Genomic DNA, 115,343 nt, shown 5'->3' with positions numbered 1-115,343 from the left:
CTGCCTCCCGATCCGGTGACTGTGAGCTTGACGGTATAAGTACCCGGACTCGAATAAGTCTTCGCTGGATTTTGCGTGGTGCTGGTGGTGCCGTCGCCAAAATCCCAGGAGCGGCTGGTGATAGTGCCGGTCGAGCTGTCGGTGAAATTGATCGCCAGAGGCGCGGCGCCCGTCGTTTTGTTGGCGCTGAAATTGGCGGTGGGAGCCGCCACGCTCGCCGTGATGGTTTTGCTGACCTCGTTAGAATAGTCGCTGCTGTTGCCGGCGCTATCGAAGGCTTTGACCGCGAAATAATAGGTTCCGGCCGGCAAATCGGGGGTTGTGTAGCTGGTGGTGCCAATCAAGTTCGGGGTGGCGGGTGCGGTGGATTGGTAATTATGACTTTGAGAGCCGTAAGACACCCGATAGCCCGCCACCGGGCCGGAGCTGGCGCTCCAAGTCAGGGTCAGCGTGGCCGCTTGAACGGGTAAGCTGGCAAGAAACAGGAAAAACATCAAGCCAGCAAAGAAGAGCGCGCTGCCTGGAGAAGCAATGGCCAGCGCCGGTTTCCTTGATAGGAGTCTTTCGCATTTCGCTTCGCGATTATCGAAAGGGGACGCTGCGGCCATGCTCGTCGTTATACTTTTTATCGGTTGGGGCGAGCGACTCAAGGGGTGCGACGTATGAGGCCCGAATGAATTGATGGTGAGTAAGGGATAAGCGTTAGCGAAAGCGAGCATTGGAGCGGTCTCCCGTATGCTTTTTGATGGATGGGAAGGCGAGGGATAAAGCTTTAATCGTTCAGAACGCTAGTCCTCAAAGTAGCGCCATGATTTCGAGCGTGATGCGGCACTGGCGGATTGACTGATTCTGCCCAAGCGAGTGTCGCTAACGACTTGGGCTATCGAAGGGAAGTGCGGCGCTGGGGCTGGGCAGTCAAGGTTTTGGGGGGGGCGTATGGGTTGCGACGTTTTTTTATTCATTGTTTTTTTGTTGAGCAACGCAACGTACAAGACGGTCGTTTTATCAGAAAGTCAGGTAGTTGCCGTTAAGAAAAGTAGTGGTGGGCCTCAATATATTTTCGATAGTTGGGTTTTTATTGGCTACCTCAATGCGGCAAGGGTAACCGTTAATTCTGACCGATATGGCGGGTTATTTAGAATAGCCGTGCGGCGCTATCCTTCCGTCAGTCATTTGATGTTTTATAAATCAGCTTAACAATATTAAGCAAGGTAATTTTAATGGAAATATTTTAGAAATACTTCTTTCACAAAGCGCATAAAGCGTTATAAATTGAACATCTGATTAATTAAAGACTATTGCTAACTTGTTGGAAATTCGCTGTTTTTATAGTTCACCTCATTTGAATTATTGAGGAGAATTATTTGACTGGAAAGCATCCTACAATATTAAAAACGATATTGAAACCCCTTTGAGTATATTAAAGCGCAACTACCGGTAAGTGGCTATTTCTTTTTACATCAAACTTACTCGTATTTTAATTGAGGGGAGAAAACGGATTTTAAGCGAGCGGTGTTTTAAATTGAATGGCTTTTTATTTGGCAGAAAACCAGATTTAAATGAAATTAATGTATTATATTGTATATTATTATTATAATCATTTATTCTAATTATGTATATTAATTTTTCTTATGTATATTTAATGATGCATATTCGGGGCGATATGCTCGCTTGAAAAGCAATGGATTTAAGCCGCAATAAATTAACACTAGAATTATGTTTATTGAAATATTCAAAGGTAGTATTAATAAATATTTCCTAGTTTATTTAGAGTTATTTTCTTGAAAGTCCAAATAGCCATTTTTTAATAAAAGACTGATTTTTAATAAAATTATTAAATAAAGAAAAACTGATTAAATCAATCGGCTATTTGCTGGATCGGGTAATGCAATGGAGTGTTTTGCTGGTCTAGGCAAAGCCTGAGCCTGCGAGGGAATCGATGGGCTGCAAGGTGCGTTAGCGCATTCGAGGTCTTGCCGCGACGCTTCCGGTGGTCGTTGAGACTTTCTTGTAAAATTTTAGATTTACTCCTTTTTGTCATTATTTTAAATTTTTTTTCATTAATGTGATATTTAAAAGTGATGATTTTATTTTAAATGATCAAAAAATGATTATTATTTGTTACAGTGACGGCTAAAGTTTGCAGCCTGAGGCAAGGGCCATCCGTGGCCAGAAAGGAGCTGAGCGCTGTTGCTAAAGGTGGGCTAGTCGCTCTATCGCAGGGCTTTTACCACTCATTGCACTTGCACGATCCCCGCCGCCCCGCGTCCGAACTGCCAAGGTTTGTACATGTCTTCCACATAAATCGCCGGTTGTTGATAGGTGCCAGGTGTCACCGCGCGAATCAAGTAGGCCAGAGTGAATTTCCGCTTGCCGCCTTGCGCCATGTCTAGCGCGGCCGCGAAACGGTCGTCGCGAAATTCAGCGTGGAGGGTATCGGTCAACTCGGGCAGCCAGGTGATTTCCACGGTTGAAGCATTGTGGTCCAGACGGGCATTTTCGATTTCCAGTCCCGCCGGTAACAAATCCACCACCAGCGCTTGTTGTTTTTCACGGCCCCGCGCTTCACCCGTGATGACCGCCACCAAGAGATCGTTTTGGCGGATCTGACCTAAATCCACTTCTTTCCCGCCGCGGGTGTAATAGCGGCGACTGAGCGTGAAGCCTTCCGAGGCGGGTGGTTGTGGAGCGGTCGGTACGCCGCTCAGGCTGGTGACGGTCCAGATCGGATCGTCCCCCTGATTGGCCACGGTCGTACCCTTGGCCAACTGTTCGGCGGTGGGCGAGAGGTAGGAGGGATCGGCGGTCGCTGGCCGTTCGTCCACCGCCAGCCGCAATTGCCCGCGCTGTTTCAGCAAGGCTTGCGCCGCCAGCAACAACCAGGCTTGTTCCTGGGTGCTGGTGTAGGTGCGTTGGTTGACGTCGGCGGCCAGCTCCTCGGCCAGTGGCGGCACTCGTTCCGGCAATAGCCCGGCTTCGGCGAGCAGCGCCAGCAGCGCTGCCCGGTCGCGTAAGGGGCTGCCGTAATCGCGTACCGAGGTTGACCGATTGGCGTTTCGATTCAAGGCGGCGGTAAAGGCTTCCTTGGCTCGCCCCAGTTCGCCATAGCGGGCCAGCGCCGCGCCGAGTTGCGCTTGCGCGAGCGCATTCGGCAGTTTTTGTAGATAATTATCATGCAGGTAGCGCAGATCGCCGATGGCGGCTTTTTGGGCTCGGGCCAGCACATACAGGTTATAGGCTCGCCAGCCGAGCTGCTCATCGTCGAACTCGTCGGCATTCAGGCGCTCTTGCAAGCGCGTCAGCCCATGCTGGTAGGCGGACTCCGGCACCAGATACCGTTCCTGACGGGCGCGGACCAGGAGGTCCATGGCGTAAGCCGACAGCCAGTCCTCGATTGCGCTGTTGGGATGCCACAAGCCGAAACCGCCGTTGGCGTCTTGCAGGGTCAAGATGCGCTCGATCGCTTCCTGCACGCGCGCCCGTAGCCCCGCCTCGGTGGTGTTTTGACCGATCCAGACCTCGGCGACTTGATTGAAGTACAAAAGCGGCAGGGCGCGGCTGACGGTTTGTTCCAGACAACCGTAGGGATAGCGATCCAGTTGCGCCAGCAAATCAGGTACATTGAAATTGGGTCGGCTGCTGAAACTGAGTTTGAGTTGACCGGTGCCGGGAAAATAGTCGCGCAGCAAGCTGGAATCGAGCCGCAACGATTCACCGGGATTCAGCCGGCGGGCGGTGCGGGCCATGGTGATGGTCTGCGCCGGACGCACGCCGATTTCGGAGTCTCGGACCAATTCAAAGCCATTGGGTCCGTTCAGATGCAGCCGCACTTGTCCTACGCCGGGTTGTACGCCCCGCAACACAAAAGTCTGGGTCTCGGCGTTCTGGTTACGGGGTTCCGCGACTGTGAACGTGAACGTGGCGGGTTCATCGACGGCCACCGCGCCGCCGGCGCTGAGCCGGACCGTGTAATCGCCCGGAGGCGCATTGAGATTTTGGACGGTGACGGCGATGCGGCTTTCATCTTTAGGCGCTAGAAAGCGCGGCAGGTAAACGCGGGCGACCAGCGGATCGCGCACCAGCGGCGTTGCTTCAGCCCGTCCGACCCGGTTGCGATCCCAGGCCACCACCATCAGCCGCAGCTGGCCGTTGAAGTCGGACAGGGCCAGCGGAATCCTGGCTTGTCCGTTGGCGTCCAGCGCCACCGGGCCGGAAAACAGCGCCAGGGTCTTCACCGTCCGCACCCCGGAGGCATCCAGTTGCCGGCTGTCGGCATCGCCGCCGGCTTTGAGCTGGCCCGGCCGGCCGCCGGTTTCAATCAATTTGCCGTATAGGTCCAGCAGTTGCAGGCCCAACCGTCGCTTGCCCAGAAAATACTTGATGGGGTCTGGGGTCAGGAAGTCGGTCAGTTGCAAGATGCCCTCATCCACGGCGGCGACGGTTATATAGGCCGGCTGGCCGGGGTCCAGACCGGCCACCGCGACCGGCAGTTCGACGGTCTGGCGCGGTTTCCACTCGGTTGGCGCGTCGATGGCGATGTTCAGCGTGCGCGGCGCCGGATCCAAACCCGCCCAGACGACGCCGATAGCCCGTCCTGGCCCACGCGGGGCACCATGATCCGCCGCGCGAAACGCGGTGGCGGCGATGTAGACCCCCGGACCCCACTCGGCGGGAATCGGCAATTCGACGGTCGTACCTTCGGCCGGAGCACTGACGGTTTTACTCGACCACAGCCGGTCGCCGACCACGTTCAGCAGTACCTGGCCGGCGAACGGCGCTCGGAGAAAGATTTTGGCGGTTTCACCCGCTTGATAGCGCGGTTTGTCCAAGGTCACTTTCATCTGGTCGGGGGTATCGCTCTGACTCGGACCCTCGAACCAACCGGCGGTGAAGCGCACGCTGGCGGCGACGCCGGTGCTGGGGTCGGTTACGTCCAGCCGGTAATGGCCCCAATCCAGCCCGCGCTGCGTCACCAGCGCCGGCTGACCGGCGACCAGATTCAAGGTCTGGCTGGCCACCGGCGCGCTGTCGCGCACGACCATTTTGTAATTCCAGCGGCCTTCGTGGTGATACCAGTAGTATTGGTAGTCCTCGCGCACCAGCTCGGCGCGCAGGCCGTTCCTGATTTGCGGCTGGCCCAGCGGATCGAGAGCGATGATTTCGAAGCCGGCTTCCTGGCCGGTCTGGACCCCGTCATCGCCGAAGCGCGGTTTGATGCCGATGGCGAAGGGTTGGGTGCGATAGGGCAGGTTCAGGCTGCGAGTCACCGGCCGGCCGCCGGGCTCGAACAACGATACCCGCACCCGCGCCTGTAGCGGACGGCTGGTGTCGGGGCGCTCTTTCAGGTTGATTTGCGCCTGTGCCTTGCCTTGAGCGTCGGTGCCGGCCAGCGCCACCGGAAACCGCTGGACGGTCCAGCTCTCTTGCGCCAGTCCGAAGCGATAGCCCGGAAAAGCGGGATAGGGGTTAGGGTCTTCAGCCAGCACGATTTCGGCTTCGGTCTTCAGATTGGCCGCCGGCGCGCCATAGAGAAAGCGGCCGTTGATGTCCACCGCCGTCGGTTCGCCGGGTTTGAGCACGGTAGCCGCCGCGCTCAATTCCAGCTTCAGCCGCTGCGGTACGAAATCTTCGACCTGAAAGCTGATCTGGCCGACCGCTTCGCCTTTGGGATCGGCGTAGGCTTTCACCGTCCAGCTTCCGGTACGTGCGTTCAGAGCCAGAGGGATGCGAGCGTGATAGCCACCCAGCGCCGGATTGCCTGGCCGTAGTTGCGCGGTTTCCACTTCGTCCGGTCGGAACACTTTCAGCAGCAGCGGCGCGTCCGGCTGGGCGTAGCCTCGGCCATCGCGAACCAGCGCCATCAGCTCCACGGTTTCGCCGGGCCGGTAGACGCCGCGCTCGGTATACAGGAAAGCATCGACCGCGCCCGGCGCGGCGCGGCCCTCGACGCCCCGGTCGCTGAGGTCGAAAGCCGGCTTGGTCAAATCGAGAAAATTGTAGTCGCCGTCGCCGAACGCCATCAGCGCCGCCGGTTCGCGGCCACCGTCGGCGCGCAACAAGCCGGGATCGAAGCGGACATAGCCCTTCTCGTCGGTAAATGCCTTGCCCAATTCACTGTTGTTGCGGGCATACAAGCGCAATTCCAGTTTGGCCAGCGGTTGGGTGGTGGCCAGCGAGCGCGCGAAAACGTGCAGGCCGTCGCCGCCGCGCAGGGTAGACAGACCGATGTCGGAGACGACCAGCCATTGGGTAGCCCGCTCCTGGTCGCCGTTCGGGTCTTCCTTGGTCGGTGCGGCGGCGGCGATGTAGATGCCCGGCTGCGGGTCGCGCAGAATGTCGCTGACCGGAATGGCGGTGGTGGTTTCCTGGTTGCGCTCGCCGTTGGCCAGCGTCAGGGTTCCCTCCCAGACCAGCTCCCCGGACTGCTGGCTGATATCCTGGAGATCGCTACCGTCCAAAAGCTGGCTGATGCGCCGGCTTTGAATTTGCTGTAGCAGATTGCGGTCGTTGATGCGCAGCACGCGCAGCCGCGCCGAGTCGAGGTTGACGCTGACCAAGGGTAATTGCTGGCCACCGCTTTTCGGCAGCACGTAGCTGGCGCCGCGAAAGCCCAGCGTCGGCTTGCGGTCTTCGACCCGGACGCTGAAATCCTGAGCGACGCGCGTTTTCTCGCCCGTCGCCGAGGGGATGCCGGCCCGTGCGTTGAGGGTGTAACTCTGACCGTGACTGACGCCCTCCACGCAAAGTTGTTGTCCCTGGGCGCTGACCACCGGCTGGATAGCCGGTTGGATGAGCAGATAATCCTCGTAATGCAACTGCCGGCCCTTGGCGAGCTCGTCGGAGAACTTGAGACAGACTTTCGGCGTCGCGCTGTCGGATTCGACCTCGACGCCCTTGATCTGAAAAGCGTTGGCGTCGACCAGTTCTTGGTAGCGCTTGGCGATGCGGGGGCTGTCTTCCAGCTCCAGCGCTTCGCGAAATGCGGCGATGGCCTTCTTGGGTTCTTTGTCGCGATCGTACAACTCGCCCAACCGGAACAGCGCGCGGGCGCGTTCGTAGGGGATACGCGCGGCCTGCAAGGCGTTCCAAGCGGATTGCAAGGTTCGTTCTTGCTGGCGTTTGCGGGCTTCTTCATCATTCTTGTTCGATTCTGCCCTCGCTTGCCACAGCTGGCTCAGGCTCAACCAAGTCGCGGTTGGGTCGGCGCCGGCGGCGATGGCGGTTTCATAATCGGCAACGGCGGCGGTCCAGTTTTTCTGACGCGCTTGTTGCTCCGCCCGTTGCAGTAGCGCAGCGCTCGACTGGCCGCCAGCGTCGCGGTTTTCGCCGATCGCTTGCAGGTATTGAGCCGCCGGCACGGCAAGGGCGATATCTTCAAGCGCGCCGGCGCTCGGGGACAGCAGCGCCAACAGAACGAACAGGCAAGGCAAGCGACGCATCGTGAACTCCTTGAGGACGGGTTGTCAGCGCGGTGGCGGCGGCCGGTCGAATGCCGCTGTTAGCCGACCAGGCTAAGCCCTTAATGATAATCGGCTCCGGTTGGATTGGGCGCCGCGGGTGAAGCCGATGCGTGTATCATGGCGAAAAGTGGTTTGTTATGAAAAAATACCATGAGAACGTTAATTTCAACCCATTGGTTTCATCGTGATCGACTCGGAGGGTTATCGGCTTAACGTCGGCATCATCCTGTGCAACGAACAAGGGCGCTTGTTCTGGGCGAGACGGATCGGGCAACGGTCCTGGCAGTTTCCCCAGGGTGGCATCCAGCGGGATGAGTCGCCCGAGCAGGCCATGTTTCGCGAACTGGCCGAAGAGGTCGGCCTGCGCCCGGAGCACGTGCAGGTGATCGGCTGCACCAAGGGTTGGCTGCGCTACCGGTTGCCCAAGCATTTGATCCGTCAGAGCGGCAGGCCGCCCTGCATCGGCCAGAAACAGGTCTGGTTTTTGTTGCGGATGCTGGGAAAGGAGGACGCGGTACGGCTGGATTTGTCCGAACGACCCGAGTTCGATCATTGGGAATGGGTGGATTATTGGTATCCGCTGCGGGCGGTGGTGTCGTTCAAACGTCATGTTTACTGGCGGGCGTTGCGCGAGCTGGCGCCGCTGTTGGTGGCCCTTTACCAGCCGGGAATGGCGGCCGCCGCAAAGTCGGCAACCGCGCTCCGTGGCGCGGCGGGAGCAGGGAGGCTTGGGCCACTTGAAAAAGCTGCGTCGCCCCTGCCGGCCGCTCCCATGGCGGCGAGCGCGGCCGGTGCCGCCGCGGGCCGAAAGACAGGATCGACCCCGGCTGCGGCAACGCCGAAGCAGCCGGTCATCCTGCCGCTGCGGCGGATGGAGACCTCCCAGCACCCGGTCATTACCCGCATGGTCATCTCGGTCCGGCGGTTGGAAGTTTCGGGGTCGATCCCCGTGGTGCCGCCCTTGGAGCATTCAGCGTCTGTTGCCACCCTGGACGATAGCCGATCATCGCGCTCGACGGTGTTCGGCCCGCGCCGCTGATCCCGGCAGTCGTTTCCGCTTCACTGCCTGTCGCCTAATGAGGATGGTTCCATGCTGGATACCCTGCGGCGCATCGTTCAGGACATCAACGCCACCCGCGATCTGAGTGAAGCGCTCAATTTGACCGTCACCCAGGTCAAAGCCGCCATCCATACCGACGTGTGCTCGGTTTACATCAGCGATCACGCCCGCCGCGAGCATGTATTGATGGCCACCGACGGCCTGCGCCCCAGCGCGATCGGCAAGGTCCGCCTGAAATTCGAGCAGGGCCTCACTGGCTTGGCGGCCAGCCGAGCCGAACCTGTCAACATCGAAAACGCCCCGGCCCACCCCGCGTTTCGTTATATCGCCGCCACCGGCGAGGCGCCGTTTCACGGCTTTATCGGCGTGCCGATCATCCGCCGGCGCCGGGTGTTGGGGGTGTTGGTGGCGCAACAGCGCGAACAGCGCAAGTACACCTCCGACGAAGAATCGTTTCTGATGGCCTTGGCCGCGCAGTTGGCCGGATGCATCAACCAAGCGGAAATCCGCCAGGCGTTGGAGCGGTGCGACGGCGATGCTTTGTCGAGCACGCTGTTTTTGGAAGGAACGGCCAGCGCGCGCGGTTTGGCGCTCGGTGAGGCGGTGGTGGTGTTTCCGGCCACCGCGCTGGACCGGGTGCCCGATAAGGACATCGAGAATACCGAAGCCGAGGCGGCGAATTTCCGCCAAGCGGTGGCGGCGGAGCTGGCCGAATTGCAGCGGGTCAGCGAACGGATGCGGTTGTTGCTGTCGGCCGGCGACCGGGCGCTGTTCGACGCTTATGCCCTGCTGTTGAGCAGCGACAGCTTGGTCAACGGCACCCTGGATCGGATTCAAGCCGGCAATTGGGCGCCGGGTGCCTTGCGGGCCACCGTCTTTGAGTACGCCGACATCTTCGCGGAGATGGACGATCCCTATTTGAAAGAGCGCTCCGCCGATATTTTGGATCTCGGACAGCGGCTGCTGGATCGCTTGAAAACCGATCAAGCGACGGAGCGCAGCTATCCTGACAACACGATCTTGATGGGAGAGGAGATCGGCGTTTCCCAATTGCTGGACGTGCCGACCGAGAAATTGAAGGGCTTGGTCTCGGTGCGCGGCACCGGCACTTCGCATGTCGCCCTGCTGTCGCGCGGCCTGGGCGTGCCGGCGGTGTTCGGCGTCAGCAATCTGCCGCCCGGCCGCCTCGATGGACGCGAGGTCGTGGTGGACGGCTATACGATGCGGGTTTGCATCCAGCCCAGTCCGGCGCTGCGCCAGGAATACGTGAAGCTGATCACCGAGGAAGCCAAGCTTTCTCGGGATTTGCAATATTTGCGCGATCTGTCGGCGGAAACCGTGGACGGGCACCGGCTGGAGCTCCATGCCAATTCCGGGCTGTTCGCCGACATCGCCGCCGCGCGCAACAGCGGGGTGGAGGGCGTTGGCTTATACCGCTCGGAGCTGCACTTTTTCCTGCGCGACCGCTTTCCGGACGAGGAGGAGCAGACGACCATCTATACCCGGGTTTTGGGTATGATGCACCCGTACCCCGTGGTCATGCGCACCTTGGATGTGGGGGGTGACAAACCGCTACCGTATTTCCCCATCGTCGAACAAAACCCGTTTCTGGGTTGGCGAGGCATTCGCATCAGCTTGGATCAGCCCGATCTGTTCAAGTCGCAGCTGCGGGCGATGCTGCGGGCGGGGACGGTTTATTCCAATTTGTCGATCCTGTTTCCGATGATCAACAGCGTCGGCGAATTGCGCGACGCTCTGGAAGTGTTGCACTGCGCGCAGGCCGAGTTGCGCGAGGGAGGCGTGGCGATCAAAAATCCGCGCGTCGGGATCATGGTGGAGGTGCCATCGGCGGTTTACCAGATCGATACCTTGATCCAAATGGTGGATTTCGCCTCGGTCGGCAGCAACGATCTGACTCAGTATCTGTTGGCGGTGGATCGCAACAACGACCGGGTCGCCAAGCTGTACGACCCGTTGCACCCCGCCGTGCTGGCGGCGATCCGCCATGTCGTGGAGCGCGGGCAGGCCGCCGGCCGACCGATCGGTATTTGCGGCGAAATGGCGGGCGATCCGGCGTCGGCCTTGTTGCTGCTGGCGATGGGCGTCAACAGCTTGAGCATGAATCTGGGTAGCGTCCTCAAGATCAAGTGGATGATCCGCAGCATCGGCTACGACGCGGCCCGCGAGTTGGTGGCGGAAGTCATGACCTTCGACAACGCCGCCGCCATCCGCAAGCGCGCCAACGCTTTTCTTGACGAGCACGGTTTGAGCGGATTGCTGCGCGTGCGCAAGTAGCTGAGATGGCGGCGGGGGCGGCGCTCGGGTGGGCCGGTCGCCCACTTTCAGGGCGGCTCCCTGGTTGGATCGGGTGTTTCGAGCTCGGCCATCACTTCGGCATGGGCGTCGGCCAGTTCCGTCCATGACTGCTCGCTGAGGTCGGCCGAGTTCAAAAGCCTTTGTTCGATCGCGCGCGCCGCCGCTTGGAGTCGGTTCGCGCCCACCGTGCCAGCGGTGGATTTCAAGGTATGGGCCAGCCGGTGCGCGAGTGCCCTATCGCCCGCGGCCAACGCTTGTCGGATTCGTTGCAGGGTATCGGCTTCGGACTGATGAAACAAAGCGAGCAGTTTTTTCAGCAACGCCTCGTTGTTACCGAGCCGACCGAGCGCGGTGGCAAGATCCAGCACGGCGGATGCGGGGAGCGGCGCCGGCGGCGTGGAGCGGGCGGGCGCCGGCTTGTCGGGCGGGCGCGGCGCGCGGTCGGCGGGCTGAAAGCCCGAGTTGCAAAGCGCTCGCGCTAGTTTGGCGAACAGCTCATCGACCTTGATGGGTTTGCCGATATGGTCGTTCATGCCGGCGGCGCTACAGTGTTCGATATCCGTCTGAAACACGTTGGCGGTCAGGGCGATGATCGGCGTATCCTTGAAACGCGGGATTTTTCGGAGTTTCCGCGTCGCCTGGAGTCCATCCATCACCGGCATTTGAATGTCCATCAGAATCGCGTCGAAGTCTCGTTCGCACGCCGTAGCGACGGCTTTCAGCCCGTTCTCGCTCAAGGTCACTTCAAGGTGCGCTTTCTCCAACAGCTCCCGGATGATTTGCTGGTTGATGGCGTTGTCCTCGGCGACCAGGACGCGCGCCCCGCGCAGGCGGTCGAGATCGGCCTGGGCGACGGTGGACCGCGCGCTGGTTCGGGCGAGCTGCTCGCCGGTCTGATCTTCCAGCCGCGTGAAAGGCACCGAAAAATGGAAGGTGCTGCCCCGGCCGTATTCGCTGTCCACGCAAATCTCACCGCCCATCAACTCGACCAACCGCTTGGAAATGGCCAGACCCAAGCCGGTGCCGCCATACTTTCGGGTGGTTGAGGAATCCGCTTGTGAAAAGGCCTGAAACAAGCGCTGTTGCTGCTCTGAAGTCAGCCCGATGCCGGTATCCTCAACGGCATAACGCAACACGACGTGTTCGACGGTCTCTCCCGCAAAGGCGACCCGCACCGTCACGCCGCCGCGTTCCGTGAATTTGACGGCGTTGCTGGCCAAATTCATCAGTACCTGCTCCAGTCGGAGCGGATCGCCCTGGAGATAGCGGGGCGCTTTCGGATCGATTCGGATCGTGAAGTCGAGCTGTTTTTCCCGAGCCTGCGCGCCGATGATGCTATTCAAATGTTCCATGATGTGATGCAGGTCGAAATCCACGCGTTCCAGAGAGATTTGGCCGGCCTCGATCTTGGAAAAATCGAGGATGTCGTTGAGGATGTTTAATAGCAATCCGGCGGAATCCGTAATCTTGTTCAGATATTCGTGCTGCTTTTCCGGGGACGCCTCCAGGCCCAGATGCGTCAATCCGAGAATGGCGTTCATGGGCGTGCGAATTTCATGGCTCATGTTGGCCAAAAATTCACTTTTGGCGCGGCTGGCCAAGTCGGCTTCGTGTTTGGCCGCCAAGGCGGCTTCCTTCGAGGCCGTCAGGTTCTTGACCAGCGCTTCGTTCTCAAAGCGAAAGCGCTGGCTGTCGGCGAGGTTGAGCCGATAGCGGTTGGCGCTGGAAATCCAGGTGTAAAGTTCTAGCAGGGCGGCGATGGCGATGATCGAGTAGATGGATTGGCCCTTGAGCACGAAAATCAGGCTGAGGAGTAAGACGATGGGGCTGGCATAGAGGGCAAACGCTCCCGCCAGTGGGGCCTGCATGGGGAGCGCGGCCGTACTTACGCCGACCAGCATCAGGCACAGAAACAGCTCGTAGCTGGGATTGTTCGTCGGATAGAACCAAATGGCGGCGTTGCCCCAGATAAGCCCGGACAGGAAAACGCTCAGTCGGGTCCAGCGCTCCCAGCGGACGATGGAGAAATCTGCTCCCGCCCGATCCAGTTTGAAAAAATGTCGGCTTAAGGCGAGCCTCAGCAAGACCGAAATCGCGACGACGCCGAGCCAGATCAGAAGCTGGGCGGTGTTGGTGATCGGCCATAAGACCAGCGTCGTCAGCAAGGCTATGAAAAAGGACATCCACTGACTGAGCGGAGTGTTGCGATGTACGAGCCGCAATTGTTCCAGCGCGACGAGCTTTTGAGTGGCGGCGTCAGACGGTTCGACCAGTTCGGCTTGCGTCAATAGAAAGTACTCCTGTCAGTGGCGGATTTGCGAGCAAAGTGTATCAAAATTTAGAGGATATGCGCTTGTCATGCTTGAAGAACTCGCTGTCGGGCGGGCTGGATGAATCAGTTGGGTCAACCTCTGACTAATACTGGAACGTCGAGCTTGCCGGTGACTGCGCTATCATCGGCTTTTCCCTGGCCGTTAAGAGTCTCTGGTAATGTTGCGTTTTCGTGGAAGCCCCGCCCTATCGCCTTTTCGTTTGAAGAAGCTGTTAGCCGCGCTGCGCCGGCGGGTGCCGACTGTTACCGACGTCCGTGCCGAATTCGTCCACTTCATCGACGGCGTTTTGACCGTTCACGAGCGTGAGGTGCTGGAGCGGTTGCTCCAATACGGCCCGGCCACGACGCAACAGGGTGGAGACCGCGCGCCGCTCTTTCTCGTTATTCCCCGTCCCGGTACGATTTCACCTTGGTCGTCCAAGGCGACCGACATCGCCCACAATTGCGGGTTGCGGCGGATTCGGCGGATCGAGCGCGGCGTAGCCTACCATCTGGGTTTCGAGCGGCCGCTGACCGATGGCGAGCTGTCCGCGCTCAAACCGCTGTTGCACGACCGGATGACCGAGGCGGTGTTGGGGCCGACGGAAGATCCCACCGTCTCGTTCGCCCAAGCCGCGCCCGCGCCGCTGGCGACCGTGGATGTGCTCGGCGGCGGCCGCGAGGCGTTAGCTGCCGCGAACCGCGAACTAGGTCTGGCGCTGTCAGATGACGAAATCGACTATCTGAAGGACAGTTTCATCCGGCTGGCGCGCAATCCCACCGATGTCGAACTGATGATGTTCGCCCAGGCCAACTCCGAACATTGCCGTCATAAGATTTTTAACGCCGATTGGCTCATCGACGGCGCGGCGCAGGCGAAATCGCTCTTCGCGATGATCCGCAACACCCACCGCCGCCATCCCGATAACATCCTCTCGGCCTATAGCGACAACGCAGCAGTGATGGCGGGTTTTCCCGCTGGCCGGTTTTTCCCCGATCCGACCGACGGCCAGTACCGCTATCACCCGGAAGCCACGCATATCCTGATGAAGGTGGAAACCCACAATCACCCGACCGCCATTTCCCCCTTTCCCGGCGCGGCGACCGGTTCCGGCGGCGAAATTCGCGACGAGGGCGCAACCGGGCGTGGGGCGAAGCCCAAAGCGGGGCTGTGCGGTTTTTCGGTTTCCAACCTGCGCATTCCCGGATTCGTCCAACCGTGGGAGCAAGAGTACGGCAAACCGGGCCGGATCGTGTCGGCGCTGGACATCATGCTGGAAGGCCCCATCGGCGCGGCGGCGTTCAACAACGAATTCGGCCGACCCAATCTCGCCGGTTATTTCCGCACCTTCGAGGGAAACGGCCCCGACGGCCAGCGGCGCGGCTATCACAAGCCGATCATGATGGCCGGCGGACTGGGCAATATCCGCGAGCCGCACGTTCACAAGGCTGAATTACCGCAGGGAACCGCGATTGTCGTACTGGGCGGGCCGGCGATGCTGATCGGTCTGGGCGGTGGCGCGGCCTCCAGCATGGCGGCGGGCAGTTCGCATGAAGAGCTGGATTTCGCCTCGGTGCAGCGCGGCAACCCGGAAATTCAGCGCCGCGCGCAAGAAGTCATCGACCGTTGCACGGCGTTGGGCGAGGCCAATCCGATTCTTTCGGTGCACGATGTCGGCGCGGGCGGTTTGTCCAACGCCGTGCCGGAAATCGTCCACGGCGCGGAACGGGGCGGTTCTTTCGAGTTGCGCGAAGTGCCGAACGATGATCCCGGTATGTCGCCGATGCAGATTTGGTGTAACGAGGCGCAGGAACGCTACGTGGTGGCGATTGCCGCCGAAGGCGTGGAGCGCTTCAAAGCCTTGTGCGAGCGCGAGCGTTGTCCTTATGCGGTGATCGGCGTCGCCACCGAGCAGCCAGGCTTGGTGGTCACGGATCGCCAATTCACCAACAAGCCGGTGGATTTGCCGATGGACGTTTTGTTTGGCAAGCCGCCGAAGATGCTGCGCGATGTGCGCCATATACCAGTTACCGCGCCGTCCTTTGATTTTGGCGGCATCAACCTTGCGGATGCTGTGGCGCGGGTGCTGCGCTTGCCGGCGGTGGCGGACAAGAGTTTTCTCATCACCATCGGCGACCGCACCGTGACAGGTTTGGTCTGCCGCGATCAGATGGTCGGGCCGTGGCAGGTTCCGGTCAGCGATGTCGCCGTGACCGCCACCAGCTTCGACGTTTACACCGGCGAGGCGATGGCGATGGGCGAACGGACGCCGCTCGCGGTGTTGGATGCGCCCGCTTCCGGTCGGATGGCGGTGGCCGAGGCGCTGACCAACATTGTCGCCGCTCGCATCGGTCAGATGGGGGACGTGAAGCTGTCGGCCAACTGGATGGCGGCGGCCGGCCATCCCGGCGAGGATGCGCGACTGTTCGACACCGTGCGGGCGGTGGGCATGGAGCTGTGTCCGGCATTGGGCATCGCCATTCCGGTCGGCAAGGATTCGCTGTCGATGAAAACGGTGTGGGAGGAGCGCGACGAACGCAAAAGCGTGGTCGCGCCCTTGTCGCTGATCGTTTCGGCCTTCGCGCCGGTGCTGGATGTGCGCCGGACGCTGACCCCGCGATTGCGTACCGATCTCGGTGATACCGACTTGATTCTGATCGATCTCGGTCGCGGAAAAAATCGCCTGGGCGGTTCGGCTTTGGCGCAAGTTTACAACCAGTGGGGCGGCGCGGTTCCCGATGTGGATTCACCCCAAGATGTAGCCGTGTTTTTCGCGGTGGTTCAGGAATTGAACGCAATGGATCGGCTGTTGGCCTATCACGACCGATCCGATGGTGGTTTGTTGGCGACGCTGGCGGAAATGCTATTCGCGGGCGGTTGTGGGCTCACCGTGCTGCTGGACGATCTGGCCGAAAATCCGTTGGTCGCCCTGTTCGCGGAAGAACTGGGTGCGGTGCTTCAGGTTCGGTCAGCGGATCGGGATGCGGTGATGAGGCGGCTGGCCGACGCGGGGTTGGGCGAGTGCAGCCACGTCATCGGCGCACCCAATGGGGAAGATCGGCTGATTCTGCGGTTTGGCGGTGCAACCGTCTTTGCCGCCAGCCGCGCGGAATTGCGGCGGCTGTGGTCGGAAACCAGCTACCGGATGCAGGCGTTACGCGATCATCCCGACTGCGCCCAAGAGGCGTTCGAGACGGCCTGCGATCCGACCGATCCCGGTTTGAATGTCCTCCTGACTTTCGAACCGGCCGAGGGCTTGGCGACGCCGCCGGTCGCCGCTGGGGCGCGGCCACGGGTCGCCATCCTGCGCGAGCAAGGCGTCAACGGCCAGATTGAGATGGCGGCGGCCTTCGACCGAGCCGGCTTCGCGGCGGTGGATGTCCACATGAGCGACCTCATCGCCGGACGGGTGTCATTGGCGGATTTTCACGGCATCGCCGCGTGCGGGGGCTTTTCTTACGGCGATGTGCTGGGCGCGGGCGAAGGTTGGGCCAAATCCATCCTGTTCAACCCGCGCGCGCGCGACCAGTTCGCCGCCTTCTTCGCCCGTTCCGACAGTTTCGGCCTGGGCGTCTGCAACGGCTGTCAGATGTTGTCGAACCTGCACGAATTGATTGCCGGGACGGAGTTGTGGCCGCATTTTGTCCGCAATCGAGTGGAGCAATTCGAGGCGCGCTTGAGCCTGGTTGAGGTCTTGCCGTCGCCTTCACTGTTCCTGCAAGGGATGGAAGGTGCGCGCTTGCCGATTGCGGTGGCGCATGGCGAGGGACGGGCCGAGTTTCGCGCGGCGGATGGCGCGGACGCGGCGCTGGCGGCGGGCGCGGTGACCTTGCGTTTCGTCGATAACCTCGGCCAGCCGACGGAACGCTATCCGGCCAATCCGAACGGTTCACCGGGCGGCATCACCGGCCTGACCAGCCGCGATGGCCGTTTCACCATTCTGATGCCACACCCGGAACGGGTGTTCCGCACGGTGCAATACTCCTGGCATCCTGAAGGCTGGGGTGAGGACGGGCCGTGGTTGCGGTTGTTTCGTAACGCGCGGCGGTGGCTGGGATAATCGAGCCACGTCCGAGCGCTGCGACCAAACCTTTTTGAATTTTTTGGAGGAGAAAAACTCATGCCCAAAGCAATCCGTATTCACCAGCACGGTGGTCCCGAAATCCTGCGTTGGGAAGAAGTTGAAGTCGGTGACCCCGGCCCCGGTCAAGTGCGTATCCGTCACGGCGCGGTCGGGCTGAACTATATCGACGTGTACCATCGCACCGGCTTGTACCCGCTGCCGTCACTGCCCTGGACACTCGGCATGGAGGGCGCGGGCCGCATCGAAGCAGTCGGCGATGGGGTGACCGAATTCAAGGTGGGGGATCGGGTGGCCTACGCCAGCCCGCCGGTCGGCGCTTACGCCGAAGTCCGGCTGATGCCCGCCGACCGGGTGGTGGCATTGCCCCACGCCATCGACGACCAAACCGCCGCCGCCATGATGCTGCAAGGCATGACGGCGCAATATCTATTACGCCGCACCTACCGGGTGCAAGCGGGCGATGCGATCCTGTTCCATGCCGCCGCCGGCGGCGTCGGGTTGATGGCGAGCCAATGGGCGCGACATCTGGGCGCGACCGTCATCGGCACGGTCGGCAGCGACGAAAAAGCGGAACTGGCCCGCGCTCACGGCTGTCATCATGTCATCGTCTACAGCCGCGAGAAGTTTACCGAACGGGTGCGGGAAATCACCAACGGCCAAGGCGTGGCGGTGGTGTACGATTCGGTCGGCAAGGACACCTTCATGGGTTCGCTGGATTGCTTGCGGCCGATGGGCATGATGGTCAGCTTCGGCAACGCTTCGGGACCCGTCGCACCCTTTGAGACCGGGATTCTAGCCGCCAAGGGTTCGCTGTTCCTGACCCGGCCGACCCTGATGACCTACACCGCCAAGCGCGCCGATTTGGTGGCCAGCGCCGAGGAACTGTTCGATGTGGTGGCGAAGGGTATGGTGAAAATCGAGATCCATCAAACCTATCCGCTGGCGGAAACCGCTCAAGCGCACCGCGATCTGGAAGCGCGCAAAACCACCGGCTCGACCGTGCTGCTGCCCTGATACCCTGTGCTATTGAGGCGAGTTCCGACCATCCAAAGAGGCTTAACGTGCATCAACACCATATCGCCGTGATCGGTGCGGGGATCGTCGGTCTGACTCAGGCCTTATGGTTGCAGCGCCAGGGCCATCGCATCACCCTGTTCGAACGCGGCGGCGAAGCCCTCGACCATCATTGCAGCCACGTCGGGGCCGGTATGTTGTCGCCTTATTGCGAGCTGAGCGAGGCCGAAGTCGAGGTGGCGCGCTGGGGTGCCGCCGGGCTGCCGCTGTGGCAGCGGCTCGTGCCGACGCTGGCAACACCTGTCCATCTAAGCTGCGAAGGGACGCTGGTGGTCGCGCATTCCCACGACCGGACCGGAATGCATCATCTGGCCGAACGGATCGAGCGCGCTGGTTTCGGAGCCTACCTGCGCTGGCTGCGGCGAGAGGATGTCCGCGAGCTGGAGCCAGAATTGGAAGGACGCTTCGGGGAAGGGCTTTATCTGGCATCCGAAGGGGAAATCGACCCGCGCTCGCTGCTGCCGGCCTTGGTCGAGACGCTGCGTCAGGGTGGCGCGACGCTGTGTTTTAAAACCGAAGTCGAGCGTCTTGCGTCGGGCGAAATCACGGTGCGGGGCACGCGCCAGACCTATGACTGGGTGCTTGATTGCCGGGGCTTGGCGGCCAATGATCGGATAACGGATTTGCGCGGGGTGCGGGGTGAAATTTTGACGGTACGCACCCGCGAGGTTCGGTTGTGTCGGCCGATCCGCATGATGCACCCTCGTTATCCGTTGTATATCGTGCCGCGCCCGAACGATCGTTTCGTGATCGGCGCGACCAGTATCGAAAGCGATTCGCTGCGACCTGTGACCGTCCGCTCGGCGTTGGAATTGCTGTCGGCGGCTTACGCCTTGCACCCGGCCTTTGCGGAAGCGGAAATTGTGGAATTGAACGTTCAGTGCCGGCCGACCTTTCCCGACCATCTGCCCCGCATCATCCGGCAAGATAAGCTGTTGCGGATCAACGGCTTGTACCGGCACGGCTACCTGCTTTCGCCGCTGGTCGCGGAAACGGTCGCCGCCTTCATCCGCGACCGTCGCCGGCTGGAACAGACGGCGGCGCTGTGGAGCGAGGCCGCCGCCGCATGAAGTTGGAAAGCACCTCGACTGGCGAACCTGACAGTATTTGGAGGCCCGGCATGATCATTGAAGTCAACGGTGAGAAGAAAGAACTGGCGAACCTGCGTTCGCTGGCCGAAGCCATTGAAGCCTTGGGTTACCAAGAGGCTCGAATCGCGGTGGCGTGCAATGAGGAGTTCGTACCGCGCTCCCGGTACGCCGCTCTTCAGCTACAGAACGGCGATCGGCTGGAAATTGTCGCGCCGATGCAGGGAGGTTAGCCATGACGGTACCCGCCGCATCGCCGTGGGAAATCGGAGGCCGTTCGCTGCGTTCGCGGTTGTTGCTGGGGACCGCGCGCTATCCGTCGCTGGCGGTGTTGCAGCAAGCCATCGCCGCCGCCGGCTGCGAGACCGTCACCGTCTCATTGCGGCGAGAATCCGCCAGCGAGCGCGCTGGAAGCCGTTTCTGGACGACGATCAAGGAGCTAGGCGTGCAGGTCTTGCCGAATACCGCCGGCTGCAAGACCGTCAAGGAAGCGCTGACCACCGCCGAAATGGGCCGGGAAATCTTCGAAACGTCCTGGGTGAAACTGGAAGTCATCGGCGACGATTACACCCTGCAACCGCATCCCTTTCTGCTGGTCGAGGCGGCCGAAGTCCTGTGCCGGCGGGGGTTTCAGGTGTTTCCGTACACCACGGAAGATCTGGTGGTGGCCGAACGGCTGGTTCAGGCCGGTTGCTCGATCCTGATGCCGTGGGGTGCGCCCATCGGTTCCGGTCAGGGCCTGAACAATCCCTACGCGCTGCGCACCCTGCGCGCCCGTTACCCGGATCTCACGTTGATCGTGGATGCCGGAATCGGCAAACCTTCTCACGCCATCGCGGCGATGGAACTGGGCTACGACGGGGTGCTGGTCAATACCGCCGTCGCTCGCGCCACCGATCCGGTCCAGATGGGGCGGGCTTTTGGTCTGGCGGTCGAATCCGGCCGGCTGGCCTACCTCGCCGGCACGATGCCGGTGCAGGAAATGGCCGAGCCGAGCACACCGGTCACCGGTACGCCGTTTTGGCATCAGGCCTAGGCGCGCTTCAATGAAAACGGCCGGCAGTTACGGTTTTTATCCCGTGGTCGATGACGTATCTTGGGTGCGCCGCTTTTTGCCCTTGGGCGTGCGAACCCTCCAGCTTCGGCTCAAGAATCAGGCGGAGTCTGAAGTGCGGCGGCAGATCCGCGAGGCGCTGGCGGTCGCCGCCGATTACGACTGCCAGATGATCGTCAACGACTACTGGCGGGAGGCGATTGCGCTAGGAGCGGCGTGGCTGCATCTGGGACAGCAGGATCTGGCGGGGGCCGACCGCGCGGCGATTCGCGCGGCGGGGATTAAATTGGGCATCAGCACTCACAGCCCCCAGGAACTGCTCAACGCGCTCGATGCCACGCCCGATTACGTCGCGCTAGGGCCGATCTACGAGACCACGCTGAAGAAAATGCCGTGGTCGCCGCAAGGGCTAGAGCGGATCGGTGAATGGAAAGCGCGCTTCGCCTGCCCGCTGGTCGCCATCGGCGGCATCACGCTGGAACGAGCGCCGGCGGTGCTGGCGGCGGGGGCGGATGCGATTGCGGTCGTTTCCGACGTGCTGCGCGCACCGGACCCCAACGAGCGGGTTAGGGCTTGGCTGGCGCTGTTCCGCGAGCCGTCAGCGCGTCCGATGCCACCGCCTGCTTGAGACGCTGCCTGACGATGATCGATCCGATTCAGCCGCTTTCGACTGTGACGGTGAATGACTTCAGCCCCGAGGAACAACTGCGCTATGCGCGGCAGATGGTGTTGCCGGAAGTGGGGGCGGAGGGGCAGCGGAGATTGCGGCAAGCAAGCGTGTTGGTCATCGGGGCGGGCGGGCTGGGCGCGCCGGCCTTGCTCTACCTGGCCGCCGCCGGCGTCGGCCGGTTGGGCATCATCGACCCCGACCGAGTGGAGTTGAGCAACCTCCAGCGCCAGGTTTTGTATGACGCGACAGATTGCGGCGGCGTCAAGGTCGAACAAGCCCGCCAGCACTTGCTCGCCTTGAATCCCAATCTGTGCATCGACGTTTATCCCGAAGCCTTTACCGTGGCCAATGCCGCTGGTTTGATCGCGGCCTACGAGCTGGTGATTGAAGGTTCGGATCGCTTCGCTACCAAATATCTGGTCAACGATGCTTGCGTGCTGGCCGGCAACAAGCCCTACATCGGCGCCAGCATCCGCTCGTTTGCCGGGATGCTGGCGGTTTATGCCGCGCCCGGCGGACCCTGCTATCGCTGCCTCTTTCCCGAAATGCCGGACCCTGCCACCGTGCCGTCTTGCGCCCAGGCGGGCGTGTTGGGAACCGTTCCCGGTCTGTTCGGCGTATTGCAGGCGCACGAAGCGCTCAAGCTGATTTTGGGCATCGGCGAGCCGCTGGTCGGCGCGTTGCTGACCGTGGACTTATTGACCATGCGCTTGCAAAAATTGCGGCTGCCGCGCGATCCGCATTGTGTGGTATGCGGCGACACACCCTCGATCGTCACCCTCGCCGAAACCGACTGGGCTTGCGCCGCGCAAGCGGCCAGCGCGGCGGATGCGGCAGCCGCGGAAGACGCGACTGTCTCCGCCGACGGCTTGCCTTGGCTCAGCGTCGCGGCCAGCCGGCGACGGCCCGCATTACGTTGGCTCGATATTCGCACTCGGGCCGAGTTCGAGGCCGGCCATGTTCCCGGCGCGGAACACGCCCCGCTGGATCAGCTCGAACGTTTCGCCGAACGGGCCGCCGGCGCTACCGGCGAATTCTTACTCTATTGTCAGGGCGGGGCGCGAACGGTCCGCGCCTATGCGTTGCTGGGCCAACGGCTGCCGGGACGCCTGTGGTTATTGCAGGGTGGATACGACGCGTGGCTGCGCGACCGGCTCGCGGCAACGCCCGCCAGCGACGGTCGCTAGCCGCTGGCGTCATCCGCCATCAGCGCGCTGACGTGCGCCGCCGCGCTGGCGGTCAGCGCCGACAGGTTGTAACCCCCCTCCAACACCGACACGACCCGGCCTTGGCAGAATTTCCGGGCGACCGCCACAATCCGCTCGGTCAGCCACCCATAATCATCCTCGTTGAAATTCAATTCGGCGAGCGGGTCTAGGTAATGCGCGTCGAAACCGGCCGAAATCAGGATGAGTTGTGGTTTGAATTGTTGCAACGCGGGCTCGATATCCTCCCGCCACGCCTCTCGCAGTTCGGCCGAACCGCTGCCGGCCGTCAGCGGAACGTTGATGATGTTGCCGACCCCGCGCTCGCTGCGACGTCCGGTACCGGGATAAATGTAGGCTTGATGGGTGGAAATATAGAGATAGGCCGGGTCGCGTTCGAAGGCGGCTTGAGTGCCGTTGCCGTGATGCACGTCGAAGTCGATCACCGCCACGCGTTCCAAGCCGTGGGCCATGCGGGCGTGGGCGGCGCCGATGGCCGCGTTGCCGAACAGGCAAAAACCCATCGATTGGCTCGGTTCGGCGTGATGGCCAGGCGGGCGAATCGCGCAGAACGCGGTGCTGGCTTGGTCTTGCAAGACGGCATCGACCGCCGCGCACACCGCCCCGGCCGCCCGCAGGGCGGCCTCGCCGGATTGCGGCGAGACGATGGTGTCGCCGTCGATGGCGTAATAACCCTGTTTGGGAATTCCAGATAGGATGCGCTCGACGTGCGCGGGCACGTGAATCCGGGTCAACTGATCGATGCTGGCCAGCGGAGCCTCGCGCCATTCCAGGGCGGCAAAGGGAGCCGCTTTCAAAGCATCGAGAATGGCGACCAGGCGGGCGGCGCACTCGGGATGGCCGTAGCCGGCATCGTGTTCCAGGCAGACCGGATGCGTGTAGAGCAGGGTGGTCATGGCCGCGAGCCCTCATGATCCGGAAGTTCGTGCTTGATCGTGGCGCGGCGCAGCGCTTTTAAAACATCCTCACGCGAGATGATACCCACCAGTCGGTTGTTCTCCACCACCGGCAGGCTTTTGGTGCGCATTTCCACCAGCTTTTGCAGCAAGCGGCTCAGTGGCAGTTTCGGACTGACGCTGGTCGGATCGCGGGTCATCACTGTTTCAATCGCTTGCTCCATGATGTCGTCATAGCGCGGAGCGATGGCTTGCGGGTCCAGGCTGAACGCCTTGAGTACGTCAAATTTGGTCAGAATGCCGAGCAAGCGCCACTGCTCGTCCACCACGGGCACGCCATTGAAATCGTGGGTCTCGAACAGTTCTTCGACTTCGCGAAGTTTGGCTTTGGGACTGATGACGATGGGATCGGCGGTCATCGCATCGCGGACTTGGTATTGCAGGAATTCGTACATCGTGGAGCGATCCTCCGGCAGAGGCGGGTCGGCGGCGTCACGCGCGCCCGCATGTGAAAGGGCCTCCTTGTATTTTAGGCGGACCGGAGCACGGCGTCTGCTTGATTGGCGCCAGCGCTCAAGGGTGCCTGCAAGGCAGGGCCGCCGCGTCGCACCGCGTGACGTCCCGCCTGTTTCCCGGCATACATCGCGGCGTCGGCGCACTTGAGCAGACCGGCGGCATCGTGGCCGTCTTGCGGCGCGAGCGCGAAGCCGACGGTCAATCCCACCCGACAGTCCTGGCCGAACACCGTGAACGACTGCTGGAAGGCTTCGAGCAGCTCGCGGCCCAGCATCATCGCTTCCGCCTCGCCCGGCAGCGAGCCGGCCACGATGACGAATTCGTCGCCGCCGAGGCGCGCGACGATGTCGCCGCGGCGCAGTTGCTGGCGCAGGCGCTGGCCCACCTGCACCAGCAGTTCGTCGCCCGCATCGTGGCCGAGGTTGTCGTTGATGGCCTTGAAGCCGTCAAGGTCGAGCAGATAAACGGCTAAAACGGTATCAGGGCGGCCGGTGAGCAGCGCGTTCGCCAGCGCTGCATTCAGACCGCGCCGGTTCGGCAGGCCGGTCAGGGCATCGGTGCGAGCCAGCGATTCGAGGGATTTTTTCTCCAGTTCGGATTGTTCGGCGGCGCGTCGGACGGATTCGATATTCAATCCCAGCACCCGTACCCAGACCAGCATTTCCGCCAGCCAGCCCCATTGGAATGAATGCTGGCTCCAGACGCTCGCCGGCAGCAGCCCGCGCAGCAGGCCGGCCATGGCGATGGAACCCAGCAAGTAGGACGTCCAGCCCAGCAGCATGTAGACGCCGATCGGATCGCGCCGGCGCGCCCGGCTCCAGGCGGCCGGTACGGCCTGAAGCATCAGCAGCAGACCCAATATCGTGGCCGAGATTTGGGTGGCGCGATAGTCGAACAGGCCGAGCAATGAGGCGAGGAACGCCGCGACCGATCCGGCGGACACCAGCGCCAGTCCGCGATGCAGCCGCGGATTATTACAGCGGGTGTTGAGTGCGTGCGCCACGAACTGACCGCCGGCGGCCAGTGCGAGCAACAACGCCGTCGGCGCGAGCCGGAGCGTCAGGCTGGTCTGTTCGTTCCAGAAATACTGTTGCGCGATGCCGAAGTACGCCAGGAAAAATACTGAAGAGCCGCAAATCATGACCGCGTAAAGTCCGAATAGTCGGTTGCGCAGGCTCCACCAGTGAATCAGGCTATAGACCAGCAAGGTCGCCGCGATGCCCGTGATCAGTCCTTGGACGAGCTGAACGCGGTACTCGCGCAATTGATGCTGTTCGGGTTTGAGCAGCGCCAGCGGCAGCACCATCGCGCTGGGCGTGCGCACGCGCAGATAGAGCTCGTAACGCTTTCCGGCGGACAGCGGCAGCAGGGCGGCGTGCGACCGGCTGGGTAAGGGCCGCTGGGCGAACGGCTGCGCCGCGCCGAGCCGCCGTTGCAGGATCAATTCGCCATCTCCGAAGAGGTAAAGTTCGGCTTCGTGGATCGAGGGGTAATCAAGATCGAACACCCAACGCCCGTCGCTGTTGGCCACCCGCAGCAGCAAGCGCAGCCAGACCGTATCTTGGCGCGGACCCAGATTGCCCTCAGGCCCGACGGGCGCGGCAAACCCCTGCGGGTCGCGGCGGACCTCATCCGGCGTCAGGCTGTGAGCGGCGTCGCCGCGCACCATGACCGCAGGCCAAGCCAAGGTCTGGGGGCGAGCGTCATCCAGCACCAGTTCCGGCGGTGTCGCGAACGCCGTCGACAGACTCAGCAGCAAAGCCAGCGCGACGACCCAGGCCGACAAACGGCGCGACACGGTGGTAAACATGGAAAAATAACGACAGTTAATGATTTGATCGGCCAATCACGTGGTGTATCGCTCCCGCAAGACGATGCTTTAATTGTATTCAAAATCCGTTCCAAAATCCGTTCCAAAATCAGCGAGGGGCAATGGCGCGGTGTCCGCTAGCGTTCGAGCCGCAAGCGTTTCGGGCACTTGTTGCAAGGCGTTTTCCAGCACCTCGATTCCCGCGCCCGGACGGTGGACGCGTTCGCTGAGATGGCGTCGCCAGGCCCGCGCGCCCGGCACGCCTTGGAACAAACCGAGCAGATGCCGGGTGATGCAATGCAGCGGCGTGCCCTGCCGCAACTGACGTTCCACGTAAGGCAACAAGTTCCGGATGATTTGGTGGCGGCTGGGTATCAGCCGGGTGGAGCCCCAAAAACGTCGGTCCACTTTGGCCAGCAGATAAGGATTTTCGTAAGCGGCGCGACCGATCATCACGCCGTCGACTTGCCGAAGGTGTGCCGCAACCTGTTCCAGACGGCTCAGTCCGCCGTTGAGAATGATGGTCAGATCGGGAAAATCCCGCTTGAGCCGGTGAACGGTGTCGTGACGCAGCGGGGGGATTTCGCGGTTTTCCTTGGGGCTCAGGCCGGTCAACCACGCCTTGCGGGCGTGAACGATGAGGATTTGACAGCCGCTCTCAGCGATCTGGCCGACGAAATCGACCAGTTTTTCGTAACTATCGCGCTCGTCAATGCCGGTGCGGGTTTTGACCGTGACCGGCAGATCGACCGCCGCCCGCATCGCCGCCACACAAGCGGCCACGAGCGCGGGTTCCGCCATCAGACAAGCGCCGAACCGACCCGATTGCACCCGGACACTGGGACAGCCGACGTTCAGATTCACCTCATCGAAACCGAGGTCGGCGGCGATGCGGGCGGCTTGCGCCAGTTCGGCGGGATCGCTGCCGCCCAATTGCAGGGCCAAGGGATGCTCGGCGGGATCGTAGGCCAACAAGCGGTCCCGAGCGCCGCGCAACACCGCGCCGGTGGTGACCATTTCCGTGTATAGCAGCGTGCGCCGCGTCAGCAGCCGCAGGAAAAACCGGCAATGCCGGTCGGTCCAGTCCAGCATGGGCGCCACGCTGATCCGGCGGTCGAGCATTCGGTTCTCCATCGGCGCTAAGGACGCGAGAGTGGCACTTTAGGTCTGGTCGCCGCCCGCGCGTCCCACCAGTCCCTCATTATTTTTTGGCGAACAACTCATCGAAGAATTGTTGCATGGCGAGCCACGAGCGGGTATCGGCAGCCGCGTTGTAGGCGGCTCCCTTGCTGTTGTCGGCCCCGTTGGCGGGATTGGTGAAGCCGTGCACCGCACCGCCATAGGCGATCAACTGCCAGTCCACGTTGCCCGCCCGCATTTCCTGTTCGAAGGCCGCGACTTGGTCGGGCGGTACGTACGGGTCATCGGCTCCGTGGAGCGCCAGCATCTTGGCGCGGATGTTTTTCGCGTCCTGGGGCGTGGGCGTGTCGAGACCGCCGTGGAAGCTGACGACGCCTATCACGTCGGCGCCGCTTCGGGCCAGTTCCAGTACCGTGGTGCCGCCGAAGCAATAACCGATAGCGGCGACCTTATCCGCCGCCACGCCCGACTGCGCCTTGAGGGCGGCGAGGCCAGCCGCCGCCCGCGCCCGCAGCAGCGGCCGGTCCTTCTTATAGGAACCGGCGAGTTTGCCGGCTTCATCGCGGTCGGCGGCGATCTTGCCATCGCCGTAGATGTCGGCGGCGAGGGCGATGTAGCCGAGTTCGGCCAGTTGTTCGGCGCGGCGCTTGGCGTAATCGTTCAACCCCATCCATTCGTGGACGACCAGAACGCCCGGTAGTTTGCCCTTCGCCTCCTTGGGATAGGCGAGATAGCCCACCAGTCGGGCATCGCCTTGGCGGTACTCCACCACCTTGGTTTCGATGGCGGCCTGGGTCAGGGCAGGGGATAACAGAGCCAGCAGCAACAACAAGTATCTAGGCATGAGGGTATCTCCAAAGATTTGAGCGGTCGTCCGCTCGCCGGTGGTGTCGGTATAGACCCTCAAAGTGTAGCGGTCGGTTCCGGTTTGAAGGCGGCGGTTCAGCGCAAGGCCGCCACGGTCTCGCGCACCAGTTCCGGCCCGCGATAGATGAAGCCGGTATACAACTGCACCAAACTGGCGCCGGCGGCGATCTTGGCGGCCGCGTCAGCGCCGCTCAGAATGCCGCCCGCCGCAATGATCGGGATTTTGCCGGCGAGATTGTCCGCCAACTGCCGCACGATGGTGGTGGAACGGTCGCGTAAGGGCGCGCCGCTCAGACCGCCCGCCTCGCCGGAATGAGTCAGACGCTCAACGCCTGTGCGCGAGAAGGTGGTATTAGTGGCGATCACCGCATCGATCTCATGCTGCAACAACGCGCGAGCAACGGTTGTCAAGTCGGTATCGGCAAGATCTGGCGCGATCTTAAGCGCCAGCGGCGTGTAGCGGCCATGCTCGCCAGCCAAGCGGCGCTGTTCGTTTTTCAGAGACTCCAACAGGCGATCCAGCGCCGCGCCGTATTGCAGGTCGCGCAAGCCCGGTGTGTTGGGCGAGGAGATATTCACGGTGATATAGCTGGCCCACGGATAAACCTTGCGCAGGCCGATCAGGTAATCGTCGGCCGCCCGCTCGACCGGCGTGTCGGCGTTTTTGCCGATGTTGATGCCTAAAACGCCTTGATAGTCGCTGCGTTTGACCCGCTCGATCAGATAGTCCACGCCTTTGTTGTTGAAACCCATTCGATTGATTAAGGCTTTCGCCTCCGGCAAGCGAAAGAGTCGAGGCTTGGGGTTGCCCGGCTGGGGGCGGGGGGTGACGGTGCCGATTTCGACGAAGCCGAAGCCGAACGTTTGCCAGGCCCGAATGCATTCACCGTTTTTATCGAGGCCGGCGGCCAAACCGACCGGATTGGGGAAATCAAGCCCCATGACCCGCCGGGGAGCGCCCGCCCGCTCGATTGGAAGCAGGGCTCCCAACTTGCCTAACGGGCTGCTAAAGGTCTGGCGCAGCAAGAATAGCGCTCGGTCGTGAGCGGTTTCTGGATCGAGCTGGAACAGTAGGAAGCGCAGTGCCGGGTAGAACATCACGATCGATCGAGTATCAAAGGTTAGGTTGATGAACGTGGCCAGCCTCAGTGTGACGCATTGTCTGGGTCTTAGCTCTCTGGCGATACTGGCTACCCTGGTCGGACATTCCAAGCGTTTTTTGGCAATGGCGTCACGCCACAGGGCGGGTTGCAAAGCTTGCTTGAGCTGAGCTGGCGTCCGAGATCGGCTAGCGACCCGCCAGGATGGCATCGAACTCCGGCGTCGGGCCTGCTGCTGGGAATCCTGTTGTAATGCATATTTGATGGATAATCGCTAAATGCATTTTAGAGCGGTCATCCCCATAACTGGTAGCGACAAATTTGGTATTGCCAAGTAAATATATTTGATGAATGGAAGTGAAATGAACGCAAATTAAGCCGTTTTAGGTTGCGACTGAAACGTTTGTAAGGCATTATTGGCGCGGTTTCGACGGGATTCGAAGCGGAAACGTAGCGAGAGCCCTATTGACAAGGAAGGATTCTCAGGCTGCCCCGCTAAGAAGATGGTCAGCCGGCCTCACGCCGGTACCCGAGGCGTGACACCTGCCAACATGCCGTTTCCCCGTTGCTGGCTTTCTTTGCGGTTCGACGCCCCTTCTTGTGGCTTTTCGGGGTGAAGAACAGCGCGCAACACGTTCTAAGGCGGACTATCTTACCGCCCTAACAAGTAGACAGTGAGTAAATCTGATGCGTAAGGTTCTAGTTCTGAGCACAGCGGTAATCGAGGAAAATCTCCTCGAAAAGATTTCGGCGGCTGACTGGGAGGTCTATTCGGCGCAAGAAGCGACTCCGGCACGAACGCTGTTGACGGAGCATACCTTTGAGGTGGGGCTGGCTATTTTGTTCAGCTGCGAGTCGGAACGGGCGATCCAGTGGTTGGTCGATCTGATTCTGGCGCGGCGCAAGATGCAGTGGGTCATGGTGCTGTCCCGCCAGTGCGTCGAGCGCAAGCTGCTCTCCACCGTCATCGCCGAACACTGCTACGATTACCATACCCTGCCCATCGAGCCGCAGCGCTTGGTGGTGACGCTGGGTCATGCCTATGGCATGGCCACGCTGACGGAAAACACCCTCCGCCAGCAGCGCGAACTGGAGTCGCAATACGGCTTGATCGGCAACAGCTTGGTCATGCAAACCCTGTTTCGCGGCATTCAGAAGGCGGCGGAAGTGGATGTGCCGGTCCTGATCACCGGTGAAAGCGGGACCGGCAAGGAGCTGTCGGCGCGGGCCATTCACGAATACTCCGCCCGCGCGGCCTCGGCCTTCATCACCATGAACTGCGCCGCTTTGCCCGTCAACCTGATTCAGTCGGAGCTGTTCGGGCATGAAAAAGGCGCGTTCGCCGGCGCCAACGAGCGCCGGATCGGCCTGATCGAATCGACCAGCGGCGGCACCTTGTTTCTCGACGAAATCGGCGATCTTCCCACCGAAGTGCAAGCCAACCTGCTGCGGTTTCTGGAAGAAAAGAAAATCCATCGGCTGGGCGGCACCAAACCGATTCCCGTCAATGTCCGGGTGATCGCCTCGACCAATACCAATCTCGACCAGGCCGTGCGCGATGGCCGCTTCCGCGAAGATCTTTATTATCGGCTGAACGTATTGCATCTGCGCACGCCCAGTTTGCGGGAGCGCAAGGGCGACGTCGAACTGCTGGCCCGGTACTTCTTCACCAAGTTCGCCGCCGAGAACAAGACCTCGGCCAAGGGTTTCAGCCGCGACGCGCTGGAAGTCATCAACCGTTACGACTGGCCCGGCAACGTCCGCGAATTGATGAACCGCACCCGCCGCGCGGTGCTGCTGAGCGAAGGACCGCACATCACGCCCAACGATCTGGAGCTGGAGCGGCGCTCGCTGGGTCGGGGTTTCGTCACGCTGGACGAGGCGCGCATGGCGGCCGACCGGGAAGCCATCCAAGCCACCTTGCTGCGGACCCGCTTCAATATCGCCCGCGCCGCTCAGGAACTCGGGGTTTCGCGCATGACGCTGTACCGGTTGATGGAGAAATACGATATCCGGCGGGATAATACCTAAATCGGTACGTCCGGCGAGCGAGAAACACGGCTCTTCGGCGAGCCGTGCCACTGGCGGGCTGCTCGCCGCCGGGGTGTGCTGAGCTACCAGAAATTGCCCTGGAGCGCCTGAGTCACATCGAGGTTCAGTAGCGCCAGGGCATCCGGCTATCCCAACGACCCGGAACGTCGCGACGCTGAACATGGCCGGCACTCCTTCATCCTTCGATTCCAAAGCGTTTCTCAAAACGCTAACTGCCTTGCCCGGCGTCTACCGGATGCTGGACGAGCGCGGCGAGATCCTTTATGTCGGTAAGGCCCGCAATCTCCGGCAGCGGGTCACCAGCTATTTCCGGGAAAACCACGGCTCGGCGAAGACCGCGAGCTTGGTCGCCCATATCCGCGCGATCGAGGTGACGGTTACCCATACCGAAACCGAAGCGTTGCTGCTGGAAAGCATTCTGATCAAGGAGCATCAGCCTCGCTATAACATCTTGTTGCGCGACGATAAAGGTTATCCTTATATCCATGTTTCCGCAGGCGATTTTCCCAGGCTATCGCTGCATCGCGGCGCCAAGCGCGCGCCGGGCCGCTATTTTGGCCCCTATCCGAACGCGACCGCCGTCCGCGACACGTTGCACCTTTTACAAAAAATCTTTCGCTTGCGCTCGTGCGAGGACAGTTTTTTTCAGGGCCGCCGTCGCCCCTGCCTGCAATACCAAATCAAACGCTGCACCGCTCCTTGTGTCGGATTGATCGATCGTGACGGTTATCACCAGCAGTTGCAGGATGCCGTTTTGTTTCTGGAAGGCAAAAGCGGGCAACTGGTCAACGGCCTGGTGCGGCGGATGGAGGCGGCGGCGGGGGCGCTGAATTTTGAGGAAGCGGCGGCTTATCGCGACCAAATCGTCGAATTGCGGGAAATTCAGCACCACCAGCACATCGAAGGCGAAAGCGGCGATCTGGATGTGATCGCCTGTGTGACCCGAGGTGGCGTGGCCTGCGTTCAAGTCTTCGTCTTTCGTGATGGCCGCTTGTTGGGCAACCGGGCTTTTTTTCCGCAATTGCCCCAAGAGGAGGGGACAGCCGCCGTACAGGCCGCTTTTCTGGCACAGTATTATCTTGAAAAGGACGTTCCAGCCGAAATTCTCATAACGCCCGAGCCGCTGGATGGCCCCTTGTTAGCTCAGGCCTTTTCGGAGCGGCTCGGGCGGCGTGTCACTCTTTCCTCGCGGGTTCGGGGCGGGCGGGCGCACTGGTTGGAAATGGCGCGGCGTAACGCGGAACTCGCCCTGGCCGCGCATCTTGCCAGCCGGGCCGGCGTGCGGCATCGACTGGAAGCGTTGCGGGACGCATTGGGCCTTGAAACCGAACTGGCGCGTTTGGAATGTTTCGACATCAGTCATACCCAAGGCGAGGCGACGGTCGCGGCGTGTGTGGTGTTCGATGGGGAAGGGCCGCTCAAGTCCGCTTATCGGCGCTATAACATCGAGGGCATCACGCCGGGCGATGATTACGCCGCGTTGCATCAGGCGCTGGCCCGGCGCTATGAGCGCGCGCGAGAAGAGGGCGCTCGCTTGCCGGATATCGTGTTCATCGATGGTGGTAAAGGCCAATTGGCGCAGGCGGGCGATGTTCTGCAACAATTACGCCGAGCCGGCGTCATCGTGATCGGTGTCGCCAAAGGCGCCGGACGCAAGCCGGGCCTGGAGACCCTCTACTTGTTCGATAAGGACCGCCCCATCATACTGCCAGTCGATTCAGCCGCCCTGCATTTAGTGCAACAGATTCGCGATGAAGCGCATCGCTTCGCCATCACCGGCCATCGGCGGCGGCGGGCCAAGGCGCGCACGACCTCCGCGCTCGACGGCATCCTCGGTATTGGACCCAAACGCCGTCAGGCGCTGCTCAAGCAATTTGGCGGGCTGAAACAATTGTCGCGGGCAGGCATTGAGGATATCGCCCAAATCGATGGAGTCAACGCCGAACTGGCGCAACGGATTTACGACGCCTTCCATGGCGAAGGCTGAGCGCGTCGAGCATGTATTTGAACTTGCCTACCTGGCTGACCCTGTTGCGGATCGCCTTGATTCCGGTTTTTGTGGCCGTGTTCTTCCTATCGTTCCGGGGAGCTAATCTTTTGTGTAGCGCCTTATTTGGGTTGGCCGCGCTGACCGATTGGCTGGACGGTTATCTGGCGCGCCGGCTCGGACAGACCTCGGCGTTTGGCGCGTTTCTGGACCCGGTCGCCGACAAGCTGATGGTGGCGGCGGCTCTGGTGTTGTTGGTGCAGGCGATTCCTACCCCGTTGATGGCGGTCGCCGCCGCCATCATCATCGGCCGCGAAATCGCCATTTCGGCCTTGCGGGAATGGATGGCGCAATTGGGCAAGCACGCGCGCGTGGCGGTCTCGACGGTCGGTAAAATCAAGACCACCGCCCAGATGGTGGCTGTGCTGCTGTTGTTATACCGGGAGCCGTTGTGGTTTTTTCCGACGCTGGAGGTGGGCATGGGCTTGTTGGTGGTCGCGGCGGCGCTGACGCTTTGGTCGATGCTGCACTATCTGTTGGCGGCGTGGTCGGTGCTGCGTTGCGGAGAGGCTTGACGGGGTGCTTTTTTCTACTAGAATAGCGGATTCACGCAGCGGGAATAGCTCAGTTGGTAGAGCACAACCTTGCCAAGGTTGGGGTCGCGAGTTCGAGTCTCGTTTCCCGCTCCAACTATACCAAGCCTCGAATTCTCGGGGCTTTTTTGTATCCCCGGCGGTTTTTGATAGCCGGGGTCTTGCAGCGCAGGGCTAGGTGGCAGAGTGGTCATGCAGCGGCCTGCAAAGCCGTGGACGCCGGTTCGATTCCGACCCTAGCCTCCAAATTTTACTGTTGCTGGTGTGGTGGAATGGTATACACACAGGACTTAAAATCCTGCGCCGTTAGCCCGGCTTGTGGGTTCGAGTCCCACCACCAGCACCATATTCCCCCATTCCCCGTCCATTGGATCCGGCGCTACCGCAAGGGTGATCGCGCTGTGAACGGGTTGCAGTCAAGCGCTGTTCGGCTAAAAGCACCTGATCGGTTCGGTCAGGGTAAGCCGACGCGCGGCGTTTCCAAGTTACGGCGAAACAGCGTCGCGATGTGACCGATCCGTTGGACCAGCGTGGCTTCCGCGGTCGCACAAATCTCCGCGATCAGCGCTTCACGGGCCTCGCGGTCCCCGGCATTGACCCGAATTTTGATGAGTTCGTGATGGTCCAGCGCCAGCAGAATTTCGCGCATGACTGACGGGCTGAGGCCAGCCTCGCCGATGATGACGACCGGCTTGCGGGAATGGGCCAAGGCTTTGAGATGACGTTTCTGCGGATTGGTCAGGGCGAACACGAGCATGCCGGATAAGGTGAAAGATTCAGATAGTTTAACCAAGGGTAAGGGCCTGACGGTAGCCCCGAGCCCGTTGAACGAGGTAAAACTAGATTTAGGGGTCATCCTGACGGTGGGAGGGCTGCTGCTGCTGGTGCAAGGCCGGGTGACCGATGACTTGACGCTGCAATTCCTGTTGTTGTTGAGCTACGGGCTGCTGGGCATGGCGTGGATCGTGACGCGCGTGCGACGGGTGGTGGCGAAGCTCGCCCGAGAGCGGAAACTCAGTTCAAATGGCTCGTAGCAAAAGCAGCGCCCGCTGGTTGCGGGAGCATTTCACCGATGAGTATGTGCTCCGCGCCCGCGAGGAAGGCTACCGGTCTCGGGCAGCTTACAAGCTGCTGGAAATTCAGGAAAAAGACCGCTTGTTACAGCCCGGCATGACCGTGGTCGATCTGGGGGCCGCCCCCGGCGGCTGGTCGCAGCTCGCGGCCCGATGGGTCGGCGCGAAGGGCGCGGTCATCGCCTTGGATCTGCTGCCGGTGGAACCGTTGCCGGGAGTTGTCGTTTTAGAGGGCGATTTTCGCGAGGCTGCGGCGCTGGAACGCTTGTTGCGAGAATTGGCCGGCCGGCCGGTGGACCTTGTAATTTCCGATATGGCCCCCAATACCAGCGGTATCAAAGCGGTCGACCAGCCACGCATCATGTATCTGGCCGAACTGGCGCTGGATTTCGCCCAGGACCGCTTGCGGCCCGGCGGCGGTTTCCTGGTCAAGGTTTTTCAAGGTGAAGGCTTCGATCCCTTCTTGAAAAACGTGCGCGCGGCGTTTGCCACGGTCGTGGCGCGCAAGCCCAAAGCGTCGCGCGCGCGCAGCGCGGAGCAGTATTTGTTGGCCAGGAACTATCGCGGGGGGACCGGTCTAAAAAATTCGCCTTTATAACGATTTCCTGTGGATAATGCGAGGTCGGGCGGTGAAGGTTCTCAGTTTCGTCTTGCAGCGTTGAGGTATATGCCTTGAACGATATGGTAAAAAATATCCTCTTGTGGGTGGTCATCGCGGTCGTGCTGATGTCCGTGTTCAACAGCTTCGGACCCAAGGTGGCGCCATCCGCCCAGATGTCCTACTCGCAATTCCTTCAGGACGCCAAGCAAGGTCGCATCGCCCAAGTCATCATCGATGGCCGAGCGATTCAGGGCCGCAACAGCAGCGGCGAGCGGTTTACCACGTACAGCCCGGAAACCGACAACAGCGCCATGATCGGCGAGTTGCTCAACCACGGCGTGGATATCGAAGGGCAGCCCCCCGAAAAGCAAGGGCTGCTGATGCAGATTTTCATCAGTTGGTTCCCGATGTTGCTGCTGATCGGCATTTGGGTGTTTTTCCTGCGCCAGATGCAAGGCGGCGGCGCGGGCCGAGGCGCGATGTCTTTCGGCAAGTCGCGCGCCCGGATGATGAGCGACGATCAGATCAAGGTGACTTTCGCCGATGTGGCCGGCGTGGACGAGGCCAAGGAGGAAGTAGCCGAATTGGTGGAGTTCCTGCGCGATCCCGGCAAGTTTCAGAAGCTCGGCGGCAAGATCCCGCGCGGCGTGCTGATGGTCGGCTCGCCCGGCACCGGTAAGACCTTGCTCGCCAAGGCCATCGCCGGCGAGGCCAAGGTACCGTTCTTCTCGATTTCCGGTTCCGACTTCGTCGAGATGTTCGTCGGCGTCGGTGCCTCCCGCGTGCGCGACATGTTCGAGCAGGCCAAGAAGCACGCGCCTTGCATCATCTTCATCGACGAAATCGACGCCGTGGGCCGCCATCGCGGCGCGGGCTTGGGCGGCGGTCACGACGAACGCGAGCAAACCCTGAACCAATTGCTGGTCGAGATGGACGGCTTCGAGGGCAATGAGGGCATCATCGTCATCGCCGCCACCAACCGCCCGGACGTGCTGGACCCGGCGCTGCTGCGGCCCGGCCGCTTCGACCGCCAGGTGGTGGTGCCGCTGCCGGACGTGCGCGGGCGCGAGCAGATTCTCAAGGTGCACATGCGCAAGGTGCCGCTGGCCGACAACGTCAAACCATCGGTGATCGCGCGCGGCACCCCCGGCTTCTCCGGGGCCGATCTGGCCAATTTGGTCAACGAGGCCGCCCTGTTCGCCGCCCGTTCCAACAAGCGCGACGTGGATATGGACGACTTCGAAAAGGCCAAGGACAAGATCATGATGGGGGCCGAACGCAAATCGATGGTGATGAGCGAAGACGAGAAAAAGCTCACCGCCTACCACGAAGCCGGCCACGCCATCGTCGGCCGGCTGGTCCCGGCGCACGATCCAGTCTATAAGGTCAGCATCATCCCGCGCGGCCGGGCGCTGGGGGTGACCATGTTCCTGCCGGAGGGCGACCGCTACAGCTTCAGCAAGCAGCGGTTGGAAAGCCAGATTTCCAGCCTGTTCGGCGGACGGATCGCCGAATCGATCATCTTCGGGCGGGAGCACGTGACCACCGGCGCGCAGAACGACATCGAACGCGCCACCGATCTCGCCCGCAACATGGTGACCAAATGGGGCCTGTCCGACCGGCTGGGGCCGTTGACCTACAGCGAGGACGACGGCGAGGTGTTCCTGGGCCGCAGCGTGACCCGCCACAAGAACGTCTCGGATGAAACCGCCCACGTCATCGACGAGGAAATCCGTTCGATCATCGATCGCAACTACCAGCGTTCCGAGGAGCTGCTGCGGGACAACCTGCCCAAGTTGCACACCATGGCCGAAGCGCTGATCAAGTACGAGACCATCGATTCCGAGCAGATCGACGACATCATGGCCGGGCGGCCACCGCGCGAGCCAGCGGATGTTGGCGCCGATCAGGAACCCCCGAGCGACGGCACGAAAATCGATCTGGATAAAGAGCGGCCGGACGCCGGAAAGATCGGGGGTCCAGCCCAGCAGCATTGAGCCATGCGTCTCGATTGCGCGGGCAAATGGCTCGATCTGGCTCGACCGGTCGTGATGGGGGTGCTGAATGTCACCCCCGATTCTTTTTCCGACGGCGGCCGTTACTTGCGGTTCGACGAGGCCCTGCGCCGCGCTGAGGAGATGGTGGCCGAAGGGGCGGCCGTCCTCGATATCGGCGGTGAATCCACCCGACCGGGCGCTGCCGCGGTCTCCGTCCAAGCGGAGCTGGACCGGGTTTTGCCGCTGGTGGAGCGCTTGGCGCGGGAGTTGACGGTTCCGATCTCGGTGGATACCAGCAAGCCGGAGGTCATGCGCGCGGCGGTCGGCGCGGGCGCCGGGCTAATCAACGATGTGTGGGCGCTGCGCTTGCCGGGCGCGCTCGAAATTGCGGTGGCCAGCGGCGTTCCCGTCTGTTTGATGCACATGCGCGGCGAGCCCGGCACCATGCAGCGGGACCCGCATTATCTCGATGTCGTCGCCGAGGTCCGTAGCTTCCTGGTGGAGCGGGTGCGGGTTTGCGAAGCGGCCGGTCTGACGCGCGAGCGGATTCTGGTCGATCCCGGCTTCGGGTTTGGCAAAAATCTGGGCCACAACCTGTCGCTGTTGCGGCATTTGAATGGCTTTGACGGTGTGGCCGCCGCTGTTTTGGTGGGTCTCTCTCGTAAAAGCATGATCGGCGTGCTGTCGGATGCTCCGGTCGAGGAACGATTGAGCGGCAGCCTGGCGGCGGCGGTCGTGGCCGCCTGGCAGGGCGCGCGCATCATTCGGGCCCACGATGTCCGGGCAACGGTTCAAGCCCTGCGCGTGTGCGCCGCCGCCTTGGCCGCCGCCTGAGCTTTCGGTCGTCCGGACCCGCTGTATAATGCCCCCTCGGTTGGCTATGGGAGAATGAAGTATGGGAAAGCGGTACTTTGGCACGGATGGAATTCGCGGGCGCGTGGGCGAGTATCCGATCACGGCGGAATTCATGCTGAAATTGGGTTGGGCGGTCGGTCGCGCGCTTCAGACCAAGGGTTTCAACCGCATCGTCATCGGTAAGGACACCCGGATTTCGGGCTACATGTTCGAATCGGCCTTGGAAGCGGGCCTCTCCGCGGCGGGTGTCAACATCGCGCTGCTGGGACCGATGCCGACGCCGGGCATCGCCTATCTGACCCGTACCTTGCGGGCGTGCGCCGGCATCGTGGTCAGCGCCTCGCACAACCCCTATTACGATAACGGGATCAAATTCTTCTCCCGCGACGGACAAAAGCTGCCCGACGACACCGAGCAGCACATAGAGGAGTTGCTGGATCAGCCCTTCGATACGGTCGGGCCGGATGCGTTGGGCAAGGCCGAGCGCATCGTCGACGCCGCCGGTCGCTACATCGAGTTCTGCAAGAGCACGGTGCCGTCCTGGACCAGTTTCGCGAGCCTGAAAATCGTGGTGGATTGCGCGCACGGCGCGACCTATCACATCGCGCCCAGCGTCTTTGGCGAAATGGGCGCGACGGTGATTCCGGTCAGCGTCGCGCCCGATGGGGTCAACATCAATCAGGATTGCGGCTCCACCAAACCGGCGATCATGCGTGAAACGGTTCTGGAGCAGGGCGCCGATCTCGGGATCGCCTTCGATGGGGACGGCGATCGCGTCATCATGGTGGACCACCGGGGAGAGATTTTGGATGGTGATGAATTGATGTTCATCATCGCCCGCGACCGCTTGCGCACCGGCAGCCGGTTCAACGCCGTGGTCGGCACGCTGATGACCAACCTGGGGCTGGAAATCGCGCTGCGGGCCTTGGGGCTGGACCTGCATCGCGTCAAGGTCGGCGACCGCTATGTGATGGAGCGGCTGCTGGCTGAGAAATTGATCCTAGGCGGCGAAAATTCCGGTCATATCATCTGTTTGGATCGGACCTCGACCGGCGATGGCATCATTTCGGCGCTACAGGTGGTGACGGCGATGCTGCAATCGGGCAAGAGCCTGCACGATCTCAAGGCCGGCATGACCAAGTACCCGCAAATCCTGATCAATGTTTCGGTGACGGGCGAGGTGGATTTGCAGCGACCGCCGATTCAGGAGGCCATCAGGGCCATCGAAAGCCAGTTAGGCGAGCAGGGCCGGGTGCTGCTGCGTCCGTCCGGCACGGAACCGGTGGTGCGGGTCATGGTGGAGGGTTCCGACGAGGGAACGGTCGAGCGCCACGCCCGCGAACTGGCCGGCCTGGTGCGCGAGACCCTGTCGGCGTGATTGATTTCCAAAGGTGGAATCCGTAAGCTTGCCCAGCCTTATTTCTCACGCTGGAGATAACAACATGCGCCGTAAATTGGTGGCCGGTAACTGGAAAATGAATGGTTCGGCGGACAGCATCCGCACCCTGTTGCAAGGGGTCCGCGACGGCGCGGGCGGCGTCGCGGCCGTCGAGCTGGCGGTATTCTCACCGTTTGTCTATCTGGCGCAGGTCCAACAGCAGTTATCCGGCACCGCCGTCGCCTGGGGGGCGCAGACGCTCTCCGAACATGCCTCGGGCGCTTATACCGGCGAGGTGGCCGGTCCGATGCTGAAAGACTTCGGCTGTGCTTACGTCATCGTCGGGCATTCGGAGCGGCGCACTTTGTACGGCGAGTCCGATCAAACCGTCGCCAACAAGTTCGCCGCCGCCCGCAAGGTCGGCATCAAGCCGATCCTGTGCGTGGGCGAAACCTTGGAAGAACGCGAGAAAGGCGTGACTGAGGCCGTGGTCGAACGCCAGCTCAAGGCGGTGCTGGACTTGGAGGGCATCGGGGCCTTTGCCGATGCGGTGATCGCTTATGAGCCGGTCTGGGCGATCGGTACTGGCAAGACCGCCACCTCCGCCCAGGCGCAAGAGGTTCATGCCTTCATTCGCGCCAAGCTGACCGCGCTCGACGCCAAGATCGCTCAGCAGACCCGCGTCCTGTACGGCGGCAGCATGAAAGCCGCCAACGCCGGGGAGCTGCTGGCCATGGCCGATATCGACGGCGGGCTGATCGGCGGCGCTTCGCTCGAAGCCAAGGAGTTTCTGGCGATTGCCAAGGCAGGCTGTTAAACTGTCGCCATGGTTCACACTCTGATTCTCGTGGCGCATGTCGTCGTCGCCGTGGCCTTGATCGCGCTGGTTCTCATGCAGCAGGGCAAGGGGGCCGATGCCGGCGCGGCCTTCGGTAGCGGCGCTTCCGCCACCATGTTCGGATCGCGGGGTTCCGCCTCCTTTTTAAGTCGGACCACGGCCATTTTGGCGGCGGCGTTTTTTCTGACCAGTCTGACCCTCGCCTATTTCGCGACCCAGACCTCCGCGCCGAGGAGCGTTATGGAACGGGTGCAGGTCCAAAAACCCGTCGAGGCCCCGAAGAACACCGGCGGCCCCGCCGATGTTCCGCAGTTGCCGCAAAACAAGTAGCGGAAAAGCGGAGCCGTTCGTTTTATGCCGATGTGGTGGAACTGGTAGACACGCTAGCTTGAGGGGTTAGTGGCGCGAGCCGTGCCGGTTCGAGTCCGGCCATCGGCACCAAATAACAGCGAGCATCTTGGGATACCGACAAGATGCCATGCATTTCCCAGGCGCCCGCGACCGGGCGTCCTTTCGGGCGGTGCACTTGCGGAGACCACGATGAGGTTTCATGGTTATGCGGCGTGATAATTCAAAAAAAGAATTCGCCTCGCTCGTTTCTGAGCTGTTCCCGTCCGGGCTGTCAAAGCCGCCTGCTAGGCGAATCGAACACATCATGCCGTCGTCGAACGCCTAGCGCTCCTAGCGCTCTCTTCCGGTTCGCCATGCCGAAGGTGTGACTGATGCTTTCAAACTACCTTCCCGTTCTGATTTTTCTGGCTCTTTCCTTCGGGATGGGCGTGTTCATGGTCGCCGCTGGCTATTTTCTCGGCACCCGCCATCCGGATGCTGAAAAGATTTCGCCCTATGAATGTGGCTTCGAATCGTTCGAAGACGCCCGCATGAAATTCGATGTCCGCTACTATCTAGTGGCCATTCTGTTCATCATCTTCGATCTGGAAATCGCGTTTCTGTTTCCCTGGGCGATCGTGCTCGACAAAATCGGGGTGTTCGGTTTTTTATCGATGACGATTTTTCTGGGCATTCTGGTCGTCGGCTTCATCTATGAGTGGAAAAAAGGAGCCTTGGAATGGGAATAGAAGGCATTCTTGAAAAAGGCGTGGTCACCACCACGGCCGATGCGCTGATCAACTGGGCGCGCACCGGCTCGATGTGGCCGATGACTTTCGGCTTGGCCTGCTGCGCCGTGGAGATGATGCACGCCGGCGCCGCCCGCTACGATCTGGACCGCTTTGGCATCGTGTTTCGCCCCAGCCCCCGCCAGTCCGATGTGATGATTGTCGCCGGCACCCTGTGCAACAAGATGGGTCCGGCCTTCCGTAAGGTTTACGATCAGATGGCCGAGCCGCGCTGGGTGATTTCGATGGGTTCCTGCGCCAACGGCGGCGGCTACTATCACTATTCGTATTCCGTGGTGCGCGGGTGCGATCGAATCGTGCCGGTGGACATCTACGTGCCGGGTTGCCCGCCGACAGCGGAAGCCCTGATTTACGGAATTCTCCAGCTGCAAAACAAGATCCGGCGCACCAACACCATCGCCCGTTGAGAGAATACGCCATGGCTGACGCGCTCCAGACCCTGCTGGAAAAACTGCAAACGCGATTCGGCGACGCGCTGCGTGAGTGCGCGCTGAATTACCGTGAAATCACCATTGAAATCCCACCCGAACGAGCCATCGAAATCTTCACCGCCCTGCGCGATGAAGCCGATTTCGCGTTCGAGCAGGTCGTGGATGTCTGTGGGGTCGATTACGCAGCCCACGGCGATGTGGAGTGGGCGACCGACGAATCGAGCAGCACCGGGTTCAGCCGGGGCGTGGAGCCGCGCGCCATCGGCCGCGGCCCGGCGGCGATCCAGCACGTCGCCGGCAAGACTTTCGCCGGCAAGGGCCGCTTCGCCGCCGTTTATCAACTGCTGTCGGTTTCCCGCAACCAGCGGGTGCGGGTGCGGGTGTTCGCACCCGACGACGAACTGCCGGTGGTGCCGTCGGTGATCGGCTTGTGGGCGGGGGTGAACTGGTTCGAGCGCGAGGCGTTCGATCTGTTCGGCATCGTGTTCGAGGGCCATCCGGACCTGCGGCGGATTCTGACTGACTACGGTTTCATCGGCCATCCGTTCCGTAAGGATTTTCCGCTGATCGGCCAAGTCGAGATGCGCTACGATCCCGAACGCGGCCGGGTGGTGTACGAGCCGGTGAGCATCGAGCCGCGCGTGCTGGTCCCGCGCGTGATCCGCAAGGACAACCGCTACCACGAATCGCAATGAAGGAAGGCCGTCGATGCCCGAAATTCGTAACTACACCCTGAACTTCGGACCGCAGCATCCCGCCGCGCACGGCGTGCTGCGGTTGGTGCTGGAGTTGGACGGCGAGGTGGTGCAACGCGCCGATCCGCACATCGGCTTGTTGCATCGCGCCACCGAAAAGCTGGCCGAAAGCAAACCCTTCAATCAAAGCATCGGCTACATGGACCGGCTCGACTACATGTCGGCGATGAGCAACGAACATGCCTACGTGTTGGCCATCGAGAAGCTGCTGGGCATCCAGCCGCCGTTGCGAGCGCAGTATATCCGGGTAATGTATGCGGAAATTACCCGACTTTTGAATCACTTACTATGGATCGGCGCGCATGGCCTGGACATCGGCGCCATGACGATGTTCCTCTACGCTTTCAGAGAGCGCGAGGATCTGATGGACTGTTACGAGGCCGCCTCCGGCGCCCGGCTCCATCCCAGCTATTTTCGGCCCGGCGGCGTCTATCGCGATTTGCCGAACGCCATGCAGAAGTATGAGTACGATAAATCGCCCTGCCACAGCAAAAAAGAGGTGGACGAACGCAACGCCACCCGCCAGGGCTCGTTGCTCGATTTCATCCAGGCCTTTACCGAGCGCTTTCCCGGTTACGTCGACGAATACGAAACGTTGCTGACCGACAACCGGATCTGGAAGCAGCGCACCGTCGGCATCGGCGTGGTGTCGCCCGAGCGCGCCTTGCAACTGGGCTTTTCCGGGCCGATGCTGCGCGGTTCGGGCTTCGCTTGGGACTTGCGCAAGAAACAGTCCTACGAAGTCTACGACCGGTTGGACTTCGACATTCCGATCGGGGTCAACGGCGACTGTTACGACCGCTACCTGGTGCGGGTCGAGGAGATGCGCCAGTCCAATCGGATCATCCGGCAGTGCGTGAAATGGTTGAAGGAAAATCCGGGTCCGGTGATCGTCGACGACCACAAGATCGCCCCGCCGAAACGGGCGCAAATGAAAGAAGACATGGAAGCCCTGATCCATCACTTCAAGTTGTTCACGGAAGGCTACTGCGTGCCCGAGGGTGAAGTTTATGTGGCCACCGAACATCCCAAGGGCGAATACGGCATTTATCTGATTTCCGACGGCGCCAACAAACCCTATCGGGTGAAGGTTCGGGCGGCGGGTTTCGCGCATCTCTCGGCCATGGACGAGATGACGCGCGGCCACATGCTGGCCGACGTGGTGGCCGTCATCGGCACGATGGATATCGTCTTCGGAGAGGTCGACCGCTGATGAGCGCACGCAAAAGCGATCTGTTATCTGCCCACGCCCGCGCGGAGATCGATCACTGGCTGATCCGCTATCCCGACGATCAGAAGCAGTCGGCGGTGCTGGCGGCCCTGCGCGAGGTGCAACATGAAAACGGTGGCTGGCTCACCACGGAATTGATGGACGCGGTAGCCGATTATCTGGACATGCCGCCCATCGCCGTGTACGAAGTCGCCAGCTTTTACTCGATGTTCGAGCTAAAGCCGGTCGGTCGGCACAATATTGCGGTGTGCACCAACATTTCCTGTATGCTGCGCGGCGGCGAGACCGTGCTGGGCCACATCGAGAAAAAACTCGGCATCAAACTGGGGGAGAGCACCCCGGATGGCAAGTTTTACCTGAAGCGGGAAGAGGAATGCCTGGCCGCCTGCTGTGGAGCGCCGATGATGCAGGTCGATCACGTTTACTATGAAAATCTGACCCCTGAAAAGGTGGATCAGATTCTTGCTAGCCTGGAGTAACGCGCGATGGCTAACGAAGTCTGTTACCGGACGCTGGGCCTGGATCAGTCCTGGTCGCTGGAGACTTACCGAAGCGTTGGAGGCTATGAGGCCTGGCAGAAAATCCTCAACGGTCAGTTGACCCCCGATCAGGTGATCGAGGAGGTCAAGAAATCCGGCCTGCGCGGCCGGGGCGGGGCCGGCTTTCCGGCGGGTCTGAAATGGACCTTCATGCCGCGCGGCGCCAAGGTTCAGAAGTACATGGTGTGCAACTCCGATGAATCCGAGCCGGGCACCTGCAAGGACCGCGACATCTTGCGCTTCAACCCGCACGCCCTGGTCGAGGGCATGGCCATCGCCGGCTTCGCGACCGGCTCCACCGTCGGCTACAACTACATGCGCGGCGAGTTCATGGACGAGCCCTACCAGCGGTTCGAGGCGGCGGTCAAGGACGCTTATGCCGCCGGTTTGCTGGGAAAAAACATTCAAGGCTCGGGCATCGACTTCGATCTGTACCCGACCCTGGGGGCCGGAGCCTACATCTGCGGCGAGGAAACCGCGCTGCTGGAGTCGCTGGAAGGCAAGAAAGGCCAGCCGCGCTTCAAGCCGCCGTTTCCGGCCAACTACGGCCTGTACGGCCGCCCGACCACCATCAACAACACCGAGACCTTTTCCTCGGTGCCGTCGATCGTCCGCAACGGCGGCGAATGGTTCGCGGGCTTCGGCGTGGCCAACGCCGGCGGCACCAAGATCTTTTCCGTCTCCGGCCACGTCGAGAAACCGGGCAATTTCGAAGTCTCGATGGGCATTCCCTTCGCCGAACTGCTGGCCCTGGCCGGCGGGGTGTGGAAGGGCCGCCAGCTCAAGGCGGTGATTCCCGGCGGCTCCTCGGTGCCGGTGGTGCCGGGCGAAATCATGTTGAAAGCCAACATGGATTACGATTCGGTCGTCAAGGTCGCCGGCTCGATGCTCGGCTCCGGCGCGGTGATCGTGATGGACGAAACCACCGACATGGTGAAGGTGTTGCAGCGCGTTTCCCGGTTCTATTACTCAGAATCCTGCGGGCAGTGCACGCCGTGCCGGGAAGGCACCGGCTGGCTGTACCGGATGGTGACCCGCATCGTCGAAGGCAAGGGCCGACCGGAGGACCTGGACCTGCTGGACAGCGTGGCCGCCCGCATCGAAGGCCGGACCATCTGCGCGCTGGGCGACGCCGCCGCCATGCCGGTGCGCAGCTTCGTCAAGCATTACCGCCACGAGTTCGCCTATTACATCGAGCACAAGCGCAGCATGGTCCAAGGCGCGCCGGCGCTGGCCGCGTGAAGCCGCGAAACCAACCACAGGGTCGCAGCAGGTAAAAGATGAGCGAGGAATCAGTCAACATCGAAGTCAACGGCATCCCGCTGAAGGCGCGCAAGGGCGCGATGCTCATCGAAGTCACCGACGCGGCGGGCATCGCGATCCCCCGATTCTGCTATCACAAAAAGCTGTCCATCGCCGCCAACTGCCGGATGTGCTTGGTCGAGGTCGAAAAAGCGCCCAAGCCGCTGCCCGCCTGCGCGACGCCGGTGATGGAGGGCATGAAGGTTTACACCGAATCGCCCAAGGCGATCGCCGCCCAGAAGGGCACCATGGAGTTTTTGCTGATCAACCATCCGCTGGATTGCCCGATTTGCGATCAGGGTGGCGAATGCGAGCTGCAAGATCTGGCGCTGGGTTACGGCAGCGACGCCTCCCGCTTCGACGAGCGCAAGCGGGTGGTGCGCGACAAGGATATCGGGCCGCTGATCGCCACCGACATGACCCGTTGCATTCACTGCACCCGCTGCGTGCGCTTTGGCGAGGAGATCGCCGGCCTGCGCGAGCTGGGCGCGACCGGGCGCGGCGAGCATGTGGAAATCGGCACCTACGTCTCCAAAGCCGTGGTCTCGGAGCTGTCGGGCAACGTGATCGACCTGTGCCCGGTCGGCGCATTGACCGCCAAGCCCTCGCGCTTCAAGGGCCGCTCCTGGGAATATCTCCAGCACGCCGCCATCGCCCCGCACGACTCGCTCGGTTCCAACATCTTCATTCACACCCTGCGCGGCCGGGTGATGCGGGTGGTGCCGCGCGAGAACGAGGCGCTCAACGAGACCTGGATTTCGGATCGCGACCGGTTCGGCTACGAAGGTATTTACAGCGACGACCGGCTGGCCAAACCCTTGGTCGACGGTATTGAAACCGAATGGGAAGCCGCTTTGGAGGCGACCGCCCAAAGATTGAAAGAGATCATAGCCCGGCACGGCGCCGAGTCTGTGGGATTTTTGATAGCGCCGACCGCAACCGTCGAAGAGCTGTATCTCGCCCAAAAGCTGGCGCGGGGCTTGGGGGTGACCAATATCGACCATCGGTTACGGCAGGCCGATTTCAGCGATCAAGCCACGGCGCCGGTATTCCCGTGGCTGGGCCAGAACATCGCCGATTTGGAAGCCGTGAAATCGGCCTTGCTGGTCGGCAGCAACGTGCGGATGGAACAGCCGCTGGCCGGCCATCGCCTGCGCAAGGCGGCGCTGGCCGGCGGGCGAATCATGTTCGTCAACCCCCGCGATTTCGAGTTTCGTTTTCCGGTCGCGGCCAAGATCATTACCGATCCCGCTGGCATGGTGACAGCGTTGGCCGGCGTGGCCCAGGCTGTGTCGGAGATCAAAAAAACGACGCTGCCGAAGAGTTTGGCCGTTCTGGCGCCCGAAACGCCGAGCGGCGCGGCCCGCGCCATCGCCCATAACCTGATCGACAACGCGCCAGCTACGGTATTGTTGGGCAATCTGGCGGTGGCGCATCCGGCTTTTGCGCAACTGCGGGCGCTGGCGGGTTTCATCGCCTTACAGAGTGGCGCCCGCCTGGGTTATTTACCCGAAGCCGCCAATTCGGCGGGTGCTTGGCTGACCGGCGCGGTGCCGCACCGGTTGCCAGGGAGCAAGCCGGCGTCGGCCGCGGGGCTTGACGCGCGGGCCATGTTGGAGGCGCCGCGCAAGGCTTATGTGCTGGTCGGCGTCGAGCCCGAGCTGGACTGCTGGGATGGCGCGTCGGCGTTTAAAGCCCTGCAAGACGCCGACTGCGTGGTCGCGCTCAGCCCTTACGCCAGCGCGACCACCAGGAGTTATGCGCGGGTCCTGTTGCCGATCGCTACGTTTGCCGAAACCGCCGGGACCTACGTCAACGCCGAAGGACGCTGGCAGAGTTTTCAAGGGGCGAGCAAACCGTTCGGCGCGGCGCGGCCCGCCTGGAAGGTCTTGCGGGTGCTGGGCAATCTGTGCGGCCTGGAAGGTTTCGACTATATGACCTCCGAAGAGGTGCTGGCTCAAGCGCAAAGCGCCTGCGAGGCCCTCAAACCGGACAACGCGACGGAGCCGAGCAAGACCTTGAAGCCATTTCGAACCAAGGGGTTGCTGCGGGTGGCGGACGTGCCGATTTATGGCGCCGACCCGCTGGTGCGCCGCGCGCGCTCCTTGCAGGCGAGCCCGCTGACTCGTCCCGCCGAAGCGCGGTTGCACCCGGACATGGCTCAGGAACTGGGCGTGGCCGGACGCGAACGGATTCAAGTGCACCAGAACGGGGTGGCGGTCGAACTGCCGTTGGTGCTGGATGCGAGCGTGCCCAAGGGTTGCGTTTGGATTCCGGCGGGACCGTCCAGCGTGGCGCTCGGCCCGGCGGTCGGGCCGGTAACCGTCCGATAACGATAAAGGGTTTTGGATCGTGGAAGCGCTTTGGGCCTTAATCATCATCCTTCTGAAAATCTTCGCCGTCCTGATGCCGTTGCTGGGAGCGGTGGCTTACTTGACCCTGGCCGAACGCAAGGTCATCGGTTACATGCAGATTCGGATCGGTCCAAACCGGGTCGGCCCCAAGGGCCTGTTGCAGCCGATCGCGGATGCCATGAAGCTGATGTTCAAGGAAATCATCATCCCGAGTCGGGCGGATCGTTTTCTGTTCCTGCTGGCGCCGGTCGTCGCCTTCGGCCCCGCTTTGGCGGCGTGGGCGGTCATTCCCTTCGGCGATGAGATGATGGTTTCGCATCTCGACGCCGGCATTTTGTACCTGCTGGCGCTGACTTCGATGGGCGTCTACGGCGTGATCATCGCCGGCTGGGCCTCGAATTCGAAATACGCCTTCCTCGGCGCGATGCGTTCGGCCGCTCAGATCGTGTCCTACGAGATCGCCATGGGCTTCGCGCTGGTGGGTGTGTTGATGGCGGCTGGCAGCCTGAATCTCAATCAGGTGGTGCTGGCGCAACAGGGCAGCCTGCTGCATTGGTTCTGGTTGCCGCTGCTGCCGCTGTTCCTGGTGTACTTTATTTCCGGCGTGGCGGAGACCAACCGCGCGCCGTTCGACGTGGCCGAGGGCGAATCGGAAATCGTGGCCGGCTTTCACGTCGATTATTCGGGCATGGCCTTCGCGGTGTTCTTCCTGGCCGAATACGCCAATATGATTCTGGTGTCGGCGCTGGCCTCCACCATGTTTTTGGGCGGCTGGCTGTCGCCGTTTGAGGGCCTTCCGATCTTGGGTCCGATGTTCGCGTTCGTGCCGGGCGCGTTGTGGCTGGTGTTGAAGATCTCGTTTTTGCTGTTGTTTTTCTTGTGGTTCCGCGCGACCTTCCCGCGTTACCGCTACGATCAGATCATGCGGCTGGGTTGGAAGGTTTTCATCCCGGTAACGCTGGTTTGGTTGCTGGTGGTCGGATTGGGGGTATTGGGACACGTCGGTCCGTGGTTCGACTGAGGCGAGAGAGCGATGACTAAAACCATGAATGCTGTTAGGCACTACTTTAAAAGCTTTTTGCTTTGGGAGTTGTTGCTCGGCTTGCAGGTGACCGGTCGCTACCTGTTCGCCAAGAAGATCACGGTGCAATACCCCGAGGAGCTCACCCCGCTGTCGCCCCGCTTTCGCGGCTTGCACGCCCAGCGCCGCTATCCCAACGGCGAGGAACGCTGCATCGCCTGCAAGCTGTGCGAGGCGGTCTGTCCGGCGCTGGCGATCACCATCGAATCCGAGCAACGGGCGGACGGCACCCGCCGCACCACGCGTTACGACATCGATCTGTTCAAATGCATCTATTGCGGCTTTTGCGAGGAAGCGTGTCCGGTGGACGCCATCGTCGAGACTCGGACCTTCGATTACCACTTCGAAAAACGCGGCGAGAACATCATGACCAAGGAGCAGTTGCTGGCGCACGGCGACCGCTGTGAGGCGCAGATCGCCGCCGACCGCGCCGCCGACGCCCCCTATCGCTAGCCCGAACCGAGAAAACAGGTCCACTCATGGGATTTGAAAAATTTTTGTTCTACCTCTTCGCCCTCGTTCTGATCTTTGCGGCGGTGCGGGTGATCACGGTGCGCAACTCGGTCCATGCCGCCTTGTTCCTAGTGCTGGCGTTTTTTACCAGCGCCGCGCTGTGGCTGCTGATCGAGGCGGAGTTTCTGGCCATCACGCTGGTGCTGGTGTACGTCGGCGCGGTGATGGTGCTGTTCCTGTTCGTGGTGATGATGCTGGATCTCAACGCCGCGCCGGCGCGGGAGGGCTTCATTCAATACCTGCCGGTCGGGGCGGCCATCGCGGTCATCATCGTCGTCGAAATGGCGCTGGTGGTCGGTTCCAACTACTTTAGTTCGAACCAATATGCCCTGATCTCGCGCGCCGCTGATTACAGCAACACCAAGGAATTGGGCAGTGTTTTATACACTTTTTATGTGTATCCGTTCGAAATTGCCTCGGTGATTTTGCTGGTGGCGATCGTCGCTGCCATTTCCCTGACGCTGCGCCGCCGGGAAGGGAGCAAATCCCAAAATCCAAGCCAGCAGATCCGGGTGTCGCGGGACGACCGGGTGCGGCTGGTGCGCATGGCGGCGGAGAAGAAGTAAAACGATATTTGCTTGCTGGAGGCGGGGCCGCGGCGACATCGTTTCCAAGCGAGAAAATGAATTTCCTACATACCCATAAGTAGAGGCGGGGGATAGATGATCGCGCTTACTGATTACCTCGTGCTGGGAGCGATCCTCTTTTGTCTCAGCGTGGCCGGCATTTTTCTGAATCGGAAGAACGTCATTATCCTGCTGATGTCGATCGAGCTGATGCTGCTGGCGGTCAATTTCAATTTCATCGCCTTTTCGCGCTTTCTCGATGACACCATCGGCCAGGTTTTCGTCTTCTTCATTCTGACCGTGGCGGCGGCCGAATCGGCTATCGGCTTGGCCATCCTGGTGGTGCTGTTCCGCAACCGGCGCACCATTAACGTTGCCGACCTCGATTCGCTAAAGGGTTAGCGCCATGCAAAATATCTATCTCGGAATTGTGCTGGCGCCGCTGTTTGGAGCCATCATCGCCGGTCTGTTCGGCCGCAAGATCGGGCGCGCCGGCGCGCATTGGGTCACCATCATCGGGGTGGCTATTTCCTTTCTGCTGTCGCTGGTGGTGCTGCGCCATCATGTGCTCAACGGCGCGGAGCCGTACAACGGTTCGGTCTACACCTGGATGATGATCGAGGGCATCCGCCTGGAAGTCGGTTTCCTGGTCGACAATCTGACGGCGGTGATGATTTCGACCGTCACCTTCGTGTCGTTGATGGTGCACGTCTACACCATCGGCTACATGCACGACGATGACGGCTACCAGCGCTTTTTCAGCTACATCGCGCTGTTCACCTTCGCCATGCTGATGCTGGTGATGGCCAACAACTTCCTGCAACTATTTTTCGGTTGGGAAGCCGTAGGCTTGGTGTCTTATCTGTTGATCGGGTTTTGGTACCAGCGCGAGAGCGCGATCTTCGCCAACATGAAAGCCTTTCTGGTCAACCGGGTCGGCGATTTCGGCTTCCTGCTCGGCATCGCCGCCGTGCTGATGGCTTTCAACAGCCTGGATTACGCCGACGTGTTCGCCGCCGCTCCGCTGATGACGGGCGTGACCGTGCAGGTGATTCCCGGCTTGGATTGGTCGTTGCTGACCCTGATTTGCATTCTGCTGTTCATCGGCGCGATGGGTAAATCGGCGCAGGTGCCGCTGCACGTCTGGCTGCCGGATTCGATGGAAGGCCCCACGCCGATCTCGGCCTTGATCCACGCCGCGACCATGGTGACCGCCGGCATCTTCATGGTGGCGCGGATGTCGCCGCTATTCGAGCTGTCCGAAACCGCCTTGAGCTTCGTGCTGGTGATCGGCTCGATCACCGCGCTGTTCATGGGTTTTCTCGGCATCGTCCAAAACGACATCAAGCGGGTGGTGGCCTATTCCACGCTCTCGCAGCTCGGCTACATGACGGTGGCGCTGGGGGTGTCGGCTTATCCCGCCGCGATTTTCCACCTGATGACTCACGCTTTCTTCAAGGCGCTGCTGTTCCTGGGCGCGGGCTCGGTGATCATCGCCATGCATCACGAGCAGGATATCCGCAAGATGGGCGGGCTGTGGAAGTATATGCCCATCACTTGGTTCACCTTCCTGGTCGGCACGCTCGCTTTGATCGGCACGCCGGGCTTTTCCGGCTTCTATTCCAAGGACAGCATCCTGGAAGCGGTGCATTACTCGCATCTCGCCGGTTCTGGGTTCGCTTATTTTGCAGTGATGTTAGGTGTGTTCGTGACCTCGTTTTATTCGTTCCGGCTGTATTTTGTCGTGTTTCACGGCAAGGAGCGGATGGACCACCACACCAAGGAGCACCTGCACGAAACGCCGGCGGTGGTATGGGGGCCGCTGGTGTTGCTGGCGATTCCCTCGGTGGTGATCGGGGCGATGACCATGGAGCCGCTGTTGTTCGGCGACGGCTTCGGCAACAGCATCTTCATCGCGCCCGAACACAATGTGCTGGAACCTATTAGGGAAGAATTTCACGGCCCGATGAACTTCGCGTTGCACGGACTGACCGGGCTGCCGTTTATCTTGGTGTTGCTCGGCTTGGGAGCGGCTTTCTATCTGTATATCCTGAAACCGGAGTTGCCGGAGCGCATCCGCCAACGGATCGCGCCGATTTACGACATTCTGGACAACAAATACTACTTCGACAGCTTCTATCAGCGCTTTTTCGCCAAAGGCAGCCGCGAAACCGGCACAGTGCTGTGGAAGTACGGCGACGCCGGCTTGATCGACGGCGTCATGGTGAATGGAACGGCGCGTCTGGTCGGTTGGGTCGCGGCGGTGGCCCGGCACCTGCAAACGGGTTATTTGTACACCTATGCGTTCGCGATGATTATCGGTTTGTTGATCCTGCTGACGTGGTTCGTCGCCCGCTAACCTGGAAGAAGAAAAACCATGCTGTCGGAACTGCCCTTGCTGAGTCTTGTCATCTGGTTTCCCATCCTCGGCGGCATCGCGGTGCTGTTCATCGGCGACGACAGCCCCGCGCGCGCCAGGACGATGGCGCTGACCGTTGCCATTACGGCATTTTTGCTGAGCATCCCGCTGTACACCGCCTTCGACAACGCGACCGCGGCGATGCAATTCCAGGAGTTTGTGGCCTGGATTCCAGCGTTCAACGCCAACTATCATCTGGGAGTCGACGGCTTTTCGATGCCGCTGATTCTGCTCACCGCCTTCATGACCGTGCTGGTGGTGATCGCCGGTTGGGAAGTGATCCAGTACCGCGTCGCCCAGTACATGGCGGCGTTTCTGATCATGGAAGGACTGATGATCGGCGTGTTCGCCGCGCTGGACGCGCTGTTGTTCTACGTGTTCTTCGAGGCGATGCTGATCCCGATGTTTCTCATCATCGGCATCTGGGGCGGACCGCGCCGGGTTTACGCCACCCTCAAGTTCTTTTTGTATACCTTCTTCGGCTCGGTGTTCATGCTGATCGCGCTGATCTACATGTACAACCAAGCCAACAGCTTCGAGATTCTGGATTTTCACAAGCTGCCGCTCACCATGACCGAGCAGGTGTTGATCTTCTTCGCCTTCCTGCTCGGCTTTTCGGTCAAGGTGCCGATGTGGCCGGTGCATACTTGGTTGCCGGACGCTCACGTCGAAGCGCCGACCGGCGGTTCGGTGATTTTGGCGGCGATCACCTTGAAGATCGGCGGTTACGGTTTTCTGCGGTTCGCCTTGCCGATCACCCCGGACGCCTCGGCCATGCTCGATTGGTTGATCATCACCCTGTCGCTGGTGGCGGTGGTCTACATCGGGCTGGTGGCGCTGATCCAGCAGGATATGAAAAAGCTGATCGCCTATTCTTCCATCGCCCACATGGGTTTCGTCACCCTGGGCTTTTTCATCGTGTTCGGGCTGCACCGCCATACCGGTAGCCTGAGCGGGGCGGCGATGGCCGTCGAGGGCGGCATGGTGCAGATGGTGTCGCACGGCTTCATCTCAGGCGCGCTGTTCCTGTGCGTGGGCGTGCTGTACGACCGGGTGCATTCCCGCCAGATCAAAGATTACGGCGGAGTGGTCAACACCATGCCGGTGTTCGCCGCGTTCATGGTGCTGTTCGGCATGGCGAACTCCGGCTTGCCCGGCACTTCGGGCTTTGTGGGCGAGTTCATGGTGATTCTAAGCAGCTTCAAGGCCAGCTTCTGGATCGCTTTTCTGGCGTCCTTCACCCTGATTCTGGGAGCGGCCTATACGTTGTGGTTGATCAAGCGGGTGATCTTTGGCGAGATCGGCAACCAGCATGTCGCCGAACTTCAGGATGTCAACAATCGCGAGATCGTCATGCTGAGTTTGCTGGCGGCGGCGGTGTTGTTGCTCGGCCTCTGGCCCGATCCGCTGACCTCGGTGATGCACGCCACGGCGGACAACTTGCTGCACCACATCACCGCGACCAAGCTGCTGTAAAGAGCTCCGACGCCGAGACGAACCAGACAATAGGGAAACCCCATGAACTTCGTCGCTCCTGATTTCACGCCGGTCGTGCCGGAACTGTTCGTATTGCTCATGACCTGCGCGGTCTTGGTCATCGACGTGTTTCTGGAACAGCGGCAGCGGCATATCACTTACGGGTTGGCGCAATTGACCCTGCTGGGAGCGGCCGTGCTGACCTTGTTGACGTACGCGCACGCGCCGACGATCACCATGTTCGGCCATTACATCAAGGACGCGATGGGCGATCTGCTCAAATTTTTCATCTGTGTGGCGTCCGCCGTGGCCTTTCTGTACTCGCGCGACTATTTGCGGCAACGCGATCTGTTCAAGGGTGAATACTACGTGTTGGGGCTGTTTGGCGTGTTGGGCATGATGATCATGGTGTCGGCCCACAGCCTGCTCAGCGTGTACCTGGGTCTGGAATTGTTGTCGCTGTCGCTGTATGCGCTGGTGGCGATCGACCGGGATTCGCCGGTGGCTTCCGAGGCCGCCATGAAGTATTTCGTGCTGGGATCGCTCGCCTCCGGCATGTTGCTGTACGGTATTTCGATGGTCTATGGGGCGACCGGCAGCGTGGATCTTCAGGTGATCGCCGATGCGGTCGCCAAGCAGGGTCGGGACAATCTGGTGCTGGTATTCGGCTTGGTGTTCCTGGTGGTCGGGCTGGCGTTCAAGCTGGGTGCCGTGCCGTTTCACATGTGGCTGCCCGATGTCTACCAAGGCGCGCCGACCCCGGTCACTTTGTACATCGGTTCCGCGCCCAAGCTGGCGGCTTTTGCCTTGATAATGCGAGTGCTGGTGGACGGGCTGGGCAACCTGCAAGGCGACTGGCAGCAAATGCTGATCATTTTATCGGTGCTGTCGATGGCGGTCGGCAATGTGGTCGCGGTGGCCCAGACCAACATCAAGCGAATGCTCGCTTATTCGACGATTTCTCACGTCGGTTTCCTGCTGCTCGGCATTTTGGCCGGGACGCCGGAAGGCTACGCGGCGGCGATGTTCTACGCCATCATCTACGTGCTGATGGCGGCCGGCGCTTTCGGCATGGTGATTTTGCTGAGTCGGGCAGGCTTCGAGGCCGAGCAGATCAGCGACTTCAACGGTTTGAACGATCGTAGCCCCTGGCTGGCTTTCCTGATGCTGGCGGTGATGATGTCGATGGCCGGCATTCCGTTCATGGCCGGTTTTTACGCCAAGTGGGTGGTCTTGCAGTCCGTCGTCGAAATCGGTCTGGTTTGGTTGGCCCTGGTCGGGGTGCTGTTCTCGGTCATCGGTGCGTTTTACTATCTGCGGGTGGTCAAATGCATGTATTTCGACAAATCCGAACAAAGCGAATCCATTGAAATCAGCCAGGATGTCAAAGTCGCGATCAGCGCCAACGGGTTGTTATTGATCGTGTTGGGCTTGTATCCCACCGCGCTGATGACGTGGTGCACTGCGGCATTGTTGAGCTGATTGGTAAGCAACGCGGTGTCTCAGAACCTCGTTATCGGTCTATGGCTGGTGTTGGCCGCGCTCGCGGCCAATCTGCCTTTGCTGAGCGAACGCTGGTTGTTTGTTTTCTTGCGGCCGGAACGACTCAAGCCCTTCTGGCTGCGACTAGTCGAATGGGGAGTTCTGTACGGATTGCTGGTGGCTATGGGCTTCGGTTTCGAATATAAGGTCACCGGCAACCATCAGGCGCAGGATTGGGAGTTTTATACGGTGACCTTGTGCCTGTTCGCGGTCGCCGCCTTGCCGGGTTTCATCTATCGCTATCAACTGCGGCACCTTTTGGTGTCGGCTGGCCGCTGACCAGATTTTTGACGCATCCAAACGGTATGGCGGCGGAGAGAGCTGACCGCTCATTCTTGCTCGACCTGCCGGGCCACTAGTTTTTGCTGGACTTGCCGCGCGCTTTCTTGTTTTGGAAAAGCGGCCACCAAGAATCCGACCGGATACAAAATGCCAAAATCCTTTGTCTCGAACGGATCAGGAATCTTATTGCCCGAAGATTCTGGGTTCATGATTTTCCCTCGCTGCAATATCAGTCCGATCTACCCTCTATGACCTGCGGTCCATTAACTCATTCAAAAGTGAGAGAAATTTTTTAGAAAAAAGTGTTAGGTGGCTTTGCCTGCCGCCTGATCCGCGCCCCTAAGCACCGTTTTGCTGCACTGCAATATCAATCCCGCTATAATGCTGTCTACCTGAAGCCCACCGCCTGGAACGGTCATGTCGAAACAGCATCCGATCATTGCGATTACCGGCTCGTCCGGAGCCGGCACCTCGACGGTTCGGGTGGCGGTGGAGCATATTTTCTGGCGGGATGGCATCAACGCCGCGATTGTGGAGGGCGACAGCTTTCACCGTTACGACCGATTGGAAATGCAGCGCCAGATCGAGCAGGCGCATTTGGAAGGCCGCAATCTCAGCCACTTCGGCCCCGAAGGCAACCTGTTCGACCGCCTGGAGTCCTTGTTTATGGAATACGGCGAACACGGCACTGGATTGCGGCGCAGTTACCTGCACGATTGGGAAGAAGCCCACCGTTTCGGCCAGCAGCCCGGTACCTTCACGCCGTGGGCGCAGTTGCCGGCGGAAACCGATTTGCTGTTTTATGAGGGTTTGCACGGCGGAGTGGTAACCGATAAGGTCAACGTCGCCCGCTATGTCGATTTATTGATCGGGGTGGTGCCGATCGTCAATCTGGAATGGATTCAAAAAGTTCACCGCGATACCGCCGAGCGCGGCTACAGCGCGGAGGCGGTCACCGACACCATCCTGCGGCGGATGTACGATTACACCCATTACATCGTGCCGCAATTTTCCTGCACCGACATCAATTTCCAGCGGGTGCCGACGGTGGATACCTCCAACCCCTTCATGGCGCGCGACATCCCGACCCTGGATGAAAGCTTCGTGGTGATCCGTTTCACGGACACCCGCAAGACGCAACCGGATTTTGTCAATTTATTGCACATGATCCACGATTCGTTTATGTCTCGCCGCAACACCATTGTGGTGCCGGGCGGCAAGATGGGCTTCGCCATGGAAATCATCTTGCAGCCGCTGATCGAACGGCTGGTCCGGCGGGAATTGTGACATTACGGCGCTATCATCCTGTCAGCCGGACGGCGCGGCGCGATGTGGCGCCGGTACGGTAATGATGGCGATTCCCGCCAAGGTCAATATCCCGCCGAGGATCAGCTTCCAGGTCAATACGTCGCCCCACAGCAGCACGCCGAAGGCGACCGCCAGCACCGGCGACAGCAACAGCAGAGGCGTGACCACGCCGACCGGATAACGGCCGAGTAGGAAGTAGACGATGCCGTGGCCGATCAGGGAAGCGGCCAGGGCGGAATAGACGGGCGTCGCCAATTCCCGCAGCGTTGCGGAACGCACGGCCGCCCATTGGCCGTCTTCAAACAGCAGGGACAGCGCTGCCAACGCCGGCGTGGCGCACAGCGCGATCCAGCCTTGCAGGGCGAACACGCCGACGCCTTGCAAGCGGCGCATCTGAATCGTGGCGACCGCCATCGCCAGCGCGCCGGCGGTAATCAGCAGCAGAGCGTCGAGGTGATTGAAGACCAGCGGGTCCAATCCGATCACCAAAACACCGCCGAACGCCGACGCCATGCCGAACAGCCGACGCCGACCGAGCCGCTCGCCCAGGAATACGACCGCCAGCAAGGTGGAAAAGGGCACATACAACTGACTGGCGATGGCGACCGACGCGATATCACCGCTGGCTTTGAGGCCGGCGAAAATCAAGCTGAAATGAATCACGCCCTGAACCAGGGCGATGCCCAGCACCCCGCCCATCCGGCCCGGCAGCCAGCGCAGGAACGGCAGCAGCACCAGCAGCAGGACGGCAAAGCGCAAGCTGGTGAACAGAAACGGTTGAAAGTGGCTGACGCCGGCTTTGCCGACGATAAAATTGAAAGCCCATGCGGTGTTGGCCAACAGCACCAGCAGCAGATCGCCGGGCTTCATGCCGGTCGCGGGTCGGCGGCGCGATCAAGTGCTTTCAGACCTCCTCCTGTTGCCACCAAGCCTGCAAGGCATGCAGAAAGCGGGCGTCCAGCGCGGATTCGGGTTCTGCGGGGAGCGCGCCGGCCCAACACCACTGCTCTTGCAGCAGTCGGGGATCATCGAGCCCCTCGCCTTTCGAGGCCGCGCTCGCCAGTGAAGCGGACAACCGGGCGACTTGATACTGCATCCGCTGTTGGGCGCATTCGGGCGGTGAGTCCACGCCCGCCGCGATTTCCATGCAGATGCACCAAATCTGTTTGCGTTCAAGATTCCGTTCCAGGCGGGCAATCAAGTAGCTCGCTTGTTCCGGCGCGTCGGTCAGAGCCCGAATCGCGGCGTCGAAGCGCTGTTGGATCGGTTCCAACAATGCCTCCGGCAGTGCCGGTAAGCCCTCCCAACTCTTGCGATCCTGTTCGAGCATACCGGCATCGACCGGCGCCAGCGCGAGCAACCGTTCCAAACGGGCGCACAACCGAGACCGCGCGTGCAGTTGCTTGAAGGTTTCTCGACTGCCGGTCTGGCGCAAAAACCGTTCGTGGCGGGTAAATTGCCGGATGGCGGTTTCGAAGCGCTGGCTCAGCGCGCGTTGTTCGGATTTGGGGGTGGTTCCAATGGCTTCCCATTCGTGCTGGGCGGCTTGCAACCGGGCCTGGGCCGCCACCAGTTGGTCGTGGTCGATGGTGGCCAGCGCTTCAATTTCCTCGCACAGTTCTTGGCGGCGCGCCAGATTGCTTTGCCGTTCGGTGTCGGCGGCCTGCTGTTCGAGCTGGCGGCGGGCGAACACCGCGTCGCAGGCGGCGCGAAATTCCTTCCACAGCGCCTGTTCCTGACGAGGAAACGCTTGCACGGTCGGGTGCCATTCGCCCTGGGCGCGCTTGGCGGCTTCGATGGCGGCGCGCAGGTCGGGATTGTCGATCATGGCCTGAATGTGTTGGATCAGTTGCTGGCGGCGCGTGACTTCACGCTCGCGTTCGACGCCGAGGCGCGCATCGAGCCGTTGCAGGATTTGCTGGAAGCGGCGATCCAGAGTCTTGCGGTCGGAACGGTTGACCGGTCCCAGTTTGAACCAATTTTCCCGAGCGCGGTGACACAAGCGGTCGGCCTCGCGCCAGTCTACTTGTTGCCAGTCGGTGGCGGTTTCGAACTGTTCCAGTTGCTCGCACAGCGCCAGCTTCTTTTCCATGTTGTGCTGGCGTTCGCGGCTCTGCGCCTCAAAATGGGCCTGACAGGGGGCGTAGGCGCGTTCGCAGGCGTCATTGAAGCGTTTCCAGAGGACTTTGGGCGCGGCGCCTTCGTGGTGATCCAAATCTTTCCAGGCCGCGCGGGTTTGCTGGATGCGTTGGGCGATCTCGGTGGGTTCGGCTTCCAGACCGATCAACTTTTCGGCGGCGATGCAGAGTTGTTCGCGGGCTTGATGGGTCCCCCAACGCCGCCAGTCGCGCAGCTCGCCGATACGGCCGGCACAATGCTGCAAGCGTTCCTCGACGGTGGCCATTTGCGCGCGGGTCAGCCCGATGTTGTGCCTCAGCCGCTGGCGGGTCTGCTCTTGCAGGTGGGTGGCTTGTTGGAGTTCGCCTTCTTCGAGCGCCACCTCAAGCTGGCTGGCCAGATCCTGGAGTTCCTGCCATTCCTGATCCCGCTGTTGGACTTGCCGTTGCAGGCGGGCGCGCAGCTTGTCGAACAGAGCGTCGAGCCGGTTTTGCAGTTGGCTGGCCAACTCGCGGGACTCGGGACGTTCCAGACCGTCCCACCGTTGCCGCAGCTGCTTTAAGTCGAGTTCGCGTACTTCGCTGGGTTGTTCCAGCAGGGCTTCGGCTTGTCCTAAAACCTCACGCAGGCGTTCGGCGCGAACCTGGTTCCGGTGCAGGCTGCGCTCCCGTTCCTGGATGTCGTGGCTCAGTTGCTGGAATCGCCCGTCCAGGCGGCGGCTCTCGGCATCGTGCGCCGGGCCGAGTTGGCTCCAGGCGGCCGGTGCGTCGTGCGTGGCCTGGTGGATGGCGGCGGTGAGCTCGGTGGTGAGTTGCAACTCCTGGCGCAGCCGATCCAGCAAGGTCTCCAACGTGGCGATCAGCTCTAGCCGCTGGCTCCGGCGGCTGGCGCTGGCTTGGCGTTCGGCCAGGAAGCGGGCGCGGCTTGCCGCGTAGCGTGCCCGCAGCTCGGCCGGCGCGACCGCTTCATGCTGGCGCCATTCCTGCTCCAGCTTCGGAAACCGGCCCGCGTTGGACCCACTTTCACCATCCCACAACAACTGCTCCATTTCAGCGCACAACCGCTCCAGCTGGGTGGTGAGCGCCTGTGCGGCATTCAGGGCATCCATGCGCTCCCGAGCGCGTCGGTAGAGCCGCTTGTCGCGGTTGCGGCTTTGGCGAACGACCCGATCGAGTAAAACGGGATCGTGCACTCGTTCCAATGCGGCCATCCGCAGATCCTGATGGGGGTTTTGCAAAGTGATCTCGACCAGCGTCGCTTCCAAATCAATCCGCTCCAGCGCCGCCAGCCGCAGTTCCGGCTCCGCGGCCTGCTGGAGCAGGAAGTCTCGCAGTTCGGGGTTTGGATCGCGGCGAAAACGTTCGAGCCGCTCGGCGAGCGGCGGACCGTTGTCGATCTTACCGGCCAGCAAATCCCAGTGACGGCTCCGGGCGGTCGTGCGAACGCCTTCATCGGTATCGGTGTCGATGCTACCTTGCAGGACATCGAGATCGACCAGTCGCTCCAGCGCGGCGCGCCGGACCGACGGTTCGAGATCTTGCCGGGCCAGTTCGATTAATTTGGGATCAGCCTGATCCAATTCCCGCAGCGCTTTTTGCCGGGTCGCGGAATCAGTGTGTTGCCACTTAGGCTTGAGGAAGCGGCTTAAGATCATGGGATGATCGGTCTGATTTTGGGTAGGGGTGAGGCTCGTTCGGCGGACTGTGGCAGTCCGGCCAAATCAGGAATTCCGTCGGCTACTTTATCATAGCCACACGCTTGCGGGAGCTTTGCTGGCGAGGGTATTACGGTGCTGGCACCTTCGACCGCGCGCCGCCTGTTTGCAGGCCGTTCAATGGTCCAATGCTTTGTGTCGTCCGACTCACGATCTGGAGACTCCGAAATGCTCGACCTGACCGACTCTTCGCTGCTGCGGCAGCACTGCTTTATCGACGGCCAATGGCGCGACGGCGCGGCCAAGATCGAAGTGACCAACCCGGCTAACGGCGAGTTGCTGGCGACGGTACCCAAGTTCGGAGCGGCGGAAACGCGCGAGGCCATCGAAGCCGCCGCGCGGGCCTGGCCGGCCTGGCGGGCGAAAACGGCCAAGGAACGCGCGGCGCTGCTGCGTCAATGGTTCGAGCTGATCATGGCCAACCAAGAGGATCTGGCGCGGCTCATGACCGCCGAGCAGGGCAAACCGCTGGCCGAATCGCGCGGCGAAATCGCCTATGCCGGCTCGTTCATCGAATGGTTTGCCGAGGAAGGCAAGCGCCTTTACGGCGACACCATCCCCGCGCCGGTGGCCAGCCAGCGCATCGTGGTCATCAAGGAGCCGATCGGCGTGTGCGCGGCGATCACCCCGTGGAATTTTCCGGCGGCGATGATCGCCCGCAAGGCCGGGCCGGCGCTCGCCGCCGGCTGCACCATGGTGGTCAAACCGGCCTCGCAAACGCCGCTGTCGGCGCTGGCGCTGGCCGCGCTGGCCGAACGGGCCGGGATTCCACCCGGCGTGCTGTCAGTCGTGACCGGCTCGGCCGGCGAGATCGGCGCCGAACTGTGCACCCACCCCAGCGTGCGCAAGCTGACTTTCACCGGCTCCACCGAAATCGGCCGGGTGCTGATGGCGCAGACCGCCTCCACCGTCAAGAAAGTGTCGATGGAACTCGGCGGCAACGCGCCGTTCATCGTGTTCGACGACGCCGATTTGGACGCGGCGGTCGAGGGCGCTTTGATCTCAAAATACCGCAATGCCGGCCAGACCTGCGTCTGCGCCAACCGGCTGTACGCGCAGGCGAAGGTCTACGACGCATTTGCCGAGAAACTAGTCGCGGCGGTCAAGACGCTCAACGTCGGCGACGGCAGCGCCGAGGGCGTGCGCATCGGCCCGCTGATCGACGACAAGGCGGTGCGAAAAGTGGAAGAGCACATCAGTGATGCCACCGCCAGGGGCGCGCGCGTATTGACCGGGGGCAGGCGGCACGCCTTGGGTGGTTCGTTCTTCGAGCCGACCGTGCTGGCCGACGTGACCCGCGACATGCGGGTGGCGCGCGAGGAGACCTTCGGCCCGCTGGCGCCACTGTTTCGCTTCGAGACCGAGGATGAGGTAGTGGCCATGGCTAACGACACCGAATTCGGTTTGGCCAGTTATTTCTACGCCCGCGATGTGGGCCGGGTCTGGCGGGTGGCCGAGCGGCTCGAATACGGCATGGTCGGCGTCAACACCGGCTTGATTTCCAACGAGGTCGCGCCCTTCGGTGGCGTCAAGCAATCGGGGATCGGCCGCGAGGGTTCGCACTACGGCATCGAAGATTATCTGGTCATCAAATACATCAATATGGCCGGGATTTAAAGCCTGGACAGCGGCGACGTTACCCAGTGGGCTGAGGCATCCTTTGGGATTCCAGCGGGCGGCTACCCGTGCGGCAAGCGTCGGACGCAGCCGGAAAGACGTGGGCCCATTGGGTTTTGTGGGTGGGCCTGGAGCAGGCGCGGAATGCCAAGCCGGAGGCGGCGTGTGGTTTGGTAGGCGAAAAAAATCCCGTTGCCCGAGTCCGGCGCAACGGGATTTTTGGAAGGAGAATCAACGCCCCATCGGCTCGATCCTGACGCGGGCTACACCGCTGGTATTCATGGCCAATCTGGTGGCGGCGGCGCGCGAGAGATCGATCACTCGGCCTCCTATATAGGGGCCACGGTCATTGATTGTCACATCGACCTTCCGGCCGTTGGTGAGGTTGGTCACTCTCGCTCTGGTCCCGAGCGGTAAGCTTCGGTGAGCCGCCGTCAGACTGTTTTGATTGAAGCGGACCCCGCTGGCGGTTTTTTTGCCGTGAAAACCAGGCCCATACCAAGACGCTTTACCCACTTGGGCGCCTCGCGCGCCGGCGTATTGGGGAGCGGCGAACGCTAACGCCAAGGCAGCCATCATCAAGACCCGAGAGAAGCGCCTCGGCCCCTTGCGCGGTCGTGAGTTATCGATGTGATCTAAATTCATACTTACCTCTACTTGATTCTTTCGGATGGAAAATCCGGGTTGCCCGGCAACCAACGCTTTCCAAGTCCGATCAAAAGAAAATAGGAGCTAAGGGATTTTTGTCTAATATATTGATTTTTATTGAATTATCCGATTCCATCGAATTAATATTTATCTTTAAAAATCAATAAATTAATTAAATTGCTCTCAGTTTACAGCTTTTTCAAAGCTATCATTTAAATTTAAATATATCAATCAATATGTTGAAAATAAGTGTGATTCGTCTCGGGAACGATCATGAAAATCAGCAGGTTAGCTTTTTGCTTTAATTCCTGGCGAACCCGTCCAAAATAGGCTAGGGAAGCGACCGGTCATGGATGAGGGTTTTTGAAAGGAAAAGCAGCGGACGACGCTAGCGCCGATGCGCGATTCAGGGTCGCGGACCAGATATTCCGATGGCCGCGACACATCGTGCGAGGGTCGCTGGGTTAAAAGGGGCGCTGGATTTCAGGCGGGTCGGACGGAGCGGGGCGCGTCCGGCCGGCGGCGTACCCGGACGATGGGAGCCGCCGCGGATCGGTGGATCGGGCGGCTCCCTATTTGACGGCGGGGTCAGGCGTTGAGGTCGGGAATGACTTTGCTTTCAAGATGGGCGATCATGTCCTTGAGCATCAACTTGCGCTTTTTCAGGCGTTTCAGTTCCAGTTCGTCAACCAAAGGGTCCTTTGCCAGACGGTTGATGACATCGTCAAGGTCGCGGTGCTCGACGCGCAGCTCGACGAGCCGATGTTTGTAATGTTCGATATCGCTGGTCTCCATGGTGAGCTCTCCTGAAGTTGGGTAATCCGATAGGGCGATGGTCGGAAACGGGCGAGTTTCCGTGGGGCGAAGTGAACGGTGTTCCTAACCGGGAGTCTAGTCTCCAGATCGGCGTCCGGCAAGCTGGGAAATAGGGCGCGAATCGTCCGAATTTCCACTAAAGTTTACCGCCGCGACAAGGCGTTCCAAGGGGCTGGCGATGACGGTGGCGTTTAAAAAACAACAAGTGAATTTCAACAAGCTGCAAAAGCGGTTGCGGCGCAATGTCGGCCGGGCGATTCAGGATTTCAACATGATCGAGGACGGCGACCGCATCATGGTCTGTCTGTCCGGCGGCAAGGATTCTTTCGCCATGCTCGATATCCTGCGCAACCTGCAACTGCGCGCGCCGGTGCGCTTTGAGTTGATCGCGGTCAATCTCGATCAGAAACAGCCGGGCTTTCCCAAACAGGTGCTGCCGGACTATTTGCGAGGTATCGGCATCCCGTTTCACATCATCGAGCAAGATACTTACAGCGTCGTCAAGCGGGTCATCCCGGAGGGAAAAACCACCTGTGGGTTGTGCTCGCGGTTGCGGCGGGGTGTGCTGTATAGCTTCGCGGCCGAACGCGGCATGACCAAAATTGCGCTGGGCCACCACCGCGACGACATCATGGAAACCCTGTTTCTGAATCTGTTTCACGGCGGCAAGCTCAAGGCGATGCCGCCCAAGCTGCTCAGCGACGACGGCCGGCACGTGGTGATCCGCCCGCTCGCTTACTGCCAGGAAAGCGATCTGCAAGCCTATGCGGAGATCCGCCAGTTTCCGATCATTCCTTGCAACTTGTGCGGTTCGCAGGACAACCTGCAACGGCAAGCCATCAAACTGATGTTGCGGCAGTGGGAGCGGCAGTTTCCGGGGCGGGTGGAAAACATCTTCGCGGCGCTGCAAAACGTGGCGCCCTCGCATCTGGCCGATACCGCGCTGTTCGATTTCGCCGGGCTGGGGGCACACAATGGCGGACAGTCGCCGGACTGGCTGATCGGCGGGCGGGAGGATGCGGAGGATGCGGGGGATGCGGCCGATGAGCGGCCAGCGATAGCGTTAGCTGGAATCGGTCAGTGACAGCAACGAGGTGTTGCCGCCCGCCGCTGCGGTGTTGATGCTTGTTACCCGCTCGTGCAGCAATCGGTAAAGCGGATAGCGGCCGATGCCCGATCCGGCGGTGATGGTGGGTATCAGCGGGCCCTCCTGGGCGGCGATGCGCTGGCGAAGCTCCGCTAAGGCGCGCCGGTCGCCGTCGAACAGGATGGCGTCTGGCTTCGCCGCCTTGCCGGTCGGTAGGCGCTTGATCGCTGCCTGAACGTCCGCCGGCAGCCGGGCCATCATGGTGGCTGTTGCAGAAGGACCGGCGAGCACTGGGGTGTTTCCGGTCGCTAGCACAGCCGCCAGTTGTTCGAGCGAGGCGCCTTCGCTGGCTGCTTGGCAGAGCACCTCGCCGCGCGGCGCGAAGTAGAGGGTGTTCTCCTCGCCGGTGGGGCCGGGCAGCGCGGTGCGGCAGCAGAGCGGCGTGGCGGTGGCGTATTCGGCGCAGGCCAAGGCCAGATCGCGCAGTCCTTGACGATGGCTCCAGGCGGTCAGCGCCTCAAAGGCGGCCAGCCGTGGGTCCGCTTCGACATCCCGTTGCAGGCCGAGCGTTTCCAGTGCGGGATTGGCGAGTTCCAACAGGCGCGGCAAATAGAAAGGGCCGCCAGCTTTGGGGCCGGTGCCGGATCGGCCTTCACCACCGAAGGGCTGGACCCCGACCACGGCCCCGATCATATTGCGGTTGATGTAGAGGTTGCCGGCCTTGATCCGGCTCACCAGCCGGCGGATGGTCTCGTCGATCCGGCTGTGCGCGCCGAAAGTAAGGCCGTAACCGGTCGCGTTGATGGCGTCCACCATCTCATCCAGGCGCTCGCTGGAATAACGCAGGACATGCACGATGGGGCCGAATACTTCCCGCTGAAGCCCGTCCAATCGGTCGATTTCGACGAGTGTCGGCGGCACGAAGGTTCCGCCGGCGCAAGCGGCCGGCAGCTCGCACTGGTGGATCGCATGGCCGGCTTTCGCCATGGCGGCAATGTGCTCGTCAAGGCTGTGTTTGGCCGCCGCGTCGATGACCGGGCCGATATCGGTGGCGAGTTCGGCGGGGTTGCCGATCTTCAGTTCTCGCAGGGCGGCGCGCAGTAAAGTCAGCAAGTGATCGGCGATATCGTCTTGCAGGCAGAGCACGCGCAGCGCCGAGCAGCGCTGGCCGGCGCTGTCGAAGCCGGAAGCGATCACATCCTGCACCACTTGTTCCGCCAGGGCTGAGGAGTCCACGATCATCGCATTTTGGCCGCCGGTCTCGGCGATCAGCCGGGTCTCCGGTAGTTCGGGGTCGCGAGCGGCCAGCGCGCGGTCGATCCGTTGGGCGACCTCCAGCGAGCCGGTGAAGATGACGCCGCGCACCCGCGCATCCTGAGTCAGCGCCGCGCCGACGGTCTCACCCCGACCAGGCAGGAGTTGTAAGGCGGCGGGCGGGATGCCGGCCTCATGCAGCCAGCGCACGGCTTGGGCGGCGATCAGCGGGGTTTGCTCGGCCGGCTTGGCCAGCACCGGGCTGCCGGCCGCCAGTGCGGCGGCGACCTGACCGATAAAAATGGCTAGCGGAAAATTCCAGGGACTGATGCACGCCACCACGCCCGGCGCTCGATTGGCGGCATCCGCCAAACGCTCGGCTTGCAGAGCGTAATAGCGGCAGAAATCCACGGCCTCTCGAATTTCCGCCACGGCGTTGGACCAGGTTTTACCCGCTTCCCGAACGCACAGGCTGATGAGTTCGGGGCGATGGGTTTCCAGCAGATAGGCGGTCCGACGCAACAAACGCGCCCGCTCGGCGGGCGGGTGCTGGTGCCAGGTTTCGGCGTAGCCGGCGGCGGTTGCCAGCGCGCGCTCGATATCGGCCGGCGACGCTTCCCGCACCGTGCCGACCGCATCGCCATGATCGGCGGGGTTGAGGATCGTGCTCTCGACTTCGCCTTCGCCCTCACCGTCAGCGAGGAGCGGCCCGGCTTGCCAGCGCGCGTCTTTCAGCCGTTCCAGACCGGCGGACAATTGCTCCAGAACGCGGTCGTTGGCGAGATCCAGTCCGGCCGAATTGAGGCGCTCGTCGCCGTAGAGGTTGCCGGGCAGCGGAATGGCGGGATGGGGCGCGCCGGCGGTTTTTAGAGCCAAAGCCAGGGGATCGACCACCAAGTCCTCGATCGGTACGCTCTCATCGACCAGCCGATTGACGAAGGAGCTGTTAGCGCCATTTTCCAAGAGCCGCCGCACCAGATAGGGCAACAAGGTTTCATGGCGGCCGACCGGAGCGTAGATGCGACAGCGGACGCCAGGTGGATCGCCGTCCACCACGTTGTCGTACAAGGTTTCACCCATGCCGTGCAGGCATTGGAACTCATAGTCGGTGACGCCGAGATCGGCGGCCATCCGTTCGACCGCCGCCAGCGTATGAGCGTTGTGGGTCGCGAATTGCGGGTAGATCAGATCGGCGGCGGCCAGCAAGCGGCGGGCGCCGACCAGATAGCAAAGATCGGTGTGGGGCTTGCGGGTATAGACCGGATAACCTTCCAACCCATCGACTTGCGCGCGCTTGATTTCGCTGTCCCAATAAGCACCTTTGACCAGACGCACCATCAGGCGGCGGCCGCTGGCGCGAGCGAGCGCAATCAAGTGCTCGATCAGCGGCAAGGCGCGCTTCTGATACGCTTGAACCGCAATCGCCAAGCCGTCCCAGCCACTCAACTCAGGCGCGAACGCCAAGCGGTCGAGCAAATCCTGGGACAGTTCCAGGCGATCCGCTTCTTCGGAGTCGATGTTGAAACCGATGTCATAAGTGCGGGCCTGCGTCGCCAGCGCCAGAAGGCGCGGGTACAGTTCGGCCAGCACCCGCTCCCGCTGGGCGCGGCTGTAACGGGGGTGCAAGGCCGACAGCTTGACCGAAATACCCGACCCTCGAAACACTCCCTGGCCGGCGGAGCGGCCAATGGCGTGGATGGCTTGCTGGTAGGCGCGGAAATAGCGCTCGGCGTCCGCGTCGGTCAGCGCCGCTTCGCCCAGCATATCGAAGGAGTGGCTGTAACCTTTGCGGATGTTCTCCTGGCTGCGAGCCAGGGCGGCTTCGATGGTTTCGCCCATGACGAACTGCTGGCCCAGCAAGGTCATGGCGAATTCGACCCCGAGTCGGATCAACGGCTCGCCGCCACGGGCGATCAGCCGGGTCAGCGCGTTACCGAGCGAGGCTTCCCGGCGGGTGGCCACCAGCCGGCCGGTGATCATCAGACCCCAGGTCGCGGCGTTGACGAACAACGACTCGCTGTGGCCCAGGTGCGAGCGCCAGTCGCCCGTGCTGATCTTGTCGCGGATCAGCCGATCGACCGTGGCGTCGTCGGGAATGCGCAACAGCGCCTCGGCCAAACACATCAGCGCGATGCCTTCCTGGCTGGACAGGGAAAATTCGTGCATCAGGTTGTCCACCCCGCTCGCACCCTGGCGCTGGTGGCGGACGGCGGCGACCAAGTGAGTGGCGCGCGCCGCGACGGCGGCCGAATCGGGCGCGATGGCTTGCATCTCTTGCACCAGGTCGGCGACGCAAGCCGCTTCATCGGCGCGATAAGCGTGAGTGATCGCCGCGCGGCTGGCGGCCAGAGCGACGCGAGGATCGGCGTGGTTCATCCCAAGGCACCCTTTTTAGTGAAACCTGCACGGCAAGTTTGGCGCTTTTTCGGCCGGGCTGCTATTGTTGCGCTATTAAAACAGCGCCGGCTCTATCTGAGAAAACCCGCCGGCTTTCCGCCAAACGAGGAGCTCGCATCATGAAACAGAAACTGTTGGCAGTGGCCGCGGCGTTGGGGCTGGCCCTGAGCGTTACCGCCGGACAGGCGGCCGATACCGTCAAGATCGGCTTGATGGCGCCCCTGACCGGTTCGTGGGCCAGCGAAGGTCAGGGCATGAAAAAAATCGTCGACCTGCTGGCCGAGCAGCAAAACGCCAAGGGCGGCATGTTGGGCAAGAAAATCGAGGTCGTGACCGAGGACGACGGCGGCGACCCGCGCACCGCCTCGCTGGCCGCGCAGCGCTTGACCACGCAGGGCGTCGCGGCGGTCGTCGGCACCTACGGCTCATCGGTCACCGAAGCCAGTCAAACGATCTACGACGAAGCCGGCATCCCGCAAATCGCCAACGGTTCCACCGCCATCCGCCTGACCGAAAAAAGCTTCAAGCGCTTCTTCCGCACCGCGCCGCGCGACGACGAACAGGGCCGGATGGCGGCGCAGACCATCGGCAAGCTGGGTTTCAAGAAAGTCGCCATCCTGCACGACAGCACCTCCTACGCCAAGGGCTTGGCGGACGAAGCCAACGCCCTGCTGAAAAAGAAGGGAACGGAGGTGGTGTTCTTCGATGCGCTGACGCCCGGCGAACGCGACTATACGACCATCCTGACCAAGCTCAAGGGCGCCAATCCCGAGGTGGTGCTGTTCACCGGCTATTTTCCCGAAGCCGGTTTGCTGTTGCGGCAAAAGAAAGACATGAACTGGAAGGTGCCGTTCATCGGCGGCGACGCCACCAATAACGCCGATCTGGTCAAGATCGCCGGTAAGGAAGCGGCCGAAGGCTACTATTTCCTCAGCCCGCCGCAACCGCAGGATCTGGACACGGCGGACGCCAAGAACTTCCTGACCGACTATCAAAAGAAATATAACGAATTGCCACCCTCGATCTGGGCGGTGCTGGCGGGTGACGGCTTCCGGGTGCTGGTGGCCGGCATCGCGGGCGCCAAATCCACCGACGGCGACAAGATCGCCGGCTATCTGCACAAGGATCTCAAGAATTTCTCCGGCTTGAGCGGCCCGATTTCCTTCGATGCCAAGGGTGACCGCGAAGGTGAGGTCTACCGGGTTTACAAGGTGGGCGGCGACGGGAAATTCGTGTTGCAGAAACTCTAAAACGACAGGCGGCTCGCGCCAAAAGGAGCGAGCCGCCACGTCTTCGCTACAGGCCAGCCGGCCTTCCTTCCCTTCAGCCTGAATCCCGATCTCCGTGGAAGAATTTTTCCAGCAGTTGACCAACGGCCTGGCCGTGGGCGGCATCTACGCCCTGATCGCCTTGGGCTACACCATGGTCTATGGCGTGCTCAAGCTCATCAATTTCGCCCACGGCGATCTGTTTACTTACGGCGCTTATCTCGGGCTGACCCTGCTGACCTCGTTGGCCTTGACCGACCGGCTGGGCTTCGCGATGGGCGTATTGGTGCTGGCGCTGATGGTGATGGGTCTGGTGGCGGTGCTGGGCGCGATCCTGGAGCGGGCCGCCTATCGGCCCCTGCGGCAATCGCCCCGGCTGTCGGCGGTGGTGTCGGCGCTGGGGGCATCGATTTTTTTGCAAAACACCCTGATGCTGATTTACGGCCCCCGCTTTCAGGTCTATCCCGACAATATCCTGCCCGCCGCGACGCTGAATATTTTCGGTTTGTACCTGCCGCTGATGCGGGTGCTGATCGTGCTGGTTTCGGTGTTGATGATGGTGGGGCTTTACCTGTTCATCCAGAAAACCAAGATCGGCACGGCGATCCGCGCCGCCGCCATCGATCAGGACGCGGCGCGCTTGATGGGCATCGACGTAAATCGGGTCATCATGTTGGTGTTTCTGGTGGGGCCGGCGTTGGGTGGCGCGGCCGGGCTGATGGTGGGTTTGTACTACGGCCAGATCAATTTCACCATGGGCTGGATTTACGGGATGAAAGCCTTTACCGCCGCGATTCTGGGCGGTATCGGCAACATTCCCGGCGCGATGGTGGGCGGTTTGCTATTGGGGGTGATCGAGGCGCTCGGCGCGGCCTATATCTCGATCGCCTGGAAGGACGCAATCGCCTTCTGTGTGTTGATTCTCATCCTGATCGTCCGGCCGACCGGATTGCTGGGCGAACGGGTGGCGGACAAGGTATGAAGCCGCGCGTCGATGTGTTGGGAGCGGGGCTGTTCGCCGCGGCGATGGCTGTCGCGCCGCTATTCCTCAATGCCTATCAGGTCGATGTGCTCAACAGCATCGGTCTGTACGCGCTGCTGGCGCTCGGCTTGAACCTGATTTTGGGCGAGGCGGGGCTGTTCAACATGGGCCATGCCGCCTTTTATGCGATGGGGGCTTACACCGCCGCCATTCTCAACACCCGCTACCAGATTCCGATTCTGTGGACCTTGCCACTGAGCGGCGCGGCGGCTGGCGCGTTCGCGCTGGCGGTGGCGCGGCCGGTGGTGCATCTGCGCGGCGATTATCTGCTGATCGTCACCATCGGCGTCGGCGAAATCGTCCGTATCGCGCTGGTGAACGACGTGTTCGGCATCACCGGCGGAGCCAACGGCATCTTCGGCATCGGTCGGCCCCGGTTGTTCGGTTTGGTCATCCGCCGTCCCGAACAGTTCTTTTATCTGATTTGGGGTTTCGTGGCGCTGACCATTTTCCTGTTTCTGCGGCTCAAGCAGTCGCGGTTCGGGCGGGCGCTCAATTTTCTGCGGGAAGATGAGGTGGCGGCGGAAGGCAGCGGCATCAATACCGCGTATTACAAGCTGGTGGTGTTCGGGCTGGGCGCGGCCTGGGCGGGGATGGCCGGCACGCTGTTCGCCGCCAAGATGACGATCATCTCGCCGGAATCGTTCAGCTTTTGGGAGTCGGTGGTGCTGTTCATGATCGTGATTCTGGGCGGGGCCGGCAGCATTCCGGGCGTGTTGTTGGCGGCGTTCCTGGTGGTCGGCTTGCCGGAGCTGTTCCGGGAATTCGCCGGCGCGCGGATGCTGGTATTTGGCTTGGTGATGATGGTGATGATGGTGGTTAGGCCGCAAGGCTTGTGGCCGGCGCGGGGACGCCAGAAGTGGCTGGACGTGTCGGGTAAGGCGCTCGGGCCATGAAGGCGGCTGAGCCGATAATGGAGCGCGCGGAGCGGTCCCTGCTGACGTTGGGTGAGGTGACCAAATCCTTCGGCGGCCTGACGGCGGTCGACAGCGTGTCGTTCGCGGTCGAGGCCGGATCGGTGGTTGGGTTGATCGGTCCCAACGGGGCCGGCAAAACCACGGTGTTCAATCTCATCACCGGCCACTACCAACCGAATCACGGTGACATTCACTTTGCCGGCCAGCGGCTCAACGGCTTGCCCACGCACCGTATCATCATGTTGGGCATCGCCCGGACCTTTCAAAATATTCGTCTGTTCCAGCAGTTGAGCGCTTTGGAAAACGCGCTGGCCGGTTGCCATTATCGGATGCGCGGCGGGATTCTTGCCGGTATGCTCGGGTTTTTGCCGTACCAGCGTCGGGCGGAACAGGAAGCGGTCGAGCGGGCGGTCGGAGAGTTGGAATTCGTCGGCCTGAGCCAGAAAGTGGCGACGGTGGCCAAGAATCTGTCTTACGGCGACCAGCGGCGGCTGGAAATCGCCCGCGCGCTGGCGACGCAGCCGCGCTTGCTGATTCTGGACGAACCGGCTGGCGGCATGAACGAGCAGGAAACTGAGTCGCTGATCGGGCTGATCGAGCAGATCCGAGGTCGGGGCATCACGATTTTGCTGATCGAACACGACATGCGTTTGGTGATGCGCGCCTGCGATAAGTTGGTGGTGCTGGAGTACGGCGGCAAGATCGCCGAGGGTACGCCCGAACAGGTGCGCGCCGATCCCCGCGTGATCGAGGCGTATCTAGGGACCGAGGACGAAGTTTAGGGCCAGCGGATCGCGGCGCTGGGTGTCAAAATAACCAGCGCCCGTTTGATAGCCGAAGGGAGTTTCCGCCATGTCTATACCTGCCCAGAAATTCGCTACTTACGAAGATTTGCTGGGTCTGCCCGAGCATATCGTGGGCGAGATCATTCATGGCCAGTTGATCACGCATCCCCGCCCCGCGCCTAAACATGCCGCCGCGAGTACAGGGGTCGGTGGTCAGATTTATAACCCGTTCCAGCATGGACGGGGTGGGCCAGGAGGTTGGTGGATTCTGTTTGAGCCGGAGCTACATTTGGGTGCGCATGTACTGGTTCCCGATTTGGCTGGCTGGCGACGGGAGCGAATGCCGGTATTACCAGAGACCGCCTATTTCACCCTGCCGCCGGATTGGGTCTGCGAGGTGCTCTCGCCGAGCACGGCGCGGGTGGATCGCGCTGCTAAGATGCCGATTTACGCCGCGCAAGAAATTCCCTTTCTTTGGCTGATCGACCCGGATTTGCATACTTTAGAGGTATTTGTGTTGAACGAGGGCCGCTGGTCGTTGGAGCGCGTTTATCAAGAAGATGATCCGGTCAGTGCTCCGCCGTTTGGGGCTATAACTTTTTTGCTGGGTGATTTGTGGGTCTGAAGCAGGTTTTAGTCGCTGCTTAGAAGGGTTGCGGCAAGCTGCGGTGCTGTGGTGTTCGGTGTAATAATGTAGCGAAATAAATTGATATTAATCAGATAATTGATTCTGATTTTAGAAATTATATGTAGATACGAAGAGCCATAGAATCACTAGTTGTCGCGGACGCTTCGCGCCCGCGACAACGGGGCGGCGGATAAGCATCCGCGGCTTGCGCGGCGCGAAGCGCCGCACAACCACGCGGATCAAGCCGACTTCAGGCGAAAAAGCCTGCGGCTTTCTCGCCCTCGCGGCTTATCCGCCGCCCCGTTAGCGCTGAAGGGCATCGACGAATGAGCACGTTCTTCAAGAAACTCGCTGGCGAGCGTCCGCCGTATCCCTCGGATTGGCCGCCCCAGGACTACTTTGTCGAAGAGAAATCTGTGAAGGTCGCTGTTCAACTTGCCTTTTCTAACTTGCTCCAAAGCGGTGCTACTGAAACGGATGCTGATGTATTTCTGCGGGAGCATCCGGCCTTATTAACCCGGCAATTATTTAGCCGATAGTGGTATAGTGAGGGACATGAAAAAGATCGACGCACGTTGTTTGTCGCCGGAAGCGCAGGAGGAACGGCGCCGTCAGGCGCTGCGGCTGCGGGAAGACTTGCAGTGGAGCTGGAAGGAAATCGCGCGGGTGGTCGGGGTGCATATCAGCACGGTGATCGGGTGGGGCCAACGCTTTGGTCGGGACGGAGAAGCGGGCCTGAAATCGCGGCGGCGGGGACGGCGGTACTTGACGGGCCGGACGCTGACGTTGGCCCAAGAGTGGCGGGTGCGCTCGATTTTGGTGGACGAGACGCCGGGGCGACGGGGATTGCCGTTTGCGCTGTGGAACCGGCGGGCGGTCATGGAATTGATCGAAACGCTGTTTGGGGTGGCGATGCCGATTCGGACGGTGGGCGAGTATCTGTCGCGGTGGGGCTATAGCCCGCAACGACCCCTCAAGCGCGCCTTGGAACAACGGCCTGCCGAGGTGCAACGGTGGTTGGACGAGACTTACCCCTCGATTCTCGCGCGAGCGAAGGCGGAGAAAGCGGTGATTTACTGGGGCGATGAGACGGCCGTGGTGGAAGATGGCCATTGGGTGCGCGGTTATGCGCCTCAGGGGAAAACGCCGGTGCTTGCCACCTCCAGCCGCCGGTCTGGATTGGCGCTGGTGTCGGCCATCAGCAACCAAGGCCTCGTCCGGTTCCGCTTTATCGAGCAGGCCCTGAACGCGGCCTTGTTCCTCGAATTCCTCGGCCAGTTGATCGCCGACCAGCCCCAGAAAGTCTTTTTGATTCTGGACAACCTCAAAGTCCATCACGCGAAGCTCGTCACCGAGTGGGTCGGCGAACACGCCGAGCAAATCGAGCTAGTCTACTTGCCGCCCTATACCCCAGAGCGCAATCCCACCGAATACCTCAATCGCGATTTCAAAACCCAGTTGCGGTTATCGGCCCGTTCCTCCACGCCCCAGGCCTTGCGGCACAAAGCAAACGCCTTCCTCCAATTCCTCATCAATACCCCAGAGCGTATCATGACCTATTTCAATCACCCCGCCGTCCACTACGCCGCTTAATCGCCTATTTCATTGCTGGGTTAATAATTGGTCAATGCTTGAACTTCACGAACTTTGGGCATCACGGAATGTGGGTTATCCCTCAGAAACTAATCGATCCGGGAGGAGCAAACCCAAAGCGCAAGGGTCTCAAACCGGACTACATCTTCGGAGGAAAGAACTCTGATGGCTTCTTCTGGTGCGTCGCAGAGCTTAAAGGGCCACAGGACAAGCTTTTCAAGCGAGCCACGGATAATCGGAAAACCATATCATTTAGTGCGGTAGCTAATGAAGGAATTTGCCAGATCTTACAATACATGGATTACTGTATTTCCGCACAAAGTTATTTCAGAGATCATTTTGGACTAACAGATTTTCGGGAACCTCGTGGCTTTCTAATTCTCGGTCGAGAAGGGGAGTTTGAATCTGACTCTCAGCTACAAGAACTCAAGGCGGCGTGGAATAGAGTTTCTGGCGGAAGAATTATGATCCGAACTTATGATGCTCTCCTGAGAAGCAATAGTTCATGATGAGGTAAAGTTAAACATGGTTGGCAGAATGATAGCCAACCCCTCGGTCAACCAGATCGCCCGCGAGCTGCGCTTGCAGGTGCTCTCTGCGGTTTTGCTGCTCCAGCGGCCTCTGAACCAAGATGGTAGATTGTATAAAGAACCTGCTGATAACGATTATCAGCGCTTCGATATGTCTTTCTGACTTTTCGGTTATGACGTGGCCGAACACAACAAATGCCACATCCCATATTGTGTAGGAGTCAATCTTATGGCTACAAACCTTGCACTTGATCCTGACCTGCTCGAACGCGCCTTTAAAGTGAGTGGAGAAAAAACCAAGAAAGCGGCTGTCACTCGTGCATTACAGGAATTTATCGCTCGCCGCGAGCAGAACCGCTTGTCGGATCTCCTGGGCCAATTCGATTGGGATGAATCCTATGACTATAAAACAGAGCGTTCCCGCTTGTGAGCCTGCTTGTTGACACCAGCGTTTGGTCGCTTGCTCTTAGGCGCGACAATCCCTCTCAAGAGTTGCCTGAACTTGGCGTGTTGCGCGAAGCAGTCAAGGGCGCTGACATCATCGTTACAACCGGTCTGATCCTTCAAGAATTGCTCCAAGGCTTTGTTGGCCCTAAAGCACGAGATCTCATCATCGGGCGTTTTGAAACGCTGCCTACTCTAATGCCTGACCTCCAGGATCACATCGCGGCGGCCGATCTCAGGAACAAATGTCGGCGCGCTGGAGTACAGCTTGGAACAATTGATGCGCTGATTGCTCAACTTTGTATCCGCTACGATATGATCTTGCTGACAACGGACAACGACTTTCACCATGCCGCTAAGCACATTGCTTTGTCAGTGTGGAGCAATCACGGTCAGGCTTAACGCTCGTTGGGGCTTACTGTAGGGCATCACGCATGACAGTCCTTTCCTAACCACACTCACGCCCGCAAATAACCCCACGAGTGCAGCCGGTCGCTATCTTCCTCGTTCCACCGATCGCCGATATCCTCGCGGAAATACATGTTCGGAATCATCACGTTTTTAACCCGATTGTAGACTTGGCGCTGGGCTTGTTTCATGGTCGGGCCGATGCCGCAGACGATTAGCGCCACCCCTGAGGTGCCGGTCACCAGCCATTCCTCGTTCAACAGCTTTACGTCCTCAATGTGAATGCCCTCGCGCGAGGGCGTCTTGAACAGAATCACCGCATCCTTGGAACTGCTCTCGAAAGTCTCCTTATCCTTGAACGGGAAGGGCGGCACGACGATGCGCACCCCGACCTGAAAACCGCTGCGGGCGCGAAAACGGGTGATGGAGCCTTCCGCGAGCTTGTAGAGCAATTCCGAAATCGGCAGCAGCACGCCTTCCTGCTGGATCGAAATCGTTGGATAGCCGAACCGTGAAGTGAACTCCAACGGATAAATCCCGTTGCTGTTGACGATGCAGTTGATGTCGATGTAACCGACGAAGCGCTCGCGCCGCAGTTTCGGTTCCATCTTTTTCAGGGTGGCGTTGAAAATTTTGTTCGGTTCGCTCCAGAACATCGCGGTACCCATTTCTCCGGTCGATGGGCCGATGTCGCCGGGAAACAGCTTTTTGTGCTCAAAGTTGACGCAGATCGGATAAACGAATTCGGTGCCGTTAAAAAAGGCCCCGGTGGCGACTTCCACCCCCATGATCCGCCGCTGGAGCTGAAATTCCTTGATCTTGTCCGCCCAGGCGCGCTTGTAGTCGCCCAATACTTGAACCACGTCGCGGCCGTCCTCCTCCTCGCCCACAAACAGCAGCCGCTTGTAGTTCTGCGCCTCGCCGCTGGGTTTGATGACGTAGCGGGTCGGGTTGGCCTTGACGTAGGCGATGGCGTCATCAAAGGCGGTGAAATTCTCTTGCGGGATGATGGTGACGCCGGCCGCGCGCAACTCTTGTTGGCCGAAGGCCCGATCGTCCTCCAACCGGTCGGTGTACGCCGTGCCGCCGACCACCAACTTTCCGTTGCGGCGCAATTCCTCGGCCAGGCTGCCCATGCCGAGCACGTCATCGAACACGATGACATCGGCCCAATCGATTTCCCGCCGCCAGTCGTCGGTCTTAGGCACGAAGCCGTCGGCAATTTCCCGCTCGTCGGAATTTTGGATGTAATACTTGACCTCGTGGCCTTCCTTGATCGTCTGCCAGGCGATGTCTCCGATCAGACTATCCCAGGACACAAAGAGAAAACGCTTGTCAGGCATGAGAACCCCATTGTTCGATCAATATGAAAAGTGGCGGGCTGGAACGGCTGCCGGCGGCTCAACAAGATAGTTTCGCGCGCGCGGATAGCAAGCGTTTTCTTCAAGCTGTCATGAGATATTCACAGTCTATCCGGCTCTTTCTGGCCCGACGCGATAGGTTGAGCGGATTCGTTCGGGTTAGAATCGCGCCTTCGTTTTTTCGACTCCGCTGCAAATGACTTCGCACCAACCGCGAGCGACAGGTCGTCACCCATGAATGACATACTCGAAAACAAGACCTTCGATGAAATCCAAATAGGGGATCAAGCCAGCCTGACGCGGGTGCTGGATCAGGAGGGAATCCAAGCCTTGGCGAGCATGACCGGCGATTTCAATTTGATCGATCTGGATCCCGGTCAAGCGGATACCTCCATGTTCCGCCAAGGGGGCGGACAAACGGGCTGGACGGCGCTGTTGTTCGCCGCGCTGGCGGATACTCGCCTGCCGGGCTTGGGGTCGGTGGTGCGGCGCATCGAGGTTCGCTTGCATCGTCCGGTCGCTATCGGCATGGCGATTACCGCCCGCGCCACGGTCAAGGAAAAACGGCCCGCAACCGGCGTCATCGTGCTGGAATGCACGGCGGTCGATCCGACCAAGGAGACAGTCGCCAGCGGCTCGGCTGAAGTCCTGGCCCCAACAGAAAAAATGCGCTATGAAACCAAGGAATTGCCAAAAGTACAGTTGCTGCACGAAGATCGGTTCGGGGAGCTGCTGGAAACTTGCGAAAGGTTGCCAGCGCTGGCTTGCGCGGTCGTCCACCCATGCAGCGCCGATGCGCTGCGCGGCGCCATTGAGGCGGCCGAACAAAATTTGATTGTGCCGATCCTGATCGGCCCGGAGGCGAAGATCCGCGCGATTGCCGCGCAAGAGCAGCTCGAACTCACGCCTTACCGGCTGGTCCCGGCCGAGCACAGCCACCATTCCGCCGAGCTGGCGGTGGCGATGGTGCAGTCCGGTGAAGCGCAAACCTTGATGAAAGGCAGCCTGCACACCGATGAACTGCTGGCCGCAGTGGTCAAAAAAGACGGCGGCCTGCGCACCGAGCGGCGGATCAGCCATTGCTTTCTGCTATCGGTGCCGACCTTCAGCCGCTGGATCATCATTACTGACGCCGCCATCAACATTGCGCCGAGCCTCGAAGAAAAGCGCGACATCATCCAAAACGCCATCGAACTGGCGCAGGCCATCAGCATCGCGGTGCCGAAAGTTGCGATTCTGTCGGCGGTGGAGACCGTGACCAACAAGATTCCTTCCACCCTGGAAGCCGGCGCGCTGTGCAAGATGGCGGATCGCGGCCAAATCACCGGCGGCGTGCTGGACGGGCCGCTGGCGTTCGACAATGCGATTGACGAACAGGCGGCGCGCACCAAGGGCATCCACTCGCCGGTCGCCGGCAAGGCGGATATTCTAGTGGTGCCCAATCTGGAAGCCGGCAATATGTTGGCCAAGCAATTGACTTTCATGGCCGATGCCGAGGCGGCCGGGATCGTGCTCGGCGCTCGCGTGCCGATTGTGCTGACCAGCCGCGCCGATAGCGCCCGCGCCCGGCTGGCGTCCTGCGCGGTCGCCGTACTGTTCGCCGAGGCGCTGCGTCAAGGCGCGGCCTTTCGGAAAGTGGCCGGTTAGAACAAAACGACTGCCAGACCGCTCATTTCCACCTTATCGAGACCAAACCCGTCATGGCCAAGCTGAATACGCCGTATTACCTGATCGACGAAAGCAAGTTGCTGAAGAATATGGAGATTATTCAGCAGGTGCGCGCGGCTTCGGGGGCGAAATCGGTACTGGCGCTGAAGTGCTTTTCCACCTGGGGCGTGTTCGATCTGATGCGACAGTATCTGGACGGCACCACCAGCAGTTCGCTGTATGAAGCGCGGCTCGGCTACGAGAAGTTCGGCAAGGAAGTTCATGCCTACAGCGTCGGTTTTTCCGAGAAAGAAGTTAAAGCGGTGAAAAAGTTCGCCAATAAGGTGATCTTCAATTCGCTGTCGCAACTGAAGCGTTATTATCCGCTGGTCAGCGAAAAACGGTTGGGTCTGCGCCTCAATCCCGGAACCAGTTACTCACATTTCGATCTGGCCGATCCCGCCAGAAAATATTCGCGGTTGGGCGTGATCGATAAAGACGAGATCATGAAATTTGCGCCGGTGTTGAGCGGGGTGATGTTCCATTTCAATTGCGAGAACGATAATTATAAGAATCTTGCCACGGCTATCGACTCTATCGGCAAAAGCTACGGGTCGTTGTTGGAAAAACTGGATTGGGTCAGTTTTGGCGGTGGTATTTATTTCACCAAAGCGGGTTATCCGCTGGATGAGTTCTGCCAGAAGCTAAAAGAATTCGCCGAGAAATTCGGGGTGCAGGTCTATTTGGAACCGGGCGAGGCGGCGGTTACGCAATGCGCGGAGCTGGTCACGACCGTCTTGGATGTCGTCCACAACGAAATCGACATCGCCATCGTCGATGCCTCGGTGGAAGCGCACATGCTGGATCATTTGATCTACCGCACCAACCCCCGGATCGCCGCGCCCGAGCCGGGGCGTTACCGGGTGATGATCGCCGGCCGCACCTGCCTGGCCGGTGACGTGTTCGGAGAATACAAGCTGAAGACTAAATTGAAGGTTGGCGGCGAAGTCCGCATCGCCGACGCCGCCGGTTACACCATGGTCAAGAAAAACTGGTTCAACGGCTTGGCGATGCCGTCCATCGCGGTGCGTCGGCTGGATGGAACGGTCGAACTACTCCGAAAATTTCGTTATAAAGATTACAAGCGCAGCCTGTCCTGAATGAGGAGTCATGATCGGATGAAAAAGAACGTGCTGATTATCGGGGCGGGTGGGGTCGCCCATGTGGCCGCGCACAAAGCCGCGATGAATAACGACGTGCTGGGCGATATCTGTATTGCGTCGCGCACCGTGGCGAAATGCGACGGCATTATCGAAAGCGTCAAACGCAAAGGGCACATCCAGAATCCCGCATACAAACTGTATTCGCGCCAGATCGACGCGCTCGATATTCCGGCGACGGTGAAATTGATTAAGGACACCCATTCGCAAATCGTCATCAATCTCGGCCAGGCGTTTTTGAATATGTCGATCTTGGAAGCGTGCCTGGAGACGGGGGCGGCTTATATCGACACGGCGATTCACGAGGAGCCGGACAAGGTGTGTGAAAATCCGCCCTGGTACGCCAATTACGAATGGAAGCGCAAGGATCGCTGCGCCGAAAAAGGGCTGACCGCCATTCTCGGCGCGGGCTTCGATCCGGGCGTGGTCAATGCGTATTGCGCGCTGGCGGTGAAGCGTTATTTCGACCAGATCGACACCATCGACATTTTGGATGTCAACGCCGGTAGTCACGGCAAATATTTCGCCACCAATTTCGATCCCGAAATCAATTTCCGCGAATTCATCAAAGTCTGGACGTGGATCGACCGCCAGTGGAAGGAATATCCCACCCATTCGGTCAAGCGGGTTTATGATTTCCCCGTGGTCGGCCCGTGCCCGATTTATCTGAACGGACACGATGAATTGCATTCGCTGTCCAAGAACATCGACGCCAACAGCATCCGGTTCTGGATGGGTTTTGGCGATCATTACATCAACGTCTTTACCGTGCTGCGCACCCTGGGCTTTTTGTCGCATCTGCCGGTGACGCTGGCCACGGGTCAGGACGTGGTGCCGCTGAAAGTGGTCAAGGCGTTGCTGCCCGACCCGCAAACCCTCGCGCCGGGCTATACCGGCAAGACCTGCATCGGCGATTTCGTCAAGGGCCGGAAAGACGGTAAAGCGCGGGAAGTGTTGATTTATCAGGTCTCGGATCACAAAAAGTGCTACGAGGAAGTCGAATCGCAGGGCATCAGCTACACGGCGGGGGTGCCGCCAGTCGCGGCCGCCATGCTGGTGGCGCGGGGCGATTGGGATGCCAAGACCATGGTGAACGTCGAGGAACTCGACCCGGAACCGTTCCTCGCCATCCTCGATAACATCGGCTTGCCGACCGAGATCAAGGAGATCCAACCCGGCGGTAAGGATTCCTTCAACGGCACGGTGCGGGATTTGGCGACGGAACTGGCGGAATCGACCGCGACGGTCACGGTGTCGGCGGCCGATCCGATGATCGCGGTGCGCAAGCCCGCGGCCAAAAGCTGAGAGGGTTCGAACGTGCGCATCGAACACATCGCGCTGTGGACGACCGATCTGGAACGGTGCAAGCAATTCTATGTCTCTTACTTTGGCGCTGTCGCCGGGGCGGGTTATGTCAATTCCGCCAAAGGCTTCGAATCGTGTTTTCTCAGCTTTACCGACGGCGCTCGCATCGAGGTCATGAAGACGACGGCGCTCGCGCCGGTGGCCATCGAGCCGGGGGTCCAACGGATGGGCCTGACCCATATCGCGCTCGCCGTGGGTTCGGAGCAACAGGTCGATGCACTGACGCAGAGGCTCAAAAACGACGGTTTCCCGGTTCTCGATGGCCCGCGCCATACCGGAGATGGGTACTATGAAAGCGTGATTCTTGACCCTGACGGCAATCGGGTTGAGATCACGGCCTAGGGAAACAGTCTTGCCGCGCATATTGCCAGATCGCCGGGTTTATATCTCGGCCGTTGCAAACATGCGAGTCTTTCTTTAATTAATTTGGAGTCGCCATGAAACGTTTAAACACTGTCGCCGTTTTATTAGCCAGCGCCTTGTTGAGCGGCGCCGCACTCGTTCGAGCACAAAGCGCTGATCCCCACGCTGGACATTCCATGCCGGCTCCGGCCACAACCGAAGCTAGCGCCGTTAAAGCCGCTCCTTCCACCGCCGCTTACGAGGCGGCCAATAGCAAGATGCATCAAGGCATGGCCATCACTTATACGGGCAATGCCGACCGCGATTTTCTGGCGGGCATGATCCCGCACCATCAAGGGGCCATCGACATGGCGGAAGTGGTGCTCCAGCACGGTAAAGATCCGAAGGTGCGCAAACTGGCCCAAGGGATCATCAAGGCGCAAAAACACGAAATCCAGCAAATGCAAGCTTGGCTGAAAGCGATGGATAGCAAAAACAAATAAATTGGTTTAAGCGCCGCCGTAGGCGCCGGTCGCCAGCGGTAAGACCAGGAGCCATCGTGGAAGTAAGAGCCTGTAATCGCGAAGATATTCCGGAGGTCTGCGCGATTTACAACTACTACATCACGAATACGACCATCACGTTCGAGGAAGAACCTCTGTCGGAACGTGAGATGGCCACAAGAGTAAACACGTACCAGCAGCGCTACCCGTGGCTGGTGTGCCGCGGGCAAGGTGCCGTCGTCGGCTATGCCTACGCAACGAAATGGAAAGAGCGCGCGGCGTACCGGCATACGGCTGAGGCTACTATCTACCTCAAGGAAGGCCTGGCGGGTAGAGGTTTTGGCAAAGCTCTCTACGCGGTATTGCTGGAGGAACTGGCCAAGCAAAATTGCCATGCGGTCTTGGGCTGCATCGCGCTCCCGAACGAGAGCAGCGTCAGGCTGCATGAACGTTTTGGCTTCAAGAAGGTTGCCCACTTTCCAGAGGTCGGCCGCAAGTTCGGCCGCTGGCTCGATGTGGGGTACTGGCAGCTTCAGTTGCCTGCTTCACCCACTCGCTAAGGGCCATCAAACCAATCGATTGCGGAACAACCAGCCGGCCAACGGCAAGGTGATGGCGGTGATCGCCAACAGCGGCGCGAAATCGGGCGCGACCGTCGCCAGTCCCACCCCTTCCAGATAGACCCGCTGCACCAGATCGATGGCGAAGCGCAGCGGGTTGGCGTAGGTGACGATTTGCAAAATGTCCGGCATGTTGCGCACCGGCGTCGCCAGCCCCGACAGCAGCATCATCGGCATGATCAGCACGAAGGTATACAGCATCGCCTGCTGCATGTTGGCCGACAGCGCGGAAACCGATAGCCCGATGCCGACGCTGGCGGTGGTGAACAACAGCAGGCCGAGATAGAGCGTGGCCAGCGAACCGGCCAGCGGCACCTTGAACCAGAACAGGGTGATCAGCAACACCAGGGTCGATTGGGCCAACCCGACCAGGATCGGCGCTATCGCCTTGCCGATCATGATCACCGGCAACGACAGCGGCGTCACCAGCAACTGATCGAAGGTGCCTTGCTCCCGCTCGCGCGCCACCGACAAGGCGGTCAGCAACAGCGTTTGCACCATGCTGAGCGCCGCGATCATGCCCGGCATCATGTTCCAGCGGGTTTCCAGATTGGGATTGAACCAGGCGCGGGTTTCGACGGTGAGCGGCGGGCCGGCCAAGCCTTGTTTGGCGCGCCGTTCGGCGTTGTAACGGTCGATGACCGCATTGACATAGGTCGCCGCCGAACCGGCGGTATTCGAATTGCGGGCGTCGATCAGCAGTTGGATGCTAACCGGTTCGCCCGCCGTGAGCTGTTGCTCGAAACGCGGCCCGATCTTCACCGCCAGCAGCGCCCGCTGAGTGTCGATCATCGCCGCGATGTCCCGTTGTCGGTCCGGGGTGGCCACCCGCTGGAACACCCCCGTACCGTCGAGTTTGGCGATCAATTCGGCCGAGGCGGCGTCGCGGCTTCGATCGGACAGGACATAAGGAATATGGCTCAGATCGAAGGTGGCCGCATAACCGAACAACAGGCTTTGCATGATGATCGGCGCGACCAGGATCACCCGGCTCGACGGGTCTTTCAGAATCGCCAGCAGCTCCTTGCGACACAGGATGAGAACGCGGTGCAAAAAATCGAACATGTCGCGCCTCGCTCCTTCAATCCAGCCGCTTGCGGGTGACGAAGCGCGCCAGCCCCAGCAACAGCACCGCATAACCCGCCAGAATCGCGCAATCTCGGACGATCAACGGCCAGACGTTGCCGGCCAGAAACAGCGTGCGCAACAGTTCCATGTAATACGTGGCCGGCAGGATATGGCCGATCACGTTGATTGCGACCGGCACATTGCGCAAGTCGTACAGGAATCCCGACAGCATCAACGACGGCAAAAAAGTGCTGATGAGGGCGATTTGGCTGGCGATGAACTGATTCTTGGTGACGGAGGAAATCACCAGGCCGATGCCGAGCGAAACCAGCATATACAGCACCGAACTGAGCAATAACAAGGGCAGGGAACCCTGCACCGGCACCTCGAACAGGAAACGGGCGGCCAGCAGGCACAGCGCCAGCCCGATCATGCCCACCATGAAATAGGGAACGATCTTGGCGATCAGGATTTCGGTGGGCCGCACCGGGGTCACGAACAAGGCTTCGAGCGTGCCGCGCTCCCATTCCCGCGCCATCACCAGCGCGGTGAGAAAAGCGCCGATCAAGGTCATGACCAGCACGATCAGTCCCGGCACCAGATACCAGGTGCTGGTGTTGGCGGCGTTGAACCACAGCCGCTGATCGACCCGCACCGGCCCGCCGGCGGAATCGGCGTTGCCGGCGCGGTCGGTCTGGCGTTGCGCCCATTGCAGGATCGCCCCGGTCGCGTAGGATTGGATGATGCGGGCGCGGGCCGCTTCCGTGCCGTGCACGATCAATTGCAGGCGGGCGTCGCCCTCGGCCAGCCGCCGCGAAAAATCGTTAGGCACGCGGACGATGCCATCCACGCGGCGTTCGCGCATCAACCGCTCCGCCTCGGGCATCGAGCCGAGCAGCACCGGCGCCAGATAGGGCGACAGTTGCAGCCCCGTCACGATGTCGGCGGCGGTGGGAGACGGGTCTTCCAACACCACCGCCAGCGGCGCGTGGCGCACGTCCATCGACAGGCCGTAGCCAAACAGCAAAATCAGGATCATCGGCAACACCACGCCGATGGCCAGATTGCTCTTGTCGCGCAGCAACTGGCGGATTTCCTTGCGGGTCAATGCGAGCAGGCGCGACCAGAATCCCGTGTCGCGCCGCTCGGCCCGCAGTGGCGCGTTCATGCCGCGATTTCCCGCTGCGGGGTCGGTCGGTCTCGACGGCGCGCTTGCTCGACGATGCTGATAAATGCTTGTTCCATATCCAGCCGTCGTTCCGGCGAATCGCCCGCCTGAGCGCGCACGGCCTGCGGCGTTCCCAGAGCCAGCACCTTGCCGGCGTCCTGAATCACGATCCGGTCGCAATATTCCGCTTCTTCCATGAAGTGCGTGGTGATGACGACCGTGGTGCCGCTGGCGGCCAGGGCGGTGATGCGCCGCCAGAACTCGCGTCGCGCCAGCGGATCGGCCCCGCTGGTCGGTTCATCCAAAAACAGGATTTCCGGCTGGTGCAGCAGCGCCGCCGCCATCGCCAGCCGCTGTTTGAAACCGCCCGGCAACTGGCCGCTGGGGGTATGGTCATGACCCGTCAGATGAAACTGGCGCTGCACTTCCCGCAGCCGTTCACGCAACTGTTGGCCGCGCAAGCCGTAAGCGCCGCCGAAGAATTCGAGATTTTCCCGCACCGTCAAATTGCCGTAGAGGGCAAATTTTTGCGAGACATAGCCGATTTGCCGCCGTGCCTCGGCGCGGGCGTGGCGCAGATCGACGCCCGCCACGTGCAGAAAACCGCTGGTGGCGGGCAACAAGCCGCATAACATCCGAAAAGTGGTGGTTTTGCCCGCGCCGTTGGGGCCGAGCAAGCCGAAAATCTCGCCCCGCCGCACCGAAAAGCTGGTGCTGGCGACAGCGGTGAAATCGCCAAATTTACGCACCAGATCGCGCACTTCGATCACCACCTCGGCGGCGGTTTGCGGTGCGGCCTGATCGGATGCCCTCGTTGACGGATGGGCGAACTGTGCGGTGGGCGGATCGAGTGGCGGAACGGCCGTCGTGCCGCTCTCTTCCCGCTCCTGCTGCTGGCGCAGCAGCACCATAAAACCGTCTTCCAGCCGCGCCGGGATCGGCTGAGGTTGCTGGCCGTGCAGCAGGTCGGCCAGCGCCGTAACACTCTCCGCGGAGCGCCGGATGAAGCGCACCTCGCCGCCTTGCGGCACGGCGTCGATGGTGTCATCCCGCGCATCGAGCAGAGCGGCTTGCAGGCGACGGGCCGGCCAGCCGGGGGGAGGAGCGACCAGAAAAGTTTGCCCCCGCGCGTGGGCGCGAATCGTCTCCGGCGCGCCTTGGGCCAGCAAACGACCTTCATTGAGCACGAATACCTGCGCGCAGCGGTCGGCTTCATCCAGATAAGCGGTGCTGAGGATAACGCTGAGTTTTTCGCCATCGACCAGTTGCCGGACGATTTCCCACAGCTCGCGCCGCGACAGCGGATCGACGCCCACGGTCGGTTCGTCCAGCAACAGCAAATCGGGCGAGCGCACCAGCGTGCAAGCCAGCCCCAGCTTTTGCTTCATCCCGCCCGACAGTTGGCCGGCCGGACGCGCGGTGAAGCGGCCGAGGTCGGTCATGGCCAACAGCCGTGGGTAACGCTCGCGCCGGGCCGCTTTCGACACGCCGTGCAGGTCGGCGTAGAGATCGAGATTTTCCTGTACGCTCAAATCGTCGTAGAGGCCGAAGCGTTGCGGCATGTAGCTGATCCGGTTCTGGATGGCTTGCGGGTCGGCCCGCGCGTCGATGCCCAGCACCCGCAATTCGCCCTCATCGGCGCGCAGTAGGCCGGCGGCCAAGCGGAGCAGGGTGGTCTTGCCGGCGCCGTCCGGCCCGACCAGCGCCGCCAGCGACCCGGACGGGATTTGCAGCGTCACCCCGTCCAGCGCCTGGAGGGTCCGCCGCGCTTCCTTGACCGCAAAGCGCTTGCGCAACCCGCGCCCTTCCAGCGCCAGCACGGCGTCATTCCTCAACGGGCGGGCAGTGCGGAGTTGGCCGAACCGGCGGCTTGATCCAACGGTATCCGCACCGTCGCCGGCATCCCCAGCCGCAAGCGATCCGTCGCATCCTCGACCAGAATCCGCACCTCATAGACCAGGCTGGTGCGCAATTCCTCGGTCTGCACCGTCTTGGGGGTAAATTCGGCCACCGAGGAGATATACCCCACGCGGCCTGGCAGCGCCGCGGCGGGATGGCTGTCGGTGGTCACGCCGGCGGCCATGCCGGGGCGGATGCGCCCCAAATCCGGTTCGGTGACGTAGGCCCGCACCCATTTGGGCGCGGTGATGGCCAGCGTGAACACCGGCCGTTGCGGCGAAGCCATCTCGCCCGGTTCCAGCAGGCGAGCGCGCACCACCGCCGCGATGGGCGCTTTGAGCGTGGTTTCCTGAAGCTGGTAGTCGGTCGAGGCCAGCTCGGCTCGCGCGCCCGCCAGTTGCGCCCGCGCCTGGGCGATTTCCTCCTTACGCGGCCCAGCGACCAGTAACTGGCGGGCCTTACGGGCGCTTTCCAACTGCGCTTGCGCCACTTTCCGCCGGGTTTGCGCGGTGTCCAGATCCTGTTGGCTGATCGGCGCGGCGGTCTGGCGGATCGCTTGCAAGCGTTCGAACTGCTTGCGCGCCAGTTCTGTTTCCGCTTGGGCGGAAACGACGGCCGCTTCGGCGCGCTCGATCTCCTCCGGTCGGCTGCCGGCTTCCAGCAGCGCCAGTGCCTGCTGTTGGGCTTCGAGCTTGGCCTTGATCTGCGCGGCGCGCAGTTCGATAGCGCGGCTGTCGAGCCGGCCCAACACCTGACCGGCCCCAACGCGGTCGCCTTCCTGCGCGTTCAGTGCGACGATGCGGTCGCTGCCGTTGAAAGCCAGCGAAACCTGGCGGATATCGACGTTGCCGTACAGAACCAAAGTATCAAGGGCGACCGTCGGTGAATGGAAGTAGCGCCAGGCGGCGAACCCTCCCGCGACCGCCAGCAGCAAAACCGCCAAGGCAACGAGTTTCTTGAGCATGACGCTAGTTTATAAAATTCAAATTTCAATTTCAATTCAAATTGAAATTGAAACTATGGAGCCTTTTTAGTACGCTGCTTCATCATGAAGGTTGAGATCGCAAAAACCCGGCGGGTTGCGCGGGAACGGATGCCGCGCCAGGATGGCGACGCCACCCGGCAGCATATCCTGGAAACCGCCGGGCCGCTTTACGCGGAACGGGGTTACGCGCTGGTGACCAGCAAGGAAATCTGCACCCGCGCCGGCGTCAACATGGCCTCGGTGAACTACCATTTCGGCGGCAAGGACGGCTTGTATGAAGCCGTGTTGATCGAGGCCCACCGCCAGATTCTCAGCCTGGAGGAGCTGGAGCGGCTGGCCCATGCCGGCGATGATCCACGGGCGCGATTGCGGGCCGTGCTCGCCCGGTTGCTGGTGATGTCGGCGCGGCCCGAGACTTCCTGGGGCTTGAAGGTGATTTTGCGCGAAATGATGATGCCTTCGCCGCTGTTGCCCGCCCTGGTGCGGCGGGCGATTCTGCCCAAATCCCAGGTGGTGCGCGAGCTGATCCGGCAGATCATGGGCTTGCCGCCCGATCATCCTCTCGTGCAGCGCGGCATGTTGTTTTCGATGCTGCCGAGCTTCGTCTTGCTGTTAGCGCCCCGCGAAGTGGTCGGTAAGCTGTTTCCCGACCCCAGCACGGCGGCCCCGGCCAGCCTCGCCGACGATCTGACGCGCTTTGTTCTGGCGGGGCTGGAGGGCATGAGGGGCGATCCCGCTCAAGGCGACCTTGCGCCATGACTTCGCATTGGGACGCCTTAGCGGCGCTGTTCGCGGCCAACCCGCTGGCGCAAGCGGTGGGTTTGGTCGCCTTGGGGGTCGGGATTTTGACCTTCCTCCAGCACAGCGACCACCGCTTGCGCCTGTTTCTCACGCTGTTCAGCGCCTTGATCGGCGCTCATTTCTACTTGCTGGGGGGCAGCACCGCCGCTTTTTCAGCCTGGCTGAGCGGCTTGCGCGCGTTTGTATCCACCCGCACCCGCCATGTCGCCGTCATGCTGTTTTTTATCGGGTTGGTCTGGCTGATCGGTATTCCCAACATCACTCGACCGGTGCAATGGTTGCCGGTGATGGGTACCACCTTGGGAACGTGGGCCTTGTTCCGCGCGCGGGGCATTCGGATGCGGGCGATTATTTGGCTGAGCACGGTATGTTGGATGATCCATAATTACGCCATCGGCTCCATCGGCGGAGCGATGATCGAAACCTGCTTCCTGCTCGTGAACGGCTATACCATCTACCGGCTCTGGCAGAAGCGCGCCGCTGTTTGAACGGCGGCGTAGCGGCGCGAGAGAATTACAGGAAATAGGTTTGCAGCGGCGGGAAGCCGTTGAACTCGATGGAGCTGTAGGAGGTGGTATACGCGCCGGTGGACAGCCAATACAGCCGGTCGCCGCTTTCCAGCGACAGCGGCAGCTCGTATTGAAAATGCTCGTAGATGATGTCCAGGCTGTCGCAGGTCGGGCCAGCCAGCACCACGTCGCCTTCCTCGCCGGTCTTCTCGGCGTAAATCGGGTATTTGATCGATTCGTCGATGGTTTCCATCAAACCGTTGAACACGCCGACATCGGTGTACACCCAGCGCTTCAGGTCGGTTTTCGATTTCTTGGCGACCAGCACCACCTCGCTGACCAGCACTCCGGCATCGCCCACCAGCCCGCGGCCCGGCTCCAGATAGATCGCCGGCGGCGTCTCGCCGAAATAGGTCTTGAGATACGAGTTGATTTCTTCCGCGTAAATGGCGAGCGGATTGGATTTGATCAGATAATCCGCCGGAAAGCCGCCGCCCATGTTCATCGCCTTTAACGGGAGCCGATCTTTCTCTAGGGAATCAAACAGCGCATGAACCTGTGAGATGGCCGCGTCCCAGGCGGAAATCTCACGCTGCTGCGAGCCGACGTGAAAGGAAATGCCGTAAGGCTCCAACCCCAAATGAGCCGCCAGCGCCACCAGGTCGATGGCCATGCGCGGCTGGCAGCCGAACTTGCGCGATAGCGGCCAGTCCGAGTCCGAGGTCACCGCATCCATCAACAGCCGGAAGAACACCCGCGACCCCGGCGCTTCCCTGGCCAGATTGCGGATGTCGGCCTCGCAGTCGGTGGTGAACAAGCGCACGCCTTTTTCGTAGGCTTCGCGGATGTGTTTGGCTTTTTTGATGGTGTTGCCGAAACTCAGTCGATCCGGCGTGACGTTGAGATCCAGCATCCGATCCAGTTCGTGGATCGACGCGATGTCGAAATACGAGCCAGCATCGCGCAACACGGCGAGCAATTCGACGCCGGGGTTGGCCTTGACCGCGTAGTAAATTTTAGCGTTGGGAAAATTCGTCCGAAATTCCTGGTATTTCTCCCGGACCTTATCCAGCAGCACCACCAAGAACGGCGTCTCCTTAGCGCGGGAGAAGGCCATGATTTTTTCCCAATCGGCAGGAAGGTAGTAATTGCGATACATGGTTTGTCCTGGTTAATGGGCCTTAAAGCCACCGGCTGCCAACAAGTTCCGGGCGGGGTTCGAACGCCTGGCGCGCGTGCGCGGCGGCGGAATGAATGACAGCACGGCGAAAACGGGCCGCCACCATAGCGCCGCCAGCGCTTCCGATCAAATCGCGGCGGTTCGTTGGCGAGTTAATTCCATCAGCCACGCATGGGTGCCGGTGGCCGCCGGGCCGGTCGCGTTTTTGGCCGGCCGGCTTTGGATATAGGTTCCGTCCGGTTGCATCAGCCAGGATTGCCGGTTGTCGTGCAGGCAGATCTCCAAAATTTCCCACAGCTGCTCGCGGGCGGTCCGGTCCGCCACCGGCGTGGCCGCTTCGACGCGGGCGGAGAGGTTGCGGTTCATCCAGTCGGCCGAACCGATGATGAATTCACCGTCGACCGGATTTTCCTGGCCGTTGGCGAAGTGAAAAATTCGTGAATGCTCCAAAAAGCGGCCGATGATGGAGCGGACCCGCACGTTTTCAGTCCAGCCCGCTACCCCGGCGATCAGGCAACAGAACCCGCGCACGATCAAATCGACAGGCACGCCGGCCTGAGAGGCGGCCGACAGCGCCCGCGCCATCTCCAAATCCTCGACCTGGTTCATCTTGGCCACGATCCGGGCCGGCCGGCCCGCGCGCTGGTTTTCGATTTCCCGCTCGATGCAGTCCAGAAAGTGTTGGCGCATGTTGGTCGGCGCGATCAGCAATTTCTGATAGCGCGGGGTGCGCGCCGCTCCGGTCAAGTAGTGAAACAGGTTGACCACATCGGCGGTGATGGCGGGGTCGCAAGTCAGCAAGCCGACATCGGTGTACAGCCGGGCGGTCTTGACGTGGTAGTTGCCGGTGCCGATGTGGGCATAACAGCGCAAGCCGCCTTTTTCCTTACGCACCACCAGCGCCACTTTGGTGTGAGTTTTCAGCCCCATCACACCATAGGTGACATGCGCGCCGACTTTTTCCAACTGCTTGGCCCAACGCAAGTTGCGTTCCTCGTCGAAACGGGCTTTCAGCTCGATGACGCAGGCGACTTGCTTGCCGGCCTCGGCGGCGCGGATCAGCGATTGCACGAAGGGAGTGTCATCGCCGATCCGGTAAACGGTCATCTTGATCGCCACGGTCTGCGGGTCGACGGCGGCGTCGCTGATGAAGTCCTCGACGCTGGTGTCGAAGCATTCGTAAGGGTGATGCAGCAGCAGGTCGCCGGCGCGAATCGCGGCGAAAATGTCCACTTCTTCGTTGGGCAGACGGAGCGGCGGCAGCGGCTTCCATTCGGGGTCCCGCAAGGCGGGTACGTTGAGACTGGCGATCTGAAACAGGCCGGTGTAGTCGAGCAGACCGGGCAGCTCGTAGACCTCGGCGCTGTCCAGTTCGAAACGCTCCGTCAGCCCCTGACGGAGGGCCGGATGGGCGTCGGGCGCCAGATCCAGACGCACCACCGGTTCGAAGCGGCGCTGCTGGAGCGCTTCCTCGACCGCTTCCCGCAGGCTGTCGTCGTCATCGTCGTCCAGCTCGACCTCGGCGTTGCGCAGGATGCGAAACAAGGTGGCGTTGATCAGTTCCATGCCGGGAAACAGCGCGTCGGTGCTGTGCCGGATCAGATCTTCCAGCCGGATGAACCGATGCTGGTCGGCCGCCGTTTCCGCCGTGAGTCGGATCCACGAGGGCAGGACGGTCGGGATTTTCACGCGCACCGGAACGAATTCGTCGGTTTCGGGATTGCGCAGGATGAAACCCCAGTTGGTCGACAGGTTCGACATGAAGGGAAAGGGATGAGCCGGGTCCATGCCGAGCGGGGTCAAGGCCGGGGAGACATCCCGGTCGAAAAGGGTCGCGGCCTCCTCGCGCTGTGCCGCGGTCAGTTGTTCCCACTCGACCAGGAAGATGCCCTGCTCGGCCAAACGGGGGAGTAGCTCCTGATAGCAGCGCGCCTGTCGCTCCAGTTGCGCCAGCACTTTTTCGCGGACTTCGGCCAGGCGCTTCTGGGACAGCAGCCCGACCCGCTTCATGTAGAACTCATCGAGGTTCGAGGTGAAGATCGCCAGAAATTTGAGTCGCTCCAACAGCGGCGTGCGCTCGTCCAGCGCCTCATGCAGCACGCGGCCGTTGAAATCGATCCAGCTCAAATCACGGTCGATCCAGGCGTGCGCCAGCAGACCTTCGCGAGAAGCCAGGGGCTGTTCGGCGGTTGAAGCCGGGTGGTCTTTCTTGCGGCGTTTGGAGCGGACTCGGGTCAGGCTGATGCCAGTCTTGGTCTCTTTGGTTTGGGCGGACATGCGGGCTCCCTCAAGGTGCGGCAATCGGCGGTGCGGCGGCATTATGGGAGTTCCTGACCCCGCAAGCAAAGCAAAGTTCGAAAAAAATTTGTTACATTTTTATGTTGTTGGCTCGGTCGAGGCGAGTGGTGATCGGGGTCGTTCCGAGTCGCCGCCCGCCATCAGCGCGCCACAAGTTGATAAACCGCTTCGGTGTGGGCCGCGACATTGTCCCAGTTGAAGGTTTCCTCGACCGCGCGCCGGCCGTTGGCGCCGAGCAGCCGGCCATGTTCGCGATCCGCTAACAAGGCCGTGATGCCCTGCGCCAAGGCGTCCGGCCGGACCTCTGTCAGGAAGCCGTTGGTGTTGTGCTCGACAAAGTCCCGAGGGCCACCCGCGGTCGTGACGACCACCGGCTTGGCGGCGGCCCACGCATCCAAGACCACGATGCCGAAGGGTTCGTTGCGGCTTGGCACCGCGACCACGTCGCAGGCGAACAGCATATCGATATAGTCCCGATAGGGCAGGCGCCCGAGCAAGACGGTGGCGCTTGCCACGCCAAAATGCTGGGCTTGCCGCGCGATGGCGGCTTTTTCGGGGCCTTCACCCGAGAGGATGAAGCGGGCTTCTGGATGGGACGCTAGAATCAGCGGTATGGCTTCGACCAGCAAATCCATGCCTTTTTGCGCGGTCATGCGACCCGGTGAGAAGACGGTCGGCACCGTTGGGGCGATGCCGTAACGGGCCTTGGTCTGCGCCGCATCGCACGCGCCGGCGAAACTCTGGTAGCTGACGCCGTTGGGGACGATGCGCACCTTCGCCATGGGAACGCGATAAATACGTTGCAATTCCTCGGCCAGGAACTGACTCACCGCAATGACCAGGCTGGCGTCGTGGCAGCCGGCCGCTTCGATGTCGCGCACCTGTCGGGCGAAGCCGTCATGGAACACATTGCCGGCGCGACCGTACTCGGTGGAATGCATGGTCAGCACGCCCGGCGTGTCGAAGCCGTCCATGATAGAGCGCAGGGCGTCGGTCGCCAGCCAGTCGTGGGCGTGGGCGATGTCGAATGAGCCGATCATGGCCGTGATTCGCTCGAAGCGATGCGCCATGGCTTGGCACATGAAGCCCATGCACTCGACCTCGTTGTCGCTCAGACCGTGCTCGATGCGGTGATAATGTACGCCGCCGATGGATTGGTAGTCACTCTGCGCTTCCTGGCGCCGGGTGATCACGTGCAGCTCGTGGCCCCGACGGCACAGGCCGGCGGCCAGTTCGGTCACATGGACGCCGAGGCCGCCCAAACAAATGGAGTGTAGGGATTCCGAGGAAAACATCGCGACGCGCATGGCTGTACGACCGTTCAACTCAAACGCAAGGCCTGCCATCGAACAGCAAACGCCGTGCCGGATTTCCCGTGTCGAAGCGGCGAAGCGCTCGTCGCTTTCAGGAGTCGCCCACCGTCTTAGGCTGGTCCAGACCCTGTTTCGCCAGCGCCGCCGCCCGAAACAGGGCGCGACCCTTGTTCATGGTTTCCTCCCATTCCTTTGCGGGAACGGAGTCCGCCACCACGCCGCCGCCCGCCTGGATATGCAGCAGTCCATCCTTGAGCACGGCGGTGCGGATGGCGATGGCGGTGTCCATGTTGCCAGACCACGATATATAGCCGACCGCCCCGGCGTAGATGCCCCGCTTGACCGGCTCCAACTCGTCGATGATTTCCATGGCGCGGATTTTTGGCGCGCCGCTGAGCGTGCCCGCCGGAAAAGTGGCGCGCAGCGCATCGATGGCGGTCAGGCCCGGTCGCAGCCGCCCGGTCACGTTGGACACGATGTGCATGACGTGCGAGTAGCGTTCCACCATCATCTTTTCGGTCAGTCGGACGCTGCCGGTTTCGCTGACCCGGCCCACGTCGTTGCGGCCGAGATCGATCAGCATCAGATGCTCCGCCAGTTCCTTGGGATCGGCCAGCAGTTCCGCTTCCAGGGCCTGATCCTGCTCCTCGGTGGCGCCGCGCTGGCGGGTGCCGGCGATGGGCCGCACCGTGAGCAAGCCATCCTCCAGCCGAGTCAGGATTTCCGGCGAGGAGCCGACGATGTGGAAGTCGCCCAAATTTAGGAAATACATATAGGGTGAGGGATTCAAGCCCCGCAGCGCCCGGTACAAATCCAGCGGCGCGGCCCGGAACGGCGCCGACAGGCGCTGCGATGGCACCACCTGCATGCAATCGCCGGCCAGGATATAGTCCTTGATCCGCTCGACCGCGGCTTCGTAACCCTGTTGGGTGAAGCCGGAAACGAATTCGATCTCGTTGGCGGCGGGGTTGGAATGAGGCAACGCATAAAACGAGCGAGCGGCGCGCAGTTGTTCGTCCCATTCATCGAGCCGCTGTTGGGCGCGGACGTAGGCGCGTTCCACCGCCGGGTCCACCAGGGTGATCATGTACAGGCGCCCGGCCAGGTTGTCGAACACCACGACATCTTCCGACACCAACAGCAGAATGTCGGGATTGTCGAGCGGGTCGGGATTGGGACAGCGCGCCAGTTTCGGCTCGATGTAGCGAATGGTGTCGTAGCCGAAATAACCGACCAGTCCGCCGATGAAGCGCGGCAACCCTTCACCGGTGGCCGGCACCCGATAGCGGCTCTGAAAGTCCTGCAACCAAGCCAGCGGGTCGGCGCACTCCAGCGCCTCGACGATTTCACCGGCGTGCTCGACGGTCACCCGCTGGCCGCGCACCCGGATGATCTTGCGGCAGGGTAGGCCGATGATGGAATAGCGGCCCCATTTCTCGCCGCCGTGCACCGATTCCAGCAGGTAGCTGTACGGCGCGTCGGCCAGTTTGAGATAGGTGCTGAGCGGAGTGTCGAAGTCGGCCCGCACTTCGCGGGCGACCGGAATCCGGTTGAATCCTTGTTCGACCAGATTTTGAAAGTCTTGCTGATTCATAGCGAGCGAACCATCCTGAATGGCGAAAATAAAAAAGTGAAGCGAATCGAAATGTTACGATTCTAGCGATGCCATCGGAAGTCCGAAGCCCGTTTCAGGCGCGAACGGAGCAGCGAGGAATGAGCGGATGAGGCCATCAGCCGGCCCTGCCCAGCAGGCGCGGCAGGTCCGCGATGGAAGCGATCACGGCGTCCGGCCGGGCTTCGCGGATATCGCGGCCGTGGTTGTAGCCGTAAGGCACGCACACCACCGGACAGCCGGCGTGGCGGGCGGCGCCGACGTCGTTGAGGGAATCGCCGACCATCAAGCTCTGGTTGATGGGAGCGCCCAAGCGGCCGGCGCAGAGCAGCAGGGCATCCGGCGCGGGTTTGGGATGGGCGACGCATTCGCCGCCGACCACGGCGCTAAAGAAGTGGCCGATGCCCAGATGCCCCAACAGCGGTCGGGCAAATTCGACCGATTTGTTGGTGACGCACGCCAGCGGCAAGCCGGCGGCGTAAAGCTGGACCAACCCCTCGCGCACGCCGGGATAAAGGACGCTGCGGGCGCTGAGATGTTCGGCGTAAGCAGCTTTGTAGAGCGGCTTGGCGCGAGCGAACAGCGCCGGGTCGGCGTGTCCCGCCATCTCGTCAGTCAGGGCGCGATGGATGAGATTGTCCACGCCGTTGCCGACCCAGTCGCGCACCTGAGATTCCTCCCGCGCCGGCAGGCCCAACTGGTCCAGCATGATGTTCACGGCGACGGCCAGATCGGGCACGCTGTCGACCAAGGTGCCGTCGAGATCGAAAAACAGGGCGGTGATATTCGCAAACATATTATCCGTGAGCGGCCTTGGCGAGTTCGGCGCGCAAGGCGGCGAGGGTGGCGCGGTAGTCGGGGGTGTTGAAGATGGCGGACCCGGCGACGAAGGTATCGGCGCCGGCGTCGGCGATGGCGCGGATGTTGGCGACATTGACGCCTCCGTCCACTTCCAGTCGGATCGGATGGCCGCTGGCGTCGATGAGCCGGCGCGCGTCGCGCAACTTGTGCAGCGTGCCGTCGATGAAGCGTTGGCCGCCGAAACCGGGATTGACCGCCATCAGCAGCACCATATCCAGCTTGTCCATCACGTATTTAAGGTGATCGAGCGGCGTGGCGGGATTGAAGACCAAACCCGCTTTGCAACCGCCATCGCGGATCAGTTGCAGGCTGCGGTCAATGTGCTCGCTGGCTTCAGGATGAAAGGTGATGTAGCTGGCGCCGGCCTTAGCGAAGTCGGGAATCAGGCGATCCACCGGTTTGACCATCAAATGCACGTCGATGGGTGCGGTGATTCCGTACTTGCGCAGCGCCGCGCACACCAACGGCCCCGCGGTGAGGTTCGGCACGTAATGATTGTCCATCACGTCGAAATGCACGAGGTCCGCGCCGGCGGCCACCACGGCGTCTACTTCCGCGCCGAGGCGGGCGAAATCGGCCGCTAAAAGCGATGGCGCAATCCAAAAATCCCGCATGGTTGGTCTCGGGGCGGCTCCCAGGGAGCGGTAACGGGTCACGGTGGAAAATTGAAAAACGACTTTACCCGAATCGTCGGATTTTAGACAACGCCACGGGCGAGCGCTTGCCAGAGGATGACAGTTTGAATTTTTATTGCAGCCGCCTTTGGACCCGTTCTCGAAACTGGGCCGCCGCTTTCGGGTTAGGAATTTCATCGGCCAGGGCATCGATGGCGGCGGCCAGCGTGGTCGCGCCACGGAAATGATCGGCGCAAACCATGTTGGCGATAGGGCCGATGAACTCTTTGAGCGTCTGTTCCAGGACGGTTTGAGCGATGGCCGTCAGAGCAGGCGGCGCAGATGAGGGTAGTGAGTTGGAGTGAGTCGCCGCGCCGTGAGAGATGAAGCTATCGAGAATGGCCAATATTTCCGCGGTGGGCGGCAACGCCATCCGCGTGGCGGAAAGCGTGCCTGGCGCGAAGGCGATGCCGCCGTTTTGGATATCGAGCAAGCACGACAGCGCGTCGGTGCCATGCTTTTTTTTAGCCATCAAGGAGATGATTTCGCCGTCTCGCAGGCTGGCTTGTCCGAGTAAGTGGCCATTTTCGAGGAAGTACAACGTGCCTGTTTGCTTTTCTTGGCACAGCTTGCGCAGCTGGGCGACGATCGCTGAAAAGGTTAAGGATTGTTGGAACATGGCAATCTCATGATGGGTGCGCGGCGCGGGAAAACGCTCTATCCCACGCCGCTGCTTGGGATTTATGAAAGGTTTTTCTGCAAGCGCCGCATGGCGACCACCACGCTGTTGCGTAACAGGTCAATCGCGTGCCGGACGTAATCGATCTCATCGCGGCTGCCCGGATTGTCTTGTAGCGGCAAATCCAACTCGCCCTGGGCGATGCGCTCGGTCGCTAGCGCCAGCTCTTTGAGGCGCTTGATGATCGTTTTTTGGGTGAACAGGAAATTCAAGAAAAACGCCAGTACAATCAAGGTAATGGTATAAGGATTGAGGAAAGTTAGAAAGACTTCGGCCAGGGTGACATCCGGCAGCTTGACGCTGATGATGCCGCGCACGTCGCCGACCTTGTAACCGAAAGCGCGTTTGTCGCCGTATTTCGCGATGACGTCCGCCGGTGCGTCCTTGGGGTCGCCATGACATTTCAGGCAGGATTGCTGTACGAAAATCGGCTGGCTGTAGCGATAAAAGTTGCCTTCGAACGCATCTTGGTATTTCTGGTTATGATCGGCTTTAAACGCCTGGATGGCTGCGGCTTCGAAGCGATCCGGCGCGTTGGCCGGATTGCGATATTCGTCGCTGGTGACGCGGAACGTGGCGCGGGTCGCGGTCTTGCTGACGATTTCCGACAATTCGCGCGTGGCCAGCGCCGGGTTTTTGGAGAAGAACTCCATGGTATTGTCACTGCTGACCCGCTTGCCCAGGAAGTCGCGGAATTCGGGAGACAGGTGGTCGACCCACACCACGCCACTGTTAGCGACCCAGGCCCGGAAGGCGATCACCTGTTCGGCGGACGCTATGGCCTCATTGCGTAATTGGACGGTTTTCAGAGTATAAATGCCGATGAAGAGAGCGGTGGCGATGAGCGCCAGAGTGAGGATAAAGATCAGAGAATATTTAAGTTGGATGCTCCATTTGGAAAACACGATGGTCTTTCTCCCAATAAAAACGGTTGCTTAACAGAAAAGTATCAAGTGGCCCGATGGCCATGAATAGCCTAATTTTTATAAGCATATTATGTACCAATAATGTTGAATAAGTCCATTTATTAAATCAATAGGGCGCTAAATTTGATTATTTTAATAGGTTAATAAGGCTTATAAATTCGATGGATTGCTAACATGCTGCCTCAAACGACGAGCACTTGCGGTGCGCCGGTTTCCAAACAGCCGATCATCGTGGCCTCGTTAAAGCCTGCTTGGTGGAAGCAGGCCACTACGGTTTCCGCCGCCTCAAGCGCACAGGCGACCAGCAAACCACCACTGGTTTGGGGATCGCACAGCAAGCGCTGGCTCCAGGAAGGCAGTGGTGAGCTCAAACTGACCCCGTGCCCGTAACTCGCCCAATTATCGACGGCCTGACGGAGGGTGTTGAAGGTGAAGCGGACGGTGGCGGCCTGATCGGTGAGCTGGCGCTTGAGGTGCTGCCAGAGACGTTCGACGGGGTTGAGTTCAGGCCAATAGGGCAGGCGGTGGAGCAGGACGATACCAACCAGTTCCCCGCCGTCATCCGATGCACCGCCAAGCGCGCCGCCGCCTGCTGCCGATCGCTGGCGCAGGGTTCACTCTTGCGGATAGGGTTGCCGTCTGAATCACCCGATGCTGGGTGAGGTCGGCAGCGGACGGGCTTGACGGAAACTGCGGCTGGCGAGCTTAACCCAGCCGCTGGAGTATCCGTTCTCGAAATTGGATCGCTGCCTGGGGGTTGGGTATTTCTTTGGACAAAGTGTCAACGGCGATATCCACGGTGATGGCGAAGCGGAAACACTCGGTACAAATCATTTTAGCGATAGGGCCGATGAATTCTCTAAGGGTTTGCTCCACGATGGTCTTAGAAGCCGCCGTCAAGGGATAATTCAAGGGGTTTTTACCGACATTAGCCTTCGAACGTTGGCTCGGGGGGTCGGCTCGGGCTAACAAGGTAGACTCCAAGGAATTTTTACCGAGCCTCGCCCTCGAAAGCTGGCTTGGAGGGTCGGCTCGGGCTGTCGAAAGCTGGCTTGGAGGGTCGGCTCGGGTTAACAGAGAAGATTCTAGGAAATTTTTACCGAGCCTCGCCCTCGAAAGCTGGCTTGGAGGATCGGGTTGGGCTATTTGGGGCAAATCCAGGGGTTTTTTGTCCGGCGGGGCCGGCGCGGCGGCAGGATCGGCGGCTTCGAAGGCCGCCAAAATCTCAGCGGTGGAGGGCAGGGTCATTTGCGTGGGCGGCGGTGTGCCTTGAACGAAGGCGATACTGCCGTTTTTAACGCTGGTAAGGAGCGGGAGCGCATCGACGCCGCGCTGTTTTTGCGCCCAGCACGAGATGATCTCTCCTCCTCGCAGGTTGATTTGACCCAGCGAACGCCCGCTTTCGAGAAGGTAGAGGGTGCCGGTTTTCTTTTCCTGACACAGGTTGCGCAATTGCGCGGTGATGGCCGACAGCGATAGCGATTTCTGGAACATGATAGTGCTCTGTTAGCAAGCGGGCGAAACGTCGCCGGAAAAAATGAGACCAGAGCGGTCGGTCCTGAAGAAATCAGGCAACCGGAATCCACGGATGCTGGCATTAAAGATAGGACACACGCGACAGATCCGCCCGACTCTTTGGAATTGCGCCGCGCTATCGTGCGTGATCGGCGCTAAAGAACGGCCCTAACAACCGGGCGCAGGGTTCGGGGTCTTCCAAATGCGGGTGATGGCCGCCGGACAGAATATGCACCGTTAGATCGGCGATCCGGGCGTAACGTTCCCGCATGTAGTCGCGTTTGACCAAGTAGCCGTCCGCGCCGCAGATCAGCAGCGCCGGCGCTTTGATGTGATCCATGTAAGCGAGGATTTGCGGTTCGCTGAGATAGAACGGCGACATGAACCGCAGCCGGGGGTCGGTGCGCCAGCCGTAGCCTTCACCGACCGGCTGAATAGCGCGTCCGACCAAGCTCGCCGCCGCCGTCCGCGCCAGCCCGCCCGCCTCGCAACGCGCCGCAACCGCCGCTTCACGGGTCGGATAGAGCGGCGGCCGCTTGGCCGGCAGGGCGTTCATCTGCTCGATGGCTTTGCGCAAGTTGGTCGGACCCTCGGCGGGATTGCTGGTCGGCGGTCCCAAGCCTTCGATCATCGCCACCCGGCTGATCCGCTCCGGCGAGACCGCCGCCATGAAGCTGGCCAGCCCGCCGCCCAGCGAGTGGCCGAGCAGGGCGAAGCGGCGCCAGCCCAAGGCATCGGCGGCGGCCAGCACATCGGGGAGGAAGTCGGCCAAGTGGTAATGAACCCCCTGTGGGCGGTGCTCGGACAGGCCGTGGCCGGTCAAATCCAGCGCCACCAAGCGCAGCTCGGGCAGCAGCGGCGCCAGCGCGTCGAAACTGGCGGCGTTATCCAGCCAGCCGTGTAAGGCCAGCACCGGAATGCCCTCCGGCGGCCCCCAAGCCCGCGCGGCCAGCCGCAGATAGCGGGTTTGCAGCGTCAGTTCTTCCGGTAGTGTCACGAGCGCTCAGACGCCTGCCGGATAATCCCAACCCGCATCGGCCGGGAACAGGTTGTGGTATTTCACGCTGGAGCGCGGTTCGGCCATCATCTCGGCCACGGCGTCGCGCCAGCGGGCGTAATGGGCGGTTTCCTTGTGCTGCGCGGTGGCCTCGACCGTCCGGTAGACCTCGACCAGTACGAAACGGGTCGGATCGTCAGCCTGCTGGATCAGATCGAAGCGAGCGATGCCGGGTTCCCGAACGCTGTGGCGGGCATTGTCGAGCGAGGCGGTCTTGAACGCCTCGATGCAGTCCGTTTTGACGTGGACGAAGACATGGACGATCAGCATGACGCTGTTCTCCTTCCTTTTTGGTGAGAGGGGAAGTCAGGGCGGACCGGGCGGCAGATAATCCAGCAGCAGCCCGCAAAAGATCACCAGCCCGAAACCGTTGTTGTTGAGAAACGCCTTGAAGCACTCCTCCGGCGTGCGGTCGCGGATCAGATATTGCTGATACAGCGCAAACCAAGCCGCCACGAACACCGCTAGATAGTAAATCCAGCCGCGCCCGGCCAGTAGCCCAATGACCGCCAACAAGCCCAACAGCATCGCTTGCAGATAAGCGATGATGCGCGTGTCGTGCGCGCCGAACCAAAGCGCGGTGGATTTGACGCCGATCTTGCGGTCGTCCTCCCGATCCACCATCGCGTATTGGGTGTCGTAAATCATCGACCAGAGCACGTTGCCCAGGAACAATAACCAAGCGCTCAAAGGCAAGGCGTCGGTCACCGCCGCGTAGGCCATCGGAATGCCCCAGCCGAACGCCGCGCCGAGATGCGCTTGCGGCAGGTGATGGAAACGCTTCATGAACGGGTAGGTCGCCGCCAACGCCAGTCCGACGAACGACAGCTCGACGGTCAGGGCGTTCTGAGTCAGCACTAGGGCGAAGGCCAGCAGGCTCAGACCGGTCGCGAGCCCGATCGCTTCGCGCAGGCTGACCCGGCCGGCCGCTAGCGGTCGGTCGCGGGTGCGGGCGACGTGCGGGTCGAACTTGCGGTCGGCGATGTCGTTCATCACGCAGCCGGCCGAGCGCATCAGCGCCACGCCGAGGACGAAAACGAGCACGGTGCCGCGGGGCGGCTGGCCGTCGCCTGCGAGCCACAGCGCCCACAGCGTCGGCCACAGCAGCAGGTAGATGCCGATGGGGCGGTGCAGGCGCATCAGCAACGCATATTCGCACAAGCGGTTTTCAAGGCGTTCGATGGTCATGGTCAAGGCGAGTCCGAGCGGCGGCTAAGTGGCGATACCGGCAGAGCCGGCAGAAAAATCTCCATCACTAACAGAGGATTACCGTCGATTCGAAAGATCGAGCGGCGCCCCCAAATGGCCCGCGGCGGTTCGATAAGGCCGCCGAACGCCCGCTGGTGCAAGCGCTGGCCGACCGCGATGCGAGCGATTTCGACCGGGTCGCGCCGCACGCCGGGATCGGCGAACAGCACCGCGCCCAGCGGTTTTGTTCCGATGGTGGTCAGCCGGCGGCTTCGACCTTGCAGCGTTTGGACCGGGATCAGGCTGCGGGCGAACACCCAAGGCTGTCCGTCGCACAACAGCTGAACTTCCCGAGTCCACGCCCAGGCATCCCAGCGCAGCTTCAGGGGGCGCGCTTCGTCCCGGCTGGGGCGCGTCCAGCCCTGGCTTAACACGCGCACTCGAAAGTGGCCCGCACAGGCGCAGCGCAGGCGTTGGGTCAGCGATCCGGGATCGAACAGCCAAGCGGACAGACCATCGGGAATGTCGCGGAGGAAGAGCTGCGAGCGAGGATGCCATCTCGGTAAACCAGCGGATGGGATGCGATCGGCGCACAAAGCGATTATTGAGTGATTATGAGTTTAAAAATAATTATGGCATGGTTGCCGGCAAGCGGGGGAATGGCGCGGCCAACATTGTCGGCTGATGTGAGCAGGCGCGCTGCTTTGTCCGTGGCCTCAATGGGTCAGCGCTGGCGGGGCGATTTTTGTTCATGCTGGATTCAGCCCTCGTCTGCTGCAATTCAGCCGGGCTTTAGCTACACTAATCCTTAGTGTTGATTCAATTACTTACACTGAATTTTCAGACGTGGCGCCGCGCTCTGTTGTCGTTTCAAGAACGCGCGGCAACGCGGGCGTTAGTGCGAGGTGTCGCGTGAAATTAAAGATCGGATGGGCGCTGGCTGCCGGCGCGCTGTTGATGAATATCGGGTGGAATCCTGCTGGCTCGCCGCGCTGGTCCCTGCTGGGCGGCGCGGCGGCGCGCGCCCAGGTCAGCGTCGATTTCGGCTTTTTCCATGACGAACTGGCGCCTTACGGCGATTGGCGCCAGCGCGAGCCCTACGGCTGGGTTTGGTTTCCTGACGTCGGCAGGAGCTGGCGGCCCTATACCTTCGGCTATTGGGTGTTCACTGCCGATTATGGCTGGACCTGGATTTCCACCGACCCCTGGGGTTCGATCCCATTTCACTACGGCCGCTGGTTTTACGACGAAGGCCGCCGGGCGTGGGCGTGGGTGCCGGGTACCGAATGGGGGCCGGCCTGGGTCGGCTGGCGCAGCGGCGGCGGTTACATCGGTTGGGCGCCGTTACCGCCTTCGGTGGAGTTCGATGCCACGGTCGATTTCGCGCCCGCTGATCGGGATTTCGGCAGCCGGTGGAATTCCTGGTCTTTCGTGCCGACAGGACGGTTTGTCAATCAAGGTCTGGAGCGCTTCATCGTGCCGCGCCCCCGTAATGTTGCGCTGATCAACACGACGGTGAATGTGACCCATTACAGCATGATCAACCGACGGATCGTGAATCGCAGCATCGATCCCGACCGTTATGAAGAAGAAGCGCGCACCCGGCTGGTGCGCTATCAAGTCGATGAAATCAGCCGACCGGTCAGGCGGGAAAGGCCGGTTCGAGGGGGGCGGGTGGTGCTGTTCAAGCCGCAAGTGGTCAGAACAGAGCTAGCCCCATCGCCCTCGATAGAGCAGCCGCGTCGCTTTGGAGTATCGCCCGAGGGCCGGGCCGAGCGCCGCGAACCGGGCGCGGATCGCCCGCTCCGAAAAGGCCCAGGGTCTGCTGGAGACGAACGCACCGGCCAGCGTCCGGGGCGACCCATGACCGACGATCAACGCCAGCAATCCGAGCGGGAACGAGCCAGACAATGGGCCGAACGCGAGCAAAGACAGCAAGCCGATCCAGATTCAACCCGTCAGCGGACCGAGCAGGAGCGCGCCCAACGGCAAGCGGAACGGGAGCAAGCACGCCAGCAAGCCATCCAACAGCGGCAACAAACCGAACGAGAACAGGCTCGGCAGCTGACCGAGCAGGAGCGCGCCCAACGGCAAGCGGAACGCGAAACCCAGCGTCAGGCCGAACAGGCCCGGCGACAGGCGGAACGGGATCAAGCCCGGCAGCAGCAATCCGAGCAGGAGCGCGCCCAACGGCAGGCCGAACGAGAGCAAGCGCGCCAGCAGGCGATCCAACAGCGGCAGCAAGCGGAACAGGAACAGCTCCGACAGCGGACCGAGCAGGAGCGCGCCCAACGGCAGGCCGAACGAGAGCAAGCGCGCCAGCAGGCGAGCCAACAGCGGCAGCAAGCGGAACAGGAACAGCTCCGACAGCGGACCGAGCAGGAGCGCGCCCAACGGCAGGCCGAACGAGAGCAAGCGCGCCAGCAGGCGAGCCAACAGCGGCAGCAAGCGGAACAGGAACAGCTCCGACAGCGGACCGAGCAGGAGCGCGCCCAACGGCAGGCCGAGCGTGAAGCTCAGCGGCAAGCCGAGCAGGCCCAGCGCCAGGCCGAACGGCAGGCGCAACGGCAGGCGGAACGCGATGCCCAGCGCCAAGCCGAGCAGGCCCAGCGCCAAGCGGAACGGGAACAGGCTCGCCAGCAGGCGATCCAGCAGCGGCAACAACAGCAGCAACAGGGGCAACAGGAGCAGCAGAGGCGGCGGAATCTGCCGGAGTGCAAGAGCTTGCCGCCGGGAGTGCAGCAGGAGTGCCGGTAACGGATTGTAAGGCGGTGATCACTTGGAATTTCGCTTCATTTAGCTGAAGGCTCCGGTCTTGTTCCGGATCTGAAACCTGGCTGAACGCTGTTATAGTTACGGTCTGTCGACGGTGGGCTCGATATGCTGCCCACCGTTGCACGGCCGGAAACCAATAACAGATGTACGAAGCTCAAAATCCCATCATTTTTTCTCTGTTCCTGATCTTCACTGGCGCGGCGCTGTTCGCCACGCTGGCGCTCTACGCGCGCCAAGCGCTCCCAATCGCCTACATCATGCTAGGCATCCTGATCGGTCCTTATGGCTTCAAGCTGATCGATAACGCCTCGGCCATCGAGGAAATGGCCCAGATCGGCATTATGTTCCTGTTGTTCCTGTTGGGCTTGGATCTGTCGCCGCAGCGGTTGCTGCACATGCTGCACAAGGCGACCGTGATCACGCTCGGCACTTCCTTGGTGTTCGCGCTAGCCAGCGGCTGGATCGTTTGGTTGTTCGGTTACTCGCTGGGTGAAAGCCTGCTGATCGGCACGGCGATGACTTTTTCCAGCACCATCATTGGCCTCAAGCTGCTGCCGACTCGGACGCTGCACCACCAGCACACCGGAGAAATTATCATTAGTATCCTGCTGTTGCAGGATATGCTCGCCATCGCCGTGCTGCTGTTGCTCGAAGGGTTGGGCGGGCGCGGCTCCTCGCTACAAGGCTTGGGTTTGTTGATCGTTACATTGCCGCTGCTGCTGGGGTTCGCCTTTCTCGCCGCGCGTTACGTGCTGATCCCGCTGATTGACAAGTTCGACAAGATTCGCGAATACATCTTCCTGACCGCGATCGGCTGGTGTCTATGCATCTCTGAAGTCGCGGCGCTGGCGGGACTGTCCTACGCCATCGGTGCTTTTATCGGGGGGGTGGCGCTGGCCAGCAGCCCGATTTCGCTCTACATCGCCGACAGCCTCAAACCGTTGCGCGATTTTTTTCTGGTGCTGTTCTTTTTTTCGCTGGGCGCGGGCTTTGACCTCGGCATGTTGAGGGAAGTGGCCCTTCCGACGTTAAGCCTGGGCGCGCTGCTGCTGGCGGGCAAGCCGTGGGTGTTTCGCGGCTTCCTGCAATGGACCGGGGAACGGCCTCGCATCGCCATGGAAGTCGGGGTGCGGCTGGGACAAGTCAGCGAGTTTGCGCTTTTGATCGCAGTGATGGCCCAGCAGAATCAATTGATCGGCCGGGAGGCGTCCTATCTGGTGCAGGCGACGACGCTGTTGACCTTCATCGCCTCGACCTACTATCTGGTGCTGAATTATCCGACCCCGGTGGCCATTTCCGACAGCTTGCGCCGGGATTGAACGCTGGCCGCCGAGCATATCGAGACCGGTTGGATCGGTCGCGCTCGCCGCGAGTCAGGAATAAATGATTTGGCGGGATGGGCAATTTTTCCTATAATCGCCGCCATTTTTCGGCCGAACCGAATCCCATAGGGGGGTTTGGCGCGACCGGACATCCCTCGTGATCTCTCCGGTGAACGTCCCAGCAAGAGCGACGCGCGCAGTTAGGGCGCGATGCGCGTTTTCCGAAGTCACCGCGCATTGTTCCCCGTAGTTCCCTATAGTTGACGCTGATGTAGGAGAGAGAGTTGATGCCCTCGCGTAGCGAATTGGCCGCCCGAAACTTGTTGGACACCATCACCGAAGCGGCGGCCGAAGCCGGCCCCGTCGGTCCGGCCTTCCAAACCCCCACCCGCCAGGAGCTGGCCAACGCCATCCGCGCCCTGAGCATGGACGCCGTGCAAAAGGCCGAATCCGGCCATCCGGGCGCGCCGATGGGCATGGCCGATTTCGGCATGGTGTTGTGGAACGATTTCTTGCGGCACAATCCCGCCAATCCCAAATGGTTCAACCGCGACCGCCTGATCCTGTCGAACGGCCACGGTTCGATGTTGCAGTATTCGCTGCTGCATCTGAGCGGTTACGATCTCACCATCGAGGATCTCCGTAAATTCCGCCAGTTGGGTTCGCGCACGCCGGGCCATCCCGAGTACGGCCGCACCGCCGGGGTGGAAACCACCACCGGGCCGTTGGGTCAGGGCTTGGCCAACGGCGTCGGCATGGCGCTGGCCGAACGGGCGCTGGCGACCCGCTTCAATCGCCCCGGTTTTCCCGTCGTCGATCATTACACCTACGTCATTTTGGGCGACGGCTGCCTGATGGAAGGGATTTCCTACGAAGCCTGCTCGCTGGCCGGCATCTGGGGCTTGGGCAAGCTGATTTGCTTGTACGATGACAACGGCATCTCCATCGATGGCAAGGTGGAGGGGTGGTTCCGCGAGAATGTCGCACTGCGCTTCGAGGCGATGGGCTGGCATGTGATTCCAAACGTGGACGGCCACGACCCCGAGGCGATCCATGTCGCCATCGAACAAGCGCGGGCCTTTCACGAACGGCCGACGCTGATCTGCTGCAAGACCACCATCGCCAAGGGCGCGCCGAACAAGGGCGGCAGCGAGAAATCCCACGGCGCGCCGCTGGGAGCCAGCGAGGTCGCCGCCACCCGCGAAAACATCGGCTGGCGGCATGAAGCGTTTGTGATTCCGCCCGAAATTTACCGCGCCTTCGACGCCCGCCCCAAAGGCGCGGCCTGGGAAGCGGAGTGGAACGAAATGTTCTCGCGCTATCGCACGCAGTTCCCCGAACGCGCGGCGGAATTCGACCGGCGCATCGCCTGCGGCTTTCCCGACGATTGGGATGCCATCGCGTGGGAATTCATTCACGCGACCCAGCAGCGGCGCGAAGATCTCGCCACCCGCGCCGGCTCGCAGCGCGCCTTGGAGTTTTACGGCCCGCATTTTCCCAGCCTGGTCGGCGGCTCGGCGGACTTGGCCGAATCCACCGGTATTCCCTGGGTCGGCTCGCGGCCGGTCGATTTCGAGCACCCGGACGGCAATCTGATCTTTTACGGCGCGCGCGAATTCGCGATGAACGCGATCATGAACGGTCTGGCGCTGCACGGCGGCTACGTGCCGTTCGGTGGCACCTTTCTGATGTTCGCCGACTACGGCCGCAGCGCCATCCGCATGTCGGCCTTGATGAAAATCCGCTGCATGTTCGTGCTGACCCACGACTCCATCGGGGTGGGCGGCGACGGACCCACCCACCAGCCGGTCGAGCATGTCGCCAGCTTGCGGATCATCCCGGATTTGTCGGTGTGGCGGACTTGCGACACCACCGAAACCGCCGTGGCCTGGAAGATGGCGCTGGAGCGGGTCAATGGCCCGACCGCGTTGATCTTCACCCGCCAGAAACTGCCGCATCAGGACCGCACGCCCGAGCAAGTGCGCGCCATCGCGCGCGGCGGTTATGTGCTGCTCGACTGCGGGGCCGATCCCGAGGCGATCATCATCGCGACGGGTTCCGAGGTGCAACTGGCGGTCGAAGCGGCGCGGGAACTGAACGGCCAGGGGCGGCGGGTCCGCGTCGTCTCCATGCCTTCGGTGGACGTGTTCGACGCGCAGGACAAGGCGTACCGCCAGTCAGTGCTGCCGCCGTTGGTGACCCGCCGGGTGGTGGTCGAGGCTAGCGTGACCGCGCCCTGGTACAAATACGCCGGGCCTGAGGGCACGGTGGTCGGCCTTGATTGCTTCGGCGAATCGGGGCCGCCGGAAATCATCTTCCAGCATTTCGGCTTTACCGCCGAACGGGTGACGGCTGCCGTGGCGGCGCTGTTTTGAACCGCCGGCCGCGATCGCGCTGATTTTTGTCGGTAAGGCTTAAAGTTTATACTAATATTTTGTATGTCGTTCCGGGCGGGTCACGGCATCCGCCTTTCCATAACCACACGTTTCGCTCACCACACAGTTGGAGGAAAGCATGGCTATCAAAGTGGGTATCAATGGTTTTGGCCGCATCGGTCGTATGGTGTTTCGCGCGGCGGTGAAGGATTTTCCCGACATTGAGATCGTCGGCATCAACGACCTGCTCGAGCCCGATTATCTGGCCTACATGCTGCAATACGACTCGGTGCATCGCAAGTTTGAAGGCAAGGTCGCGGTCGATGGCAACACCCTGATCGTCAACGGCAAAAAGATTCGCCTGACCGCCATCAAGGATCCGGCCGAACTGAAGTGGAGCGAAGTAGGCGCCGATATTGTCGTCGAGTCCACCGGCCTGTTCCTGACCGAAGAAACCTGCAAGAAGCACCTCGCCGCCGGCGCGAAGAAAGTCATCCAAAGCGCGCCCAGCAAGGACGACACTCCGATGTTCGTCTACGGCGTGAACCATGACAAATACGCCGGCCAAACCATCATCTCCAACGCCTCCTGCACCACCAACTGTCTGGCCCCGGTCGCTAAGGTGTTGAACGATCAGTGGGGCATCAAGCGCGGCTTGATGACCACCGTGCACGCCGCCACCGCCACCCAGAAAACCGTGGACGGTCCGTCCAACAAAGATTGGCGCGGCGGCCGCGGCATTTTGGAAAACATCATTCCGTCCTCGACCGGCGCGGCCAAGGCCGTCGGCAAGGTCATCCCGGAGCTGAACAAGAAGCTCACCGGCATGGCCTTCCGCGTGCCCACTTCCGATGTGTCGGTGGTTGACCTGACCGTGGAGTTGAACAAGCCCGCGGCCTACAAGGACATCTGCGCCGCCATGAAGTCCGCCTCCGAAGGCGCGATGAAGGGCGTGCTGGGCTACACCGAAGATAAAGTGGTCGCCACCGACTTCCGCGGCGAGAGCAACACCTCCACCTTCGACGCCGACGCCGGCATCGCCCTGGACGACAACTTTGTCAAGGTCGTGGCCTGGTACGACAACGAATGGGGTTATTCCTGCAAAGTGCTGGAAATGGTTCGCGTCATGGCCAAGTAAGCGAACGCCACGCCGTGGCGGTTCCTTGCTGAATTGAAATCCATGCCCCCGCTCGCCTTGCGTTTCGCGTCAGGGCGGACGGGGGTTTGATTTGGAGGAGAGAAAAATGCAATTTAAGCGTATGACCGATTTGGATTTGGCCGGCAAGCGGGTGTTCATCCGCGCCGATCTCAACGTGCCCGTCAAGGACGGCAAGGTCACCTCCGACGCCCGCATCACCGCCTCGATGCCGACCATCGAACACGCGATGAAAGCCGGGGCCAAGGTGATGGTGACCTCGCACTTGGGCCGCCCCACCGAAGGCCAATTCAACCCGGAGGATTCACTTCAGCCGGTCGCCGAGGTGATGTCGGCCAAGCTCGGCAAGCCAGTGCGGGTGATCCGCGATTGGGTCAACGGCGGTTTTGAGGTCGCCAACGGGGAAGTGGTGCTGCTCGAAAACGTCCGCACCAACAAGGGCGAAAAGAAGAACGTTGAGGAAACCGCCAAGAAGTACGCGGCGCTTTGCGACATTTTCGTCATGGACGCCTTCGGCACCGCCCATCGGGCCGAAGCCTCCACTCACGGCATCGCCAAGTTCGCCCCGGTGGCCTGCGCCGGCATCCTGCTGACCGAGGAATTGGACGCGCTGACCAAAGCGCTGGCCAAGCCGGCCCGGCCGCTGGTCGCCATCGTCGGCGGCTCCAAGGTTTCGACCAAGCTGACCGTGCTGGAAAGTCTGTCGGAGAAGGTCGATCAATTGGTGGTCGGCGGCGGCATCGCCAACACCTTCCTGGAAGCGGTGGGCAAGAACGTCGGCAAGTCGCTGAGCGAGCATGATCTGGTGCCGACCGCGAAGACGTTGATCGAGAAAATGAAGAAGCGCGGCGCGAACATTCCGATCGCGGTCGATGTGGTGGTCGGCAAGAAATTCGACGCCGCCGAACCGGCGGTGCAGAAAGACGCTGGCGCGGTGGCCGATGATGAAATGATCTTCGACATCGGTCCCAAGAGCGCCCAGGAGCTGGCCGATATCATCATGAAAGCCGGCACCGTGGTGTGGAACGGCCCGGTCGGCGTGTTCGAGTTCGACCAGTTCGGCGCGGGAACCAAGACCGTCGCCAAAGCCATCGCCGACACCAAGGCGTTTACCTTGGCGGGCGGCGGCGACACCATCGCCGCCATTCAGAAGTACAACATTTACGACAAGGTGTCCTACATCTCCACCGCCGGTGGCGCGTTCCTGGAATTCCTGGAAGGCAAAGTGCTGCCGGCCGTTGAAATTTTGGAATCGCGGGCCAACGGCTGAAGCTTGGCCTTGAGTTAAAACGACCCAGCGAGCGGCAAACTGGCCGTCCGCTGGGTCGTTCGAGCGTCATGCTCTCTAGTAGGGAGAGGAAAGTCTCATCGCTCGATCCTGTTGATATGAAGATGTCTCATTCAACGCGATTGTTTTGATAAGCGCTCAGGAAGCCAACTGGTAAATAGCAAAAACACGGGTGCCTTGTGTCAGATGCGCTAGAAGCGGAGTTTATTCCGCGTGAGGAGGTTTCCAGGTCGTTGAACGGTGGAATGGAGTGACAGGCAGTGATCAATAGCGGCGTCCACCGCCGCCACCGCCGCCGTAGCCGCCACCGCCGCCGTAGCCGCCACCGCGTTTGCCACCGCCGCCGTAGCCGCCGCCACCGCCGCCACCGCCGCCAGGACCTTGCTGGGGGCGAGCCTCGTTGACGGTCAAGCTGCGACCCTCGATTTCCTTGCCGTTGAGGGCGGCAATAGCCGCTTGAGCTTCTTGGTCGCTGCTCATTTCCACAAAGCCGAATCCCTTGGATCGCCCGGTATCCCGATCGGTAATCACCTGAGCGGACCGCACGCTGCCGTGCGCCGTAAACAGGGTCTCTAAGTCGCTATTATTAATGCTATAGCTCAAATTGCCGACATACAGTTTCTTACCCAACTCACAAACTCCTCAGCAGGATTTTCGCGAAATGCAATATCAGACACGCAAGCACGAGTCTACTTGCTAGTTTCACATGACCCTCTTGCCGAGTCAATGACTCGCTGAGCGACTTTCTAGCATTACGTTCGTTTGCCTGGCAAGACGGTTAATTCGCTCGCGCCTTTCTGGCTGTCTGTTCTTCCCCTATTTCGTTCGCCCGCGGCGAAAGCATTATTGTTCGAAATGAGGCGCTCTGTTGAGATCGATTCTTGATTAATAATTTATGCTAACCAAGCTGTTAGCTGCGCTAGTGCCGCCTGTTGGAAGGCTGGCGCGCCAGGGCGCTATTGAGTTTCATTAATTTTGATCTTCGCGTTTCCATCGATTTCGAACGCTTTGCGCTATTAATGGAGTCGCCGTGCAATGAATTGGTTTTGGTGATGATGATTGTGAATCTTAAGGGGTGCGCGATATAGCGCATTCTCTTCTGACATAGCGCCGGTGGATCGGTCGAATTCATAAAGAAGCGCGTTTAATTTCAAATGCGGTTTTTTCAGTATTCTTAGCAATCTACAGGGTTATATCGGCGTATTTAACCGCCGCTCCGACGGACTAGGCACACGCGGCTCAATGCGCATCGCTAAAAAAATTGCTAATGAAGTCAAAACTAGATGTATTATTAAAGTTGCATAAAACGCTATCACTCGTTTTTTATCGGTCATTGGTTTTTAGTCGATACCCACCATGAATGCTACCAGCTACGACGCCTCCGCGATTGAAGTTTTGAGCGGTTTGGACCCGGTGCGCAAGCGGCCGGGCATGTACACCGACACCACCCGGCCCAATCATCTGGCGCAGGAAGTCATCGACAACAGCGTGGATGAGGCCATCGCGGGACACGCCAGCGTGGTGGCGGTGATCCTGTACGCCGACGGCTCGCTGTCGGTCGAGGACGACGGCCGGGGAATGCCGGTGGACATCCACCCGGAGGAGGGGATACCGGGCGTCGAATTGATCCTGACCCGGCTGCACGCCGGCGGCAAGTTTTCCGACCGCAACTACCGGTTTTCCGGCGGCTTGCACGGGGTCGGCGTGTCGGTGGTCAACGCCCTGTCCAGCCATCTCGAAGTGTGGGTCAAGCGCAACGGCAAGGAATACAACATGGCCTTTGCCGGCGGCGACAAGGTGTCCGATCTGGAGGAGATCGGCACGGTGGGGCGGCGTGTGACCGGCACCACCTTGCGCTTTTGGCCCGATCCCCGCTATTTCGATTCACCCAAATTTTCGATCCCGCGTCTCAAGCATGTGTTGCGCGCCAAGGCGGTGCTGTGTCCGGGTTTGAAAGTCGCCTTCACCGACGAGGCGACCGGCGAAAAAACCCTGTGGCATTATGAAGATGGCTTCACCGACTACCTCAAGGAAGCGCTGGGAAAAATTCCGCTGTTGCCCGATCCGCCGTTCGTCGGTCACGTCAGCGGCCCGCGCGAGGCGGTCGATTGGGCGCTGACCTGGTTGCCGGAAGGCGGCGAGCCGGTGGCCGAGAGCTACGTCAATCTCATCCCCACCCCGCAAGGCGGCACCCACGTCAACGGCTTGCGCGGGGGCGTGACCGACGCCGTGCGCGAGTTTTGCGAGTTTCGCAATTTGGTGCCGCGCGGGTTGCGGATCGCGCCGGAGGATGTCTGGGAAGGCTGCTGCTACGTGCTGTCGGCCAAGATGCAAGACCCGCAATTTTCCGGTCAGACCAAGGAGCGGCTGTCCTCGCGCGAGTGCGCGGTGTTCGTCGCCGGCGTGGTCAAGGATACCTTGAGCCTGTGGTTGAACCAGCACCCCGAAACCGGCGAGCGCATCGCCCAACTGGCGCTGGCCAACGCGCAGAAGCGGTTGCGCGCCAGCCGCAAGGTAGTGCGCAAGCAGGTGACTAGCGGCCCGGCGCTGCCCGGCAAGCTCACCGATTGCACGGCCCAAGACGCGGGTCGGACTGAATTGTTTTTGGTGGAGGGCGATTCGGCCGGCGGCTCCGCCAAGCAGGCTCGCAACCGCGAATTTCAAGCGGTGATGCCGCTGCGCGGCAAGATTCTCAACACCTGGGAGGTGGATTCCGGCGAGGTGATGGCCTCCCAAGAGGTGCACGACATCGCCGTTGCCATCGGGGTCGATCCGGGTTCCGAGGAGTTGGCCGGCTTGCGCTACGGCCGGGTTTGTATTTTGGCCGACGCCGATTCCGACGGCTTGCACATCGCCACGCTGCTGTGCGCGCTGTTCGTGCGCCACTTCCGGCCGCTGGTCGAGGCCGGCCATGTCTGTGTCGCCATGCCGCCGCTGTTTCGGATCGATGTCGGCAAGGAGGTGTTTTACGCGCTGGACGAGGCCGAGAAGCAGGGTGTTTTGGATCGGATCGCCGCCGAGAAGAAAAAGGGCAAGGTCAACGTCACCCGCTTCAAGGGTTTGGGTGAGATGAACCCGCTGCAACTGCGCGAGACCACCATGGACCCCGCCACCCGCCGGCTGGTGCAACTGACGCTGGAAACCGGCGACGATACCTTGGCCCTGATGGATATGCTGCTGGCTAAGAAGCGCGCGGGCGACCGTAAAAATTGGTTGGAGGAGAAGGGCAATTTGGCGGAGGTGTGAACAGACAACTTCGTACCACACGTCCTGCCGCTCAATGACACTGCACGGCGATGCCTATCGGGTGAACCAACACCAGTTATTAACCCGGCAATTATTTAGCCGATAGTGGTATAGTGAGGGACATGAAAAAGATCGACGC

General features: G+C 61.1%; 98 protein-coding genes, 4 tRNA genes and 1 pseudogene (1 of these 103 running past the window's edge). 67 read left to right on the top strand and 36 right to left on the bottom strand.

The features are described from left to right. Positions 1–17 precede the first annotated feature (17 nt). Positions 18–719 (bottom strand): annotated as a pseudogene (locus tag IPK09_11425) (PKD domain-containing protein). 1,515 nt (positions 720–2,234) lie between these two features. Then, positions 2,235–7,439: a tetratricopeptide repeat protein gene (locus tag IPK09_11420; protein MBK7984222.1), complete on the bottom strand. Its 5,205-nt coding sequence runs from the start codon at positions 7,437–7,439 to the stop codon at positions 2,235–2,237. Between the two features lie 205 nt (positions 7,440–7,644). Between IPK09_11420 and IPK09_11415 the strand changes: the two genes are divergently transcribed. Together IPK09_11415 and ptsP are read left to right on the top strand one after the other, a co-directional pair. Continuing rightward, positions 7,645–8,499, top strand: a complete 855-nt coding sequence (locus IPK09_11415; protein ID MBK7984221.1) for an RNA pyrophosphohydrolase — start codon at positions 7,645–7,647, stop codon at positions 8,497–8,499. 51 nt (positions 8,500–8,550) lie between these two features. Continuing rightward, positions 8,551–10,815, top strand: coding sequence for a phosphoenolpyruvate--protein phosphotransferase (ptsP, locus tag IPK09_11410; GenBank protein ID MBK7984220.1), 2,265 nt, complete (start codon positions 8,551–8,553; stop codon positions 10,813–10,815). Between the two features lie 47 nt (positions 10,816–10,862). Here the strand turns inward: ptsP and IPK09_11405 are convergent, their stop codons facing one another. Then, the gene (locus tag IPK09_11405) at positions 10,863–13,124 is read right to left on the bottom strand and encodes a response regulator (GenBank protein ID MBK7984219.1); all 2,262 of its coding nucleotides are present in this window, start codon (positions 13,122–13,124) and stop codon (positions 10,863–10,865) included. 202 nt (positions 13,125–13,326) lie between these two features. On the opposite strand from IPK09_11405, the gene purL reads away from it, so the two are divergent. The 7 genes from purL to IPK09_11370 are packed head-to-tail and all read left to right on the top strand — an operon-like array spanning position 13,327 to position 22,305. Beyond that, positions 13,327–17,208: a phosphoribosylformylglycinamidine synthase gene (gene purL, locus IPK09_11400; GenBank protein ID MBK7984218.1), complete on the top strand. Its 3,882-nt coding sequence runs from the start codon at positions 13,327–13,329 to the stop codon at positions 17,206–17,208. A gap of 60 nt (positions 17,209–17,268) precedes the next feature. After that, the gene (locus tag IPK09_11395; GenBank protein ID MBK7984217.1) at positions 17,269–18,246 is read left to right on the top strand and encodes a quinone oxidoreductase; all 978 of its coding nucleotides are present in this window, start codon (positions 17,269–17,271) and stop codon (positions 18,244–18,246) included. Continuing rightward, a complete protein-coding gene (gene thiO / locus IPK09_11390; protein MBK7984216.1) occupies positions 18,246–19,376 on the top strand; it encodes a glycine oxidase ThiO in 1,131 nt (376 codons plus the stop codon). Before IPK09_11395 ends, thiO begins: the two co-directional genes overlap by 1 nt. A 50-nt stretch (positions 19,377–19,426) precedes the next feature. Beyond that, positions 19,427–19,627 (top strand): sulfur carrier protein ThiS, encoded by a 201-nt coding sequence (thiS, locus tag IPK09_11385; GenBank protein ID MBK7984215.1) that lies wholly within the window; start codon positions 19,427–19,429, stop codon positions 19,625–19,627. A gap of 2 nt (positions 19,628–19,629) precedes the next feature. Continuing rightward, a complete protein-coding gene (locus IPK09_11380) occupies positions 19,630–20,430 on the top strand; it encodes a thiazole synthase (protein ID MBK7984214.1) in 801 nt (266 codons plus the stop codon). A gap of 10 nt (positions 20,431–20,440) precedes the next feature. Further along, complete coding sequence (locus IPK09_11375; protein ID MBK7984213.1) at positions 20,441–21,076, top strand: thiamine phosphate synthase; 636 nt, start codon at positions 20,441–20,443, stop codon at positions 21,074–21,076. Between the two features lie 14 nt (positions 21,077–21,090). Beyond that, on the top strand, positions 21,091–22,305 hold the full coding sequence (locus tag IPK09_11370) for a HesA/MoeB/ThiF family protein (GenBank protein ID MBK7984212.1): 1,215 nt from the start codon (positions 21,091–21,093) through the stop codon (positions 22,303–22,305). Here the strand turns inward: IPK09_11370 and IPK09_11365 are convergent. From IPK09_11365 to IPK09_11340, 6 genes are all read right to left on the bottom strand, one after another. Then, a complete protein-coding gene (locus tag IPK09_11365) occupies positions 22,302–23,240 on the bottom strand; it encodes a histone deacetylase family protein (GenBank protein ID MBK7984211.1) in 939 nt (312 codons plus the stop codon). The two genes, IPK09_11370 and IPK09_11365, sit on opposite strands and share 4 nt — an antisense overlap. Continuing rightward, positions 23,237–23,695 carry a CBS domain-containing protein gene (locus IPK09_11360; GenBank protein ID MBK7984210.1) on the bottom strand — a complete coding sequence of 153 codons (459 nt, stop codon included), beginning with the start codon at positions 23,693–23,695 and terminating at the stop codon, positions 23,237–23,239. Before IPK09_11360 ends, IPK09_11365 begins: the two co-directional genes overlap by 4 nt. Before the next feature lie 74 nt (positions 23,696–23,769). Next, a complete protein-coding gene (locus tag IPK09_11355; protein ID MBK7984209.1) occupies positions 23,770–25,566 on the bottom strand; it encodes a GGDEF domain-containing protein in 1,797 nt (598 codons plus the stop codon). Positions 25,567–25,635: 69 nt separating this feature from the next. Next, positions 25,636–26,700, bottom strand: coding sequence for a tRNA dihydrouridine(20/20a) synthase DusA (gene dusA / locus IPK09_11350; GenBank protein ID MBK7984208.1), 1,065 nt, complete (start codon positions 26,698–26,700; stop codon positions 25,636–25,638). Between the two features lie 67 nt (positions 26,701–26,767). Beyond that, the gene (locus IPK09_11345) at positions 26,768–27,550 is read right to left on the bottom strand and encodes a dienelactone hydrolase family protein (protein MBK7984207.1); all 783 of its coding nucleotides are present in this window, start codon (positions 27,548–27,550) and stop codon (positions 26,768–26,770) included. Between the two features lie 98 nt (positions 27,551–27,648). After that, complete coding sequence (locus tag IPK09_11340; GenBank protein ID MBK7984206.1) at positions 27,649–28,671, bottom strand: quinone-dependent dihydroorotate dehydrogenase; 1,023 nt, start codon at positions 28,669–28,671, stop codon at positions 27,649–27,651. Between the two features lie 689 nt (positions 28,672–29,360). On the opposite strand from IPK09_11340, the gene IPK09_11335 reads away from it, so the two are divergent. From IPK09_11335 to IPK09_11310, 6 genes are all read left to right on the top strand, one after another. Continuing rightward, positions 29,361–30,704: a sigma-54-dependent Fis family transcriptional regulator gene (locus IPK09_11335; protein MBK7984205.1), complete on the top strand. Its 1,344-nt coding sequence runs from the start codon at positions 29,361–29,363 to the stop codon at positions 30,702–30,704. Between the two features lie 181 nt (positions 30,705–30,885). After that, positions 30,886–32,712: an excinuclease ABC subunit UvrC gene (gene uvrC / locus IPK09_11330; GenBank protein ID MBK7984204.1), complete on the top strand. Its 1,827-nt coding sequence runs from the start codon at positions 30,886–30,888 to the stop codon at positions 32,710–32,712. Positions 32,713–32,723: 11 nt separating this feature from the next. Further along, positions 32,724–33,287, top strand: coding sequence for a CDP-diacylglycerol--glycerol-3-phosphate 3-phosphatidyltransferase (pgsA, locus tag IPK09_11325; protein ID MBK7984203.1), 564 nt, complete (start codon positions 32,724–32,726; stop codon positions 33,285–33,287). A gap of 38 nt (positions 33,288–33,325) precedes the next feature. After that, positions 33,326–33,401 (top strand) — tRNA-Gly (locus IPK09_11320). Between the two features lie 76 nt (positions 33,402–33,477). Next, a tRNA-Cys gene (locus tag IPK09_11315) sits at positions 33,478–33,551 on the top strand. A 12-nt stretch (positions 33,552–33,563) separates the two neighbouring features. Next, positions 33,564–33,651, top strand: a tRNA-Leu gene (locus tag IPK09_11310). 108 nt (positions 33,652–33,759) lie between these two features. On the opposite strand, the gene IPK09_11305 is transcribed toward IPK09_11310, so the two are convergent. Continuing rightward, positions 33,760–34,062, bottom strand: coding sequence for a YhbY family RNA-binding protein (locus IPK09_11305; GenBank protein MBK7984202.1), 303 nt, complete (start codon positions 34,060–34,062; stop codon positions 33,760–33,762). A 10-nt stretch (positions 34,063–34,072) separates the two neighbouring features. On the opposite strand from IPK09_11305, the gene IPK09_11300 reads away from it, so the two are divergent. The 23 genes from IPK09_11300 to IPK09_11190 all read left to right on the top strand — a co-directional run bounded on the left by IPK09_11300 (position 34,073) and on the right by IPK09_11190 (position 55,674). Next, positions 34,073–34,339: a hypothetical protein gene (locus IPK09_11300; GenBank protein ID MBK7984201.1), complete on the top strand. Its 267-nt coding sequence runs from the start codon at positions 34,073–34,075 to the stop codon at positions 34,337–34,339. Then, a complete protein-coding gene (gene rlmE / locus IPK09_11295; GenBank protein ID MBK7984200.1) occupies positions 34,329–34,976 on the top strand; it encodes a 23S rRNA (uridine(2552)-2'-O)-methyltransferase RlmE in 648 nt (215 codons plus the stop codon). The genes IPK09_11300 and rlmE overlap by 11 nt, the downstream gene beginning before the upstream one ends. An 83-nt stretch (positions 34,977–35,059) precedes the next feature. Then, the gene (gene ftsH, locus IPK09_11290) at positions 35,060–36,976 is read left to right on the top strand and encodes an ATP-dependent zinc metalloprotease FtsH (GenBank protein MBK7984199.1); all 1,917 of its coding nucleotides are present in this window, start codon (positions 35,060–35,062) and stop codon (positions 36,974–36,976) included. A gap of 3 nt (positions 36,977–36,979) precedes the next feature. After that, complete coding sequence (gene folP, locus IPK09_11285; GenBank protein MBK7984198.1) at positions 36,980–37,810, top strand: dihydropteroate synthase; 831 nt, start codon at positions 36,980–36,982, stop codon at positions 37,808–37,810. Positions 37,811–37,871: 61 nt separating this feature from the next. Beyond that, positions 37,872–39,209 (top strand): phosphoglucosamine mutase, encoded by a 1,338-nt coding sequence (glmM, locus tag IPK09_11280; protein ID MBK7984197.1) that lies wholly within the window; start codon positions 37,872–37,874, stop codon positions 39,207–39,209. 64 nt (positions 39,210–39,273) lie between these two features. Beyond that, positions 39,274–40,026, top strand: a complete 753-nt coding sequence (locus IPK09_11275; protein ID MBK7984196.1) for a triose-phosphate isomerase — start codon at positions 39,274–39,276, stop codon at positions 40,024–40,026. Between the two features lie 9 nt (positions 40,027–40,035). After that, a complete protein-coding gene (gene secG, locus IPK09_11270) occupies positions 40,036–40,377 on the top strand; it encodes a preprotein translocase subunit SecG (GenBank protein MBK7984195.1) in 342 nt (113 codons plus the stop codon). Positions 40,378–40,403: 26 nt separating this feature from the next. Then, positions 40,404–40,488, top strand: a tRNA-Leu gene (locus IPK09_11265). Between the two features lie 281 nt (positions 40,489–40,769). After that, on the top strand, positions 40,770–41,126 hold the full coding sequence (locus IPK09_11260; protein ID MBK7984194.1) for an NADH-quinone oxidoreductase subunit A: 357 nt from the start codon (positions 40,770–40,772) through the stop codon (positions 41,124–41,126). Then, positions 41,117–41,593 (top strand): NADH-quinone oxidoreductase subunit B, encoded by a 477-nt coding sequence (locus IPK09_11255; GenBank protein ID MBK7984193.1) that lies wholly within the window; start codon positions 41,117–41,119, stop codon positions 41,591–41,593. The genes IPK09_11260 and IPK09_11255 overlap by 10 nt, the downstream gene beginning before the upstream one ends. Before the next feature lie 11 nt (positions 41,594–41,604). Beyond that, positions 41,605–42,312: an NADH-quinone oxidoreductase subunit C gene (locus IPK09_11250; protein ID MBK7984192.1), complete on the top strand. Its 708-nt coding sequence runs from the start codon at positions 41,605–41,607 to the stop codon at positions 42,310–42,312. Positions 42,313–42,325: 13 nt separating this feature from the next. Beyond that, positions 42,326–43,585: an NADH-quinone oxidoreductase subunit D gene (locus IPK09_11245; protein ID MBK7984191.1), complete on the top strand. Its 1,260-nt coding sequence runs from the start codon at positions 42,326–42,328 to the stop codon at positions 43,583–43,585. Next, a complete protein-coding gene (gene nuoE, locus IPK09_11240) occupies positions 43,585–44,082 on the top strand; it encodes an NADH-quinone oxidoreductase subunit NuoE (GenBank protein MBK7984190.1) in 498 nt (165 codons plus the stop codon). Before IPK09_11245 ends, nuoE begins: the two co-directional genes overlap by 1 nt. Before the next feature lie 6 nt (positions 44,083–44,088). Beyond that, a complete protein-coding gene (nuoF, locus tag IPK09_11235; protein MBK7984189.1) occupies positions 44,089–45,384 on the top strand; it encodes an NADH-quinone oxidoreductase subunit NuoF in 1,296 nt (431 codons plus the stop codon). Positions 45,385–45,422: 38 nt separating this feature from the next. Continuing rightward, positions 45,423–47,777, top strand: coding sequence for an NADH-quinone oxidoreductase subunit G (locus tag IPK09_11230; protein MBK7984188.1), 2,355 nt, complete (start codon positions 45,423–45,425; stop codon positions 47,775–47,777). A gap of 16 nt (positions 47,778–47,793) precedes the next feature. Continuing rightward, on the top strand, positions 47,794–48,819 hold the full coding sequence (gene nuoH / locus IPK09_11225) for an NADH-quinone oxidoreductase subunit NuoH (protein MBK7984187.1): 1,026 nt from the start codon (positions 47,794–47,796) through the stop codon (positions 48,817–48,819). A 24-nt stretch (positions 48,820–48,843) separates the two neighbouring features. After that, the gene (gene nuoI / locus IPK09_11220; protein MBK7984186.1) at positions 48,844–49,332 is read left to right on the top strand and encodes an NADH-quinone oxidoreductase subunit NuoI; all 489 of its coding nucleotides are present in this window, start codon (positions 48,844–48,846) and stop codon (positions 49,330–49,332) included. A 26-nt stretch (positions 49,333–49,358) separates the two neighbouring features. After that, positions 49,359–49,958: an NADH-quinone oxidoreductase subunit J gene (locus tag IPK09_11215; GenBank protein ID MBK7984185.1), complete on the top strand. Its 600-nt coding sequence runs from the start codon at positions 49,359–49,361 to the stop codon at positions 49,956–49,958. A gap of 96 nt (positions 49,959–50,054) precedes the next feature. Further along, entirely contained in the window at positions 50,055–50,360 is a 306-nt protein-coding gene (gene nuoK, locus IPK09_11210) for an NADH-quinone oxidoreductase subunit NuoK (GenBank protein MBK7984184.1), read from the top strand. A gap of 4 nt (positions 50,361–50,364) precedes the next feature. After that, positions 50,365–52,317, top strand: a complete 1,953-nt coding sequence (gene nuoL / locus IPK09_11205; GenBank protein ID MBK7984183.1) for an NADH-quinone oxidoreductase subunit L — start codon at positions 50,365–50,367, stop codon at positions 52,315–52,317. 18 nt (positions 52,318–52,335) lie between these two features. Then, positions 52,336–53,853, top strand: coding sequence for an NADH-quinone oxidoreductase subunit M (locus IPK09_11200; protein ID MBK7984182.1), 1,518 nt, complete (start codon positions 52,336–52,338; stop codon positions 53,851–53,853). A 42-nt stretch (positions 53,854–53,895) separates the two neighbouring features. Continuing rightward, the gene (gene nuoN / locus IPK09_11195) at positions 53,896–55,335 is read left to right on the top strand and encodes an NADH-quinone oxidoreductase subunit NuoN (protein MBK7984181.1); all 1,440 of its coding nucleotides are present in this window, start codon (positions 53,896–53,898) and stop codon (positions 55,333–55,335) included. A 15-nt stretch (positions 55,336–55,350) separates the two neighbouring features. Beyond that, positions 55,351–55,674 (top strand): DUF2818 family protein, encoded by a 324-nt coding sequence (locus IPK09_11190; GenBank protein ID MBK7984180.1) that lies wholly within the window; start codon positions 55,351–55,353, stop codon positions 55,672–55,674. Positions 55,675–55,724: 50 nt separating this feature from the next. Here the strand turns inward: IPK09_11190 and IPK09_11185 are convergent, their stop codons facing one another. Further along, positions 55,725–55,886, bottom strand: a complete 162-nt coding sequence (locus tag IPK09_11185) for a hypothetical protein (protein ID MBK7984179.1) — start codon at positions 55,884–55,886, stop codon at positions 55,725–55,727. A gap of 208 nt (positions 55,887–56,094) precedes the next feature. Between IPK09_11185 and IPK09_11180 the strand changes: the two genes are divergently transcribed. Beyond that, a complete protein-coding gene (locus IPK09_11180) occupies positions 56,095–56,964 on the top strand; it encodes a phosphoribulokinase (protein MBK7984178.1) in 870 nt (289 codons plus the stop codon). A gap of 21 nt (positions 56,965–56,985) precedes the next feature. Here the strand turns inward: IPK09_11180 and IPK09_11175 are convergent, their stop codons facing one another. Continuing rightward, on the bottom strand, positions 56,986–57,855 hold the full coding sequence (locus IPK09_11175) for an EamA family transporter (GenBank protein ID MBK7984177.1): 870 nt from the start codon (positions 57,853–57,855) through the stop codon (positions 56,986–56,988). A 34-nt stretch (positions 57,856–57,889) separates the two neighbouring features. After that, positions 57,890–60,757 (bottom strand): DUF349 domain-containing protein, encoded by a 2,868-nt coding sequence (locus IPK09_11170; protein MBK7984176.1) that lies wholly within the window; start codon positions 60,755–60,757, stop codon positions 57,890–57,892. 228 nt (positions 60,758–60,985) lie between these two features. Here IPK09_11170 and gabD point away from each other — a divergent pair, with 228 nt between their 5' ends. Then, positions 60,986–62,434 carry an NADP-dependent succinate-semialdehyde dehydrogenase gene (gabD, locus tag IPK09_11165; GenBank protein ID MBK7984175.1) on the top strand — a complete coding sequence of 483 codons (1,449 nt, stop codon included), beginning with the start codon at positions 60,986–60,988 and terminating at the stop codon, positions 62,432–62,434. Between the two features lie 231 nt (positions 62,435–62,665). On the opposite strand, the gene IPK09_11160 is transcribed toward gabD, so the two are convergent. Together IPK09_11160 and IPK09_11155 are read right to left on the bottom strand one after the other, a co-directional pair. Then, positions 62,666–63,079 (bottom strand): septal ring lytic transglycosylase RlpA family protein, encoded by a 414-nt coding sequence (locus IPK09_11160; protein MBK7984174.1) that lies wholly within the window; start codon positions 63,077–63,079, stop codon positions 62,666–62,668. A 591-nt stretch (positions 63,080–63,670) separates the two neighbouring features. Beyond that, a complete protein-coding gene (locus IPK09_11155) occupies positions 63,671–63,877 on the bottom strand; it encodes a YdcH family protein (protein ID MBK7984173.1) in 207 nt (68 codons plus the stop codon). Positions 63,878–64,076: 199 nt separating this feature from the next. Between IPK09_11155 and ttcA the strand changes: the two genes are divergently transcribed. Next, complete coding sequence (gene ttcA / locus IPK09_11150; GenBank protein MBK7984172.1) at positions 64,077–64,982, top strand: tRNA 2-thiocytidine(32) synthetase TtcA; 906 nt, start codon at positions 64,077–64,079, stop codon at positions 64,980–64,982. On the opposite strand, the gene putA is transcribed toward ttcA, so the two are convergent. Further along, positions 64,962–68,615 (bottom strand): bifunctional proline dehydrogenase/L-glutamate gamma-semialdehyde dehydrogenase PutA, encoded by a 3,654-nt coding sequence (gene putA / locus IPK09_11145; protein ID MBK7984171.1) that lies wholly within the window; start codon positions 68,613–68,615, stop codon positions 64,962–64,964. The genes ttcA and putA overlap by 21 nt on opposite strands. A 140-nt stretch (positions 68,616–68,755) precedes the next feature. Between putA and IPK09_11140 the strand changes: the two genes are divergently transcribed. The 10 genes from IPK09_11140 to IPK09_11095 all read left to right on the top strand — a co-directional run bounded on the left by IPK09_11140 (position 68,756) and on the right by IPK09_11095 (position 76,245). Then, positions 68,756–69,886, top strand: a complete 1,131-nt coding sequence (locus IPK09_11140; GenBank protein ID MBK7984170.1) for a branched-chain amino acid ABC transporter substrate-binding protein — start codon at positions 68,756–68,758, stop codon at positions 69,884–69,886. A 94-nt stretch (positions 69,887–69,980) separates the two neighbouring features. Continuing rightward, on the top strand, positions 69,981–70,886 hold the full coding sequence (locus IPK09_11135; protein ID MBK7984169.1) for a branched-chain amino acid ABC transporter permease: 906 nt from the start codon (positions 69,981–69,983) through the stop codon (positions 70,884–70,886). Then, positions 70,883–71,842, top strand: a complete 960-nt coding sequence (locus tag IPK09_11130; protein ID MBK7984168.1) for a branched-chain amino acid ABC transporter permease — start codon at positions 70,883–70,885, stop codon at positions 71,840–71,842. The genes IPK09_11135 and IPK09_11130 overlap by 4 nt, the downstream gene beginning before the upstream one ends. A gap of 17 nt (positions 71,843–71,859) precedes the next feature. Further along, positions 71,860–72,645, top strand: coding sequence for an ABC transporter ATP-binding protein (locus IPK09_11125; GenBank protein MBK7984167.1), 786 nt, complete (start codon positions 71,860–71,862; stop codon positions 72,643–72,645). Positions 72,646–72,715: 70 nt separating this feature from the next. After that, positions 72,716–73,273: a Uma2 family endonuclease gene (locus IPK09_11120; protein MBK7984166.1), complete on the top strand. Its 558-nt coding sequence runs from the start codon at positions 72,716–72,718 to the stop codon at positions 73,271–73,273. Between the two features lie 329 nt (positions 73,274–73,602). Next, positions 73,603–73,815 (top strand): hypothetical protein, encoded by a 213-nt coding sequence (locus IPK09_11115; protein ID MBK7984165.1) that lies wholly within the window; start codon positions 73,603–73,605, stop codon positions 73,813–73,815. A 16-nt stretch (positions 73,816–73,831) separates the two neighbouring features. Continuing rightward, positions 73,832–74,869 carry an IS630 family transposase gene (locus IPK09_11110; protein MBK7984164.1) on the top strand — a complete coding sequence of 346 codons (1,038 nt, stop codon included), beginning with the start codon at positions 73,832–73,834 and terminating at the stop codon, positions 74,867–74,869. Between the two features lie 68 nt (positions 74,870–74,937). Next, positions 74,938–75,378 (top strand): DUF4263 domain-containing protein, encoded by a 441-nt coding sequence (locus tag IPK09_11105; protein ID MBK7984163.1) that lies wholly within the window; start codon positions 74,938–74,940, stop codon positions 75,376–75,378. Positions 75,379–75,628: 250 nt separating this feature from the next. Then, positions 75,629–75,829, top strand: coding sequence for a type II toxin-antitoxin system VapB family antitoxin (locus IPK09_11100; GenBank protein MBK7984162.1), 201 nt, complete (start codon positions 75,629–75,631; stop codon positions 75,827–75,829). Then, positions 75,826–76,245, top strand: coding sequence for a PIN domain-containing protein (locus IPK09_11095; protein ID MBK7984161.1), 420 nt, complete (start codon positions 75,826–75,828; stop codon positions 76,243–76,245). The genes IPK09_11100 and IPK09_11095 overlap by 4 nt, the downstream gene beginning before the upstream one ends. A 56-nt stretch (positions 76,246–76,301) precedes the next feature. Here the strand turns inward: IPK09_11095 and IPK09_11090 are convergent, their stop codons facing one another. Beyond that, positions 76,302–77,594, bottom strand: a complete 1,293-nt coding sequence (locus IPK09_11090; GenBank protein MBK7984160.1) for a phosphoribosylamine--glycine ligase — start codon at positions 77,592–77,594, stop codon at positions 76,302–76,304. A 252-nt stretch (positions 77,595–77,846) separates the two neighbouring features. Between IPK09_11090 and IPK09_11085 the strand changes: the two genes are divergently transcribed. The 6 genes from IPK09_11085 (at position 77,847) to IPK09_11060 (ending at position 83,249) form a co-directional block, all read left to right on the top strand. After that, the gene (locus IPK09_11085) at positions 77,847–79,259 is read left to right on the top strand and encodes a bifunctional enoyl-CoA hydratase/phosphate acetyltransferase (protein MBK7984159.1); all 1,413 of its coding nucleotides are present in this window, start codon (positions 77,847–77,849) and stop codon (positions 79,257–79,259) included. Between the two features lie 53 nt (positions 79,260–79,312). Next, positions 79,313–80,419 carry a carboxynorspermidine decarboxylase gene (gene nspC / locus IPK09_11080; protein MBK7984158.1) on the top strand — a complete coding sequence of 369 codons (1,107 nt, stop codon included), beginning with the start codon at positions 79,313–79,315 and terminating at the stop codon, positions 80,417–80,419. An 18-nt stretch (positions 80,420–80,437) separates the two neighbouring features. Continuing rightward, on the top strand, positions 80,438–81,784 hold the full coding sequence (locus IPK09_11075) for a saccharopine dehydrogenase family protein (GenBank protein MBK7984157.1): 1,347 nt from the start codon (positions 80,438–80,440) through the stop codon (positions 81,782–81,784). A gap of 12 nt (positions 81,785–81,796) precedes the next feature. Then, entirely contained in the window at positions 81,797–82,186 is a 390-nt protein-coding gene (locus tag IPK09_11070) for a VOC family protein (protein ID MBK7984156.1), read from the top strand. 95 nt (positions 82,187–82,281) lie between these two features. Next, complete coding sequence (locus IPK09_11065) at positions 82,282–82,689, top strand: DUF305 domain-containing protein (GenBank protein ID MBK7984155.1); 408 nt, start codon at positions 82,282–82,284, stop codon at positions 82,687–82,689. A 56-nt stretch (positions 82,690–82,745) separates the two neighbouring features. Continuing rightward, entirely contained in the window at positions 82,746–83,249 is a 504-nt protein-coding gene (locus IPK09_11060) for an N-acetyltransferase (protein MBK7984154.1), read from the top strand. A gap of 6 nt (positions 83,250–83,255) precedes the next feature. Here IPK09_11060 and IPK09_11055 read toward each other — a convergent pair whose 3' ends face one another. The 4 genes from IPK09_11055 to IPK09_11040 are packed head-to-tail and all read right to left on the bottom strand — an operon-like array spanning position 83,256 to position 88,408. Next, positions 83,256–84,374 carry an ABC transporter permease gene (locus IPK09_11055; protein MBK7984153.1) on the bottom strand — a complete coding sequence of 373 codons (1,119 nt, stop codon included), beginning with the start codon at positions 84,372–84,374 and terminating at the stop codon, positions 83,256–83,258. Between the two features lie 16 nt (positions 84,375–84,390). Beyond that, the gene (locus IPK09_11050) at positions 84,391–85,545 is read right to left on the bottom strand and encodes an ABC transporter permease (GenBank protein ID MBK7984152.1); all 1,155 of its coding nucleotides are present in this window, start codon (positions 85,543–85,545) and stop codon (positions 84,391–84,393) included. Further along, positions 85,542–87,380, bottom strand: a complete 1,839-nt coding sequence (locus tag IPK09_11045) for an ABC transporter ATP-binding protein (GenBank protein ID MBK7984151.1) — start codon at positions 87,378–87,380, stop codon at positions 85,542–85,544. Before IPK09_11045 ends, IPK09_11050 begins: the two co-directional genes overlap by 4 nt. Continuing rightward, entirely contained in the window at positions 87,377–88,408 is a 1,032-nt protein-coding gene (locus IPK09_11040) for an HlyD family efflux transporter periplasmic adaptor subunit (protein MBK7984150.1), read from the bottom strand. The genes IPK09_11045 and IPK09_11040 overlap by 4 nt, the downstream gene beginning before the upstream one ends. A gap of 84 nt (positions 88,409–88,492) precedes the next feature. Between IPK09_11040 and IPK09_11035 the strand changes: the two genes are divergently transcribed. Next, positions 88,493–89,188 (top strand): CerR family C-terminal domain-containing protein, encoded by a 696-nt coding sequence (locus tag IPK09_11035; GenBank protein MBK7984149.1) that lies wholly within the window; start codon positions 88,493–88,495, stop codon positions 89,186–89,188. Further along, complete coding sequence (locus IPK09_11030; protein ID MBK7984148.1) at positions 89,185–89,718, top strand: YgjV family protein; 534 nt, start codon at positions 89,185–89,187, stop codon at positions 89,716–89,718. The genes IPK09_11035 and IPK09_11030 overlap by 4 nt, the downstream gene beginning before the upstream one ends. A 25-nt stretch (positions 89,719–89,743) precedes the next feature. Here IPK09_11030 and IPK09_11025 read toward each other — a convergent pair whose 3' ends face one another. The 9 genes from IPK09_11025 to IPK09_10985 form a co-directional block, all read right to left on the bottom strand. Next, the gene (locus IPK09_11025; GenBank protein ID MBK7984147.1) at positions 89,744–90,898 is read right to left on the bottom strand and encodes a type III PLP-dependent enzyme; all 1,155 of its coding nucleotides are present in this window, start codon (positions 90,896–90,898) and stop codon (positions 89,744–89,746) included. A gap of 147 nt (positions 90,899–91,045) precedes the next feature. Further along, on the bottom strand, positions 91,046–93,196 hold the full coding sequence (ppk1, locus tag IPK09_11020) for a polyphosphate kinase 1 (protein MBK7984146.1): 2,151 nt from the start codon (positions 93,194–93,196) through the stop codon (positions 91,046–91,048). Positions 93,197–93,357: 161 nt separating this feature from the next. Further along, on the bottom strand, positions 93,358–94,524 hold the full coding sequence (locus IPK09_11015; protein MBK7984145.1) for a glycosyltransferase family 4 protein: 1,167 nt from the start codon (positions 94,522–94,524) through the stop codon (positions 93,358–93,360). 97 nt (positions 94,525–94,621) lie between these two features. Next, positions 94,622–96,124 (bottom strand): anthranilate synthase component I, encoded by a 1,503-nt coding sequence (locus IPK09_11010; GenBank protein ID MBK7984144.1) that lies wholly within the window; start codon positions 96,122–96,124, stop codon positions 94,622–94,624. 136 nt (positions 96,125–96,260) lie between these two features. Next, on the bottom strand, positions 96,261–96,938 hold the full coding sequence (locus IPK09_11005; protein ID MBK7984143.1) for a phosphoglycolate phosphatase: 678 nt from the start codon (positions 96,936–96,938) through the stop codon (positions 96,261–96,263). A gap of 1 nt (position 96,939) precedes the next feature. Further along, positions 96,940–97,617 (bottom strand): ribulose-phosphate 3-epimerase, encoded by a 678-nt coding sequence (rpe, locus tag IPK09_11000; protein MBK7984142.1) that lies wholly within the window; start codon positions 97,615–97,617, stop codon positions 96,940–96,942. A 133-nt stretch (positions 97,618–97,750) separates the two neighbouring features. Then, positions 97,751–98,296 (bottom strand): DUF4388 domain-containing protein, encoded by a 546-nt coding sequence (locus IPK09_10995; protein ID MBK7984141.1) that lies wholly within the window; start codon positions 98,294–98,296, stop codon positions 97,751–97,753. A 62-nt stretch (positions 98,297–98,358) separates the two neighbouring features. Then, positions 98,359–99,261, bottom strand: coding sequence for a DUF3365 domain-containing protein (locus IPK09_10990; GenBank protein MBK7984140.1), 903 nt, complete (start codon positions 99,259–99,261; stop codon positions 98,359–98,361). A 203-nt stretch (positions 99,262–99,464) separates the two neighbouring features. Next, on the bottom strand, positions 99,465–99,653 hold the full coding sequence (locus IPK09_10985) for a hypothetical protein (protein ID MBK7984139.1): 189 nt from the start codon (positions 99,651–99,653) through the stop codon (positions 99,465–99,467). A 9-nt stretch (positions 99,654–99,662) separates the two neighbouring features. Here IPK09_10985 and IPK09_10980 point away from each other — a divergent pair, with 9 nt between their 5' ends. After that, positions 99,663–99,944: a hypothetical protein gene (locus tag IPK09_10980; protein ID MBK7984138.1), complete on the top strand. Its 282-nt coding sequence runs from the start codon at positions 99,663–99,665 to the stop codon at positions 99,942–99,944. Between the two features lie 43 nt (positions 99,945–99,987). Here the strand turns inward: IPK09_10980 and IPK09_10975 are convergent, their stop codons facing one another. The 5 genes from IPK09_10975 to IPK09_10955 all read right to left on the bottom strand — a co-directional run bounded on the left by IPK09_10975 (position 99,988) and on the right by IPK09_10955 (position 103,638). Further along, positions 99,988–100,776 carry a DUF4388 domain-containing protein gene (locus IPK09_10975; protein MBK7984137.1) on the bottom strand — a complete coding sequence of 263 codons (789 nt, stop codon included), beginning with the start codon at positions 100,774–100,776 and terminating at the stop codon, positions 99,988–99,990. A gap of 157 nt (positions 100,777–100,933) precedes the next feature. Then, positions 100,934–101,794: an alpha/beta hydrolase gene (locus IPK09_10970; GenBank protein MBK7984136.1), complete on the bottom strand. Its 861-nt coding sequence runs from the start codon at positions 101,792–101,794 to the stop codon at positions 100,934–100,936. A gap of 6 nt (positions 101,795–101,800) precedes the next feature. Beyond that, positions 101,801–102,124 carry an antibiotic biosynthesis monooxygenase gene (locus tag IPK09_10965; GenBank protein ID MBK7984135.1) on the bottom strand — a complete coding sequence of 108 codons (324 nt, stop codon included), beginning with the start codon at positions 102,122–102,124 and terminating at the stop codon, positions 101,801–101,803. Between the two features lie 36 nt (positions 102,125–102,160). Next, the gene (gene ubiA / locus IPK09_10960; protein MBK7984134.1) at positions 102,161–103,042 is read right to left on the bottom strand and encodes a 4-hydroxybenzoate octaprenyltransferase; all 882 of its coding nucleotides are present in this window, start codon (positions 103,040–103,042) and stop codon (positions 102,161–102,163) included. Between the two features lie 2 nt (positions 103,043–103,044). Next, positions 103,045–103,638, bottom strand: coding sequence for a chorismate lyase (locus tag IPK09_10955; protein ID MBK7984133.1), 594 nt, complete (start codon positions 103,636–103,638; stop codon positions 103,045–103,047). 316 nt (positions 103,639–103,954) lie between these two features. On the opposite strand from IPK09_10955, the gene IPK09_10950 reads away from it, so the two are divergent. The 5 genes from IPK09_10950 to IPK09_10930 all read left to right on the top strand — a co-directional run bounded on the left by IPK09_10950 (position 103,955) and on the right by IPK09_10930 (position 111,940). Then, positions 103,955–105,799 (top strand): hypothetical protein, encoded by a 1,845-nt coding sequence (locus IPK09_10950; protein MBK7984132.1) that lies wholly within the window; start codon positions 103,955–103,957, stop codon positions 105,797–105,799. Between the two features lie 161 nt (positions 105,800–105,960). Further along, entirely contained in the window at positions 105,961–107,136 is a 1,176-nt protein-coding gene (locus IPK09_10945) for a cation:proton antiporter (GenBank protein ID MBK7984131.1), read from the top strand. A gap of 290 nt (positions 107,137–107,426) precedes the next feature. Beyond that, the gene (tkt, locus tag IPK09_10940; protein ID MBK7984130.1) at positions 107,427–109,514 is read left to right on the top strand and encodes a transketolase; all 2,088 of its coding nucleotides are present in this window, start codon (positions 107,427–107,429) and stop codon (positions 109,512–109,514) included. Positions 109,515–109,653: 139 nt separating this feature from the next. Next, positions 109,654–110,652: a type I glyceraldehyde-3-phosphate dehydrogenase gene (gene gap, locus IPK09_10935; protein MBK7984129.1), complete on the top strand. Its 999-nt coding sequence runs from the start codon at positions 109,654–109,656 to the stop codon at positions 110,650–110,652. Between the two features lie 106 nt (positions 110,653–110,758). Further along, positions 110,759–111,940 carry a phosphoglycerate kinase gene (locus IPK09_10930; protein MBK7984128.1) on the top strand — a complete coding sequence of 394 codons (1,182 nt, stop codon included), beginning with the start codon at positions 110,759–110,761 and terminating at the stop codon, positions 111,938–111,940. 282 nt (positions 111,941–112,222) lie between these two features. Here IPK09_10930 and IPK09_10925 read toward each other — a convergent pair whose 3' ends face one another. Beyond that, on the bottom strand, positions 112,223–112,588 hold the full coding sequence (locus IPK09_10925) for an RNA-binding protein (GenBank protein ID MBK7984127.1): 366 nt from the start codon (positions 112,586–112,588) through the stop codon (positions 112,223–112,225). Between the two features lie 726 nt (positions 112,589–113,314). Between IPK09_10925 and parE the strand changes: the two genes are divergently transcribed. Further along, positions 113,315–115,204 carry a DNA topoisomerase IV subunit B gene (gene parE, locus IPK09_10920; protein ID MBK7984126.1) on the top strand — a complete coding sequence of 630 codons (1,890 nt, stop codon included), beginning with the start codon at positions 113,315–113,317 and terminating at the stop codon, positions 115,202–115,204. A gap of 122 nt (positions 115,205–115,326) precedes the next feature. Then, positions 115,327–115,343, top strand: partial view of an IS630 family transposase gene (locus tag IPK09_10915; protein ID MBK7984125.1) — the 5' portion only. The gene runs 1,021 nt beyond the window's last position; only the first 17 of its 1,038 coding nucleotides appear in the window; the start codon lies at positions 115,327–115,329; its stop codon lies beyond the right edge, outside the window.

This window comes from Candidatus Competibacteraceae bacterium, from assembly GCA_016713505.1.
Taxonomy (GTDB): Bacteria; Pseudomonadota; Gammaproteobacteria; order Competibacterales; family Competibacteraceae; genus Competibacter_A.
The sequence above is the reverse complement of the archived record's forward strand: the minus strand, read 5'-3'. Positions and strand labels throughout refer to the sequence as shown.

What these genes read in the sequence shown, in the direction of transcription:
- IPK09_11340 (MBK7984206.1), bottom strand. Translation starts at nt 28,671, where the DNA reads ATGTTCTACCCGGCACTGCGCTTCCTACTGTTCCAGCTCGATCCAGAA.
- IPK09_11105 (MBK7984163.1), top strand. Translation starts at nt 74,938, where the DNA reads ATGTGGGTTATCCCTCAGAAACTAATCGATCCGGGAGGAGCAAACCCA.
- nuoN (MBK7984181.1), top strand. Translation starts at nt 53,896, where the DNA reads ATGAACTTCGTCGCTCCTGATTTCACGCCGGTCGTGCCGGAACTGTTC.
- IPK09_11395 (MBK7984217.1), top strand. Translation starts at nt 17,269, where the DNA reads ATGCCCAAAGCAATCCGTATTCACCAGCACGGTGGTCCCGAAATCCTG.
- IPK09_10945 (MBK7984131.1), top strand. Translation starts at nt 105,961, where the DNA reads ATGTACGAAGCTCAAAATCCCATCATTTTTTCTCTGTTCCTGATCTTC.
- IPK09_11015 (MBK7984145.1), bottom strand. Translation starts at nt 94,524, where the DNA reads ATGCGCGTCGCGATGTTTTCCTCGGAATCCCTACACTCCATTTGTTTG.
- nuoK (MBK7984184.1), top strand. Translation starts at nt 50,055, where the DNA reads ATGATCGCGCTTACTGATTACCTCGTGCTGGGAGCGATCCTCTTTTGT.
- IPK09_10965 (MBK7984135.1), bottom strand. Translation starts at nt 102,124, where the DNA reads ATGCTGATCGTCCATGTCTTCGTCCACGTCAAAACGGACTGCATCGAG.
- IPK09_11140 (MBK7984170.1), top strand. Translation starts at nt 68,756, where the DNA reads ATGAAACAGAAACTGTTGGCAGTGGCCGCGGCGTTGGGGCTGGCCCTG.
- IPK09_10975 (MBK7984137.1), bottom strand. Translation starts at nt 100,776, where the DNA reads ATGTTCCAGAAATCGCTATCGCTGTCGGCCATCACCGCGCAATTGCGC.
- ubiA (MBK7984134.1), bottom strand. Translation starts at nt 103,042, where the DNA reads ATGACCATCGAACGCCTTGAAAACCGCTTGTGCGAATATGCGTTGCTG.
- IPK09_11250 (MBK7984192.1), top strand. Translation starts at nt 41,605, where the DNA reads ATGGCTGACGCGCTCCAGACCCTGCTGGAAAAACTGCAAACGCGATTC.
- IPK09_11040 (MBK7984150.1), bottom strand. Translation starts at nt 88,408, where the DNA reads ATGCTCAAGAAACTCGTTGCCTTGGCGGTTTTGCTGCTGGCGGTCGCG.
- IPK09_11245 (MBK7984191.1), top strand. Translation starts at nt 42,326, where the DNA reads ATGCCCGAAATTCGTAACTACACCCTGAACTTCGGACCGCAGCATCCC.
- IPK09_11160 (MBK7984174.1), bottom strand. Translation starts at nt 63,079, where the DNA reads ATGAATTTAGATCACATCGATAACTCACGACCGCGCAAGGGGCCGAGG.
- IPK09_11380 (MBK7984214.1), top strand. Translation starts at nt 19,630, where the DNA reads ATGACGGTACCCGCCGCATCGCCGTGGGAAATCGGAGGCCGTTCGCTG.
- ppk1 (MBK7984146.1), bottom strand. Translation starts at nt 93,196, where the DNA reads ATGTCCGCCCAAACCAAAGAGACCAAGACTGGCATCAGCCTGACCCGA.
- IPK09_11010 (MBK7984144.1), bottom strand. Translation starts at nt 96,124, where the DNA reads ATGAATCAGCAAGACTTTCAAAATCTGGTCGAACAAGGATTCAACCGG.
- IPK09_11100 (MBK7984162.1), top strand. Translation starts at nt 75,629, where the DNA reads ATGGCTACAAACCTTGCACTTGATCCTGACCTGCTCGAACGCGCCTTT.
- IPK09_11355 (MBK7984209.1), bottom strand. Translation starts at nt 25,566, where the DNA reads ATGTTTACCACCGTGTCGCGCCGTTTGTCGGCCTGGGTCGTCGCGCTG.
- nspC (MBK7984158.1), top strand. Translation starts at nt 79,313, where the DNA reads ATGGCCAAGCTGAATACGCCGTATTACCTGATCGACGAAAGCAAGTTG.
- thiS (MBK7984215.1), top strand. Translation starts at nt 19,427, where the DNA reads ATGATCATTGAAGTCAACGGTGAGAAGAAAGAACTGGCGAACCTGCGT.
- IPK09_11005 (MBK7984143.1), bottom strand. Translation starts at nt 96,938, where the DNA reads ATGTTTGCGAATATCACCGCCCTGTTTTTCGATCTCGACGGCACCTTG.
- IPK09_11075 (MBK7984157.1), top strand. Translation starts at nt 80,438, where the DNA reads ATGAAAAAGAACGTGCTGATTATCGGGGCGGGTGGGGTCGCCCATGTG.
- gap (MBK7984129.1), top strand. Translation starts at nt 109,654, where the DNA reads ATGGCTATCAAAGTGGGTATCAATGGTTTTGGCCGCATCGGTCGTATG.
- IPK09_11255 (MBK7984193.1), top strand. Translation starts at nt 41,117, where the DNA reads ATGGGAATAGAAGGCATTCTTGAAAAAGGCGTGGTCACCACCACGGCC.
- IPK09_11360 (MBK7984210.1), bottom strand. Translation starts at nt 23,695, where the DNA reads ATGTACGAATTCCTGCAATACCAAGTCCGCGATGCGATGACCGCCGAT.
- IPK09_11155 (MBK7984173.1), bottom strand. Translation starts at nt 63,877, where the DNA reads ATGGAGACCAGCGATATCGAACATTACAAACATCGGCTCGTCGAGCTG.
- nuoI (MBK7984186.1), top strand. Translation starts at nt 48,844, where the DNA reads ATGAATGCTGTTAGGCACTACTTTAAAAGCTTTTTGCTTTGGGAGTTG.
- IPK09_11120 (MBK7984166.1), top strand. Translation starts at nt 72,716, where the DNA reads ATGTCTATACCTGCCCAGAAATTCGCTACTTACGAAGATTTGCTGGGT.
- IPK09_11030 (MBK7984148.1), top strand. Translation starts at nt 89,185, where the DNA reads ATGACTTCGCATTGGGACGCCTTAGCGGCGCTGTTCGCGGCCAACCCG.
- IPK09_11175 (MBK7984177.1), bottom strand. Translation starts at nt 57,855, where the DNA reads ATGAAGCCCGGCGATCTGCTGCTGGTGCTGTTGGCCAACACCGCATGG.
- IPK09_11260 (MBK7984194.1), top strand. Translation starts at nt 40,770, where the DNA reads ATGCTTTCAAACTACCTTCCCGTTCTGATTTTTCTGGCTCTTTCCTTC.
- IPK09_11090 (MBK7984160.1), bottom strand. Translation starts at nt 77,594, where the DNA reads ATGCCTGACAAGCGTTTTCTCTTTGTGTCCTGGGATAGTCTGATCGGA.
- IPK09_11215 (MBK7984185.1), top strand. Translation starts at nt 49,359, where the DNA reads ATGGGATTTGAAAAATTTTTGTTCTACCTCTTCGCCCTCGTTCTGATC.
- IPK09_11365 (MBK7984211.1), bottom strand. Translation starts at nt 23,240, where the DNA reads ATGACCACCCTGCTCTACACGCATCCGGTCTGCCTGGAACACGATGCC.
- pgsA (MBK7984203.1), top strand. Translation starts at nt 32,724, where the DNA reads ATGTATTTGAACTTGCCTACCTGGCTGACCCTGTTGCGGATCGCCTTG.
- IPK09_11125 (MBK7984167.1), top strand. Translation starts at nt 71,860, where the DNA reads ATGGAGCGCGCGGAGCGGTCCCTGCTGACGTTGGGTGAGGTGACCAAA.
- IPK09_11345 (MBK7984207.1), bottom strand. Translation starts at nt 27,550, where the DNA reads ATGCCTAGATACTTGTTGTTGCTGCTGGCTCTGTTATCCCCTGCCCTG.
- IPK09_11200 (MBK7984182.1), top strand. Translation starts at nt 52,336, where the DNA reads ATGCTGTCGGAACTGCCCTTGCTGAGTCTTGTCATCTGGTTTCCCATC.
- IPK09_11275 (MBK7984196.1), top strand. Translation starts at nt 39,274, where the DNA reads ATGCGCCGTAAATTGGTGGCCGGTAACTGGAAAATGAATGGTTCGGCG.
- putA (MBK7984171.1), bottom strand. Translation starts at nt 68,615, where the DNA reads ATGAACCACGCCGATCCTCGCGTCGCTCTGGCCGCCAGCCGCGCGGCG.
- IPK09_11375 (MBK7984213.1), top strand. Translation starts at nt 20,441, where the DNA reads ATGAAAACGGCCGGCAGTTACGGTTTTTATCCCGTGGTCGATGACGTA.
- dusA (MBK7984208.1), bottom strand. Translation starts at nt 26,700, where the DNA reads ATGGAGAACCGAATGCTCGACCGCCGGATCAGCGTGGCGCCCATGCTG.
- IPK09_11055 (MBK7984153.1), bottom strand. Translation starts at nt 84,374, where the DNA reads ATGTTCGATTTTTTGCACCGCGTTCTCATCCTGTGTCGCAAGGAGCTG.
- secG (MBK7984195.1), top strand. Translation starts at nt 40,036, where the DNA reads ATGGTTCACACTCTGATTCTCGTGGCGCATGTCGTCGTCGCCGTGGCC.
- rpe (MBK7984142.1), bottom strand. Translation starts at nt 97,617, where the DNA reads ATGCGGGATTTTTGGATTGCGCCATCGCTTTTAGCGGCCGATTTCGCC.
- IPK09_11065 (MBK7984155.1), top strand. Translation starts at nt 82,282, where the DNA reads ATGAAACGTTTAAACACTGTCGCCGTTTTATTAGCCAGCGCCTTGTTG.
- IPK09_11170 (MBK7984176.1), bottom strand. Translation starts at nt 60,757, where the DNA reads ATGATCTTAAGCCGCTTCCTCAAGCCTAAGTGGCAACACACTGATTCC.
- IPK09_11050 (MBK7984152.1), bottom strand. Translation starts at nt 85,545, where the DNA reads ATGAACGCGCCACTGCGGGCCGAGCGGCGCGACACGGGATTCTGGTCG.
- glmM (MBK7984197.1), top strand. Translation starts at nt 37,872, where the DNA reads ATGGGAAAGCGGTACTTTGGCACGGATGGAATTCGCGGGCGCGTGGGC.
- IPK09_11335 (MBK7984205.1), top strand. Translation starts at nt 29,361, where the DNA reads ATGCGTAAGGTTCTAGTTCTGAGCACAGCGGTAATCGAGGAAAATCTC.
- IPK09_10995 (MBK7984141.1), bottom strand. Translation starts at nt 98,296, where the DNA reads ATGTTCCAACAATCCTTAACCTTTTCAGCGATCGTCGCCCAGCTGCGC.
- nuoL (MBK7984183.1), top strand. Translation starts at nt 50,365, where the DNA reads ATGCAAAATATCTATCTCGGAATTGTGCTGGCGCCGCTGTTTGGAGCC.
- ftsH (MBK7984199.1), top strand. Translation starts at nt 35,060, where the DNA reads ATGGTAAAAAATATCCTCTTGTGGGTGGTCATCGCGGTCGTGCTGATG.
- IPK09_11130 (MBK7984168.1), top strand. Translation starts at nt 70,883, where the DNA reads ATGAAGCCGCGCGTCGATGTGTTGGGAGCGGGGCTGTTCGCCGCGGCG.
- tkt (MBK7984130.1), top strand. Translation starts at nt 107,427, where the DNA reads ATGCCCTCGCGTAGCGAATTGGCCGCCCGAAACTTGTTGGACACCATC.
- folP (MBK7984198.1), top strand. Translation starts at nt 36,980, where the DNA reads ATGCGTCTCGATTGCGCGGGCAAATGGCTCGATCTGGCTCGACCGGTC.
- IPK09_11230 (MBK7984188.1), top strand. Translation starts at nt 45,423, where the DNA reads ATGAGCGAGGAATCAGTCAACATCGAAGTCAACGGCATCCCGCTGAAG.
- IPK09_11085 (MBK7984159.1), top strand. Translation starts at nt 77,847, where the DNA reads ATGAATGACATACTCGAAAACAAGACCTTCGATGAAATCCAAATAGGG.
- ttcA (MBK7984172.1), top strand. Translation starts at nt 64,077, where the DNA reads ATGACGGTGGCGTTTAAAAAACAACAAGTGAATTTCAACAAGCTGCAA.
- IPK09_11305 (MBK7984202.1), bottom strand. Translation starts at nt 34,062, where the DNA reads ATGCTCGTGTTCGCCCTGACCAATCCGCAGAAACGTCATCTCAAAGCC.
- nuoE (MBK7984190.1), top strand. Translation starts at nt 43,585, where the DNA reads ATGAGCGCACGCAAAAGCGATCTGTTATCTGCCCACGCCCGCGCGGAG.
- gabD (MBK7984175.1), top strand. Translation starts at nt 60,986, where the DNA reads ATGCTCGACCTGACCGACTCTTCGCTGCTGCGGCAGCACTGCTTTATC.
- ptsP (MBK7984220.1), top strand. Translation starts at nt 8,551, where the DNA reads ATGCTGGATACCCTGCGGCGCATCGTTCAGGACATCAACGCCACCCGC.
- IPK09_11115 (MBK7984165.1), top strand. Translation starts at nt 73,603, where the DNA reads ATGAGCACGTTCTTCAAGAAACTCGCTGGCGAGCGTCCGCCGTATCCC.
- IPK09_11420 (MBK7984222.1), bottom strand. Translation starts at nt 7,439, where the DNA reads ATGCGTCGCTTGCCTTGCCTGTTCGTTCTGTTGGCGCTGCTGTCCCCG.
- uvrC (MBK7984204.1), top strand. Translation starts at nt 30,886, where the DNA reads ATGGCCGGCACTCCTTCATCCTTCGATTCCAAAGCGTTTCTCAAAACG.
- IPK09_11025 (MBK7984147.1), bottom strand. Translation starts at nt 90,898, where the DNA reads ATGTATCGCAATTACTACCTTCCTGCCGATTGGGAAAAAATCATGGCC.
- IPK09_11110 (MBK7984164.1), top strand. Translation starts at nt 73,832, where the DNA reads ATGAAAAAGATCGACGCACGTTGTTTGTCGCCGGAAGCGCAGGAGGAA.
- IPK09_11180 (MBK7984178.1), top strand. Translation starts at nt 56,095, where the DNA reads ATGTCGAAACAGCATCCGATCATTGCGATTACCGGCTCGTCCGGAGCC.
- IPK09_11035 (MBK7984149.1), top strand. Translation starts at nt 88,493, where the DNA reads ATGAAGGTTGAGATCGCAAAAACCCGGCGGGTTGCGCGGGAACGGATG.
- IPK09_11185 (MBK7984179.1), bottom strand. Translation starts at nt 55,886, where the DNA reads ATGAACCCAGAATCTTCGGGCAATAAGATTCCTGATCCGTTCGAGACA.
- purL (MBK7984218.1), top strand. Translation starts at nt 13,327, where the DNA reads ATGTTGCGTTTTCGTGGAAGCCCCGCCCTATCGCCTTTTCGTTTGAAG.
- IPK09_11370 (MBK7984212.1), top strand. Translation starts at nt 21,091, where the DNA reads ATGATCGATCCGATTCAGCCGCTTTCGACTGTGACGGTGAATGACTTC.
- nuoF (MBK7984189.1), top strand. Translation starts at nt 44,089, where the DNA reads ATGGCTAACGAAGTCTGTTACCGGACGCTGGGCCTGGATCAGTCCTGG.
- rlmE (MBK7984200.1), top strand. Translation starts at nt 34,329, where the DNA reads ATGGCTCGTAGCAAAAGCAGCGCCCGCTGGTTGCGGGAGCATTTCACC.
- IPK09_10930 (MBK7984128.1), top strand. Translation starts at nt 110,759, where the DNA reads ATGCAATTTAAGCGTATGACCGATTTGGATTTGGCCGGCAAGCGGGTG.
- parE (MBK7984126.1), top strand. Translation starts at nt 113,315, where the DNA reads ATGAATGCTACCAGCTACGACGCCTCCGCGATTGAAGTTTTGAGCGGT.